This is a genomic window from Pararhodobacter sp. (assembly GCF_036802785.1).
GTDB lineage: Bacteria > Pseudomonadota > Alphaproteobacteria > Rhodobacterales > Rhodobacteraceae > Pararhodobacter.
The window spans coordinates 56319-156489 of record NZ_DAIRVN010000003.1 but is presented as its reverse complement, the minus strand read 5'-3'; the positions used below and the strand labels follow the sequence as shown (position 1 = coordinate 156489).

The window sequence follows — 100171 nt, the reverse complement described above, 5'->3', positions numbered from 1 at the left end:
GGTGGGCCGTTGCGGGGGGAGATGGCAATGTCGGACGGGCGGGGCGGCGGGGAGCTGCACGGGCGGGTTGCCGTGGTCACGGGCGGCGCATCGGGGCTGGGCGCTGCAACGGCGATGGCGCTGCAGGGCGCCGGGGCGCGGGTTGTGGTGCTGGACGCCGACCCGCAAGCCGTGGCGGATATCGGCACCCATGCGGGCATCACGGGCCATGTTGTCGATGTGGCTGCGGATGACGCTGTCGAGGCGCTTTTCGCGCAGATCGAGCGTGAGATGGGGCCGGTTTCAGTGCTCGTCTGTTGCGCGGGCATCGCCCGGCCCGGCCCGGTGGTCCGCAAGACAGAACCCATGCCGCTGGAAGAGTTTCGTCGCGTGATCGCGGTGAACCTGCTTGGCACGCTCAACTGTATCCGCTGTGCGGTGCCGCAGATGATCAACCATCGTGGCGCTGGCGACGCCGAGGCGGGGGTCATCGTGTTGACCTCCTCGATCGCGGCGCAGGACGGTCAGGTGGGGCAGGCGGCCTACAGCGCCTCAAAAGGCGGCGTGGCGGGCATGGTTCTGCCGCTGGCGCGCGAACTGGGGGAATTCGGTATCCGTGTGGCGGGGATAGCGCCGGGCGTGTTCCGCACACCGATGACTGAAAACCTGCCGGAGCGGTCGCGCGAGGTTGTCTTTTCGGCGGTGCCGCCCTTTCCGAAGCGGCCGGGGCTGCCGGAAGAATTTGCCGATCTGGCGCTGAGCATCCTGCGCAACCCGATGCTGAACGGCGATACGATCCGGCTGGATGGCGGGCTGCGCATGCCCGCCCGGTTGTGAGGGCGGCACAGATGGACATTTCAGGCGCTTCGGCGGTGGTGACAGGTGCGGCCTCAGGTCTGGGGCGGGCGGTGGTGCTGGCGCTGGCCGCACGCGGTGCAAAGGTTGCGGCGCTGGACCTGCCGGGTACGCCGCTGGAGGCGCTCACCGGGGATGCGGTGCGCGCGATGCCTGTGGATGTCACCGATGGCCCGGGGATGGAGGCGGCCTTTGCCGATATCCGGCACTGGCACGGCAGCCCGCGCATTCTGGTGAATTGCGCGGGTATTCTGGCCCCGGCGCGGGTCTTTCGCATGGACCGGGTGACGGGGCGGGCTACGCCGCGCCCCATGGCTGACCTGCGCCGCGTGATCGAGGTGAACCTGACGGGCACTTTCAATACGATCCGGCTGTTCGCGGCGGGGCTGTCGGACGGCACCGGCGATGACGGGCAGGATACCGGCGTGATCGTCAATACCGCCTCGGTCGCGGCCTATGAGGCGCTGTCAGGGCAGGCGGGCTATGGCGCGTCCAAGGCCGGGGTGGCGGCGATGACATTGCCGCTGGCGCGGGAACTCGCGCGGTTCGGCATCCGGGTGGTGGCGGTGGCGCCCGGGTCTTTCGATACCGGCGTTTTTGACCGGGTGCCGCCCCAGACGCAGCGCCAGCTTATCGGTGATGTGCCCTTTCCGCGCCGCGCGGGCAGGCCGGAGGAGTTTGCCAGCCTGGTGGTGGAGATCATCGGCAACCAGATGCTGAACGGATCGGTGCTGCGGATCGACGGGGCGGTGCGGATGCGCGAGCCGGTGGGCGACGCATGAGCACGCGCCCCGATATCCGATACCGCGCGCTTTATGGTGACCGGCTGGTGCCCTGCTATGACGACTGCCCGGAAAACCTTGACCGGATGCTGGTGCGGGTTGCTGCCAGACAGGGCGCGCGGCCTGCCGTTTTGGATGGCGGGCAGGAAACCAGCTATGCGGCGCTGGTGACATGGGCCGGGGCGATTGCTGCCGGGCTGGCGGGTCGTGGCATCGCCAGGGGTGACAGGGTGGCGCTGTTTGCCGGAAACGGCGCCGGTTTCATTGCCGCGTTGCTGGGAATCTGGCGGCTGGGGGCCATTGCGGTGCCCATTGGCAACCGCCAGACAGCCGATGAGCTGACCTATATGCTGGGCCAGTGCGGGGCTGCGGCGCTGATCTTTGACCGTGGCCTTGCCGAGCGCTTGCCTGCGCCGGGCGCAATGCCTTCGGTGCGGCTGCTTGCGGTGATCGACGACGGCACCGGGGTGGCGGCGGCCCTGCCTGCGGGCACGGTCGGGCTTGATGAACTGGCGGCAGGTCAGGCGCCCTTGAGCGACCCGCCGGCGGTCAGCGCGCAGGATGTGGCCTGCATCATGTATACCTCAGGCACCACCGGGCGGCCCAAGGGCGCGATGCTGTCGCATCTGGGCTTTTACCACACGGCGCGGAACTACGAATTTCAGTTTGGCTACACCGCAGAGGACCGGATGCTGCTGGTGATCCCGGCCACGCATATCTCGGGCCTGCTGGCGACGGTGCTGGTGACGTTGCAGACCGGCGGCTGCATCGTCTGCCGCCGCAGCTTCAGCGCCCGTGATGTGCTGGCGACCATCGCGCAGGAACGGATCAGCGCGGCGGTCATGGTGCCCGCGATGTATAACCTGCTGCTGCTGGAGCCGGATATTGCGGCGCATGACCTGTCAGCGTGGCGGATCGGTCATTTCGGCGGCGCGGCCATGGCCGAGGTGACGATCCGCAAACTGGCCGAGGCCATGCCGGGGCTGCGGCTCTATAACGGCTTTGGCAGCACCGAAACCCTTTCGGCTGTCACGCTGACCGGGCAACTGGGCCCGGATGACCCGCTGGAATCGGTCGGCAAGCTGCTGCCCTGCATTGATATCCGGGTGCTGAACCCTGACGGGCAGGAAGTGAAGGCGGGTGAGGCGGGCGAGCTGTGGATACGCGGCCCCGGCAATGCCATCGGCTACTGGAACAACCCGGATGCAACGCGCGCGGCCTTTGTCGGCGGCTACTGGCGCAGCGGCGATATCGGATCGGTGGATGAAGCCGGGTATCTGCGGGTGTTCGACCGGATCAAGGACATGGTCAACCGTGGCGGCTACAAGGTGTTCTGCGTCGAGCTTGAAAACGTGATCCACGAATTCCCCGGCGTGATCGAGGTTGCGGCGGTGGCCAGCCCCTGCCCGGTGCTGGGTGAGAGGGTGCATGTCTTTGTCCATGCCAGACACGCGCCCGATGCATCAGCGCTGCGCGATTTCTGCCGGGAGCGGCTTGCGGATTACAAGGTGCCCGATTTCGTCACCTTCTGCGCAGAGCCGCTGCCGCGCAATCTGAATGGGAAATTGTCGAAAGAGCCGCTGAAAGCTGCAGCCCGCGAGGCCGCCGCGCAGGGGGGGGCGCACAGGCGTCCGGAAGACAGGCGCCCGGGAAAAGGAGATTGAAATGGTGAAACCCGTATACATTCTTGGCGGCAGCCAGACCGACTTTGCGCGCCATGCGGCCCGCGCGGGCGAGGGGCTGTTCGAGCTGATGCGCGATGCCGTGCTTCCGGCGCTGGCCGATGCACGGCTGGAGCCGGGGCAGGTGGATGCCTGCCATGTCGGCAATTTCACCGGCGAGCTGTTTGCCGGGCAGGGGCAGCTTGGCGGCATGTTCGCGGCCATCGACCCGGCGCTCTATGGCAAGCCCGCCGGGCGCCACGAGGCCGCCTGCGCTTCGGGCAGTATCGCGCTGCTGGCGGCCACCGCCGAGATCGAGGCGGGGCGCTATGACTGTGTGCTGGTCGCCGGGGTTGAGATGGAGCGCAATGTGCCCGGCAAGGAGGCCGCGCGGTATCTGGGTGCGGCGATGTGGGTGGGGACCGAGGGCCAGGAAGCGACCTATCCCTGGCCAAGCATGTTCGACCGGGTTGCGGCGGAATATGAGCGGCGTTACGGGCTGGACTATGCCCATCTGGCGGCGATTGCCGAGCTCAACATCGCCAATGCCCGCCGCAACCCGCTGGCGCAGACCCGTGACTGGCAGTTCACGCCTGAGAGCTTCAGTCAGGATGACACGGCGAACCCGGTGATCGAGGGGATCGTGCGCCGACAGGACTGCGCGCAGGTGACCGATGGCGGTGCGGCGGTGATCCTCGCCTCCGAGGCGTTTGCGACAGACTGGGCCGCGGCGCGCGGGCTGACGCTGGATCAGGTGCCGCGCATCGCGGGCTGGGGGCATCGCACCGCGCATCTGCGGCTGGAAGAGAAGCTGCAGATGAGCCGCAACCATCCGCTGGTCTTCCCGCATGTCAGCGACGCGATTCAGGACGCCTTTTCGCGTGCCGGAATCGGCAGCGTGTCTGACCTGCAGGGGATTGAGACGCATGATTGTTTCACCCCGACGGAATACATGGCCATCGACCATTTCGGCATCACCCCGCCGGGCGAAAGCTGGCGTGCCATCGAGGCGGGCGACATCCGGCCCGAGGGGCGGATACCCGTCAACCCAAGCGGTGGGCTGATCGGCGTGGGCCACCCGGTGGGGGCGACGGGCGTGCGGATGCTGCATGACGCGGCGCGGCAGGTCACCGGCCGGGCGGGTGATTGCCAGATACCGGGGGCGCAGCGCTTTGCCACGCTCAATGTCGGCGGAAGTGCCACCACGGTCGTCAGCTTTGTTGTGGCCCGCGGAGACTAGCGGGGCGCGACAGGCCCGGGCGGGAAGTGCCGCAGAAATACGAACCCGATCGTGGAGGATCGGTCAACAAGTGGAGGAGAGAACGACATGACGACAAAGAACAGCAGCCTTTCCCGGCGCCATTTTCTGGCGCGCGGGGCGACGGTGGCAGCAGGCGCGGGCGTGCTTGCCGCACCTGCGACCATCGCTTCGGCCAGCACGCCGGTCACCTGGCGGATGCAGACCCATTTCCCTACCGGGACGTGGTATTACACTGATGTGTTCCAGGACCTTGCAGACCGGATCACCGAGGGCACCAATGGCGAGCTGGTGATCGAGACGCATGCGCCCGGCTCCATCGTCGGAACCAGCGACAAGCTGATCGCGGCGGGGCGCGGCACGCTGGACGCAGCCTTCACCTTTCCGGCCTATTGGGTGGGTCAGATCCCTGCCGCAGGGCATCTGAACGGCAATCTCGGCACATTCTCATCGACGCAGGAGATGGAGTATTTCTTCTTCGAGATGGGCGCGCTGGATATTGTCCGTGAAGCCTATGCCGAGCGCGGCGTCTATGTTGTGGGGCCGATCGCGGGGGGCGGGGTCACGCTGTTTGGCAAGCGCCCGATCCGCACGCTGGAAGATCTGCGCGGCTACAAGATCCGCACCACCGGCACCGCGGCGCGGGTTCTGGAAAAGCTGGGCGCGGCCCCTGTCTCGGTCGCGGGGGGCGAGCTGTATCAGGCGCTGCAAACCGGGGTGGTCGATGCCGCGCATTGGGGCAGCGTGTCCGGCGGGATCAGCATGAATTTTCAGGAGGTGACCTCGTATATCATGCAGCCTGATCTGATCTATCCGACCAATCTGGAAGTATTCGTCAACATGGACCGCTGGAATGCCCTGGGCGAAGACCACAAGCGCGTGGTGCATGACGCGGTGCGCGCAACGACCGGCATTTACACCTCCAAGATTCTGCATGAGGATATCAGCGGCATCAACAGCTTCGTCAACGATCACGGCGGCGAGGTGGTGATGATGGAAGACGCGGTGCTGGAGGAGATGCGCACGGCATCAATGGCGGTCGTTGACGAGATATCGGCGCAGGACCCGCGCTACAGTGGCCGGATCGGCGATCTGCTGCACGAGTTCATGCGCTTCACCGGCAAGCTGTAAACGCGCGGCGGCGGTTGCCGCCGTGATCCCTGTTCTGTGTGCCGGCGTGGCAAGCCGGCACACCTCCTCAGCCACCAAAGGGGCCCGCATGCTTATTGCCGACGCAATCAACCGGTTGAACAGCTTTGTCGGAAAGCTTGTCAGCTATGCCATCTGGATCGGCATGGTCGTGGTCGTATACGAAGTGGTGATGCGCTATGCCTTCAATGCACCCACGGTCTGGGCGCAGGGTTACATGCAGCGCATATTCGCGGGCTACTTCATTCTGATCGGCGCCTATACCCTGATCGAGCGCGGCCATGTGCGCGTTGATCTGTTGCTGAACGGCAGGTCCCCGCGCTGGAGCGCATTTCTGGACATGATCAATTACGCGGTTCTGCTATTGTGGACCGGCGCGCTGGCCTATGAGGGCTGGTTCTATTTCAACGATGCGTGGCGCTTTGGTGAGCGTGACGACAGCGCCCTTGGTCATGTGCTCTGGCCGGTCAAGCTGGCGCTGTTCGTCGGGGTGGTGCTGATGGCGCTGCAGGGGCTGGCTGAGCTGATGCGCGCCGCCGCCCGTCTCTGGCGGCCCGAAGAGGAGAGGCCGTCATGAGCCCTGAACTTCTGACCATCGGCATGTTCGGCGCGCTTCTGCTCCTGATCATGGCGGGCGTGTCACTGTCCTTTGCCCTTGGCGGGGTCGCCGTGGTGTTCACGCTCATGCTGTCGGGGCCGAATGGCCTGTTCCCGATGATCTCGGCGGTGTTCGGCAGCATGTGGTCGATCCTGCTGACGGCGGTGCCGTTCTTCGTTTTCATGGGTGTCGCGCTTGCACGGTCGCGGATTTCCGAGAACCTTTATGAAGCGTTCTATCTGTGGTCAGGCCGCGTGAACGGCGGGTTGCTTCTGGGAACGGCCGGTTTCGCGGCGGCACTTTCCGCCATGACCGGAAGCTGCGCAGCCTCGACCCTGACCACCGGCAAGGTCGGCCTTCCGGCGATGGAGAAGCACGGCTACGACAAGCTTTTCGCCCTGGGCACGATCGGCGCCGCCGGAACGCTGGGTATTCTGATCCCGCCGTCGGTCACGCTGATCGTGATCGGCATGACAACCGGGCTGTCGGTGGGCCGGTTGTTCATGGGCGGGCTGATTGCGGGCATTCTGGTGCTGGTGCTGATCATGGCCTATGTGGCGATCCGCTCGCATCTTGCGCCGTCCATGGCGCCCGCCGTGGGGCGGCGGGTGCGGACCTCTGAAAAGCTGCGCGCACTGCGCTCTGTCGTGGTGCCGCTGCTGATTATTCTGAGCGTGCTGCTGACCATCTTCATGGGCCTTGCCACTCCGACCGAGGCGGCGGCAGTGGGGGCGATGGCGGTGTTTCTGGCTGTTGCCCTGCGCGGTGAGGTCACGCTTCAGTTTATCCGGCAGGTAAGCCACGAGACCGCCAGCACCACCGGAATGGTGATCTGGATTGTCTTTGGCGCCACTGCCTTTGTGTCGGTCTATTCGGCGGGGGGCGGGATTGCCTTCATGCGCGGGCTGCTGCTGGCCTCCGAGATATCGCCCTGGATGATGATCGTGCTGATGCAGCTGATCGCGCTGGTGCTGGGCATGTTCCTTGACCCGCTGGGCATCATCCTGCTGGTGCTGCCGATCTTCTACCCGGTCGTTATCGCGCTGGGGTTTGACCCGCTGTGGTTCTGCGTCATCTTTCAGCTCAACCTCTGCATCGGATACATAACCCCGCCCTTTGGCTACAACATCTTCTATCTGAAGGCGCTGAGCCCGGAGACACCCATTCTGGGCCTCTACCGCGCGGTCATGCCGTATGTGGCGCTGATGATCTTCGCGGGGATGCTTCTGATGCTCTTCCCGGCGATTCTAATCGACGGAACCGCGCTGCTCATTCGGTAAGGGCAGGCCCCGGCCAGCCCTGGTCACTGGCGGGGTTTGCCGGGCTCGGGCATTGCTGAACGCGGGGCGTTCTCGTGCCGGAAGAACCACGCTTTCGCGATTTCCGTGGCCACGATATACGCGCTGACGATCGCCACCACGGCGGCCAGTTCCTTGCCCGACAGCGGCACAAAGCCGAAAAGCGCGCTAGCCTCGCCAAGGAACGGGATTGCAAAGGTGGCGGCCGCGACAACGAGGGTTGACCAGAGCAGCAACCGGCTGGGCCGGCTGCGGAAGGCGGGCTTTCGGGTGCGCAGAACCAGAACCACCGCCAGTTCCGTGAGCAGCGAGATCATGAACCACGAGGTCTGGAACGCCGCCTGACCCGCGTGAAAGATATAGAGCAGAACACCAAAGGTCAGCAGATCAAAGACCGAGCTGATCAGCCCGAAGACGATCATGAAGCGCTGAATGTCCTTGATGTTCCAGCGCTGCGGCGCCGAGACGCGCTCAGGGTCCACATTGTCACTGGAGATGGCGAGCGCGGGCAGATCTGAGAGGAAGTTGTTGAGCAGGATCTGCTTGGCCGCCAGCGGCAGGAACGGCAGAAGCGGTGTCGCCAGCGCCATGCTGATCATGTTGCCGAAATTCGCGCTGGTGGTGATGGTGATGTATTTGAGCGTGTTGGCAAAGGTGCGCCGCCCGTCCTCGACCCCCTGGCGCAGCACGTCCAGATCGCGGCTGAGCAGGATGATGTCGGCGCTTTCGCGGGCCACGTCCACGGCGCCGGCCACCGAGATGCCGACATCGGCGGCATGCAGCGCCGGTGCGTCATTGATCCCGTCGCCCAGATAGCCGACCGAGTTGCCGGTGCGTTGCAGGGCGCGGACAACGCGTTCCTTCTGCTGCGGGTCGATCTCGACAAACAGATCGGTGCGCGGGGCGAGATGCCACAGCGCCTCGTCCTTCATCCCCGCAATGTCCTCGCCCGTCAGCATCGACCCGGCGTTCAGCCCCACCACTGCGGCCATGTGGGCGGTGACATGGCGGTTGTCGCCGCTGATCACCTTGATGGCGATGCCAAGCCGGGCAAGGTGCTGAATTGTCTCACGCGCCTCGGGTTTGGGCGGGTCAAGGAACACCAGAAAGCCGCGAAAGACCATGTCGCGCTCATCTTCGCGGTCATGATCGGGCTTTGCGGCAACCCGCCGCGTCGCCAGCGCCAGAACGCGAAACCCCTCATCGCCCTTTGCCCGGAACACCGCGTCAAGCTCTGCGCGCGCGGCATCATTCAGGGGCAGTTCCGCACCATCGCGCTCAAAGGCGGTGCAGCTTTCGAGGACGTTTGCGAAGGCGCCCTTGGTGATGAACAGATGCTCTGGCGCGCCGTCCTCGGCCACGACGATGGTCAGACGGCGGCGCACAAAGTCATAGGGGATCTCGTCGATCTTGGTCAGGCCCACCGTCGTCAGCCCTGCGGCAGCACCCGCCGCGACGATGGCGGTATCGAGCGGGTTCTCGATTCCGGTTTCAAGCGCGGCGTTGACATAGGCAAGCTGCCGCACCGCGCCGGATGGCCGGTTTGCGGTATCCAGCACCTCGCTCAGCACGATGGTGCCTTCGGTCAGTGTGCCGGTCTTGTCGGTGCACAGGATGTTCATGCTGCCGAGATTTTCGATAGCGTCCAGCCGCCGCACGATCACCCCGCGCCTGCTCATGGCGCGGGCACCCGCCGACAGGGTAACACTGATGATTGCGGGCAGAAGTTCGGGCGAAAGCCCCACCGCCAGCGCCACGGCGAACAGCAGCGATTCGATCACCGGGCGGTCCAGCAGCAGGTTCACCGTCAGCACGAACAGGACGATGACCACCATCACCCGGATCAGCAGATAGCCGAACCGGCGCACCCCGCGCGTGAAATCCGTCTCGGGCTGGCGCGCCCGCAACCGGGCGGCGATGGCGCCGAATTCTGTCCGGCGTCCGGTCCGGACGACCAGCACCCTTGCCGTGCCGCTGCGCACCGATGAGCCAAGGAAAACCGTGTTGGTCCGCGCCGCGAGGGGGGCATCGGCGGCGATGATTCCGGGGCGCTTTTCGACGGGAAACGACTCCCCCGTCATGCTGGCCTCAGAGACGAGGAAATCCTGCGCTTCGATCACCACCCCGTCCGCCGGGATCAGGTTGCCCGCCGACAGAAGGATCACGTCACCGGGCACGATCTGCGCGACCGGCAGCGCCTGTTCAACCCCGTCGCGCAGCACCCGGGCTGTCAGGGCAAGCCGTTTCTTCAGCTCCCTGACCGCGGTGGAGGCCCGGTATTCCTGAAAGAAACTCAGGGCCGAGCTGCCCAGCACAATGGCCAGAATGATCCCCGCATCCACCCATTGCTGCAACAGCAGCGAGATGGCGGCGGCAAAGGCAAGGATCAGGACCAGCGGGCTTTCAAACTGCCGGAGCAGAAGGCGCAGGGCGCTCAGGCGGGGGGCATCCTCGACGCTGTTGGGCCCGACGGCGGCAAGCCGGGCTGCCGCGTGTTGTGACGAAAGGCCCCCGGTGCCGTCGCCGGAAGTCTCCGCAAGGGTGGAGGCGTCCTGGCTCCAGTAGCTTGCGTCACGCGCCGCGTCTGCCATGGGGCGCCCCCCCGGTCACAACAAGGCAGACCGGCGCGGGCGCGGTCTTTGTCGGCCCGGTCGCATCGGCGGTCATGTCTGGAACACATAGGTGCCGGGCGCTGCGGTGATCGGTGCAAGGCCCTTGTCCGGCGCACCCGAGGCGGGCGGCGCCACCGGGCCTGTGCTTTTGCCCGCCAGCCAGTCTTTCCATTCCGGCCACCACGATCCCTTTCGCGGCGTTGCCTTGGCCTGCCAGTCATCCGGTCCGACATAGAACGCCCCTGCCGGGCGGTGCGACCACAGGTAATGGCTGCGCGGATTGCCCGGTTCATTGACGATGCCGCTGTTGTGCCCGCCGCCGGTCAGAACAAACGTCAGGTCACAATCGGTGAAAAGCTGCGTCTTGTAGACCGAGCGCCACGGCGCGATATGGTCGGTCTCGGTTGCAATGACGAACATCGGGGCCGAGATATCCTTGAGCGCGATCACCCGGCCTTCAACCGCGAAACGCCCTGCGGTCAGGCGGTTTTCCAGAAACAGGCCGCGCAGGTATTGCGAATGCATCTGCGCGGGCATGCGTGTGGTATCGGCCACCCAGACGCCCATATCCGTCGGCAGATCATCCTGACCCAGAAAATACCGCCGCACCGCGCGCGACCAGATCAGGTCTTCCGACCGGATCGTGGAGAAGGTGCGCGCCATCTGGGGCCGGTCAAGATAGCCCTGATCCCACATCATGTCCTCAAGGAAGGCGACCTGGCTTTCATCGACGAAAAGCAGCAACTCCCCCGCCTCGGCGAAATCGACCTGCGCGGCCATCAGCGTGATGCTGGCGAAACGCTCGTCGCGCTCGCGCGCCATGGTTGCGGCGGTGATGGCCAGAATGGTGCCGCCAAGGCAGTAGCCGACGGCATGCACCTTCCGGTCCGGAACAATGGCGTTGACGGCATCCAGCGCGGCCATCACGCCTGAGTGGCGGTAGTCCTCCAGCGACAGATGGGCCTGTTCCGCCGTCGGATTGCACCATGAGATCATGAAGACCGTAAAGCCCTGACCGACCAGATAGTTGACCATCGAATTATGCGGCGAAAGGTCAAGGATGTAATACTTCATGATCCAGGCGGGCACGATCAGGACAGGCTCGGCCTGCACCGTCCCGGTTTGCGGCGTGTACTGGATCAGCTCAAACAGGTCATTGCGGAAGATGACTTCGCCGGGTGTGCAAGCCAGACCCTGCCCCACCCTGAACCCCTCCGGCGCCGGGTCGTGGGTCTGGGTGACGGTCTTGAGGAAGTCCCGCGCGAAATGCGCGGCGCCCTGGGTCAGGTTGCGCCCACCCGCCGCGGTGGTCGCCTCGATGATTTCGGGATTGAGGGCGGGGAAGTTCGACGGCGAGACCGTGTCCAGCAGCTGTCGCGCCATGAACCGGGTGCGGTCGGCATCTTCGGGCTTCAGGCCGCGCAGGTAATCGGTCGCATTGTCCCACCAGTCCTGAGCGGCAAGGAAGCCCTGTTGCCACATCTGGAACGGGGGTTTCTGCCAGCCCGGATGGTTGAAGCGATGATCGTAGGGCTTCGGGGCAAAGGGCGGGGTGGCGTCGGGGCTGGTATTGGTGGCATGCGCCACCAGCTTCAGGGCGTTCTGCCGGGCGTTTTCATAGAGCTCAAGCTGGCGCCCGGGCGAATTGCTCATATGGAATGCCCAGTCGGTCCAGGCCTCGATGAAGGAATGGGTGGAAACACCGCCGCTCAGCCGCGCCATCACCGCGCGCACACCACGGTCAAGGTCCTGATGCGGATGTTCCCGCCGCTGCGCGCCATGCGGCGTGGCCCGGGCCGCAACCGCAGCGGGCTTTGTCTGTGGTTCGGCAGCGGTTCCGGATTTCGGTTTTGCAGGTTTGCCGGGCATTCTGAGACCTTCCGATCAGGGGGACGGGCGCGGGGTCTGCCCGCAAGTCCGCTTCGCTGGTGGCACAAACGGCCTGGTGCTCGTGTGATATGGCAAGTTCATTAACGCAGACAGATTGGTCGCGCCTTGATCGAAAGCAATGTCGCAGCGTGAGGGCGCGGCGGGGTTTTCTTGCGCAGCAATCGCCGGGGTAACTTTCCCGATGCGCGGATGGCGCCCGTTGCAGGGCGGGAAATGGCTTCAGGCCGGGGGTTCACGCTGCACCTGCGTGCCCGCGCGCCCTTCCACAATCGCGCGTGCATCCTGCAACCGGCCGATGCCCGCCATGGTGCCGCCCGCGCGCACGAAATCGCAGGCAGCGGCGATCTTGGGCCCCATTGAACCGGCGGGAAAAGTCATCGCGTCCAGCGCATCGGGTGTTATGCGCCCGATGGCTTCCTGACCGGGCGCGCCCCAGTCGCGGAACACGGCCTCCACATCGGTCAGCATCAGCAGGATATCCGCTTCCAGTGCCTCTGCCAGCAGGGCCGAGGTGCGGTCCTTGTCGATCACCGCTTCGATACCTTCCATCCTGCCATCGCGGCCCCGCACCACCGGGATGCCGCCCCCGCCCGCGCAGATCACGCAGACCCCGGCCTCGACCAGCAGGCGGATTGGCGCGATGCCCGGTATGGCGACGGGCAGGGGCGAGGGCACGACGCGGCGCAACCCGCCCGTGGCCTCTTCGACCATCGTCCAGCGATGTTCAGTGCGGGCCAGTTCCGCCTCCGCAGCCGTATAGACCGGGCCGATCGGTTTCGTGGGTTCGTCAAAGGCGGGGTCGTTCGGGTCCACCTCCACCCGGGTGAGCAGGGTGGCGCAATCGGTGCCGGGGGGCAGGGCGTTCACCAGTTCCTGCTCGATCAGATAGCCGATCATGCCCTCGGTCTCGGCCCCCAGAATGTCGAGCGGCCACAGGTTGTCCGGCGCATAGGCGGCCGAGCGCAGCGCCATCAGCCCCACTTGCGGGCCATTGCCATGCGCCACGATGATCTGATGATCACGCGCCAGATCGGCCAGCGCCCCGGCGGCGATGCGCACATTGGCATGCTGCGCCTGTGCCGTCATCGGCTCGCCGCGTTTCAGCAGGGCGTTGCCGCCAAGGGCCACCACGATACGCATGCTTCAGGCCCCTATCGTGGCAACCAGCACCGCCTTGATCGAATGCAGCCGGTTTTCCGCCTGATCGAACACCTTTGAGGCGGGGGATTCGAACACCTCATCGGTCACCTCCATGCAGTCGATGCCATAGGTCTGGAATGTGGCCTCGCCCGTCTTGGTATCGCGGTTATGGAAGGCGGGCAGGCAATGCAGGAATTTCGTGTGCGGGTTGCCCGTCATATCCATGACCTGCTGTGTCACGGTATAGGGGGAAAGCAGGGCGATCCGTTCTGCCCAGACCTTTTCCGGCTCGCCCATCGAGACCCAGACATCGGTGTAGATGAAATCGCAGCCCTCCACCCCCTCGGCCAGTTTTTCGGTCTGGGTAATCCGCGCGCCGGTGGATTCGGCCAGCTTGCGGCACTGCGCCACCAGCGCGGGTTCCGGCCACAGGCTTTGCGGGCCGCACAGGCGGATATCCATGCCGATCAGCGCCGCCCCCACCATCAGCGATGACCCCATGTTGCCGCCGGTATCACCGATGAAGCAAAACGCGATGTCGGACAGATGCTTGTGGGTGAACTCCCGCATGGTCATCAGATCGGCGAGAATCTGGGTCGGATGAAACTCATCCGTCAGCCCGTTGTAGACCGGCACGCCCGCGAACTGCGCGAGCACTTCGGCATCGGCCTGTCCGAAACCGCGGTATTCGATAGCATCATAGAACCGGCCCAGCACGCGCGCGGTGTCCTTCATCGTCTCCTTGGTGCCGATATGGCTGCCCGACGGCCCCAGATAGGTGACATGCGCGCCCTGATCAAAGGCGGCAACCTCGAATGCGCTGCGGGTGCGGGTGCTGTCTTTCTCAAAGATCAGGGCGATGTTCTTGCCGTTCAGCAGGCGCTTTTCGGTGCCTGTGGCCTTGGCCTCTTTCAGGCTGGCGCCAAGGCGGAGCAGGAAGCGCAACTCGTCCGGGGTGAAATCCAGCAGTTTCAGGAAACTGCGGCCGTGCAGATTTTGTGGCATCGGGTGGTCCTTTCAGAGGGCGTCGCGGATCAGCGGGCAGGTCATGCAATGCGACCCGCCGCGCCCGCGCCCCAGTTCGGCGCCGGAAATGGTGATGACTTCGACGCCTGCCTTGCGCAGCAGGGTGTTGGAATGGGTGTTGCGCTCATAACCGACCACCACGCCGGGGCTGATGCACAACAGGTTATTGGCATCATCCCACTGCTCGCGCTGGGATTCGTAGGTGTCGCCGCCGGTTGGCACGGTGCGCAGTTTCTTCACGCCCAGGGCGCCGGCAACCACCTCAAGGAACGGGGCTTTTTCTGCCGTCACCTGCACACCGCCCTTGCCGTCCGGGCGCAGGGAATAGGTCTGGATCGCATCTGTTACCTCGGCAAACACGGTCACCAGATCGCGGTCGCAGAAGGTGAACACGGTATCCAGATGCATTGTTGCGCGCGCACGCGGGAACTGGCAGGCGATCACCCGTTCCGCGCCGCCGCCGGCAAAGAGGGCGCGCGCCACCTGTCCCACGGCCTGTGGTGTCGTGCGCTCGCCCATGCCGATCAGGACGGTGGCATTGCCGATGGGCATCACATCGCCGCCCTCCAGCGTTGCAAGCCCGTGATCGACCTTGGGGTCGCCATACCAGACAGGAAAACCGGCATCGGCAAAGTCAGGGTGAAAGCGGTAGATCGCGGCAAGGTTCAGCGTTTCCAGCCGTCGCGCGGGCCAGAACATCGGGTTCAGCGTGACCCCGCCATAGATCCAGCAGGAGCTGTCGCGCGTGAAGATCTGGTTGGGCATCGGCGGCAGCAGAAAGTCCTCATCGCGCAGCATCGGCACCACGACACCCGCTTCGGGGATCGGCAGCTCGGTCCGGCTCATTCCGCCGATCAGAATATGCGTCAGCGCATTGGCTGGCATCTCCATCAGGCAGGCGTGCAGATCGGCGGACAGGCCCACGCCGACCGAATTGTCGGTGATCCGGGCATCCAGCAGCCAGCGCCGCGCCTCGGGCTGGGTCAGCACCACTTCCAGCATCTCGCGCAGAAGCACCACGTCAACCCCGCGTTCGCGCAGGATATCGACAAAGGCCATATGGTCGATGCGCGCCTGCTTCACCCAAAGGACATCATCAAACAGCAGGCTTTCGGCATTGGCAGGCGTCAGCCGCGCCATTTCCGAGCCGGGACGGTGGAGCATGACGCGGCGCAACTGCCCCGCCTCGGAATGAACGCCGTAAGTCAGGGTCATGGTGCGCCTCCGAAACCGACGGCCAGGGCAAGCGCCGCCATGATGATCACTGTCAGCACCAGCAGAAGCGGCCAGATGAACCGCAGCCAGCGCTCATAGGGTACCCGCCCGATGGCCAGCCCGCCCATCACGACAGCCGATGTGGGCGTGATCAGGTTGACCATGCCGCTGGCGGTGGCGAAGGCGGTCACCACCAGCTCCCGCTGGACGCCGGCGAAATCGGCGACAGGGGCGAGGATCGGCATGGACAGCACCGCGAGGCCCGAGGTGGAAGGCACAAAGAACGACAACCCCACCTCGATCCAGTAGATCACCAGAATGAAGGCGGTCTGCGACAGCCCGGCGACACTGGTTTCCGCCGAATGCAGGATCGTGTCGGTGATATGGCCCGCATCCATGATCACCACGATGCCGCGCGCCAGCCCGATGATCAGCGCCACACCCAGAAGGTCACGCGCGCCGTTCACAAAACTTTCGACCAGCCTGCCTTCGCCCAGCCGGGCAATGAGGCCGATGACGATGGCGGCCCCCAGGAACAGCCCGCTCATTTCCGCCATCCACCATCCGCCGATCGACACGCCCCAGACCATCACACCAAAGGTCAGCGCAAACAGGATCAGGACGATCTTGTGCAGGCCGGTGAAGGGGGCGGCACCGGGCTGTGATTGCCCCGGCGTTTCGGCCAGAAAATGCGCTTCGTTCTCGGCCTTCTTGTCATAGACCAGCGATTTCGTCGGGTCGGCGCGGACCCGGGCCGCGTAGCGCATCACGAAGGCCACGGTGACAGCCCAGCAGACCACGAGGATCACCAGCCGCAACACCAGCCCGTCGGCAAAGCTTACCCCTGCCGCATCGGACGCGATGACGGTGGAAAACGCGTTGACCGTTGAGCCCAGAACACCCACCCCCGCACCCAGCAGGATCACGGCCACCGCCGTCAGTGCGTCATACTTCGCCGCAATCATCACCGGGATCAGCAGGACATAGAAGGCAAGCGTTTCTTCGGCCATGCCATAGGTTGTGCCGCCAAGCGCGAACAGCGCCATCAGGAACGGGATCATCCAGTTCTCGCGCCCCTTCAGGCGGACCATGGCGCGGGCGATGCCTGCGTCAATCGCGCCGGTCGCTGTCACCACCCCGATAAACCCGCCGATGATCAGCACGAACAGCGACACGTCAATGGCATTGGCGGTGTATTCCAGCGGGTCATAGAACCCCGCGATCGGCGCCAGAATCACGTCGAAAAAGCCCTGCGGGTTGGCATCGGTGGGCGCATAGCTGCCCGCCAGCGGCACATCCTTGCCAAGGGCCTCGGACGGGACGCGCTGATACTGCCCCGCCGGGATGATCCATGTCAGCGCGGCGACAAGAATGATCAGCGCGAACAGGATGGTGAAGGCAGAAGGAAAACGGAACCCCGGCTTCTCGGTGATAGGCATGGAAATGCTCCCGAAGCGAAACGCTCCCTGTCAGCTTAGCGAAGATGCGGCGCGGCCGGGTTGATGTAGATCAGGGACCATGGCCGCGCATCAGGGCAGACTGCGGTTTTTCAACATGAGGAATGCCGCCATGCTGCGCCTTCTCGCCATTGCCTTCTGCGTGCTCGCCTTACCGGCGCTCGCGGAACCCTCCGTGCTGACCATCGCACAGGACCGATATGAGGCCGGGAGAGCCTTGCGCTTCGCTGAGCCCGATGTGGCGGATCTGTTCATGGCCGGGAACCGGGTGGTTGTGGCGGCGCCGGTCGGTGGCACGGCGCATCTCACGGGTCGGCGGGTTACGGTCGAGGCGGCGGTGAGTGGCGACCTTTTCGCGGCAGGCTATGCGGTGGCGACGCGCGAGGCGGTGGCGGGCAATGCCACGGTCCTGGGCTACGAAGTGACGCTGGGGCCGGTTGCCGGGAACCTGCGGGCAGCCGGGGCCGAGATCGCGGTGGGCCCGGTGGGGGGCTATGCGCTGATCGCCGGGGGCGAGGTGACCCTGCAGGGCGCCATCGCCGGTGATGTGGTAGTGCTGAGCGACCGGATCACATTCGCGCCAGACGCCAGTGTCGGCGGGGCGCTCACGATCTATGCCGCCGATCCTGCGGGCGTCGTGGTGCCGGAAGCGGTGGCACCGGCGGCGCGGGTCAGGATTGAGCATCGCAGAGATTTCAGCGCGGGCAGATGGGACGAACAGATGCCGGTGCGCGTTCCGGTCTGGGGGGTTGTCGGCGGGTTTCTGTCCGGCGTGCTGATCTCGGGGCTCATGGCCGCCCTTGTCATTGCCGTTGCTCCCCGGGCTGTGGAAAGCTGGCGCCAGCTAGCGGTGGCGCATCCGGGTCGGGCGATCTGGTCGGGGTTTCTGGTGACATCGGCGCTGGCCGGGTCGGGCTTTGTGCTGATGCTGACGATTATCGGGGTGCTCCTGCTGCCGGTCATGCTGATGATCACGGTTGTCGCGATCTTTGCGGGTTACGCGCTTGGCGCCTATGTGCTGGGGGTCGGGCTGTGGCTGGCCGCCGGGCGAGGCATGCCTGACGGCATCGCGGGCAAGTTCGGGCTGGCCTGTCTGGGCGCCCTTCTTGCCGGGCTGGCCTGGCTGATTCCCGTGGCGGGCTGGTTCTTCGTGCTGGGCCTGACGCTGCTGGGCATCGGAACGCTGGCGGCCTTTGTCCTGCCGCGCGGGATGCTGCTGCGCCGCGAGCCTCAGGCATTCTGACGGACGGTGGCGGGCAATGAGGTGCCGGGAAAATGCCTTTCCCGCGCACCGGGCCGGTTCGGGATTTTGAGATGATGGATCGTGTTTTGCTCTGGGCCGGGATTGCCGGGTCGCTGATCTTCGTGGCGACGGTTCTTCTTGGCGCAATGGCCTATCCCGGGTATTCGCATCTGAGCAACGCGGTCAGCGAACTCGGACAGCGCGGCGCGCCGCATGCGGTGGGCGTGGCGACCGGATTCGGCATCGCGGCGTTCCTGTCCGGTGCCTTCGGCCTTGGTGTGATCCGGGCGGCGCGTCCGGATGAGAGGATGCTCAGGCTCGCGGGCTGGCTTCTGGTGGCCTATGCGGTTCCCGCCATCCTTTCGGGCACCGTTTTTCCCATGGACCCGTTCGGAACCGGAATGACCCTGCCGGGGATCCTGCACAGCGTTTTTGTCGCGCTGGCTGCGCTGTCGGTGATTGCCCTGCTGGTGGTCGGGGGGCGGGCTTTGCGGGCCCGGCATCGCTGGTTTACCGGCTACTCGGGTGTGTCAATCGCGGCGATGCTCGCCGGGGGTGCCCTGTCGGGGATCTCCGGCTTCTATGGTATGAACATTCTCGGCGCAGCCGAGCGGCTGACGCAGGCCTCTTATCTTCTGTGGATGATGGTCTTTGCTGGTCTTCTGCTGAAGCACCGGGAAGCCCCGGCAGAATCCTTTCCCGGCACGCAAGGTTGACGCGATCACGCCAGACGGTGCTCACCCCTGTCTGCGCGGGGCGGCTGCAGGATGGCCTGCGGGCTTACCGAGCAGGGTTGCAGTGGCGGCTCACCCCGTCACCAGCCCATCCCCCACCACGATCTGACGCCGACACAGGCTTGCGATTTTTTCGTCATGGGTGGAAATCAGGAAGGTCACGCCCTCGTCGCGGTTGATCTCGGCGATCAGGTCCATGACCTGCATGGCAGACTCCCGGTCAAGGTTGCCGGTGGGTTCATCCGCAAGCACCAGTTCGGGTCGGTTCATCAGCGCGCGCGCCACGGCCACGCGCTGTTTCTGCCCGCCCGATAGGTTGGCGGAGGGAAAGTCGGTCCGGTCAGCCAGCCCCATGCGCGCCAGCAATGCGCGGCCCCGGGCGCGGGCGGCGGGGCTTTCGCGCCCCTCGCGCACGGCGGTTGGAAAGACCACGTTTTCCAGCGCGGTGAAATCCGGCAGCAGGTTGTGGAACTGGAACACGAAGCCGATGTGCCGGTTGCGGAATGTCGTCAGCGCCCGGTCATCGGCGGCCACCAGATCCTGCCCCAGCATGACATGGCTGCCCGATGTCGGTTTCATCAGCGTGCCAAGGATGGTCAGCAGCGTGCTTTTGCCTGACCCGGAGGGGCCCAGCAGCGCCGCCATCTCGCCGGTCTCCAGCGTCAGCGACAGCCCGCGCAGCACCCGGGTTTCGGCCTCGCCGTGACCGAATGTCTTGACCAGATCGCTCACCCTTAACAGCGCGCTCATTGGCCGATTGCCGTCACCGGATCCACCCGTGCCGCCGCCCGCGCGGGCAGGATAGAGGCGAGGATCGCGCCGATCACCGTCAGCGTGACCGCAAGGCCATAGGAGCCCTGGGTGATGTCCATGGGCAGCATACCCACCTCGAATGCCTCGCGCGTCGGAAAGGGCAGCAGCGCCAGATAACCAAGTGCGGCGCCGCACAGCCCGCCCATCAGTCCGATCAGCGCGCCCTGCGTCACAAAGACAAAGATCACAAAGCCCCGCCCCGCGCCCATTGCCCGCATGATGCCGATTTCGGGGCGGCGGCGGTAGGTGGACAACAGCAGCGCCGAGGCCACCCCGATCACGATGGTGATCAGCGCGAAGGATTTCAGGAAATACCCGGTCTGCGCCTGCGCGTTCAGCGCCTCCATCAGTTGCGCGGCCCCATCGGTCCATGGCACGGCATCAAGGCCTGTCAGCGCCCGGATGCGCAGCGCGGTGGCATCGGCGGTGTTCAGATCGGCCAGCTTGATCTCGATGCGCGTTACCCCCTGGGGCAGCGCGAACAGGGTGCGCGCGGTCGGCAGGGCGACAAAGGCGCTGCTGGCGTCGATCATGCCGTTGCCGGTGTCGAAGATCCCGCTCAGCGTCAGCACCATCGACACCCCGCCCGAGGATTGCAGCCGCAATGTCTGGCCAAGCCGGAGCGACAGGTCATCCGCCAGCCGCCGCCCCAGCACGATCAGCCCCGGCCCCGGCCGGGCCAGCCCTTCGACCATATAACCGTCAAGATTCAGGATCGCGGATTCGCGCCCCGGCTCCACCCCCGTCACGCTGACCTGGGCCACCTGCGCGCCGCGTGTCAGAAAGCCCGCGCCGGTGATCTGCGGCGAGACAGCGATCACCCCCGGCACCGCGGCGATCAGCGGGATGAAGGTTTCGGCCTCGGCCAGTGTGGCGGTGCGCGCGCGGCCCCGCTCTGCCACGGCCAGAACATGCCCTTCGGGCGAGATCAGGATGGCCGGGACGGCATCTTCGGCCTTGATGGTGACATGGCTGAGATCGCCCACGGTGCGCGACAGGATGAACTCGGCCAGCCCGCCGATCAGGGCCGACATGAAGATGAAGATGAACACGCCCACGGCAACGCCCGCGACCAGCAGCGCGGTCTGCGCCTTGCTGGCGGTCAGGTAGCGTGCGGCGATCTTGAGCGCGTAGAGCATCAGCGCGGCCCTGCCTGCACCGCCTGCCCGTCGCTGATGCCGGTAGCATCGACGATCAGCAGATCGCCGGGCACCAGCCCCCCGGTCACAATCAGCCGCGCGGCGGGCCAGTCGATCACGCTGACGGCGCGGCGCAGGGCGATGCCGTCCGCCACGACAAAGACCGCCGCACCGGCATCACCGGTCCGGATGGCCGAGCGCGGCGCCGTCAGCGCGGCATCCTGCTGATCGACAATGATATTGGCGGTGACGGTCAGCCCGACAGGCGCGTTCACCGCCTGATCGAAGGCGAGTTTGACGGCAAGGCCCCCCGTCGCCGGGTCCACCCGCTGCGATACGAAACTGACGCGGCCATCATGCGCGCTCATATCGCCTGCCAGTTGCAGCACGGCGGGAAGGCCCGCGCGGATCTGGGTGGCATAGGCCTCGTCCACATCGGTTTCGACGCTCAGCGCGCTCAGATCGGCGAGTGTCAGCAGCACGGTCGCGGGGTCGATGATCTGGCCGGGATCGACATTCAGCGCCAGCACCGTTCCGTCCATCGGCGCGCGGATGGTGAAATTGGCAAGCTGGATCTGTGCCTGATCAACCAGCGCGGTCATCCGCGCCACCTCCTGCGTTGCCGACTGAACGGCGGTTTCGGCGCTCTCCAGCAGGCTGCGGGCGACATTGGCCCCCAGCGCCTCGGTCCGGGCATAGGTCGCCTGCGCCTGCGCCTGTGCGACGAGCGCTGCATCCATACCCGCCACCGCCTGACGCAGAACCGCCTGCTGTGAGGCGGCATCAACGCGGGCCAGCGCCGCATTGGCCCGGACCGTGTCACCCTCGCTGACCAGCACTGCGGCCAGCGGGCCGCCGACAACCGCGCGCACATCGACGGAATGCAGCGCCGCGATCCGCCCGTTGACCGCCAGAACCCGCGTCACCGGGGCAAATGCCGCAATCTCGGTGGCAACCGGGACCGGCCCCGGAAGCCACGGCTGAAAATAAAGCACCAGCCCCAGCCCGGCAGCCAGCGCCACGCCCGCTCCCCAGAACCACGTCCGCCGCCTGCGCTCAGCGGGCAGCGGCGCGACCGGGGGCTGGACCACCGGCAAGAGATGTATGTCCGGGGGCAGGGCGCTGCCTGCGGTATTGTCCGCAACACCTGACGTATGCTCTGGTGGTGACATGCCCGTTTCCCGCTGGATGTCCACGCGCAGCCCGGAGGGGGCGGCAGACAATCGGTTCAGATCACTCTCAGTACCCGGCGCCTTTCCGCGCGGCGTTGATGTGGATCAGTGACATGGCGGCCATCTTCGTCCGATATGGGGTCAGGCAAGCAATGACCTGAAGGCGGGAAGCTGACACATGGCCACCGACCCCTATGAAGCCCTTGGCCTGACGAAGTCCGCATCGGCAGACGACATCAAGAAGGCCTATCGCAGGCTGGTGCGCACCAGCCACCCGGACCTGCACCCCGATGACGCGGGCGCTGAAGCGCGTTTCAAGGCCATCTCGGCTGCCTATGATCTGCTGAAAGACCCGGAAACAAGGGCAAGGTTCGATGCCGGCGAGATTGACGCCGCAGGCGCGGAACGCCCGCAGCGCCAGTACTACCGCGACTTTGCAGAGGCGCAGGGCAATCCTTACCAGCAGCGCCGTGGCTTCGGGGCGCAGGGCGATCCGGCAGATATCTTTGCCGAAATCCTGCGCCAGCGGGCACGGGGCGGCGGCGATGACTTCGGCACAGGCGGGTTCGCCGCACCGGGTGCAGATCTGCGCTACGCGCTTGAGGTGCCGTTTCTGGACGCCGCGCGCGGCGGTGAGATGCGCATCACCCTGCCGGACGGCGGCAGCATCGCCGTCAGAATCCCGCAGGCCGCGCATGATGGCCAGACCTTGCGGTTGCGTGGCAAGGGTGCGCCCGGCTTTGGCGGCGGCCCTCCCGGCGACGCGCTCATTACCCTGACGGTGCGGCCGCATCCGGTTTTCCGCCGCGAGGGTGACGATATCCTTGTAACCCTGCCCGTCACCATCGACGAGGCTGTGCTGGGAGCAAGGGTCAGCGCCCCTACCATCGCCGGGCCGGTCAGCCTGACCATTCCGAAGGGCGCCAGTTCCGGTCGCGTGTTGCGCCTGCGCGGGCGCGGGGTGGCACGGCCCGGCGGCAAGCCCGCGGGCGATCAGCTGGTGGAGCTGCGGATTGTTGCGCCGCCGGTGATCGACGATGCCTTGCGCGATTTCCTGACCGGGTGGCGCAAGACCCATGCCCACGACCCGCGCGCGGGTCTGCTGAACGAGGCCACAACATGACCGGGTATCTGACCGAAGATGAAATCCTCGCCGCCATCCCCGGGCTGACCCGCACCCGCCTTGTCGCCTTCATCGAGACCGAGGTGGTCATCCCCCTGCGCCGGAATACCGGCGATGACAAGGCCCCGGTCTTTCGTCAGATTGACCGCGCCCGCCTGCAGCTTCTTTGCGAACTGGCCGATGATCTTGAGCTGGATGAGGCGGCTATCGGTGTGATCATCACCCTGATTGACCAGCTACATGCGGCGCGCAAAGACCTTCGGGCAGTCGTGCGCGCTGTGGAGCAAGAGCCACAGGCGGTGCGCGCCCGCATTGGTGCCGCTCTCATCAGGTCTTCCGGGTGATCAGGCGGCAGGTATCCGCCTGATCCGGCGACCCGGCTCGCCCCCGTTCAGGTCCCGGCCAGCGTCTGCTCGGCACGCGCGCGTGCCTTGACGGCCAGCGCGGGCAGCCCGGCCTCCTCATAGACGCGGGCCAGCACGCGGTTGATGGGCACGCCGTCAGGGTCATAGGTGCGCCGCATCTCCAGCACCTGCTGGGCCGCCGATGTCAGCCCGGCGCGGATCAGTGCATCCAGATGGATCTGCTCGAACAGATCGCGCTGTGCGTGGCTGCCGCCGATTTCGGCCATGCGCGGCAGGCTCTGGGCCAGCCGCGATACGGCCTGCGGATAATCGCCTCGCTGGTGGGCAAGGATGCCCTCGGCGGCGGGCAGGGCAACCTCGGCCCAGGCCGCGCGGTCATGGGCGGGGGTTTTGGCGCGCTCGCGGATGGCGTCCATCATCAGATCGGCCTCGGCCCGGTCGGTGCGGGCCAGCGCATAGAGATATTGCAGCGTCAGGAAGGGGTTGACCGTATCGGCCCCGCGCGCGGCGATGTGATCAGTGACATCGGCCCAGCGGTCACCCACGTCGATCCCGGCCAGTTCCAGCCGGGCCAGCAGCGAGACCGCACCGACCTGATCCTGACTGTAGGTTTTCATGATGCCCCAGACATGCGTGTCATAGCTGGCCAGCGCGTCGTCGATGCGGTTGCGGCTGATATAGAACAGCGCCAGATGCCACCAGTTGTGCGACCGCATGAAGGAATTGAGCCCGGCCCAATGGTCGGCGACCGATTCCAGAAACACGATCCCCTCGTCAATGCGGCCCTGCGTCAGCATCACATGGGCAAGGGCGTGATGTGCCCATGGGTCTGAGGGTTCGATTTCCAGCGCGCGGCGGGCGGATTCCTCGGCCTCGGCCATCAGATGGCATTGTTCATAGCCAAAGGCGACCATGCCATGGACATAGGGCAGTTCCGCCCCGTCAGGCAGGGCGCGCAGGCCAAGGCGCAGCATGCCCACCGCGTCGCCGTGATTGAAGGCGTGGTACTGGCCGATCTTGATGGCAACCAGATCGCGCGGATGCTCGTGCGCAATGGCCTCGGCCAGTGTGACAACGCCGGGAATGTCATCTGCCGCCCATGCAGCAACAAGGCGGGCCGCCATCGCCTCACGCGGGGTCGCACGGTCAGCGGCGGCCAGCGCGCGGGCCACAAAAGGCGCGGCGTGGTCCGGCGCCTCGGGTGATTCAAGGAACATCCACAGCATCGCGGCATAGGCATTGGCGAGGCAATGATCCGGCGCGCCCTCGGCCGCGGCGATGATGTTCGCCGCGCGGGGCTGGTAGGCCAGAAAACCAAGGATGAAATCGTCGACTCCGGCGAGGGTTTCGGCGGACCCTGCGCTGACAGGGTTGCCCAGACGATCGTTGATCATGCGTTTTCTCCGAAATGGTCCAGCAGATGCGCCGCTACCGCCCCGGCAGCGTCCCAATGGACGGAATGACCCGCCTCCGCGATCTCGACAATCCGGGTGCCGGGCAGCGCGGCAAGGCCCGCGCGGGCGGTGTCGGCGGGAAGCAGAAGGTCGCGGCCCCCAAGGATTGCCAGCGTGGGGGGCGGGGTCTCCGGCAGGGCCAGCGTGCCGCCCACGCCTTCAAGCGCCGCCAGCTGGCGGGCCATGGCGGCGGGTGTGGGGGTGTGCGGATAGGCCAGTGACTGGGCGACCGCCGCATCCACCAGGGCCGGGTTGTCATAGACCTGCGGGTTGAACAGCCAGGGGAACAGGCCGCGCAACCACAGGTCAGGCGGCATCCCGTCGCCCCTGAGCGCCAGCAGGTGCCGGAAAAGCGCCTCGTTGCGCGCCAGTCGTATGGGTGAGGCGGCCAGCAGCGCCAGCCGGTCTACCCGTTCCGGCGCCGTTGCGGTCAGGTGCAGCGCGATGGCCCCGCCCAGCGAGTGGCCTGCGACATGGGCGCGGGGCAGGCCAAGATGGTCCAGCAGCGCGGTCACATCACCCGCCCATTCCGCCAGCCCCGCCGGCGCATCCTGCGGCAGGGTGCGCCCGGTGGTGCGGTTGTCGGGGCGGATCACGGTGAAACGCGCCGCCAGCGCCTCCAGCACCGGGGCCCAGCTTGCCCCGTCACTCAGCATCCCGGCCAGCAGAACCAGCGGCGGCCCGCTGCCGTCGATCTGATAGTGGAGGCGGACGGTGGAAAGCTCTGCGAAGGGCATCAGACGCTCCGGCGGTTGAACGGGACCGGCACCGCCCGCGTGACGGGGCGGCCCGCGCCTGCGATGGCGTGGGGCAGAGCCGGGGCAGCGGCATTGAATTTGCTCACGTTCGGCGCCCTTTCCAACGATTGCAAAAGCAGTCTAGCCACGACCGCAGAGCGCCGCAAGGCGTGTCAGGGGGCCTGGGCGCAGGCCCTTCCCCCGGGCGATCACGGGGTTGGCATTTGGCGCAGGCCCAACCCTGACCTACATAAACAGCTGGCCCGCCGACCACCGGCTGCGCGCGCAAGGGGAGCCGGTTCACATGTCAGACAGACCCACGGCGGCAGAGGCCCGCGGCCTGCGATCCGCCCGCGAGATCGAAGGGCAGTTGAAATCGCTGGAATCCTTCACACCGATGGCGCTTGGCGTGCTGTCGGTGGCATCGGGGATCTATACCTATCTGGGGGTTTCCTCGCTTCTGGCAGACACCGGGGCGATGTCGTTTTTTGCGGCAATTGCCTATTCGCTGGCGGTATCGGTCGCGATCTTTGTGTTCTGGAGCTATCTGATCCGTCTGTTGCCTGCCCTGCGCACCACCGCGGCGCGGCTGGGCATGTTTGCGGCGATGGCGCTGGGGTCGATGGCGATCGTTGCCATGTCCAGCTGGCTCAATGCGGCGGCGCTGGCCGGGTCCGCGGCGGTTGAGCAGCATCTGGCGCGCACCGTGCAGGAGTATCAGAACGGGCTGGAACAGGCCAACCGTGTCGCCGTTGCCGCGCAGGGTCTGCAGCTGGATGTGGCGCGCACACGGCAAAGCTTTCAGGACCTGTCCGCGCAGGAGGCGACGGGCAACCTGTCGGGCACGGCGGGGCGGGGTGCGGTGTTTCGCGTGCTCACCCAGAAGGCCGATGAGCTGACCGCGCTGGAAGCGCAGATTGCGGGGCAGGGGCCTCTGGTTGACGCGGCCTTTGCCGAGGGCAACCAGATTCTGAGCCGAATGCGCGCGCTGACAGCCGCCACCGGCGCGGTTGAGCAACGCTCGGTCGAGTTTGCCGAGGAATCGGTCCGGCTGGCCGGGCTGATCGCGCAGCTTCGTCAGTTGTCGGTGGCGCCGCTGGTGGCGCGCGCGGCGCAGGATATGGCGGAATCGGTTGTGCTGCCCCGGCTGGACGGGTCAACCGAGGGGATCCGCAGTGACCAGCAGTCCACCATTGATGCCGTGCTGGTCGTTCTGACGCAACGGGCCGCAACCCTCTCCGCCGCGGCGGCCGAAGTGCTGGCCATGCCGACACCGGATGAGGCGACCTATGCGCCGATTTCGACCGCCGATGCGGTGCTGCGCTATGCGGGGGAGTTTATTCCGTCCTGGGCGGGGGCCATCGCCATCGACCTTTTGCCCGCCGTGCTGGTTCTGATCATGATGGTCGCGCACAGTGCCATTCGCGCGGACCGGGACGGCATCGCGCCGGAAAACACCATGACGCTGGCGGATATCCGCGCCGCCATGATCGCGCTGCGCGATATTGAGCGGCCCCATACCCCGCCAGAGCCAGAGCCCCCGGCAGAGGTGGCGAAGGTTGGCCCCCCGGCGACGGCCGAGCACCCGGCGACCGTTGACCCGGTGCCGCCGTCACAACTGTTTGCCGGCAAGCGCTGAATGACCGCGCGGGTTGTCACGCGAACGGTCTGGATGCTGCGGGCCATGCTGGCCTCGCAGATCGCGCTGGCGGGGCTGATTGTTCTGGTTGATTTTCAGCGGCTGGCGCCGGGCCTTTTCCAGAATTCATCCGCGCCGCCCGCTTCCGTTCCCGTGCAGCCGGGCGACCAGACACGGCGCTATTCGCCGCGCAGCGTGCCCGATGACCGGCCTGCGCGCCCGGACTTTCCGAGCAGTCAGGACACCCCGGCGCGCTTGCGCTTTACCGAAAGCGCGACCGACGGGGCAGGGACGGTCTTGCTGGAGGGCAGCATCGCCCCGGGTGATGGTGAGCGGTTCGAGGAATACCTTGCCGGTCGCCGGCAGGCACCGGAGGAGATTGTGCTGCACAGCCCCGGCGGATCGGTCCGTGATGCGCTGCAGATCGGGCGGATGATCCGCGCCGGTGACTGGCCGGTCACGGTTCAGGACGGTGCCGCGTGTTTTTCCGCCTGTCCCTATATTCTGGCGGGCGGGGCTGACCGGCGCGTCAGCCGGGGTGCGCGGGTGGGGGTGCATCAGCATTACTTTGGAGAAAGCACCATTCTGCCCGCCTTTCTTGCGGTTGAGAGCATTCAGCGCGGGCAGGGCGAGGTGCTGGATTTTCTCGATGAGATGGGCATTGACCTGCGCATGATGGCGCGGGCCATGCAGACATCGCCGGACAATATCTACATTCTGGTCGAGGACGAACTGACTGATTTTGCTCTGGCCACTGAAATCATCGACTAGCCCGGCGCCGCGCCTGCGGGCGGTCAGCGTTTTGGGCGGGTTTTGTGATCTTGTGCCGGGTGCCCCTTGTTAAACCGCCGCGCAGTCACACCTTTAACCCTTCAAGCACAGGACCGATCATGCTCCAGTCCCCCAGCGTTTCCGATCTGTCCCAATGCCGTGTTGCGTTGGTCGTCAATGGTGCGGCGGGCAAGAAGGACGGACAGCAGCAGCAGGACAGTATCCGCGAGGCGATCACGCCACGGGTCAGGGAGTTTGCGCTGTATTCGGTCAGCAAGGGCAGTCTTATTGCCGACACGGCAAAGCATGCGGCAGACGACGGCGCCGACATTGTGGTCGCTCTGGGCGGGGATGGCACGCAATCCGCCGTCGCCGGGGCGCTGGCCGGCGGAACAGCCGTGATGGGGGTTCTGCCCGGTGGCACCTTCAATTACTTCGCGCGCGAGCTTGGGGTGGGCGATACGGTCGAGGCGGCGCTGGAAACCCTGCTGGCGGGGCATGTGCAGCAGATGGACGTGGGCGAGGTGAATGGCCGCATCTTTCTGAACAACGCAAGCTTCGGCGTGTATCCTGAAATCCTTGAGCGGCGCGAGGCGATCTATCGCCGCTGGGGCCGCAGCCGGATGGCGGCGTATTGGTCGGTTCTGGTGACTCTGTGGGACATGCGCGACCCCATGACTATGGTCGTCACGCTGGACGGCGAGACGCGCCAGTGCAAGACCTCGCTTGCCTTTGCCGCCCGCAGCGCGTTCCAGCTGGAAAGCCTTGGTCTGGAGGGCGCCGATGCCATCCGTGACGGCCGGTTCGCGCTGTTTCTGGCCAAGGGCCAAAGGCGGCATGAGCTTGTGGCGGCGGCCTTCCGCCTGGCTTTGGGCAGGGTTGCGCCGGGGCGGGATTTCGACATGCTGACCGCCGAAGAGATCATGATCGAAACCCGGCAGGTCCGCCGCCTGCTGGCGTTTGACGGCGAGAAGGCGCGGATGAAGGGGCCGTTCCGTCTGCGCGTGCATCAGGGCGCGCTGTCAGTGATCGTCCCTGCCCCGGTGGCATCCGCCAGCACCCCAACGTCGGAGGCCCGTTGACCCGGCTGATTCATCTGACCGACCTGCATTTCGGCTTGCACCGGCAGTCGCTGGTGCAGCCTTTGCGCGCCGCGATCCTGTCGAATGCGCCTGATCTGGTAGTGGCATCCGGCGATCTGACACAGCGCGCGCATGCGGGGCAGTTCCGCCTGGCGATGGCCTTCCTGCGCGATCTGGGCGTGCGGGTCATGGTGGTGCCCGGCAACCACGATATGCCGCTGTTCAACGTTTTCGCACGTCTGCTGCATCCGTTCGGCACCTACCGGGCCGAAGTGAGCGGCAATCTGGCACCCGTGCTGCAGGCCGGGCGCCTGCGGCTCTTTGGCACCAACACCGCCGATCCGTTCCGCCGGCGCGGCGGTATTGTGCGCAAGGCCGAGATTGACCGTATCTGCCGGGCCATGCACGACGGGCCGCAGGATGTGACCAACATTCTGGTCTGTCACCACCCGATGGAAGAGCCGCCGGGCTTTGAACGGGGGGAAACCCGGGATGCACCCGCAGCGATGGCGCAACTGGCCGCAGCAGGGTTGCATATGGTCCTGTCGGGGCATCTGCATCATTGGCAGACCGGTCTTGGCATTTCCGCCGGGCTGACGCGGAAGATTTTTCAGATGCAGACCGGCACAGCCCTGTGCGCCCGCCTGCGTGAGCGTGATCACGGGTTTACCGTGCTGGATATCGGTGCAGACCGGCTGTCTGTCACGCCATGGATCGTGAACGAAGAAACACAGCAGTTTGACGCCCGGCCAGTCACGCATTTTGCCCGGCCGGACGGGCACTGGCACCGCCTCGACTGACCATCGCGGCACTGCGCGTTGCGTGGCTGATCCGGCAGCAGTTCAGATGGGCCGGAAAGCATTGCAATCGTTCCACGTTTGGTATCTTTTGATGCGGAAAAGTGGAGGAGAACATCGTGAAAATTCAGCTTACGCGCCGGATGGTGCTTGCCGGGGTCGTCGCCCTGACCGCTGTGCCCGCCTTCGGGCAAGACGCCTGGCCGACCGCTCCTGTCCGTGTTTTTGTCGGATTTCCGGCCGGTTCATCGCCCGATACCCTTGCGCGCATCGTTACCGACCAGCTGGCGCAACGTCTGGGCCAGCCTGTCGTGATCGAAAACCGGCCCGGCGCCGGGGGGGTGATCGGTGTGCAGCAAATGCTGGTATCCGCCGGTGACGGGCACACATTCGGCACGACGATCAACGGGCCGTTGACCACGTCGCAGCGCATGATGGACAGCACCGGATTCGACGTTGAGGCAGACATTCTGCCGGTGACGCTGATTGCCACCTCGCCACTGGTTCTCGCGGTCTCTGCCGACAGCGATATCGACGATCTGGAAAGCTTCATTGCTGCGGCCGGGGCCGGGGATGAGGCGATCGCCTATGGCTCGGTCGGGCAGGGGTCCGGCGCGCATCTGACCGCCGAGCTTTTCGCGACCGAGGCGGGTGTCAGCATGCTGCATGTGCCCTTCACCAGCTACGCCGAAGTCACAACCTCGATTCTTGGTGGTGAGATAGACGCCGGTTTCATGGCACCCTCCGCCGCGTTGCCCTTCGTCGAGGCGGGAACGATGCGCATGCTGGGCATGACCTCGACCGAGCCGTTTGCACAGGCGCCTGACGTGCCGCTGATTGCCGGTAACGCGGGGCTGCCCGAAGATTTCCGGGCCGAACTGTGGAACGCCTTCATCGCGCCCAGTGGCACGGATGCCGCCATCATCGAACGGCTGAATGGCGAAATCGCTGAAATCCTCGCCGATCCCGCTGTGCAGGCCCAGCTTCTGGCCATCGGCTGGCAGGCTGCACCGGGTTCTCCCGATGAACTGCGCCAGCGCATTGTCGAGGATACGGCGATGTGGGGCGCGGTGATCGACCGCGTCCAGGCGCAATAACGGGGCCGACATGCAGCGCGACTGGCCTGATCTTTGCGGCGGCCTGATTCTGGCCGCCATCGGTGCCGGTGCGGCTGTATGGGCGGCCTTGTATTATGACATGGGAACCCTGCGCCGGATGGGGCCGGGTTTCTTTCCGGTGGTCCTGGGGGCGGTCCTGTTCCTGCTGGGGATGGTGGTTGCGCTGCCTGCCGTCGGGCGCACGGCGGCGGCACCAAAGGTCGAACCTGCGGCGGCGGCGGCGGTGCTGGCGGCGATCCTGATCTTCGCGCTTGGCCTGAACCGGCTGGGGCTTGCCGGTGCGACTGCGGCCAGTGTGCTGGTCGCCACCCTGCCAGCGCCGCGCAAAGGCGCCGTCTGGCGGATTGTGCTGGCCGTTGTCGTGACCGTGCTCACCGTGCTGGTGTTCAGTCTGGGTCTGCGCATGACCCTGCCACTTTGGCCGCGCCTGCCATGACAACCTGGGAAGGCCTTGTCTTCGGCATAAGCTTTGTCACGCAGCCCGAAGTGCTGATCTACTGCTTTCTGGGCGTTGTGCTGGGCACTTTTGTCGGTGTTCTGCCGGGTATCGGCGCAATGGCCGCCATTTCGCTGCTGCTGCCAATCACCTATTACATCACGCCCGAAGCGGCGCTGATCATGCTGGCCGGCGTCTATTACGGTGCGCAATATGGCGGGGCGGTCGCATCAATCCTGCTCAGGCTGCCGGGCACGCCCCAATCGGCGGTGACCACGCTGGACGGCTACCCGATGGCACGCGACGGCAGGGCTGGCGTTGCGCTGTTCACGGCAATGGTTTCGTCCTTCACCGGGTCGGTCATCGGCATCCTTGTGCTTGTTGTGCTGGCGGGCTGGCTGTCACGCGCGGCCACGGCCTTTGGTGCGGCTGATTATGCGGCGATGATGATCCTTGGCCTTGTCGCTGCGTCCACCATCGGAACGCCCCGCCCCGCCAAGGGCTTTGCCATGGTTACGCTGGGGTTGTTGCTGGGCTGCATCGGCACCGACGTCAATTCAGGCGCGCAGCGGTTCACCTTTGGCCAGACAGAGCTGCTGGACGGCATCAACCTTGTGGCCCTTGCGATGGGTCTGTTCGGCGTGGCCGAGGTCATCGCCAATGTCCGCAACCCTGACCGGCAGGGCGTGGCGGAACGGATCGGCCTGAAGCGCCTGATGCCAACGCGGGATGACCTGCGGCGCATGGCGTTTCCCACGCTGCGCGGCAGTGCGCTTGGCAGCTTCTTCGGCGCGTTGCCCGGCACCGGATCGACATTGTCCTCTTTCCTCAGCTATTCCATGGAACGCAGGCTTTCGCGCCAGCCGGAGCGGTTCGGAAATGGCGCTGTCGAGGGCGTGGCGGGCCCTGAATCGGCAAACAACTCTGCCGCGATCACCGCCTTTGCCCCGACGCTTACGCTTGGCATTCCGGGCGATCCGATCATGGCGTTGATGCTGGGTGCGCTGGTGATCCACGGTATCCAGCCCGGCCCCATGATGCTGGAGACGCGGCCTGAGATGTTCTGGGGGCTGGTCGCCAGTTTCGGGATCGGCAACCTGTTGCTGCTGATCCTGAATCTGCCCCTGATCGGGATATGGGTTGCGATGCTGCGCATCCCGTTCAACTATCTCTATCCGGCGATCCTTGTGTTCCTGTGCCTTGGCGTCTTTTCGGTCAGGGGGCTGACCTTTGACATCGTGGCCGTTGCCGCGATAGGGCTTGCCGGGTACCTGCTGGCGATTGCCCGGTTCAGCCCTGCGCTGCTTTTGCTGGGATTCGTGCTTGGCCCGTTGATTGAGACCAACCTGCGCCGGGCCTTTCTGATTTCACGCGGTGATCCGATGGTGTTTCTGGAACGGCCCATCGCCGCCGGTTTCGTTGTCGCAACCGTGGCGTTGCTGCTTTTGCCGCTGTGGCAGGCGTGGCGCCGGCGCGCCGGGGCCCATCGGCGGGCAAGCGCCGGTAGCCGGTAAACCGCCCCCGCCAGCCTTCTCACCCGGCCTTCCATTTCCGCTGCGTGCGACTTATGAGAAGTGCAGGCATTGCCGTTGGCTTGATTGTCGCCAACCGAGGCAGGCCGCAACCCAGCCGGGAACCCATATCTTGGACGCAGAAACTTTTGCCGTCGAAGCCGCGATCGAACAGGATCATTGGTGGTTTCGCGGCCGTCGCCGCCTTCTGGCGTCTGAAATCGCGCGTCTTGGGCTGCCCCCGGGCGCCGAAATCCTTGATGTGGGCACCAGCACCGGCACCAACCTGCGGCTGTTGCGCGAACTGGGCCACCAGCGCGTCAGCGCGCTTGATTCGAGCCAGATCGCAATCGACTATGTTGCGGCCAAGGGGCTGGGCCGGGTGCGCCTTGGCGACATCTGCGCGCTGCCCTGGCCGGATGACAGTTTCGATATGGTGCTGGTAACCGATGTGATCGAGCATGTGGATGACGATGCTGCCGCCCTTGCCGAAGTGGCGCGCGTCTTGCGCCCGGGTGGCGCGGCCATTGTCACCGTGCCCTGCTTTCCAAGCCTCTGGGGCCTGCAGGACAGGGTTGCCCATCACAAGCGGCGCTATCGGATGGGCGGGCTTTGTGACCGGATCACCGCCTCAGGGCTGAGGATCGACCGGAAGTTTCATTTCAATTTTCTGCTCTTCCCGGCCATCTGGGGGGCGCGGCGCATGCTGGAGCTGATCAAGCCTGACATCGCTTCGGAAAATCAGATCAATACGCCCTTCATCAATGCCATCCTGTCGGGAATCTTCCGGCTGGATATTACAACCGCGCCCTGGCTTCGCCCGCCTTTCGGCGTGTCGGCGCTTGTCCGCGCCCGAAAGATTCGCACATGAGCGCCCCCTATCTTACGGTCGTTACGCCGGTCTTCAATGAGCGCGACAGTCTTGCGCCCTTCTTTGCCAGATTGCTGCCCTGCCTGCAGGCGCTTGAAAAACCGTTCGAGATCATTGCCGTGAACGATGGCAGCAGCGACGGCAGTCAGGCCATCCTGGAAGAGCACGCCGCGCGCATCCCCGAGCTGACGGTGGTGTCCTTCAGGCGCAATTTTGGCCAGACCGCAGCACTGATGGCCGGGATCGATCACGCGCGCGGAGAGGTGATTGTCACCCTGGACAGCGATCTTCAGAACGACCCGGCAGATATCGGCGCGCTGCTCAAAACCCTTGATGAAGGGTTTGACGTCGTGAGCGGCTGGCGCAAAGCGCGCAAGGATGCCGCGATCCGGCGCAACCTGGTCAGTCGCGTCGCGAACCGGCTGATTTCCCAGGTGACCGGGGTGCATCTGCACGATTACGGCTGCACCCTTAAGGCCTATCGGCGCGAGGCCCTGGCCGGCGCGCGGCTTTACGGCGAAATGCACCGTTTCATTCCGATCTATGCCGCCCAGATCGGCGCACGGGTTACGGAAATCCCGGTCACGCACCATGCCCGCCAGTTCGGCCAGTCGAAATATGGCCTTGAACGCATCTTCAAGGTGATCCTTGACCTGATGGTCGTCAGCTTTCTGTCACGCTTCTTTGCGCGGCCGATGTATGTGTTCGGCGGCTTCGGGCTGTGCTCGCTGCTGATCAGCGCGGTCTGCTTTGTCTGGATGCTGGTGCTGAAACTGGGCTGGGGGGTGTCAATGATCCTCACGCCGCTGCCGGTGCTGGTGGGGCTGACATTCCTTGCCGGGGTCATGGGCCTGTTGATGGGTCTTCTGGCCGAAGTTCTGGTGCGCACCTATTTCGAAAGCCAGGACCGCAAATCCTATGTCATCGCGCGGGTGGTTCCGCCGCGCGCCTGAACGTATTGCAGCGACAGCCATGCAAACAGGAACAGCCGGTGATCTGCCTTTCCGCTGCGGTGTTGTGCCCAGTATTCCAGCGCGCCTGCGGTATTGATCGTGCCAACAGGCGCGGCGGGCGGTTGGGGGGGCGTGTTGCGCAGCCAGCGCGCGACGGGAATCCCGAAGCCCTTTTTTGACCGGTGAACGATGTCATGGGGCAGGTGGCGCTCACCTACCTTTTTCAGAAGGTATTTCTGCACCCCGCCGCGGATTTTCCATTCCATCGGCAGGCTGGCGGCGAACGCTGACAGGTCATTGTCAAGAAAGACCGCCCGCGTTTCGAGGCCGTGGGCCATCGCCGCCCGGTCGGTTTTCATCAGGATGTCATCGGGCAGGTAGAACCGGGTGAAGTAGTCGGCCATCCTTTCGCCATCGGAAAGATCAGGCCGCGCGTTCCAGGCGGCAATGGCTTCAGAATACAGCGCCTCTGCAGGCCATTCCCGCCCCATGAGGCGCGAAATCCCGGCCGGTTGCAGCGGCGCCATCCATGCCGGAGTGCGGCAGGCCATGGGCTGCATCTGCCCCAGAAGGAACCTCTGAGCCTTGAAATCAAGGCTCATGTAGCGCCCAGACGAAGGCAGCCATCCGGTCAGCCCGGCCATGCCCGCGATGATCGCCAGCGGCAAACGCTCCAACGCGCGCGACAGCGGCAGGGCGCGGAACGGCGCGTATCCGGCGAATAGCTCGTCGCCGCCATCACCCGACAGTGCGACCGTGACATGATTGCGAACAAAACGCGACAATTGCCAGGTCGGAAGAACCGATGCATCGGCCAGCGGCTCGGAAAGGGCGCGCAGGACAGGCTCGATCAGGGGCGCCGCATCGTCGATACCGAAGACCTGCACCTTGTTGGGCACACCCAGATGCGCGGCAACGCGGCGGGCAAAACCGCTTTCATCAAAGCTGGGCTCGTTGAAGCCGATGGTGAAGCTTTCCTCCCCTCCGCCCCCCGCACGTTTGAGGCAGGACAAAACCAGCGACGAGTCAAGCCCGCCGGACAGGAACACCCCCAGCGGCACATCCGCCACCAGCCGCCGACGGGTCGCCTGCACCAGCAGATGGTCAAGCTCATCCACCAGATCGCCCTCGCGCCGCCCGTGCACCGGGGCAAGCGTGAAGTCATGCCAGCATGCCTGCTGCCGTTTGCCGGTGCCCAGATCAATGCTCAGCCAATGGCCCGCAGGCAGTTTGCGCACACCGGCAAGGTGGGTGAAGGGCGCGGGAATGAAACCATAGGCCAGATATTTGGCGATGCCGGTTTCGCAGGGCGCATCATTCACGCCGGGATGGGCCAGCAGGGCGGCGATTTCGCTGCCAAAGGCAAGCCCTCCTGCGACATCGGCCAGATACAGCGGCTTTTCCCCAAAGCGGTCCCGCGCCAGAAAGACGCGATGGGCGCGGCGGTCATGGAGGGCAAAGGCAAACATGCCGTTCAACTGCCCCGGCAGGTCAGCTCCCCATTCGCGCCAGCCGTGAATCAGCACCTCGGTGTCCGAATGATCGCTGGTAAAGCGGTGGCCGCGCGCCTCAAGCGTCTTGCGCAGGTCGGCGTGGTTATAGATCTCGCCGTTGAAAACCACACCGATCTCATGCGCGCTGTCCCACATCGGCTGCGCGCCGGTGGCGATGTCGATAACGGCAAGGCGGGCATGGCCAAGAGCGACGTTCTGATCGCGGTCGAAATCCTCGCCCACACCATCGGGGCCGCGATGCGCGATGGCGGCGATCATGGCGCGCAGGGTTTCAGCGGGGCAGGGCGTTCCGATCACGCCGGTAATACCACACATGGTCAGGCGGCCCCTTCAAAGGCAAAAGCGCGTGAGCCGAAGAACACGACCGTGCTGAATGTCACAAGCGCACAAAGCTGCGCCCAGAAAAACGGCAGGCCAAGCGCCAGCAGCGCATAAAGAACGGCAAGGTTGCACCCATACCCCAGCCCCAGCACCATCCCGTAGCGTGGCAAAGACCGGGCTGTGGGAACGCTGCTTTGAAATGTGACATAGCGGTGCATCACATAGCTCAGCACGAAGCCCGCGCCATATCCGGCCGCGTTGCTGGACAGCGGCCCCCAGCCGAGGCCGCGATAGGCCGCCATGATCACCCCCACACCGACCACCGTGTTGACCACGCCCACAGCCGCAAACCTGACGAGCTGGCGCAACAGGATGGTGGAATTTCTGCTCATTGTGTCGATCCGGATTACACCCTAGTCATGGAGCCAGCTGAAGTGGGATACATCCCAACCGCGCGCGGCCCAAGGGGAAAACGCAGTGAACGACAATGGTGCCGCCCGGGGCGGGATGTGGTTTGTGGTTCTGCTCGCACTGAAATACGCATTGCCGCTTGTGGTGCTGGGCGGCGTCTATGCCCGGCTGCATGACAACCTTGATTCCGATGTCGTCTACAGCATCGTCGCCGGGCGTTTTCTGGCCGGGGACCGGGCGGCGTTTGATGTCTTCCTGAACGGCACGCTGGACTGGACATTCTTCATCCGCAGTTTTCAGCCGATCAGCGCTGTCTATGCCCTGCTGCCGCCCCAGCCCGCCTATGCCCTGACGGAGGCGGCGACGCTGGCCGTCGCATTCTTTGGAATGCGGCGGCTGCTGACCGACTGCGTGCCCGGGGCAGGGCAGGTGCTGGTGCCGCTGGTCTGGGCGTTCGGGCTGTCGTTCACCTCGTTCGGGGTGGGGCTGGCGGCGGCGCCCTGGGTGGTGTGGTTCGCAGGGCGTCAGGCGCGGTTCGGCTGGGGCGGTGCGCTTGTCGTGGCGCTGATCGGGCTGAACTCGGCACTTGCGCTGCACAGCCTGTTTCAGCCTGTCGGCACCCTCGTATGCCTGCTGGTGCTGGGCCTGCCGCTGCGCCGATGGCGGTTTGTGGCGGTTCATGGCGCGTTGTGGGTGGGCGCCGCGCTCGGGTCGGTCGGGGTGTTGTGGAACCTGATCGCAGGGCCGCCCAACCACCGAAGCGCCTGGCCCGCCCCGGTGGACGACGGGATGCTGGCGGATTTCGCAGCAGCAACGCTGAGCGATATTCTGGTGATGGGCGATCAGTACCATGCCACCATCGTGCCGGCGGTTTACGCTGGTTTCGTCATCGGGGCGGGGCTGCTGGTATCGCGTGCCCGCGTCATGCCGCTGCTCGCGCTGATCGTGGCAGGGGCTGCGCTGGCTGCGTTCCTGCCCGCCTATGACCGGGCGATGATCGGGCCGCTGGGCAGTGTGCAGTTCGATCGCATCGGCCTGTTTGCGCCGCTGGCCTGTCTGTGTCTGGCGGCGGTGCTGCTGAGCCGTGGTCTGCACTGGCTGCGCTGGCCGTTGGGTGCCGCGCTGGGGCTGTTTGTGCTGGCCGGGGCGGGGCTTTCCCCGGCAGCGCTCAAACCTTTGTTGCCCGCAACGGCCCGCGATGTGCTGGCTGAGGTCAGGGTGTCACGCGACTGGGCTGAGCTGTTCGGCCCGCGCGCCCTTGGCGGGATTGACCTCAGCCGGGCCGCTCTGTACCGCGCTGCCACCGTGGCCGGTCACTACCGCGCCGATGACTATGCTTGCCTTGCCACGGTCATTGGTGACGCCCGGGTGTTGTCGCTTGGCGTGGACCCGATGATCGCCCCCGCGAACGGGATCAACGCCGTTGACGGGTATCACAACCTCTATCCGTTGACCTACAAAGAGCAGTTCCGCCCTGTGATCGCCGACAAACTGGACGCCGACAGCACGTTGCGGGCGTATTATGACGACTGGGGCAGCCGGGTTTATGCCTTTGGCGACCGTGCCACCGCTGTTCCGCCGGATTTCCGTGCTGCCCTGCGCCTTGGTGCACGTTTCGTCATCGCCGGGCAGGCGCTGGCGGACCCGGCGCTGGCTGATGTCACCCCGGCCTGTGCGGGCGGGTTGCGGCTTTACCGGATTACCGCCGACTGAGCTGCGGCAGGCCCTTGCTGCGGCCTGTCAGCGGGGGCTTTCGCTGTTCACATAAACCGCCTTGTCCTCGGTCTGGCGACCGGGGCCGGTACCATCCGCTGGCATCCAGCCCGGATCCAGCGGGGTGAGGCCCAGCCGAAAGCGAATGGCAGCGGTGTAGAGCGCGGGGTGCACCAGATAGGGGAAATGCCCGCCGGTGTGAAACCGGAACCCGGCCCCTGCATCAAGTTGGCCACGCAGACGGTGCCGCCATTCCACCGGGATAAGCGGATCATCCTGCGCATCGATCAGCGTGACAGCATCCGGCGGCAAGGGGCAGGCAGGCAGCTCTCCGGCGCCTTTGAGAGCGTCCATGCGGGCGCGCAGTTCGGCTTCCGGAATGCGGCCATTCAGCTCGGCCATCAGCAGGTCAATCAGATCGGCCTGATCAGGATGCGATGCGCGCCACGCCACCAGCGTATCGCCAAAACCGGCGCGCAGATCACCGACAGGGGCGTTCCACAGATCAAGGCTGAAGGGGCGGCGATGGAGAAGCTCAGCCGCGGAAGGCAGGGTATTGGCGGCAAACAGGTGGCAGACCTTTGCCGGCCGGGTGAAGGCCAGCGTCTGCGCGATATACCCCCCCAGTGAGGTGCCCAGAACCGCGACGCTTTCCAGATCATGTGCATCAAGCAGCGCGGTCAGATCGTCGATCCAGGCGCTCAGTTTGCCGTGATCCGGATAGCTGACCGCCAGAACCCGGATTTCGGGCGCAAGGGCTTTGATCTGCTGGAAAAAGACATCGGCGCGGCCCAGTGTGCCGGGGAGAAGCAGCAGGGCAGGTACTTTGCCGGTCGGTTGGTGGGTGGCGACGGGGCCGGTATCCACCAGCCCCCAGCGCCTGCCTTCGCGGGTGAAGGATGATTCAGGATATTCAGTGGCGAACAGATCCCGCAGGGCTATCAAGGGGTTGGTCATTGTTCCGGCTCCTCTGACGGGCTCTTTGCGGGTAACTTTTCAGTTATTCTTTCCGCGATCCACGAGATCAGCAGATCGGCGATCTGGTCGCTGTTGCGCTCGGCCATCATCAGATGGCCATTGCCGTGCAGGCCATGATCCGACAGGCGCAGATAATCGGTGCTGACGCCATGGGCTTTCAGGTGCTCCGCCACCAGTGGCAGGCTGCCCGCCATCCATGAAGCCTCGGCCGCGACCACGGCAACCGGAAAGCCGCCAAGCCCGGGCAGGCGGCGGGGTTGGCCATCCGCCAGCGCTGCGGGGTGGGTCACGGGCGGGTCATAGGTCAGCGGGGCGGCGGTCAGGCCCCAGTCCAGCCTGCCAAGCGGATGCGACAGGAAGGGCGGCGACAGCGGCTCTACCGCGATGATGCCGCGCACCAGCGCGGGGCGCGCATCGGCCATCAGCCAGCCACAGGGGCCGCCCTGCGAATGGGTCAGCAGGATCGACGGGCCCACCTGATCCAGAAGCGCGGCCCCGGCATCGCGCGCCAGTGCCTGCATCGTGTGCAGATCGGTGTGCATCGGGCCGCTGCCCGCCATGAACTGGCGCAGGCTTTCCGACGTCGCGGGCAGGCCATCATCGGGCCACTGGCTGTGCAGCGCGGCCCCAGGCCATGTGCCCAGCGACCGGGCGGCGGTAAAGCGCGGGGCGATGTCTTCGTAGCTGGGCAGCGGTGTCATCGCGCCAAGCGCCTCAGGATGCCAGGGCGCGCGGCCGTGGCCGGGGCGGTCCATCACATAGACAGCAAAGCCCGCCTGCAGAAAACGCGCGGCCCAGCCGGGACGGCCGTCCGGGGTGAACAGGAAATCCGTTCCCTGCCCGCCGCCGCCATGTACCATGAGGACGGGCAGGGCGTGGCGCTGAACCTTGGGGATCATGCACAGCACATAGGCCTGCCCGGCCTCGATTGTGCCGCCATCCGGGCGCTGCCTCTGCTGCCCGCCGACAAAGCAGCCCCGGCAGGCCGCCAGTTCCGGCCAGGGCGCCGAGGCCGCCTGACGCAAGGCTTGTGGCGAAAGCGGGTGCGGCAACGTCGGCATTGTCACAGGAACCCCGGCAGCCAGAGGATGATGGCGGGAAAGGCGATCAGCAACGCCAGTTTCAGGATATCGGCCAGAACGAACGGCGCGACACCGGCATAGACATCCCGGAGTTTCAGCTCAGGTGCGACGCTTTTCAGCATGAACAGGTTCAGGCCGAACGGCGGCGTGATGACACCGATTTCAACCACGACGATCATGATGATGCCCCACCAGACCGGATCATAACCATAGACACCGACAATCCCCGCGGTCAGGCTGGCTGTGATCATCAGAACGGCGATGCTGTCCAGCACAAACCCCAGCAGGATGTAGATGAAGCACAACAGCGCCACCACGGCCCATCCCGGCAGGTTCAACCCGGTTACCAGCCCCGTCGCGGCGGCGCTGAGGCCGGTTGCCGAAAAGAAGAAGGTGGTGATCAGCGCGCCGATGATCAGGAAATAGATCATCGAGGTTGACCGCGTGGTTTCGGCCATGACCTTCCAGAAGCCGCCGCCGCGCAGACGGCCGCGCAGGCACATGATGGCGAATGCCACCACGGCACCCACCCCCGCAGCCTCGGTCGCGGTGAAGAAGCCAAAGAAGATGCCGCCGAATACCAGCGCGAACATGATGAGCGCGGGCAATGAATCCAGCGCGGTCCGTCCGATCTCGCGTACATCCCACGGCTCGCCACGCGGCGCGGCACTGGGCGACAGGGTGACTGTCAGCGCGATGGCGGCAAGGTAGAAAATGATGGTCAGCACCGCCGGAATGATCAGCGCAATGTAGATCGCCCCGATCGATTGTTCGACAAGAATGGCATAGATGACCGCAGCGGTTGAGGGCGGCAGCAACTGGCCCAGCGTGCCACCCGCCGCAATCGACCCGGCTGAAAGGCGCGGGGAATAACCGCGCTGCGCCATCTCAGGATAGGCGACCGAGCCGATGGTGGCGACCGTTGCCACTGAAGAGCCGGTCAAGGCACCAAAACCGGCCGAACCACCGATGGTGGACAGCGCCAGCCCGCCGCGGAACGGGCGGCACAGTGCCTGCGCGAAGGCGTAGATATCGCGTGAGATGCCGCTTTGGACGGCAAAGCCCCCCATCATCAGAAAGAACGGCAGCACCGCCAGATCCAGATTGGTCAGCAGCCCCTTGGTTTCGGCCCCGGCGATATTCACCGTCTGGCCCAGCCCGAACAGCCCCAGAATACCCATGCTGGCACAGGCGGTCAGGGCGGCGGCGAGGGGCACATACAGCAGGATCAGCACCCACAAAAGCACCACCAGCGCCACGGCAACCATGAGCATGTTGCTCAGAAAAACCATCTGCATCATCTGGAACTGGACAACGACACCCCAGGTAAGCAAGGCCACGGCGCCAAAGATCACCCCGGTCGCAACATACCAGCGCGCGCTCAGATCGGCGCTGGCGCGCAGGGCAACCAGCAGCTGGGCCGGAACGCACAAGGTAAAGAGGGCGCTGATGGCAAAATACCACGGCCAGAGCGGCCAGCGCATGATCGTGGTGCTGGAGCCGCGGTTCAGCGCTGTAAGCGCCTGCTGCCAGACTGCCCAGGCAATCAGGATGATGACTGCCAGAAAAATCGTCGCACCGATCGCGCGCAGCCATGCGACAGCGCGTTCGCTGAACACCGTGCTCATCAGGTCGATTTCAAGCGTGGCACGCTGCGTGAGCCCGGCAGCAAGGACGGCGGCGATGGCGGTGGGGAAGACGGTCTGAAAGATCTCGTTCGATCCGGGGATCGGCGCGTTCAGCAGCCAGCGCATCACGGTCACATCGAACGTGGTGATCAGGGCGACGCCCAGCATGGCCAATGCACCGGCTGTGGCCACGACACGGGCCAGCCCATCCATCCGGCGGTCTGCCGCAGCGATCAGCGCCCGCCCGCGGGACGGAGGCAGAGCCGGCGGTGCAGGGCTTGGCGTGGGCGAACCTGTCTGGGGCTGCAACATGGGAAAGGGTTCCTCGTCGACGGAGAGAGCGCTGATCAAACGGCCGGAAGCGGCGGCGCGCATCAGCACGCCGCCGCTTCCACTGTCAGGGGTCAGTTTCCTGCCACGACGTCTTCATAGGCAGCGATGTATTCGTCGAGCAGCATCTGGCCGTCCGGGGTGGCGCTTACCCATGCGTCGATGACCGGCGCCAGCGCCTCTGTCCAGCGCGCCATCTCTTCTTCGGACAGCGTGTTCACTGTCAGATCGCCCGATCCCACCAGATCTTCGTCGAACTCGGTGCGCATGTCGTTCTGGACCGAGCCCAGAAAGCGCGAAAGATGTTCGCCGCTGAGCGAATCGAGCGCTTCGCGTTCTTCATCGCCGAGTGCGTTGTAGGCGTCATGGTTCATGATGATGGCGAAGGGTGTCGCCCCGAAGGACATATCCGCCACCTGATGGCTCAGCAGCTCGCGGAAGCGGAACACAACCATGGTGTTGCCATTGCCCAGAGCGGCATCGACCACCCCGCGGCTGATCGCCTGATAAGCCTCGTTGAACGGGATCGCGCTGGGTGAGGCGCCCAGTTGCGTCAGCGCCGACGAGGTGGTGTGGTCCGTCACCCGGACGCGCAGGCCTTCCAGATCCGCCATGCTGGTGATCGGGGTCTTGCTGTAGAGTGACAGTGGCATCACAACCTGAAAGCCAAGCACCTTGACCTCATCCAGCCCTTCATCCAGCAGGCCACGCTCATAAAGCCGCCACATAGCAGCCGAGGCCGCCTCGGAATCGCCGCCCAGACCGGGAAGCGAGGGAAGATAGGCCGCCGAGATATCAAGGCCCGATGTGCCCAGCGAGGCGATGCCCATATCCGCGACCCCGGCAGTTACCCGGTCCCAGATATTGGTGGCGACGGCAAAGGGCGGCGGGTACGAGGTGATGTCGAGCAGGCCGTTGCTGGCCTCGTTCACGGAATCGGCCCAGGCACCATAGGCGCGCTGCTGAATAACGCTGTCAGGGGCCTGCCCGGTGGCAAAGCGCAGATGGGTCTGCGCCTCGGCGGGCAAGGGGCTCAGTGCAAGCAAGGCTGCGGGGATTGCGCCCAGAACAGCGAGGCGCAGCGCGCCTGCCGTGCAGGGCAATGTCAGTGCCTTCATGATGTTTCTCCTCCTCATGATTGATATCCGACCGCTCCTCCACGGTCGGTCGGGTGCCCTCAGAGACTGGACTGAAGGGCGCGTGTAAACCGGACCTGGCCAAGGACGGCGTCGCGGTCGGTGGCCAGTTTGCGGATTTCGGCAAGCTCGCGGTCAAACCAGGTGCCCTCATGGGCATGAAAGATGCGCTGCTTGTTGCGCGTGGCCTGCGGCGAGGCGAGTTCGATAAAGGCGCGGCGGCGTTCATCGGAGTAGCGATCAAGCAGATCGGTTGATGCGCCGTCATTGACGATCGCATTCATGACCTCGACCAGAAAGAATGAATCGAACAGGCCTGACGTCAGCCCCAGCCCGCCGGTGGGGTTGGTGATATGCGCGGCATCCCCGGCCAGAACGACGCGGCCCACGCGCATTGTGTCCACGCAGCGCTGGTGCATGCGGTAGGGCGAAAACTGCACCAGTTCATAATCCTCGATCCCCGGCACATAGGCATCATAGAAATGGTGAATCCGCTCGCGCACGCTCTCCAGCGGCAGGTTCACATCTTCCATGAACGTCACGCGCCACAGATCTGTCTGGTCGATCTTGGCGATGATCGCGCCATAGACATCGTCCATCATGAAATTGGCGCGCGCATAGCCGTGGGCTTCAAGGTCAAAGCGCAGGTTCGTGGCGATGAAGCGTTCAGGCCATGTAATGCCGAAAAAGTTCAGCTTGAGGATTTTTTCGCGCACCGCGCTGCCCGCGCCGTCGCAGCCGATCAGCCAGTCAGCGCGCAATTCTTCGGTGCCGTCGGCGCTTTCCAGTGTGGCTGTGACGCCATCGGCATCCTGCGTCACGCCGCTGATCCGGGTGCCGAAGCGCACCTCGGCATTCGGAAGCCGTGCCAGATGCTGGCGCGCGATCTCGGCCAGGTCGTTCTGGCCCAGATGCAGGTTGAAGGGATAGTCGGTTTCATCGGTCAGCGGGTCAAGCGACCAGTAGATACGCTCACCCGTGCGGAATACGGTGTGGCAATAATCCTGCTTGGTGAAGCCGCGTTGCTTGGCATCGTCCAGCAGGCCCAGCTTGTCCAGCCCTTCAAGCACCGACCAGTGGTAAACCATTGCACGCGGCGAGTTTACAATCCCCGGCTCTGCCTCGACAAGAGTGACGCGTATGCCACGTTGCGCAAGGCCGAGGGCCGTCAGAAAGCCGACGGGCCCACCCCCCGCGACAAGAATATGTTGATGCTGCAACGTTTCCTCCCTGCGCATACGGTATTACGGTATGATAAGGATGGGCGTTGGGCTCTGTCAATTGACTTCGCGCGTTTCCGCTTCCGAGAAGTGCTCAAGCGCTGCGGCGGCGGCGCTGCGGACGTGCAGAATGGCGGCTGCGTGGGCCGCTTCCGGGTCGCGCCGGCGGATCGCCGCGACCAGAAGTTCAAGCTCGTTGAGGCTGTGTGCCGTGCGCCCGGGGCGCTGCAACGAGGCCGATCGCAGCAGCGTCACCCGGGCATTGAGCATGCGCAGCGATGTGCCAAGCGCGTCGTTATCGGCGCAGTCGATCATGCAGTCATAGAACCGGTTCTTGGCCATCAGACGGTTCAGTGGCGCGGGGTCGCTGATCTCCCGGCGAAGCTCTTCAAACGCCTGAACGAGGCTGTCGATTTTGCTCTGCGGGGCATTTCTTGCAACAGTTTCAGCAACTAAGGCTTCCAGAAGGGCGCGGACCGCGTAAATGTCTGCGGCCTGCTTCCGGCTAAGCGTCACCACCACGGGGCCGCGATTCGCGCTGACAGCGATCAGCCCTTCGGCCTCAAGCTGGCGCAATGATTCGCGGACCAGTGTCCGGCTGACGCCCGTCATCTCGCACAGTTCGCGTTCAAGCAGGCGCTGGCCGGGTTTGAAATGGCCCAATGCAATTGAGTTGCGGATGCTCTCTGTTGCCTGTTGACGCAAGGGTGCGGGAATCTTGTCTACTAGGAATGTCATCGCTCTTGTCTCCGGGGTGGCCGAGGTCATCATGCTGGACTCAAAAGGGTGGTGCAAAGAAGGTCGTTCAAGGTTGGTTGTATTCCAATGCGGTATTACGGTATGACAAAAGCGGATATAGTGGCAAGAAGCAAACATGAATTTGCACCGCAAATCCCCAGTTCGAAGTTTGCTCAGGGCCCTACCGGCCAACGTGAAGTGCCGGGCGATTCTTACGTTGACCGGTCCGTGAATGCCGCCTCTGCGGGCGCTTGATGGTCTGGGGTCCGCCGCCGAGGCAGCCTTGCCTCGTGACGCCGATCATACCGCCGTGCATGGCTTCCTGCGCGGATATTTCACGCGTCCGGATAGCTGACAGGCACGGGAAACCGGCCTCCGCCGACAACTGGGGCGGTTCTCAGGCCATCAGTTTTGCAAGATGCGTCGTCACCGCGCCGCGCCACTTCTCATTGTTCAGCAGCGCGGCGGGGAACAGCCCCGGAAGGGCAAAGAGCGCAGCCGCAATGCCGGCGGGCTGAGGGGGCGCTGCCGCGAGGGCCGCGCGGATTTCGGCTTCGCGCGGGTCCTGCAACGGGTGGCGCCCGTCCCGGGCGCAGATGCCGCCTGCATAATGCATCCATGCGGCGGTGATCAGGGCGTAGCTGTCTGCATCCGCCCCCCGGGCCAGCAGCTCGGTCGCGGGCTCAAACACCCGTGGCGGCAGTTTCTGGGTGCCGTCCATGGCGATCTGCGCGGTGCGGTGGGCAATGGCACGGTTTGCGAAGCGATCCAGCAGGTCTTGCGCATAGTGCTCAGGGTTCACACCGGGGACGGGGCCAAGTGTGCTGGCCGCCACCCTCAGATGCGCCCGGGCGGCCTGAGCGATCACCGGGTCAGCGATGGCATCGCGGATGTATTCATGCCCGGCCATGAAGCCCAGCCAGGCCATAAGCGAATGGGTGCCATTGAGCATCCGCAGTTTCATTTTCTCAAACGGCGTGACATCGGCGACGAGAAGCGCGCCAGCCCTCTCCCATGCCGGGCGGCCGCTGGCGAAGCGGTCTTCGATTACCCATTGCGTGAACGGCTCGGTTTCGACGGCGGCGCGGTCTTCATGGCCGGTCAGGCGCGCGGCATCGGTATAGGTGGCGTCAGTGCTGGCGGGGGTGATGCGGTCCACCATGGTTGACGGGAAGGGCACATTGTCGCCAATCCATGCGGCAAGACCGGGGTCATGCCGGGCGGTGTATTCCAGCACCAGACGCCTGAGCACCGCGCCGTTGGCAGGCAGGTTGTCGCACGACAACGGGGTGAACGGGGCACGGCCTGCCGCGCGCCGCAACCCAAGGGCCGCGCTGACAAGGCCCACGGCGCTTTGGGGTGCGTGCGGCGCAGCCAGATCGGCGGCAATGGCGGGGTGTGCGGCATCAAGCCCGCCGGTCGCCGCGTTCAGGCCATAGGCCTTTTCGGTGATGGTCAGGCTGACGATACGAATGGCCGGGTCTGCCATGCGCAACAGGATATCGCCGGGCGCCACGCCGCGCAGCACAGCGCCGATGACGCGCGCCTGCGTGTTGCCGGTGTCGCGCACCAGAAGGGTGTAAAGGCCGTTCTGGGCATTCAGGATATCCGCAGTCTCGCTGTTGCGCAGCCCTGCCGTTTCAATCCCCCATGCGCCACCGTGTTCAAGCGCGGTATCGGTATAGGCCGCCAGATGGGCCCGCAAAAAGGCACCGGGCCCCAGATGCAGGATGCCCGCGCGCAAGGCGGCGCGGTCATAGCGCGGGCGCAGAACGGTGGCGGGCAGGTCATCAAGCCGGGTAAGGAGGGTCACAGGCGATAGGCCCTTTTTGCCGCGTGATAGCTGAGGTCGGTGGCGATTGTCTCGGCGCTGGTGCGGCCCAGCTGGTGAGCGGCGACCATGCGGGCAAGGAAACCGGCCACCGCGCGCCGCCAGACATCATGGCGCGCCGGAATGGACAACAGCGCGCGGGTGTCGTCGTTGAACCCGGCGAGATTGGCGAAGCCTGCGGTTTCAACCACCTGATCCAGATAGCGGCGCATTCCGGCGGGGCTGTCGTGGAACCACCAGGGCGGGCCGATCATCAAGGCAGGCCAATAGCCCGCCATGGGTGCCAGCTCACGGGCATAGGTGGTCTCGTCCAGGGTGAACGCGATCACGCGCAGCCGGGGGGCGTGGCCGTGCCGGTTCAGCAGCGCATCCAGCCCGCCCACCCAGTCTGTCCGCCGGGGGATATCGGCGCCCATATTGGCCCCCCGGGCAGAGAACATGGCGGCATCGGTATTGCGGCGCGAACCGGCATGAATCTGCATGACCATGCCATCTTCGGCGGAAAGCCCGGCCATTTCCGTCAGCATCTGTGCCCGGAAGCATTCAGCTTCGGCCGGGGTCAGAGTGCCCGCCAGCGCGCCGGTCAGCAGGCGCTGGCATTCGGTGGCGGGCAGGTCGGCGGTCATGGCGGAGGGGTGGCCGTGGTCGGTTGCGGTTGCGCCGTGGGCGCGGAAATGGGCGCGGCGGCGGCGGTGGGCCTCGATCATGCCGTCCCATCGGGCGGTGTCGCAATCGGTGAGGGCGGCCAGCCGCGCCATGTCAGTGCGGAAATCAGGGGCGTCGGGGTCAGTAACCGCATCGGGGCGATAGGTGGTGCGCACGCGGCTGCCCCAGCCATCATGCGCCAGCGCGGCATGATGGGTGAGAGGGTCAAGCGCGCCTTCGGTGGTTGCGATGACCTCGACCCTGAAGCGGTCAAGCAGGGCGCGGGGCCGGAAATCAGGGCGGGCGAGCGCGGCATTGATCTGATCGAACAGGGCGTCGGCATTGTCCGGGGTCAGCCGCTCTTCGCAGCCCAGCACCGCCGACAGCGCATGATCAATCCAGAGGGCCGAGGGGGTGCCGGTGAACAGAGGATACTGCTGCGCGAATGAACGCCAGACCGCGCGGGGCGCGGCCACTTCCGCCCCATCACGGCGGGGCACGCCGAGGGCGTCATAGGAAATGCCCTGCGCATGCAGCATGCGCAGCAGATAATGATCCGGCACGATCAGCAACGAGGCGGCATCCGAGAACGCCGCATCGCTGGCGAACCACGCCGGATCGGTGTGGCCATGCGGGCTGATGATGGGCAGATCACGCACGGCGCTGTAAAGGTCGCGCGCAATGGACCGGGTGCCGGGTTCAGCAGGCAACAGGCGGTCAGGGTGGAGGATGCCGTCACCGATGGTCATCTGAAAGCCCCTGTCTGGCGCAATGCCCGTTCCACGCCGCGCAACTCTGCCAGACCGCGCAGCCGCCCGACAAGCGGGTAGCCGGGCTGACCGCCGCGCCGCAGGTCATCGACGATTTCCTGCCCATGGTCCGGGCGCATGGGGATGCTGGCGTCTTCGCGGCCCTCAACCCCGCGCCGGGCTTCTTCACGCAGCACCGCCGCGATCAGGGCAACCATATCGGTGTCGCCTTCAAGATGCTCGGCTTCATGGAACGATCCGGCAATCATGCTCCCGTCGCGCCTGACGTTGCGCAGGTGCAGAAAATGCACCTTTGGGCCGAAGGTGTCCATCATGGCGGGCAGGTCGTTGTCAGGCCGCGCCCCGAGCGAGCCGGAGCACAGGGTCATGCCGTTGGCTGGGCTGTCGACGCCGCCCAGTATGGCGGCGTAATCCTCAGTATCGGACATGACACGCGGCAGACCCATAAGCGGAAAGGGCGGGTCGTCAGGGTGGCAACACAACCGCAGGCCCAGTTGTTCAGCAACCGGCACCACCTCGGTCAGAAAGTCGATGAAGTTGCGGCGCAGCTGCGCGGATGAGATGGCGCCGTATTCCGCCAGATGCGCACGGACGCGGGCAAGGTCCATCGCCTCGGTAGAGCCGGGCAGGCCCATGGTGATGCTGTCGGCCAGCTGACGGCGGGTGGCATCATCCATGAGGGCAGCGCGGCGGCCAGCCTCGGCGGCCACGTCGGGCGGGTAATCGGCGGCGGCGCCTGAGCGCTTCAGCAGATGAATGTCGAAAGCCGCGAAATCATGGATATCGAAGCGCATGCAGGTGGCGCCGGTGGGCAGGCGAAAGCGCAGGTCGGTGCGGGTCCAGTCCAGAACCGGCATGAAATTGTAGCAGATCACCTTGATGCCCGCCGCTGCAAGATTGCGCAGCGAGGTTTTGTAAGCCGCGATATGAGCGCGCCAGTCACCCTTCTGCTTCTTGATATCCTCCGAGACCGGCAGGCTTTCGACCACATCCCATGTCAGCCCTGAGGGCGTGCCATCGGAGCGCCGCGCCACCTCGGCCTGCCGTTGCGCAATCTCGTCCTTTGTCCAGACGATGCCGTTGGGCACATGGTGCAGCGCCGTGACCACGCCGACCGCCCCGGCCTGCACGATATCTTCAGTACGGACCGGATCTTTGGGGCCGAACCAACGCCATGTATGCCTCATTCCCGGCCTCCTGCGGCATTTGCCATCGCCTGGGCCTTGATCGCCAGTCTGGTGACGGTCAAGGCATGGCCATGGGGGGTGGCTGTGTCGGTGCGGTGGCGCACATCGGCCAGAAAGCGCGGGAAATAGGTCAGCGGTTCGGCGCTGCAGTCGATATGCTCTGTGCCGTTGTTGTTGGTCAGAAACAGATGGTCGGCACCGGGCCTTCCGGCGATATCGACATATTTGCGCAACTCGATCGTGCCCTCGGTACCCAGAAGGAACAGGCGCCCGTCGCCCCAGGCGGGCAGACCATCCGGGGTGAACCAGTCAACGCGGATGAAGCCGCTGGCATGGGGAGTGTGCAGAAGAATCTCGCCATAGTCCTGAAAGGCGGGAACATCGGGCAGGGCGCGGTTGGCGGTATGGGCTGCGGTGATGTCGGCGGTGGCGCTGCGGGTGAAGAACAGGAACTGGTCAATCTGGTGCGAGGCAAGGTCGGTGAGAATGCCGCCAAAGGTTTCCGGGCGGAAGAACCATTCGGGGCGGATCGCGCGGTTCAGGCGGTGCGGCCCCAGACCCGTGGTCTGGATCACGCGGCCGATGGCGCCGTCGGCCACCAGCCGGGCCGCGGTTTCACAGGCGCGCACCACAAAGCGCTCGGAAAAGCAGATAGAGAAGATGCGGCCGGTCTCAGCGGCGGCCTGTTCCAGTGCCGCAACCTGATCAAGGCTGACGGCGCCGGGTTTGTCGACCATCACATCCTTGCCCGCCTGCATCGCCCGGATCGCAATGGCCGGACGATCGGCGGGGATGGCGGCGCTGACAATGATCTGTATGCCGGGATCATCAAAAAGCGTATCGCGGGGCAGGGGCGGCAGTGTGGGGAACCGCTCCCTGAAGCCTTCCAGAACACGCGGGTCGCTGGTCAGGGGGCAATACCCCGCGCAGTGGGCCCCGGCGGCGATCAGTTCCGCGACCATGTGATAGATGTGCCGGTGATCAAGCCCGATGGCGGCGAAACGCAGGGTCATTACCGCACCCGTGCCGGAGCGCCGGAGCGCCCGGTCTCGATCAACGCATCAATCAGCCGATGGACCCTGAGCGCGTCTTCGCCGGTCACCTTTGGCGCGCGGCGCTCGCGGATGGCATCGGCGAAATCGGCCATGACGGCGCGATGATAGTCATGCGGGAAGGCCATGGGGTCTGCCCCCGTGCCACCTGAGGCTATGTCGTTTTCCACCCGCTCCACGCGCCCGTCATGGAACTGCGCCAGCAGTTCACCCCCGCGTAGCGCCAGCGTTCCGTTCTCGCCGGTGATCATGATTTCCTCATGAAAGCCGGGAAAGGCGGCGGTGGTCGCGTCGATGGTGCCAATGGCGCCATTGGCAAAGCGTATACCGGCGCAGACCATATCTTCGGTTTCCATCTGGTGCACGGCGGTGGTGGTGGCAAAGCCGGTCACATCGGTAACCGGCCCGGCGAGGCTGAGCATCAGGTCAAGCGTATGGATGCCCTGCGAGATCAGCACGCCGCCGCCATCGCGCCTGAACGAGCCGCGGCCCGCTTCATCATAGTAGCTTTGCGGCCGCCACAGGCGGATGGTGGTTGAGCAGCCGACAATGCGCCCCAGCGCCCCCGATGCGAGAAGTTCGCCAGCGCGCACCCCGGCCGGGCGGAAGCGGTGTTGCAGCACCACGCCCAATGTCACGCCCGCAGCGCGGCAGCCCTGTACCAGCTCAACTGCCCGTGCCGTGGTAATGTCGAGCGGCTTTTCCATCAGCACATGCTTGCCCGCCCGCGCACAGGCCAGGCCGATATCGCAGTGGGTATTGGCCGGGGTAAAGACGGCGACGGCGTCAACGCCGGGATCGTTCAGAATGCTCTCAAGGGAATCTGCCATCGGGAACGGGAAGCGTGCCGAAAAGTCGGCACGACGGGCGGGCGAAGGGGCGAAAGCATGGGTAACCTCGATGCGGTCGGACAGGTCCATCAGCCCTTTGGCGTGGGGTGTCACGGCCATTCCAAGGCCAACGATGGCGATGCGGGTTTTGCGCAAGTTTCCGGTCCTTTTCTTGGTCGGCGGCGGCAGGCAGCAGGTTGAATCAGGGGCCCAGATAGGTAACCGGCAGCAGGGTCAGGGCGGGAACGAAGGTGACCAGCAGCAGCACCGCGATCATCGACACGACAAAGGGAATGATTGCGCGGAATGTTTCGGTCGCATTGGTGCCGCCTGCGCGGGCAGTGGTAAAGACCAGCACCCCCAGCGGCGGTGTCAGCGCACCGATGACAAGGTTCAGCACGATGACAATGCCGAATGTGATGGGGTCGAACCCGGCGAGTATGATCAGCGGCACAAGGATGGGCACAAGGATGACCAGCGAGGCGATCATCTCCATGAACAGGCCGACAAACAGCAGGAAGGCGTTGATTGCCAGCATCAGCAGCCAGGGCCTTTCCAGCAGAACCGCAAGGCTGGCGGCGATCTGCTGTGGTACCCGCTCGAATGCCAGCACCCAGGCGAAGGGGGCGGCGGCGGCAATGATGATGACGATGACCACGGTATCAAACACCGCGTCGCGGATGGCGTCAGAAAGGTTGCCGACGGTCAGTTTGCGATAGAGGAACGCGCCGCAGAACAGGGCATAGAGAAAGGCAATCGCCCCGGCCTCGGTCGCGGTGAACACGCCGAAGCGCACGCCACCGACGATGATCACCGGCAGTATCAGCGCGGGAATGGCCAGTGTTGCGGCCTTGATCCGCTGTTTTCCGGATGCTTTGGGAATATCGCCGCCATACCCCCGGCTGCGTGAGATCACATAGACCATCACCATAAGGGTCGCCGCGACCAGAAGGCCGGGAACGATGGTGGCGACAAACAACGCGCCCACTGAGACAGAGGCCAGTGTGGCATAGATGATCAGGCCAAGGCTGGGCGGAATGAGGTTGGCCAGCGTGGACGCCGCTGCCGTCAGGGCCGCGGCAAACGGGCGGCTGTAACCGCGCGCCGCCATTTCGGGAACCAGAAGCTTGGCAACCGTTGAGGCATCGGCCGTCGATGAGCCTGAAACACCGGCCAGCAAGGTGTTGGTCACCACATTGGCCTGCCCCAGCCCGCCGCGCAGATGGCCCACAAGCTGCATTGCCAGATCAACCAGCCGGGGCGTGATCCCGCCCGCATTCATCACCCCCGCCGCAAGGATGAAGAAGGGAATGGCGAGCAGGGTAAAGGAATTGAGCGACGCACCCATGTTCTGAGAGATGGTCAGAAGCAGGACCGGATTGCCCGCCGCAAAGGCCGCAAAAGCCCCGAAGGACAGCGCAAAAGCCACCGGAACCCCGATAACGATGGAGGCCAGACCAACCAGCACCAGCACGATGGGCACACCGGCCTGCCCATAGACCAGCACGGCACCGTGGCGGATTGACAGATAGATCAGGATGCCCAGCACCACCACGCCAATTCCTTGCAGGAATCCACGTCTGGCAGAGGGCCAGAACAGAAAGAACAGGTTCATCGCCCCGCCCACCGGGACAGCCAGAAAGAATAGTTTCATCGGCAGTTGCAGCGCTGGCGAGGCGGCGATGGAGCGCTGAACATATTCAAGCCCGTGCACCACCAGCATGATGCTTGCCGCCGCCATGATCGCCCGGATCAGAAATTCCAGCCGCTCACGCGCAAGCGGTGACAGCTGCCGCAGCACCACGTCGATGGAAATATGCGCCTCGCGCCCTGTTGCCACGGCCATTCCCAGAAAAACCGCCCAGGCAAAGACCCAGGTTGCCACCTCTTCGGGCCAGGGCAGCCCCGAGCGGAAGATGTAGCGCATGACCACTTGCAGGCAGGCGACCGACACCGCAATCAGCATCAGGCTTATGCAGGCGATTTCCAGCAGACGGTCGACCCATTTACGGATCACCAGCGCCGGAGACAGCGCAGACGCCGCCTGAGCGGCGTCTGAGGGGGTGGTTGCAGTCATGAGGACAGATTACCCCAGCGCCCGGATTGCAGCGATCATTTCCGCTGTTTCGGGGCTTTTTGAGCCAAACTCGTCAAACAGCGGCGTGGTGGCCGCTTCCATGGCTTCCAGTTCATCCGCAGGCAGGGTGAAAACCTCGACCCCATGCGCGCGCAGCCCTTCAAGGGTGTCACCGGCAAGCGCACGGTTGACCCGGCGCTGTTCGGCAAACACCTCGACGGCGGAGTCGCGCACCAGTGCCTGAAGGTCGTCCGGCAGGCTGTCCAGCCATGCGGCGTTCACGCGTACGGCTTTCGGCAGGAACCAGTGGCCGGTCAGTGTCAGATGGGTGGCCTGCTCAAAGAACTTGAAACCCTCGATCGAGAATACATCCGAATCGATGGCGTCGATGATGCCGGTGGACAGTGCCGAATACTGCTCGCTGTAGGGCAGCGGCGTAGGTGCGGCGCCCAGCAGTTCCCAGAAGTCCACCCAGATGCGCAGTTGCGGCACCCTGATCTTGAGGCCCGACAGATCCGCCAGCGAATGGACCGGCCGTTTGGAGAGGATGTGGCGAAAGCCTGTTTCACCATAGGCGACGAATTCCACCCCGGTCTTTTCGCGCGCAATGTCGGATGCGCGGCGCCCAAGTTCGCCCTGCAAAACAGCGTCGACATGCGCCTCATTCTTGTAAATGAACCCGGGCGCACCGCCAAGGGCCGCGATTTCGGGCGCGATGGCTTCCTCGGAATCCGGGCCTGCGGTGGTCACCTGAATGGTGCCGATGCGGCTGCCCTCCAGCGCTTCTGCCAGTCCGCCAAGCTGTGCGGCAGGGAAATGCTGGGCGTCAATCCGGCCCTCGGACCGCTCGTTCAGGATTGTGGCCCAATCCTCGAATGCGTTGGTGATGGGTGTGCCGACACCCTCGGTATGGGCGATCTTGCAAACATAGGTTTGCTGGGCAAACCCGCGCGTGGAAATGGCTGGCATCGCCAGCGTCACAGCGCCGCTGGCCAATAGAAACCGCCGGCTGATCTTGTGAATGTTCGACGTCATGAAGTGAGCCTCCCCCGGTGCAATCCTTGTTGGCATGCAGCGCAAGCCTCCCGCTTCCGCATAACTGCCATACCAGTATGTTGCATGATCATCACGAGTTGACAAGGCAGAATCGCGCAGACATGTGAGAGGGATGGAAAGCACCCTCAGCATGACAGACGCCATTGCGCCGCAGCTTGTCGCCATTCTGCGCGACAGCATTGCGCAGATGCGGCTGGTGCCGGGTTCTGCGCTTTCGGAAAAGGACATTGCGGCGCGGTATGGCGTATCCCGTCAGCCGGTGCGCGAGGCGTTCATCAAGTTGTCCGAGGCCGGGCTGATAGAGATCAGGCCAAGCCGGGGCACCTATGTGACGAAAATCTCTGTGCGCGAGGTGGCAAATGCGCGGTTCGTGCGCGAGGCGCTTGAGGCAGAGATGGCACGCAACGCGGCGCAACTGGCAACGCCGGACCATATCACGGCGTTGCGCACCCTTGTCGGGCGCCAGCGCGCTGCGGCGGCCACCGGCGATTTCGCAACCTTCAACCTTTGGGATGAAGAGTTTCACCGCACCATCGCAAGGATCGTGGGCAATGACTTTGCCTGGCGCATCGTCGAGGCGGCGCGCATCCAGACCGACCGCGTGCGCCTGTTGTCGCTGCCGGATGCGTCACCGTTAGAGCTGCTGATCGCCCAGCATGCGGAAATCGTCGAACGGTTGGAAGCGGGTGACGGCGAAGGGGCCGCGCAGAGCATGAGCCGCCATCTGCGCGAGATTCTGCTGGCACTGTCGCGGATTGCGCCCGCGCATCCCGAATTCTTCTCAGACACCGAACTGCCCGAGCACACGCAAAGGCTGGTTCCCGCCGGTTGACGTTCCGGCAGGGCATTCCGGTCATCGGGGGGTCATTTTGCGGGCGTAAGGGCGCCTTCAAAGGCCGTGCGCAGAATGGCAAAGGGAACCAGTGCGCCGTGATGCTGCACCACCGCCGCCGCCACGCGATGGGCGCGCTGAGCGGCTTCAGCAGGGGTATGGCCCGCCAGCCGTGCCGCCAGATAGCCGCCGTTGAATGCATCTCCCGCCCCGGTAGTATCAACCGGGGACGGCACCGGAACTGCGGGAATGGCCCGGGTAATACCCGCCCCGGCAACATGCGCCAGCCCCGCACCGTCCTTGACGACGATTTCAGCCACACCGGCACGGCTGAGCCGCGCAATTGTGTCTGCCGGGCTGGTATCGCCGAATAGCGCGGCTTCATCCGGAAAGGTCGGCAGGGCGATATCGGTCAGGGCAAGCGCCTGCGCAATCGCGTCGCGGGCCACTTGCGGTGACGGCCACAGACGCGGGCGCCAGTTGGGGTCAAAGGCAATGCGGCTGCCGCCCTCGCGCGCGGCTTCAAGCACCGCAAGCAACGTGGCGCGGGCGGGTGCTTCAAGAATGGCCAGCGTAATGCCTGAGAAACAGATGAGCGCGCGGCCCATGAGGCTGGCGGCAAGGGCATCGCGGCAATCCGCCAGACTGCGCGCAGCGGCATCGGCACGCCAGTAGGTGAACGAGCGTTCGTGCCCCTCCAGCGTGATGGCATAGAGGCCGGGGCGGGCGCCGGGAATAACAGGGCTGGCCGCCGTGCCGATCGCGTGTTCGGCCATAAAAGCGCGTTGACGGTCGGAAAAGGGATCATCGCCAAAGGCCGTTACGTAATCGGCGCTTTGCGCAGCGGGCAACAGCGCCCGCAGCGCCCAGATCTGGTTGAACGTGTCCCCGGCAAAGCCCATTCGCCAGTTGTCGGCGGCGGCGCCTGACAATTCGATCATGCATTCACCGACAGCGGCGACGCCTGACACCGGCGTCATTCGGTGAACAGCGCAGGATGCGCCTGCGCGAGAGCGGGCAGCGCGTTGAGAATCTCGGAGAGATGCTGTTGCATGGTGTTTGCGGCCTCTTCAGGGTCATGGGTGGCAACGGCCCGCGCGATACGGCTGTGCTGGTCGATGATGACCGGAGGAGGCGTGGCATCAGGCATCGACAGATAGCGCACACGATCCATCTGTGCCTTGAGCCCCTGTATCACGCGCCAGGTATCCTGGCAGCCTGCCGCCGTGGCAATCGCCTGATGAAACGCCTCATCGTGGCGCAGAAAGCCTGCGTTGTCACCCTGCGCGGCAGCGGTGCGCTGATCGTCGATAATGTGTGCCAGCCGCGCGATTTCGGCTTCCGTTGCCATGGTGGCGCATCTGCGGACTATCGCCACTTCAATGGCCGCGCGGATGAAACGGGCATTTTCGACTTCGCGCACCGAGATCAGCCTGACGAATGTTCCGCGCTGGGGGCGAACCTCCACCAGCCCGTCAAGGCCGAGCCGGATAATCGCCTCGCGCACCGGCTGGCGGGAGATGCCCAACTGGCGCGCAATCTCGGCCTCGGAAAGCAGGCTGCCGGGCCCGAATTGCATCTGGATGATCGCGTGACGCAGGGCATCATAGGCGCGGCTGCTCATCGAAACCGGCCGCAGGGCGCGGTCATCATGGTCGAGGGTCAGAAGTTCGGAATCTGGGGGCATGGGGACCTGTAAAATCTACCATACCAGTATATTTTAGGTGCCGCAAATGCGCAAGCGACTGATGCGCGCGGCATGCTGAGCGGGTGAGGGTCCGCGCCCACCGTTCAGCAAATGCCGCGTCCCGCAGCAAGCCATCAAGTAGGTAGGCGTGAAACGGGGCGCGGTTCCATCATTGTGGCCTCAGGGCCGCGAAACCCCGTAATGTTCATGCGAGCGAAGTTGCCACGCCTGATCTTCATACCAGTCATCGTGCTGGGGTGGCGCCGATTCAATCTGTTCCCGCGACAGGTCGCTGATGTACCCTTCGCGCGCGTGATCATATCCCAGCCTCGCAACCGGAACCGGATGCGGGGCGTTTTCGTCGCCTTCAAGACTGATGACATAATAGACGATATGCGCCGTCGAAGGGTCGATAATCACATCCCCGATCACGCCCAGAACATCGCCTGATTGTCCGTAGACGTTTTTACCTTGCAGGGTCCTGCCCGGTATCAGGCGGCTCCCGTCGCTGTTGGTGCCGCTTGAGGTGATGGTCGGCCCCGGCGCCCCGGTGGTGTTGATTTCGCTTGGCATGGTCTTCTCCTTTGTCTGGTCGGCTAAGCCGCAAGCAATGGCTTTCATCATCCCAACGCGCGAGTGGCGATGGATGTTCCGCGCCGGATTGTTCGCGGCGGGCGCGATAGACGGTCACGGCCCCGGTGGCGATGGGTGCCGCCGACATGCGCCGACGGCACCGCCCGCAGGTAATGGTTATTTGTTGGTCCGGCCTCGCTGGTTCGGATCGACGCCGCCTTGCGCGGTGGTGTCGTTCTTCACATCGCCTTCGAATGTGTTCTCGCCTTCAAGCGGCGGCTCGTCGGTCATGGCGAACCGGCCCTTTGAACGCCCGATGCCGGGGTCAACCTCAAGGTTGTCAGGCAGATCGGCTTCAATCTTCTTGTCGGACTTCGGGTGCTTGTTGCTGCTCATGGCGGGGTCTCCCTTTCTTTGCATGAAGAAGAAACCATGGCGGCGCGTCCCGGTTCCGGAACCCGCGCCCGGTCAGCCGGGCGCCGCTTCGTCGTCGGCCAGCAGGCAAAGCCCGGCAACGCAGGAAAAGCCAGTCTGCGCACGGCCGGTTTGCCCTGCCGCCTTTGCGGTGCTGTGCGGCAGGAGGAACTATTCAGGCACTTTCCCCGTTAACGTTCACAGGCTGAAAACGGCGGGAACTGACGCATGAAACAACTGGCGAGCAAACTGGGCCTGAAGGTTGATCCCGCGATTTTCTTTATTTCCGCCGGACTGAGCCTGGTATTTGTCATCGCGCTGGTGGTGGCGCCGGTCACAATCGGTGCCGCTTTTTCCGTAGGGCGAAGCTGGATTGTAACCAACCTTGGCTGGCTGTTCATTCTGGGTGTCAACGTCTGGCTGGGTTTTCTGATCTATGCCGCAATGTCGCGCCACGGTCATATCCGGCTTGGCAAACGGGACTCGCGGCCGGAATATTCGAACCTGTCCTGGTTCACCATGCTTTTTGCGGGCGGCATCGGCACGGTGCTGATGTTCTGGGGCGTGGCCGAGCCGATCAGCCACTACCAGACGCCGCCCTTGCCCGGGGTCATGCCCTTCACCATTGAGGCCGCGCAGGACGCCATCTCGATCTCGCTCTACCATCTGGCGCTGCATACCTGGACCATCTTCACCCTGCCGGGTCTGGCATTCGCCTATTTCATCAATCGCTATGATCTGCCGGTGCGTGTCAGTTCGGTTTTCTACCCGCTGCTGCGTGAAAAAATTCATGGGCCCATCGGCAAGACAATCGATATCGCCTCAATCCTCGGAACATTGTTCGGCGTCGCGGTCTCGCTTGGCCTCGGGGCTTCACAGGTTGCGGCGGGATTATCGGCGCTGTTCGGCTGGAGCGACTCGACGCTTCTGCGCCTGATGATTCTGGGCAGCCTGACGGCCGTGGCCACGCTGTCGATCATGGCGGGTCTGGACAAGGGGATCCGGTTTCTGTCGAACCTGAACATCGGCATGGCTGTCGGGCTTATGGTTTTCGTCCTTGTTTTCGGCTCGTCCCTCTTCCTGTTGCGCGGCGTGGTCGAGACGTTTGGCCTGTATCTGTCAAACCTGCCCAGACTGGCGTTCTGGAATGACATGTTGCACGGCGAAGGCATGGGCACGGGCGACTGGGGCTGGCAGGGCGACTGGACCGTGTTCTACTGGACATGGACGGTCACCTGGTCGCCCTTCATCGGCCTTTTCGTAGCGCGTATCTCGCGTGGGCGCACCATCCGGGAGTTCGTCTTCGGCGTATTGCTGGCGCCGTCCCTGTTCACCGTCATCTGGTTCGCCATCTTCGGCTGGCAGGCCATGGAGATGGACGGGCTGGGCCAGCTGGCCCGCGCGGCGATGGGCCCGGCGGCGGGTAACATCAGCAGCGCCGTGACCGAGTCTGTCCCCTTGGCGATGTTCGCCTTCTTCGAGGAACTGCCATGGACACCCGTGATGCAGGGTCTGGCCATTCTGATCGTGGCGATATTTTTCGCGACCTCATCGGATTCGGCGTCGCTGGTGGTCGATATGCTGTCTTCGGGCAGCGCCACGGCGGGCCCGGTGCGCCAGCGGGTGTTCTGGGGGCTGGCCGAGGGGCTGATCGCCGCCACCCTGATACTGCTGGCCGGAGAGGCCGGACTGACGGCCTTGCAGGAGGTTATCACGGTGGTCGGCTTGCCGATATTCCTTCTTGTCTGCCTCATGATCCCCTCCCTGATCCGCGGCTTCGCGGCCGAGGATATTGACCATGTGACCATTGGCAAACGCCCCGCGCTCAGTGAGTTCGACCAGAACACACCGGAAGAACCCGCCAGTGTATCGGCACCAGCCCCAAAAGCCTGATGCGACCCGCATGGGGAAAAGATCGTCGCGCATGCCCCTCAGCCGGCCGCTTTTTCACGCCGTGTTCGCCGGTGCTTTCATCGGGCGACTGCCTGCCGTGCGGGTGCGGCGCGTGACGGCGAAGGGTGCCGGGGGCACGATGGAACCGGACGCAACGGTCAGTGGTTGACTGTCGTGACGCGCGGACACGCCGCTGCAGTCCTGACCGACACATCAGTCAAGGGGTATGACAATGCGCGTAGAATTTACCGTCAATGGCGCGCGCCAGACGCTCGACCTTGATGCGCGGACCACGCTTCTTGATGCGCTGCGCCATCACCTTCACCTGACCGGAAGCAAGAAGGGCTGCGACCACGGGCAGTGCGGGGCCTGCACCATTCTGCTCAATGGTCGCCGCATCAACGCATGCCTTGCGCTGGCCGTGATGCATGACGGCGACGACATCACCACCATCGAGGGGCTGGGCACGCCCGAGATGCTGCATCCGCTTCAGGCCGCCTTTGTGAAGCACGACGGTTTCCAGTGCGGCTACTGCACGCCGGGGCAGATCATGTCCGCAACCGCGATGCTGCAGGAGGCGCGGGCGGGCTGGCCCTCTCACGCCTCTGCCGCATTGCAGGGACCGGTGAACCTGAGCGATACCGAAATTTCCGAGCGGATGAGCGGTAATCTCTGCCGCTGCGGGGCCTATAGCGGGATCAATGCGGCGATCCGCGAGGTGGCGGCGGGTGCTGATACTGCGGAGGCAGCCGAATGAAACCCTTCCACTATTTTCGCGCCGACGCCACGGGTGATGCGACACAGGCCGCCCAGGCCGGGGCGGCCTTCATCGCGGGCGGAACCAACCTGATCGACCTGATGAAGCTTGAAGTGCTGACACCCGACAGGCTGGTGGACATCTCGCGGCTTGATCTTGCCGGTATCGAGGCCACGGCGGCAGGCGGGCTGCGGATCGGGGCGCTGGTCACCAATGCCGATCTTGCGGCGGATGCGCGCGTCCGGCGGGGTTATCCGGTGCTTGCGCGCGCGCTGCTTGCCGGGGCCTCGGCGCAGTTGCGCAATAAGGCGACGACGGGGGGCAATCTGCTGCAACGCACCCGCTGCTATTACTTCTACGACACCTCCCAGCCCTGCAACAAGCGCGACCCGGGAAGCGGCTGCGCTGCCATCGGGGGCTTCAACCGGAACCATGCGATCCTCGGAGCAAGCGCGCACTGCATCGCCACCCATCCGAGCGATATGGCCGTGGCCCTTCGCGCCCTCGATGCCGAAGTCGAGACGGAGGCCGCAGACGGTGCGCGGCGGCGCTTTCCGCTTGCCGGTCTGCACCGCCTGCCCGGAGACACGCCCGAGCGGGAGACCGATCTCGCGGAGGGTGAGCTTGTGACCGCCGTCATTCTGCCGCCCGCGAAAGCAGGCTGTCAGCGGTATCGCAAGGTGCGCGACCGCGCATCTTATGCCTTTGCGCTGGTCTCGCTCGCCAGCGTGATCACGCTGGATGAAGACCGCCGCATCGCCCATGCCGCGCTTGCCTTTGGCGGGCTTGCCCATAAACCCTGGCGCGACCCCGGCGCCGAGAAGGTGCTGGCGGGGGAGGTGCCTTCTGACGCGCTTTTCGATCACGCAGCCGACACGCTTTTGCGTGACGCAAAGGGATGGGGCAGCAATGATTTCAAGATACCTCTGGCGCGCCGTGTCCTGAAGGCCGCGTTGCATGAGGCAACAGGGACGGAGATGCCGGCATGATCACGCAGTTCACGATGGACGCACCTTATCCGCGCGTGCTTGATCGCACGGCGCAGGGCGTCATCCACCAACCGCTTGACCGGCCGGATGGCCCGCTCAAGGTTACGGGCCGCGCCGCCTATGCGGCCGAGCGCGCGCTTCCCGGTCAGGCCGAGGGGGTTCTGGTGCGCGCCACCATCGCCCGGGGCCGCATCGCCGGGATGAACGACGCAACGGTGCGCGCCATGCCCGGTGTGCTTGGCGTGGTCTCTGACGAACGCTTCATCCGCAACCCGGCCCAGGGCGGCGCGGGCAAGGCGCCGGTGCAGGGTGTGACGGAGGTATTCTATCACGGCCAGCCGGTCGCCCTTGTGGTGGCCGAAAGCATTGAGCAGGCACGCCATGCCGCCGCCAGCCTGAGGTTGCACTATCAGGAATCCGCCGCGCAGGTTGACCCCGACACGGCATTGAGCGTTGATCAGCCCGAAAAGCGCAAGCTGGAGCAGGGTGATTTCGACCGCGCGATGGCGCAGGCGCATGAGGTCGTCGACGTGACCTATAGCACACCGCCGCACCATGCCGCAGCGATGGAGCCGCATGCTGCGGTGGCACAATGGGCAGAGGGCAGCCTGACCCTGCATGGCGCGTATCAGATGCTCAAATACAACCGCGCGGAACTCGCCGATGCGCTTGGCATTCCGCCGGAACAGGTGCGTATCCTGTCCCCCTATGTGGGTGGCGGTTTCGGCTCTAAACTCGGCATCTCCCCCGAGGCCGTGGCCGCTGCAATCGCCGCGCGCGCATTGGATCGCCCGGTCAGGGTGGTGATGACGCGCCAGCAGGTGTTCAGCATGACCACCCATCGCACCGCAACACGGCAGCGGCTGCGGCTGGCGTCCGATGCTGCGGGAAAGCTCACCGCCATCGGTCACGAGGACCGGGTCTATAACCTGCCCGGCGAGAGTTTCAGTGAACCAACGGCACAATCCACGCATTTCCTGTATGCCGGGGAAAACCGTCGGCTGGGGCAGTCGGTGGCGCGGGTAAACCGGACCTGCGCAGGCTCGGTCCGTGCGCCGGGCGAGGCGGTGGGGATGCTCGCACTCGAAGGCGCGATGGACGAGCTGGCGCATTCCCTCGGCCTTGACCCGGTGGAGTTCCGCAAGCGCAACATTCCCGCGCGGCACCCGGAGGAAGACATTCCGTTTTCCGCGCGGCGCTTCTCTGACTGCATGGACGAGGGCGCCCGGCTTTTCGGCTGGGGCGCGCGGAACGCGGTGCCCGGACAGCAGCGCGACGGCGAATGGCTGGTCGGGCACGGTATGGCGGCAGCGGCGCGGGTCAACATGGTCTCCGCCTCGCAGGCGCGTGTCACCTTGCGGCCCGACGGCACGGCGCTTGTCGAAACCGACATGACCGATATCGGCACCGGCACCTATACGATCCTCGGGCAGATTGCGGCGGAAATGCTGGGCCTGCCACTGACGGCGGTCGAGGTCCGTCTTGGCGATACCGATCTTCCACCCTCGGCGGGCTCGGGCGGCTCGCATGGGGCGTCGTCGGCGGGTTCCTCGGTTTTCATCGCCTGCGAAAGCTTGCGCGCGCGGCTTGCCGGGCAGCTTGGCTGCGCGCCCGAAGACCTTACGCTGAAAGACGGCGTGGCCACCGGCGCAAACCACCGCTCCGGGCTGGCCGGCCTGCTCCCGGAGGGGGAGATCGTCGCGGAAGGGCATTTTGAGCCGGGACAGACCAGCAAGGAGGTAAGCCAGGCCTCTTTCGGCGCCTTCTTTGCCGAGGTCGGGGTCAACCGCGTCACCGGCGAGACGCGGGTAAGGCGGATGCTGGGCACCTTTGCCGCGGGGCGCATCCTCAACGAGAAGACCGCGCGCTCACAGTGTCAGGGCGGCATGATCTGGGGCATTGGCGCCGCGCTGACCGAAGATCTCGCCTTTGATCCGCGCGACGGCCATGTGGTCAATGACGATCTTGCCGAATACCATCTGCCGGTCAACCGCGACTGCCCGCCTGTCGAGGTGCATCTGCTTGACGAGCGCGACGACATGGCCTGCCCGATCCAGTCCAAGGGCATCGGTGAGCTGGGCATCTCAGGCGCGGGAGCGGCTGTTCTGAACGCGATTTACAACGCCACAGGCATTCGCCTGCGCAGCTATCCCGCGACCCCGGACAAGATTGTGAGCGCGCTGCCCGGGTGATCGCCGGGAAATCGGGGCGCTCACACAGAGAAACGGGAACTTCGGCGGCGCTGTCCGGTTGCTTTCGGACATACTGCTGCAACTGAAAAGGACTGATCCCATGAACCGATTGCTCGCAACCGTGACCGCGCTCTCGCTTGTCGGTGCCGCCGCTGCTTTTGCCGAGACAGGGCAGACGGCTTCGGCATCTTTTGTCGATGCCGAAGGTCAGCCCAACGGGTCGGCGACCCTGACGCAGACTCCGGCAGGTGTATTGATCGAGATGGAAATCGAGGGGCTGCCGGGCGAAAGCTGGGTCGCGTTTCATATCCATGAGACAGGCACGTGTGACCACGAGGTTGACCATGATTCCGCAGGGGGTCACTTCAACCCGACCGATGCCGACCATGGCTTTCTGGTTGAAAGCGGTGCTCACGCGGGTGACATGCCCAATCAGTATGTTCCGGCTGACGGTGTCCTGCGTGCGCATGTGCTCAACAGCTATGTGGGCCTCGATGGTGGCGATGCCGACATCCGGGGCCGCTCGCTGATGCTCCACGCCGAGCCGGATGACTATGAAAGCCAGCCCTCGGGCGATGCCGGTGCCCGGATCGCTTGCGCACCGATCGAGTGACGCTTCAGGCACGCGGGGCCCGGCGCTGGCAATCCGTCAGCGCCGCCAGCCCCTGCGCGCGGGAAGTGCCGACCGGAGAGGAGACCTCTGCGATGAAGAGACCATTCTGGAACACGCTTGACCGGCTTCTGGCCGAACTGCTGCCCGGCTGGGCCAAGGGCCGCGCGATCCGTCGCGCCAGACGGCTGGCCCGGCGCCAGAAGACCCGGCCGGAATAGCGCGATCAGTCCTTGCCGGGGGCGCTGCAAGCGATCCGCGCGCCCCATGCCGTTCTTCCCTTTTCGGAACAATTGGCGTGGCCCCCGGTTGAGCCTGCAGAAAATTACCGATCATTCCACATGGACCCGCAACTCTCAGGCGTTGCGCGGTCTTCAGGAAAACCATCAACTTAGAGGATAGTATGGCTGAAGGAGCAGAGCTACCAGATCCCCCTGACCTGACAGCGACGGTCTTTGAACAGGTGGAGGCCAAGGCGAAACTGCCGCTGCGTTCCATGGTGGTGCTGGGCATTCTGGCGGGCGTCTATGTGGGCTTCGGCGGATTGTTTGCGACCGTGGCGCTGGCGGGGGCGGATGCGCTTCCCTTCGGCATCGCGCAGGTCGTGGCGGGGCTGGTCTTCTCGCTCGGGCTGGCGCTGGTCCTGATCGCGGGTGCCGAGCTGTTCACCGGCAACACCCTGATGGCGGGCCCCATCTACACCCGGCAACTCGCGATGGGCGCGGCGGCCCGCGCCTTGCTGATTGTATGGGTTGCGAACTTCGTCGGCTCCGTCCTGCTGGCGCTGATCGTCATTGGTGCTGGTGTGCATGAGGCGGGCGAGGGTGCCATGGGCCGTGCAGCGCTCGACCTCGGGGTCACGAAGATTGAGAAGTCATTCGGCGCCGTGATTGCCAGCGGCATTCTGGCCAATATGCTGGTCTGCCTTGCGGTCTGGATGGCTTTGGGCGGACAAACGATTACCCAGAAGATGGCCGGCCTGATCCTGCCGATCGCCGCGTTTGTCGCCGCCGGGCTGGAGCATTCCATCGCCAATATGTATCTTCTCCCTTATGCCTACCTGGTCCAGATGGTGACCGAGGTATCGGCGGCGTCTATTTCGGTCATCGATGTTGTGTCAAACTTGGTGTCGGCGACCATCGGCAACCTGATCGGTGGTGCCCTCGTCGCGCTCGCCTACGCTCATGTGTATGTGAAGCGCTAGCGGCGGCTTAAAATTTCCAGGCGTCTCAGGAGGGCGCGCCTCTGGCGGGGGGCGTGCTTTGCTGTTGTCTGCTGCGGGTGGTCATCAGGGACAATCCTGAAACCCGCGAGCGCCGCCCCGCGCCGCGCACCCGCTGACGGAGAATCCGGTCAGGGGTGATCTGAACGGCGCGCAAAGCGCAGAGTGGCATGAACCCGTAAAAGGGTACCTGAGTGGTTTCTGTCTCCGCAGGGCAGCGCGGGGGCGGGTGGCGGTTCATCGCAACGGGATCTGACAGAAAGCGCGGGCAGCCGCTCTGAGGAAAGCTATGGGTGCGTGTCCATGGATCCCATGGCGAACAGATCGGCGCAGTACCGGAATGCCGGGCTTTCATGCCCGGGCCACCACGCCGTCGGCCCCGCCGGAGGGACGGGGGCGAGTAAGAGGTCGGACGGAGGAGCGGAAAAAATACCCCCGCCGCAACGCCTCTCCGTCGGTCTGTCCAACGGTCGGCGCGCGGCGGGGGGATGGGCGGGGGCCGGTTTCGTGACCTGCCCCCGCGCGGCGAAACAATCAGATGTTGTTGTCGTCTTCGATCATTTCACAGATCTGGCGAAGCGAGGCCTGCTGCATGCCAGCGCCCGGATCAGCCGGAGCCGTCGCGGTGCCGTCCGCGCCCGCAGTACCGGCCGTGCCGGTCTCACTGCCGGTCGGGGCACCCGTGTCGGTCGCGGCGCCTGTGCCTGCGTCAGCGCCTGCGCCTGCGCCGGTGTCAGCACCAACCCCGGCGCCGCCGTCATCCATGGCGTGACGCTCGCAGTAGTCGCGCACCGCTGACTGGTCTTCTTCGCTCAGACCTTCCCAGTTCGTGCGCATTTCTTCTTCGCTGCGCAACGTGCCCAGTTCGGAATCGCTGTAGAACGCGTTGCCGATGTTGCCTTCCCATTCCATCGGCATGCTTTCGTGCTGCATGCCATCGGTTGCACCCGTACCAACACCGGTCGTGGTGTCGGTCTGAGCGGCCTGGGCCAGCGCGCTGGTGGCTCCAAGGCTCAGCGACATCGCGGCAATTGCGAGAAGTTTAATGGTCATGATCTTATTCTCCTCCGTTTCGGTCATGGTTGAGCCCGGACAACCGTGAGACTTTGGCATTGTTCCAGGCAAACGGCCCGATTTTTCCCGGTGCCCCCTGACGCGTCAGGGCATATGACCCTTCCTCCATTCCGGGATGAGGCGGGGGCAAAGCAACACCGAGCGCGTACCCGATGCGATGCTTTGACGCCGCAGCAGAAGAGCTTGCGAGGCGCTGCGAAGGAGACGTGAGGGGGCTGCCGATGCCTGCCGATGGGCCACGACAAAGTGCGGAACATCTCTGCATCTGGCGCGTTTGCACCCTGCGACACGCGCAAGCTCAGCGGTTGCCCGCGATGCTGCCACGGAGGGACGCCAAGTGAGTTCGACGCAAATGTCTGACGCATTGCCCTATTGCGGCCCCGCTCCTGCCCCGGGGGCGCTTCTGTTCGCCCGGAACACCGATCTGGTTCTCTGGGTGGCGATTGCGATGGCGGCATGCCTTGGCGTGTTCCATCTGCGCCGGACCGGCGCTGTGCCACCCAGAAAGCGGGCATTTGCCGGGGCGGCAGGTCTGGCGGTCGTGGTCTTTGTCTCGCCGCTCTGTGCGCTGACGGTTGCGCTTTTCACGGCGCGCACGTTCCACCACCTTGTTATCATCGGCCTTCTGGCGCCGCTGCTTGCCTATGCGCTGCCGCTGCGCCGGGTTCCGGCGGGGGCCGCATTCTTCGTGTTGTCGGCGGCGCTCTGGGCGTGGCATGTGCCGGTCATCTATGCCGCCGCATGGGACCATCCGGCCTTCTATTGGCTGATGCAGGCAACGCTTCTGCTGCCCGCCTGGGCGGTCTGGAGCGGGGTGTTCACACGCCGCAACGGTCTGGGAGGGGCAATTGCTCCGGCCATTCAGATTGGCGCGCTTGCCGGGCAGATGGGCCTGATCGGCGCGATTCTGACCTTCGCGCCGCGCCCGCTCTACCCGGAGCATCTGGCCTATACCGAGGCGTTCGGCCTGAGCGCGCTCGCCGATCAGCAACTGGCGGGGCTCATGATGTGGGTGCCGGGGATGCTGCCTTTCGCGCTCTTTGCGGCGCTGAGCCTTCGCGCGGCCTGGGCATACGAGGTGCGCGCATGATCGCGCTGTTCAAAGCGGTGCATGTCATGGGCCTTGTGGTCTGGTGCGCGGGGCTGATCGCGCTGCCGATCATCATTCAGGCCTACGGGCGCACTGCCAATGTCCGCACGCAGGCCGGTTACTCGGAATTGCGGCTGCTTACCCATCGCGGCTATGTCGAACTTGTCACGCCGGCTGCGGTGATCGCGGTCGGTGCGGGGACGGTGCTCCTGTTTCTGGCGGAGATCCGTGACCCGTGGATGATGGCCAAGCTGGCGGCGATCGGCGGGATGGCGATCTGTCATGCATGGATCGGCCACATGGTCGCACTGACCGGCGAGCATAACGGAGCCTACCGGCTGCCCAGCCCGGTTCCGGTGCTGCTTGGCGCCATCGGGCTGATGGGCCTCGTGCTGTGGCTGGTGCTTGCGAAGCCTGACCTTGCCCCGCTTGCCGACTCGCTGCCCGAGTGGCTGCGTCAGCCGCTTGGGCGCGAATTGCCGTCGTCCTTGGTGCCGATCTGATAGTCAAAGACAAGTTTGCCCCCATGCCAGCCCGTCATCGCCGTCATACCCGCCGCCAGGAAGGAAAGCGCCAGCCCCAGAGGCAGGACAGCCTCTTGCGCGGCGCCGATACGGATCAGCCAGTTCAGCCCGAGGATGGACAGAAGCGTCATGGCCAGTATGAAATGTGTCCAGCTTGCCGCGCGGTTGCGGATGCCGGGCACCATCAGCAATTCGACCGTGCCGGTGATCGCAGCGAGGACCGCCATGAGGAAGGCACCGAACGTCGCCCAGCCCGCAGCGATGGCCCAGAATGCGTCGCCCGTCCACCAATACAGCAGGTCTGCCCCCAGCACGCTCATCGTCAGCGCAATGGGAAAGGCCACGAGCATGGCATGGACCGGATGACCGGCGATCGCGATCTTCGATTCCTTCAGATGCAGCGCGCGTTTTTCGTTCACCGGGTCGATGAACTCGGTCCTGGGGGTGTCGTCGGGGCGGGTCATGGGCGTTCTCCGTCTGCCGGGCTTTGTCGTATCAAGCAATTCGGCGCCATTGCGGTTCCGCTGCTGCTTGCCGGTTGTGACGGCAATGTCTCGGCGTTGCAGCCCGGCGGGCCGGTGGCGCGTGATATCGCCTGGCTCTGGTGGGGGCTTGCGGGCGCGGCGCTTGTGCTGACCGGGATGGTGGTTGTTCTGGTGGCGATGGCCTTTGGCGCGCCGCGCGCGATCAATGAGCGGCGCTGGACATTCGGGCTGGGGGTCTGGTTCTCGCTTGCCATTCTCAGCGTCACGCTGGCTGCCGGGGTCTGGGTGGGCGAACGCATTCTGCCGCGCGATGACGGTGCGGTCGAGATCCGCGCGCATGCCATCCAGTGGGGTTTCCGCTTCACCCATCCCGGCGCGGACGGGCCGGTCGAAACCCTGGATCTGCTGATCCTGCCCGCCGGGCAGCCCGTGGACATGGTGATCACCAGCGAGGATGTGATCCATTCCTTCTGGGTGCCGCAACTGGCCGGCAAGATGGATGCCGTCCCCGGCCATACCAACCGGCTGCGCCTGCAGGCCGATGCGCCGGGGCGGCATGGCGGGCTTTGCGCCGAGTTTTGCGGCATCGGCCACACGGCGATGCAATTCGAGGTGCTGGTGGTTCCGGCACAGGACTGGGACGCCGCCCTTGCCGACCCGGACGCGGCCATGGCCGGGCAGACCCCGACCGGACAGGAGGCCGCCGATGACTGACCGCGCCACCCCCCATGCCACCACGCATACCAGCCCCGCCGACAGGCGCGACGCCACTGCCGCAATCACGCCAAACCCGCCGCAGCGCGCGCTTCGTCTGCACCGTGAGCTGGACCGCGTCTGGTCAAACGCGCCCGGCTGGTGGGGGCATGTGGCCGCCGTCAACCATACCTCGCTCGGCCTGCGCTTCATGGGAACGGCGCTGGTGTTCTTTGCCATCGGCGGCATTCTGGCGATGCTGATCCGCGCCCAGCTTTCCACGCCCGCAGGCGCGTTTCTGGATACCGAACTCTACAACCAGATTTTCACGATGCATGGCAGCATCATGATGTTCCTTTTCGCCATTCCGATGCTTGAAGGGCTGGGCATCTACCTTCTGCCGAAAATGCTCGGCTCACGCGACATGGCTTTTCCCCGTCTCACGGCGCTTGGCTACTGGTGTTATCTGTTTGGCGGGCTGATCATGCTTTTCGCGCTCCTTGCCGGGGTGGCGCCGCGCGACGGCTGGTTCATGTACACGCCGCTGTCCAGCTCGGCATTCTCGCCCGGGATCAATGCCGATGTCTGGCTGCTGGGGGTAACCTTTGTCGAAATCTCGGCGCTGGCCGCCGCGGTCGAGATCACCGTGACCATCCTGCGTCAGCGCGCGCCCGGCATGAAGCTGACGCAGATGCCGCTGTTTGCGTGGTACATGCTGGGCACGGCGGCGATGATGCTGGTGGGCTTTCCGCCGCTGATCCTTGCGTCAATCCTGCTGGAGATCGAGCGCGCCTTTGACTGGCCGTTCTTCGAAGTGGCGCGCGGGGGTGACCCGCTTCTCTGGGCGCATCTGTTCTGGCTTTTCGGCCATCCAGAGGTCTACATCATCTTCCTGCCCGCCGCCGGGGCACTGGCGACGATCATTCCGGTGATGTGCCGCACCGAGATCGTCGGCTATGGCGCCATCGTCGCGGCGGTGCTGGCGCTGGTGTTCCTGTCCTTCGGGCTGTGGGTGCATCACATGTTCACGGTGGGCATTCCGCATATGGCGCTTGCCTTCTTCTCGGCGGCCTCGCTTCTGGTGGCGATACCGACGGCGGTGCAGATCTTTTCCTGGATCGCGACGATGTGGAAGGGCCGCCCGCAGCTTGTCCTGCCGATGTATTACATCCTCGGCTTCTTCCTGACCTTTGTCATGGGCGGGCTTACCGGCGTGATGCTGGCAGTGGTGCCTTTCAACTGGCAGGCGCATGACACGCATTTCGTGGTAGCCCACCTGCATTACGTGCTGATCGGCGGGTTCGTCTTTCCGCTTCTGGCGGCGGGGGCTTACTGGATGCCGCAGATCACCGGCCGCGCGCGCATCAAGGGGTTGGGCGAGGCTGCGTTCGCAACCATCCTCATCGGTTTTCACGGCACATTCTTTCTGATGCACCTGACCGGGCTTCTGGGCATGCGGCGGCGTGTCGATGTCTATTCCGGAAACCCTGAATGGGTGTGGCTGAACCTCACCTCGTCGATCTTCGGTTTTGTCATGGCCATCGGCTTCGCGCTCTTCCTGCTCGACATGATCCTTCAGGTGACGCTGGGAAAGCGGGCGGGTCGCAACATGTGGGGCGCGCCGACGCTTGACTGGGCGATGCCGCATCCCGCGCCCGCCTATAACTTCGCCTCGCTGCCCAGCCAGTGCCATGCCGATGCCGGGGCCTCTGCCGCGATTGTGCCGCTTGCGCGCGGCGAGGGGCTGTTGCCCGGCGCGCCGCGTGGGCGGCGCGAGCTGCTTGTCACCAGTATCAGCCGCACCCGCCTTGACCATGTGGCGGTCCTGCCCGGGAACACCGCGCTGCCGCTGGCGCTATCGGCCGCAATCGGCAGTTTCGTGCTTCTGATGCTCGCCAGCCTCTACTGGCTCACACCGCTGTCCCTGGTGCTGGTTGCGGTGCTGATCTGGGTCTGGGTGCGCGGACTGGTGCTGCACGGGGGGAATGCGCCGATCACCGTCGCACCGGGGATCGACCTGCCGGACCAGAGGCAACGCCGCCGCACCCTTGTCTGGAGCGGCGTGGTCTGCCTCATGGTCGCCAATGGTGCCTTCTTCGCCTCGCTTCTGTTCGGCGTGGGTTTCCTGCATGTGGTCGCCCCGAACTGGCCTGCGCCGCCCGCGCAGGCCGATCAGGGGGCGGCGGCGTTGCTGGTTGCGGGGGCGGCGGCGGCGCTGGTGCTTGCGGCAGGGCTGGCGCGGCTTGCTGACATCAGGCACTTGCGCGGCCACGGCCCGGGCGGATTTGCGCTGCTGGGCGTGGTGGCCAATGTGGCCGCCCTGCTGGCGCTGGCCGCCCTGGCATGGAGCTGGATGGATGACCCCGCGCGCCACGCCCGCGATGCGCTGCGCGGGGTGCTTGCCGGGTATGTCGCCCTGCACGCGCTGATGGGGGCGGGTTGCGCTGCCTTCGTCTGGGACCAGACGCGGCGCGGCGAGATCGGCCCGGACCACGCCGGTGCACTGCCCGGCTGGCGGCTGTGGCAGGATTTCGCGGCGGCAACAGCGGCGGTCTCGGCAGCGGTCGTGATAGGGCAGGGGGTGTGGGGATGAGGTGGCTTGCGCTGTTCATCGCCGGACCCGCGATCTGGGCCATAGGTTTCTCGCTTGTCTATGCACTGCATGGTGCGGGCTGCAGTCATGGCTGGCCCGAGGTTGACGTTCCCGGGCTTGCAAGCCTGCTCCATCTCGCGCTTTGGGCGGGGTGGCTTGCCACCCTTGTTGCCAATCTCGTGCTGCTTCTCGCCCTTCCCGCTGCCACCGGTGACGGGCTTGCGCGTTGGCTGCCCCGCGCCGGTGCCTGGATCGGTCTGGGCGCGACGTTCTTTTCGCTTCTGCCGGTCGCACTTGCCACGAGCTGTTGAACGGCCAGCGCGCGAGAGTCAGCGCTCGGCGGACTCTCGCCGAAGTTGTGCACTCCTGACGCAATGAGCGGAACGACGCGCAAAAGCACGCGTTCTGTTCGCAGTTGCGGCCATCTTGCAAGCATTGAAAGGGAGGTTGAGCGATGCCCCTTGAGCACTTTGATGCACCTCTCACGATGACCGAAGCCGATACTGCCGACTTTATACCGGCACTCCGTGCTTTTGCCTGGTCTTTTTATTCAAACCCATACGAGGCTGATGTTCTGGTTCAGAAAACCCTGACCGAAGCGCTGAGAAAAACACACCGTTTCAGCCCAGGTACAAACCTTCATTCCTGGCTGTTTACGATCATGCGACATATCTTTTTCACCAAACACGAGATCGGCCCGCCCGCCTTGCCCGCCAATAGCGACCCTGCGGCAGGTGCGAGCGGCAACACTGTCCGGCAGGCGTGGTCGGCGCCGGAGCGGGAACTGGCTGATGCCATCCATACCCTGCCCCGTTCGCAGCGCGAGGTGATCGTGCTGACGGGTGTTCTTGGCCTGAGCGACACGGAAGCCGCCGAAATTTGCGGCTGTGAAACCGGCGCGGTGAAAAGCCGCCTCAGTTGCGCCCGCTCAGGGCTTCTGGAAGCGCTGAGGGCGCGCGGTGCAGGGGCAAACAGCCGGGGGCCGGTTTGGTCCGAAGGGCCGCAGTGCTCCAGCCAGTCTCAAGAGGTGTGAGGATGGTTGTGGATACCCAGACCAGAGGGCTTGCACGCGGCGGTGCTGCGGATATCTTCGCACTGGTGCGCGATGTTGCCCTGCCGACGCTGAGCAAGGGTGTTTTGCGCCGCCGACCCGGTGTTGTGGGCCTGCTGGAAAGCACAGGCACCGAGGCACGGGGAATTCAGCGCCTCCAGCGGCTGCGGCAGAAATACGCTTCCCGCCCGGTGTTGCTGTCGGTGTTCGGGCGCAAGCAACTGATCCTGACCGATCCGGCGCAGGTTCAGCGCGTTCTGCAGGAAACCCCTGCCGCGTTCAAAAGCAGCAGTGACGAGAAATCCGCGGCGCTGGCGCATTTCGAACCCGGTGTCTCGCTCATCGCCGATGGCGCGGACCGGCAGGTGCGGCGCGCATTCAACGCCGGATTGCTGGATGAGGGCTGCCCGTTTCATCGCCTCTCAACGCAGTTCCGGCAGGTGGTGCATCAGGAATTCGGTGATCTGTTTGCCGATATGACGCGCAGAGGCGCAACAAATCTGACGTGGGAGCCCTTTTTTGCCGCGTGGAACAGAATGGTCAGGCAGATCCTTCTGGGTGACAGCGCGCGCAACGACGAGGCCCTGACCGAAAGCCTGAACAGGCTGCGCTCTGTGGGCAACTGGGCCTTTCTTCATCCGGGCCGCAAGCGGCTGCACCATGATTTCCATCACCGCCTTCAGACGCATCTTGATCGCGCCGATCCTGCCAGTCTGGCCGGTCTGGTGGCGCAGGTACCGGGTCATGATCAGACCCCGGTGTCCGATCAGTTCGCCCATTACATGTTCGCCTTCGATCCCGGCGGCATGACAAGCTACCGCGCGCTGGCGCTTCTGGCGGCCCACCCTGACACGATGCACACGCTGCGCACGCAACTGGCGGCGGGCGACGGTCGTGCCGATCCGTTGTTGCGGGCAAGCCTGCTGGAAAGTCTCCGGCTGTGGCCGACGACGCCGGTGATCCTGCGGCAGGCACGCCATGACATCGACTGGGAGGGCGACACGCTTCCCGGCGGCGCGCAGGTGGTGATCTACGCCCCGTTTTTTCACCGCGATGACGAAACCCTGACCGAGGCGCACCGCTTTGCCCCCGGATTGTGGCCCGATGGGCAGGTGGAGCTTGGATCGCGCTTTGTCCCCTTCAGCGACGGGGATGGCGTCTGCCCCGCGCGGGATCTGGTGCTGATGGTCGGCGCGATGGTGCTGAGCGAGATCCTGGGCACTTTTGAGGCCGCTCTGGCGGACCCGGCGCGCCTTGACCCTGCGCGCCCGCTTCCGCCGACGCTGGACAATTATACGATCGAGTTCACCTTGACCGGAAGGGCCTCGGACCACCAGTCATGACCCGGGCTCAGTCGGCGCAAGCAGGGTCAGACCGACGATCGGACCGGATTTCCGGCTGGTCGTCTGATCGGATGACCCGCAAGGAGCGAACATGAGCGAAAGGCAACCAAGAGAGTTGGGCACCGCGCTGCGCCGTGGTGCGGGCGGGCGTTGCCCACGGTGCGGGAAGGGCCGCCTGTTCGACGGCTTTCTGACCCTGCGCGATATATGCAACCATTGCGGATTTGGCATCCGGCGGCATGCCACTGCGGCGGGGCCTGCCTTCCTGTCCATCGCGACCGCCAGCCTGTTTCTGGTGCCGGTGCTGGGGCTGACTGCCGCGCTCTTCGGGCCACACCCGGCCATTCTGGCGATGGTGGGCCTTGCCATCTTGCCGTTGCTTGCGGTCGTCCTGCTGCGCGTGATCAAGGGCGCGATGGTCGGCTATCTCTGGGTTTTTGATGTGGACAGCGGTCCACGCACAGATCGGCCGCAAGGCTGACAAATGCCAGGGGGTTTACTTGCGCCCTTCGCCTACGGACGGGGCGGCTGCGTTGCGGGAAAGCCGCGATGTTCCCCGGATGGTGGCGGAACCTTGCCAGCCTTCGGCGGTTGATCCGTCACCTCAACAGCAACACAAAGAGAGCGCCATGCAGACCCGGCATTCATCCCCTCCGGCAAAACCCCTTCGCGAAATAGAGGAGAATGAAGCGCTCCCCCTTGATGAGATAGCCGGGGAGGCCATTCGCCCGACGGTGCCCCCCGTCGAAACGGCGCAGGACGATGACGAGGGCGGCGCCGATCCGATTGATCCTGATACCGGGCGCCCCTACCCGGAAACAGACCCCGGCACCGCAACACCCGCCGCAGAACGGCGTGGCGGCGCTTCAGAGGGCTGAGAGGTCATTCTTGCAGGCCGCGCCCGGGGTTCCCTCCCTGCGCGGATGTCAGAAGCGGTTAATCCTCGCCCCTGAGCTGGTTCTGTTCCTTAAGCTCATGCTCCAGTTTCTTCGCAAGGATGCGAAGTTCGTCCGAAATCGGCGCTTCCTCGATACCCTTCATAAGCTGGCGAAGTTCCCGCTCCGGCAGGTCGGCTGAGCCGTGTTTTTCCTCTTCATTCGTCAAGTCAGCAATCCCCTTCCCTGAGTTAAAGTTGCGCTTTTTAGTCCTACGTCCGGGGTTCGCCGCTGGATCATTCCCCGGTTCGACTTCGCCGTGACTGACCTGCGCGCGATGCTTTTGGGGGGAGGACTGTCAAAACAGGCTTGCCTGTGTGCATCGGGCGGAGAACGGCGGCTCGGGGGAGGGTGGGGACCAACAAGGCGAGGCTAAACCGGACCATGCGGGGCAATCCGGCTATGATGCTCCGCCTGAGCCGCCGTTCAGCACCCCAACAAGGTGCGCCGCCTCTTGTTCCAGCCGCGGGCAGGATTTGTCGCTCCTGCGCAGGAACATGCGCGGGAAAGCGCGGTTTGGTTCATGGGGGCAGCAGGAAAAATGCATGCTGTCGCGCCACGCAGGATACCGGCGTGGTCGCCGGGAACATGATCGTGAAGGCGCAGCCGGTCGCCCCGGTTGCGGCCGGTAAGCGGCAACGGAGAGGGACATGCTGGGAGAGATCGCAACCTGGGTGGGCTGGGCGCTGGGGCTGGAGGCAGAGGACCTTGAAAGCCGCCACATGGCGGTGCGCGCGGTCGTTGTTTTCGTTTTTGCTGTGGTGATCGTCCGCCTCGGGAAGAAGCGGTTCATTGGCGAGAATACGGCCTTTGACGTGATCCTCGGGGTCATGCTCGGATCAATCGTCAGCCGTGCCATTACCGGCCAGTCGCCCTTCCTGCCCACACTTGTCGCCGCCGTCGTTCTCGTTGGCCTTCACTGGTTCTTTTCGCAGATCGCGGTCAGGTGGGATGGTTTCGGCACGCTGATCAAGGGCAGCGCGCGCACCCTTGTGCGGGATGGCGAAGTTGACTGGAAGGCGATGAAACGCGGCAATATCAGCGAGAACGATCTTCTTGAGGCGCTGCGCCTCAAGGCAAGTCTTTCGGGCTGGGAGCAGGTCAGCGAGGCGCGGCTGGAGCGGAATGGCGAGATCAGCATCATCCGAAAGGAGGCCTCGGGCAGGAACAATTGAGGGCCATGCGGGTTCGGAGAGGACCTTACAACCCGATCCTAAAGGAGACCCGACATGTCCGAGATAAGCAAATACGTTGACCAGTGGCTGCGCGATGCGCATGCGATGGAAAAACAGGCTGAATCCATCCTTCACGGCCAGGTCAAGCGTATCGAGAATTATCCCGAACTTGCCCAGCGTATGCAGGCCCATCTCGACGAGAGCACAAGCCAGCGCGAGCGCCTTGAAGCCTGTCTGGAGCGGCGCGGCACTTCTGCCTCAGGCGTGAAGGATGTCTCGGCGCAGTTTACGGCCATGATGCAGAACCTTGGCGGCGTCTTTGCCGGTGATGAGGTGGTGAAGGGCGTGTTGGCCAGCTACGCGTTCGAGGCCATGGAGATTGCCTCGTACCGCATTCTTTCCGCCGCCGCCGAGGCCGAGGGAGATATCCAGACCGCCCAGCTGTGCAACGAAATCTGCCAGGAAGAAGAGGCAATGGCCGGCTGGCTGAAAGAGAACATGGCGAGCATCACGACCGCCTTTCTCGGGCGCGCTCAGTCTGATGACAAAGACGCCAAACGATAGGCAGCCGCCGGTTGTCGCCGGGTGCGCGGGCGGTCCTGCCGCCCGCCGCGCCACCCGCTCATACCCAATACGGAGGCTGCAATGACCTGTCCTCGCGAAGATATTTCTGACGCCGGTGCGCGCTCGAACCAGCATACAAACCTCTGGCTGGCTCTGGTGTTCGGGGCTGCCGTGGGCGGGATGGTGCATCTGACGCGGCGGCGCTCAGCGCGCCCTGCCGACGACGCGCCGCGCCACACCACGCGGCAGCGGCGCTTCGGGGCTTACGCGGTGACGGGGCGCACCGTCACCATCGCCCGCCCCCGCGCCGAGGTTTACGCTTTCTGGCGCGATTTCACCAATCTGGCGACATTCATGGAGAATGTGCACAGCGTCGAGGTTGACGGCGATCTGACCCGCTGGGTGATCCGTGGTCCCTTTGGCGCCGATGTCACGGTTGAAACCCGCATCGTGCAGGATCGTGAGAATGAATTCATCTCTTGGCGTTCCACCCCGGATTCGGACATCGACACCGAGGGGAAGGTCAGTTTCCGCGATGCCCCGGGCAAGCGGGGAACCGAGGTGGAGGCGCGCATCGCCTATGTGCCCCCCGCAGGCGAAATCGGGCGCTGGGTTGCCAAGGCCTTTCAGGCCGAGCCCGCCATACAGGGGCGGCGTGAGCTGAAGCGCCTGAAAATGCTGATGGAGACAGGCGAGATCGCCACCAACCGCAACCGCAAGACCACAGCCTGAGGAGGAATCCGATGCGCGCACTGACCTGGCACGGCAAGCACGATGTCCGGATGGAAACTGTCCCCGACCCCGAAATCGTCAACCCCGGCGATGCGATCATCGAAGTGACGGCAACCGCGATTTGCGGATCGGACCTGCATCTTTACGATGCGGTGATCCCCGGGATGCAGCGGGGTGACATTCTGGGCCATGAGTTCATGGGCCGCGTGGTCGATACCGGCGCCGCCAGCCCGCTGAAGAAGGGCCAGCGCGTGGTGGTGCCCTTCACCATCTCGTGCGGGAAGTGTTTCTTCTGCGAGAAGCAGCTGTTCTCGGCCTGCGACAATTCCAACCCGGTTGAAAAACAGGATCTGACCGAGGCCCTGTATGGTCATTCGGTCTCTGGCCTGTTCGGTTATTCACACCTGACGGGCGGGTATCCGGGCGGTCAGGCAGAATATGTCAGGGTGCCCTTTTCCGGTGTCGGCCCCATTGTCATTCCCGACGGGTTCGATGACGAACAGGTGTTGTTTCTGTCAGATATCCTGCCCACCGGCTGGATGGCCGCCGAGAATGCAGAGATCGAACCGGGCGATACCGTCGCCGTCTGGGGCTGCGGGCCGGTGGGCCTGTTCGCGATCCAGTCCGCGCTGCTGATGGGAGCCGCCCGGGTGATCGCCATCGACGAATACCCGGGTCGGCTGGCGCTGGCGCGCAAGCTGGGCGCTGATGTCATTGATTTCAAACAGGCGCATGTCCTTGAAGCGCTGATGGAGATGTCAGGCGGTCTGGGGCCGGATGCGGTGATTGACGCCGTGGGCATGGAAAGCCACGGATTCGCCCCCGATACGATCATGGACAACATCAAGCAGACAGTCGGCATCGGTGCCGACAGCGGGCATGCCCTGCGTGAGGCGCTCATGGCCGTGCGCAAGGGTGGGCGCGTGTCGGTCCCCGGGGTCTACGGCGGCATGCTTGACAAGTTTCCGCTGGGCGCGCTGATGGAAAAGGGCCTTCAGATCAGAACCGGGCAGACCCATGTGCAGCGCTACCTGAAAGACCTGTTGCACCGGATCGGTGAGGGCGAGCTGGACACGACCTTTCTGATCTCGCACCGCCTGCCGCTGGAACAGGCGGCCGAGGGCTACCGCAATTTCCGCAATAACCAGAATGACTGGACCAAGGTTGTCCTCAGACCGGGTCAGGCGGCGGCCTGACCCGGCGGCGGCGCAGGGTCACCGGCGCCGCGCGGGCAAGGTCCATCCGGAGAACGCTCTCATGTCGCGCAAGGAACATATCCCCGAAAGCCTGCTCATGCCGCGCTTCCCGGTCGCTGTCGCCGCGCAGGCGCAGTTGCTGTGCGCGCAGCTCACGGCGCGGGGTCTGTGCGTCGTCACAGCGGAATCCTGCACCGGCGGGTTGCTGGCCGCCAGCCTCTCAGGCTTTCCGGGCAGCACGCGCTTTCTGGTCGGAAGCTTCGTCACCTACCGCCCCTCGCTGAAAATCGCGGCGCTGGGGGTTTCTGCCGGTCTGATCGCTGAACGCACAGTCTATGACCCTGAGGTCGCCCGGCAGATGGCGACCGGCGCCCTGAAAGGCGCGCCTGAGGCTGATCTGGCGCTGGCCATCACCGGGGTGGCCGGTCCGGGGCCGGATCAGGGCAAGCCCGCGGGCCTTGTCTTCATCGCCGCCGCCCTGCGTGGTGAGGTGCCTGTCGTGCGTGAATGCCACTTTTCAGGCACGCCGCACGCGGTTGTCGCCGACGCGATGCGCACCGCGCTGGCCATGGGATGCGCCGCCATCGGGGGCGATGAGGGCAAGGGCTGACCGCTGCTTTGTGCTCCCCGCTCCCCGGTGCAGGAACATTTTGCGGCGTAAAAAGGTTCGCAGAGCATGACCTTTTGTAAAGGATGCCGCGATGCTTGGAAAACAATGGTTTGCCCTGCCAAGGCTGATCCGGTTCATGCTCTCGCATTTCGCAGACGGTGTGGCACTGGGCTGGTCCTGCGGACTGATGGTGCTCTGGTTTGACATCGGCAATGTTGGCTCGCTGCTGGCAGGCATGGACAGCGCGGTGCTGACGGCGCTCTTTTTTGCCACGGGCGGGCTGATGTTCGGCACGCTCGCGATGAGCGTGGCAGTCATGAACCTGCGCGAAGACACGAACTGAGGCCCGGCGCGCGCGGGCGAATGCTTTGTCACCTGCGCAGCGAGGGATGTTGCCGCTTTCCGCGCCCGGGCAGAGGCCGACAGCGCCGCAACGGTCCGAGGCGGCCAGCTGCATCGACAGACGGAAGGGAGGACGGCATGGAGAGTCAGAGCATGGTGGTGGCGGAAAAGCCGGATTCGCGCGTTGCGACGGGCGGTTGTCTGCTTGGTATTGCATTGGGCGGGTTCTTTGACGGTATTCTGCTGCACCAGATCCTGCAATGGCATCATCTGTTCTCGGCAGTCGCCCCTTCGGGCACACTCCTTGATCTTCGTTTCCAGATTCTCGCCGACGGGGTGTTTCACCTTCTCCATTATGTGGTTGCACTGGCCGGTCTGGCATTCCTGTGGTCCGGCCGCAAAACCCTGCAGGCCGCCGGGGGCCGCCGTCTTGCTGGGTGGGCACTGGTGGGTTTTGGCGGCTGGCATGCGTTTGACGCGGTGGTGTCACACTGGCTTTTGCAGATCCACCGGATCCGGATGGATGTGGATAACCCGTTGTTCTGGGATCTTGCGTGGTTGTTCCCCTTCGGCATTCTGCCACTTGCCGCTGGTGTCTGGCTGCTGCGGTCCCGGCCCGGCGACACATCCGGCGGGGCACCCGGGGGGCGCATCACTGCCGCGTCGCTCGCGTTTGCGGCGCTTGTCGCAGGTCCGGTCGCCGCCGTTCCGCCCGCAGGCGCGCTGGACAATGACATGACCCTTGCAGTTTTCCGGCCCGGCGCTTCGTTCAGTGACGTTGTTGCAGCCGCCGATGCTGTCGACGGGCGGCTGGTCTGGACGGACGAAAACCGCGGTGTCTGGCTGATCGCGCCCGGTCCCGGTGCGAATGTGTCGCGGCTTTACCGGCATGGGGCATGGCTGGTTTCACGCGGTCCGGTCGCGGTCGGTTGTCTGAGCTGGACCGGGGTGTGACGGGCTTTCCGCCGGTGTTCTGGTGCCGCGCGGACCGCAGGCAGACCGGCATCTGCCACGATGATCCTGAGAAATTCAGGAACATTTTCGCCGCCCGGTGGCTTTTAGTCTGAACCTTGACCGGATTCACGCAAGCGGAGTGCACCATGCAACATGTCCTCGGTATCGTGACGATTGTGCAGGAAGGGCGGTTTCGTCTGGCCACGCCTGACGGGCGCTCGCTGCATTTCGTGCTCGCCCATCAGGCAAAGACGGCAGCGCAGGATATTGCAGACCTGTGTGCCCGCATGGCGCCTGTGCGGGTCGCCTTTGACACGATTCAGGGGCGCAGCAACCTTGTGGCGCATCAGGTCTGTGAACCTGGCGTACATTCCCTATGACGGGCCGGATTCAGACGCCGAAGCGCCGCCTGGCGCACTTTCTGCGCAACTGGTCGCTTCCCCGGCAGGCCGTCGGTGCCGACCATCGCAGTGCCGCCGCCGAAAGCGAGATGTCGCGCAGCCTGCGGCCCCGCCTTGAGCAGGCAGACACCATCGGCACCGGGGTCTGCCCGTTCTGCGCGGTCGGTTGTTCGACACGCCTTTATGTGCGCAACGGGCAGCTTATCCATGTCGAGGGCAATGCGGACAGTCCGATCAATCAGGGCACGCTGTGCCCCAAGGGCGCGTCCCTTCTCAGCGTGCACGCCGCGCAGACCCGTCTGGCGAAAGTGAAGTACCGCGCACCTTATTCCACCCGATGGGAGGAAAAGCCGCTTGACTGGGCGATGGACAGGATCGCCGCGCTGACCAAACAAACCCGCGACGAAACCTTTGTCGAGGCGCTGCCCGACGGCACGACCGTCAACCATACGCTTGGTGTCGCCTCGCTTGGTGGTGCGACGCTCGACAATGAGGAAAACTACCTCATCAAGAAGATCTTCAGCGGCGGGCTTGGCATGGCCTGGATCGAAAATCAGGCGCGGGTCTGCCATTCCAATTCGGTCCCCGGCCTTGGTGCCGCCTACGGGCGCGGTGCCGCGACCATGCCGCAATGGGATCTGGCGAATTCGGACTGCATCCTGATCATGGGCTCGAACATGGCCGAGGCGCATCCGATCGCGTTCCGCTTTGTCATGCAAGCGAAAGAGCGGGGCGCAAAGGTGATCCATGTTGATCCGCGTTTCACCCGCACCTCGGCGCTGGCCGATATTCACGCACCGATCCGGGCGGGCACCGACATCGCCTTTCTGGGCGGGATCGTGCGCTATCTGCTTGAGAACGATCTGTGGTTCCGGGATTACGCGCTGCCCTTCACCAACCTTGCGACGATCATCGAAGAGGGTTTCCGCAACCCCTCTGAAGAGGCGTCAAACCGCTTTTCGGGCTGGAACGAGAAGAAGAAATCCTTTGATCAGGAGAGCTGGCAATATGAGGGCTTTACCATGCCCTCGGCGCTGGCCGAACACTACCTCGATACCGCTGAATCCTTCTCGGAACTCACCAGCCGTCTGCATGACCATCCGCCCCGTCAGGACCTGACACTCACACATCCGATGTGCGTCTATCAGATCCTGCGGCGCCACTACGCGGCCTATACGCCGGAGATGGTGGAGCAGGTCACCGGCTGCCCCAAAGAGACATTCCTGAAGATCGCGCAGGCGCTGGCCGAAGGCTCGGGCCGCGAGAAGACCGGCGCGATCTGCTATGCGGTGGGCTGGAACCACCACACGACCGGCGTGCAGATGATCCGCGCCGGGGGCGTCGTGCAGTCGCTGCTGGGCAATATCGGCCGTCCGGGTGGCGGTATCCTCGCGCTGCGCGGGCATTGCTCGATTCAGGGGTCAACCGACATTCCGACGCTTTACAACATGCTGCCAAGCTATCTGCCACAGCCCAACGCCTTCAAGCCGCAGGCACGGCACTATGACCAGTTCCTTGATGACGAAACAATTCCAACGGGCTGGTGGCACAACTTCCCCAAATACATGACCAGCCTTTTGCGCGCCTGGTATGGCGATGCCGTGGGGCCGCATAACGAATGGGGCTTCCAGTGGTTGCCCAAGATTGTCGGCGATCATTCGCAACTGGCGATGACGCTTGCGCTGAACGACGGGCTCATCAAGGGGATGTTCCTTATGGGCCAGAATGTCGTGGTGGGCGGGTCCAACAGCCGGATGGTCCAGCGCGGGTTGGCGCAGCTTGACTGGCTGGTGGTGCGCGATACCGAGACGGTGGAGAGCGCCAGTTTCTGGCAGAAGGGCCATCTGGTCCGCGATGGTGAGATGCGTCCTGAGGATATCGGCACCGAGATATTCCTGATGCCCGCCGAACTGGCCGGTGAGAAGGAGGGCAGTTTCACCAATACCCACCGCCTTGTGCAATGGCATGACAAGGTTATCGACGGCCCGGGCGACAGCCGGTCCGAGCTTTGGTTCATGTATCATCTCGGCCAGCGGCTGAAGGCGCTCTATGCCGACAGCACCGAGGAACGCGACGCCCCGATCCGCAACCTGACGCTTGATTACCCGGTCAGGAATGAGCGTGGCGACATCGAGGCCGAAGCCGTTCTGCGGGAAATCAACGGCTATACATGGCCGGAGCGCAAGCAGCTTTCCGGTTTTCAGGCGCTCAAGGATGACGGCAGCACCGCCTGCGGCTCCTGGCTCTATTGCGGCGCGTATCCTGAGCAGGGCCACAACCAGACCCGCCGCCGCAACCCTGATGGCGCTGATGGCCCCGGCACCCATCTGGACTGGGCCTTCGCCTGGCCCGCCAACCGCCGCACCCTATACAACCGCGCCTCGGCCGATGCCAGCGGGCGGCCGTGGTCCGAGCGCAAGCGGCTGGTCTGGTGGAACGCTGACAAGGAAAGCTGGGAGGGTAACGATGCCATCGACTTCCCACCTGACAAGGCCCCCGGCTACCGCCCCGACTGGGACAGGAAACCCGAAGGGATGGAGGCGATACGCGGCGATGAGCCGTTCATCATGATGCCGGACGGGCGCGCGCATATCTACTCGCCCTCGGGGTTGAAAGACGGCCCGCTGCCCGCGCATTACGAGCCGGTCGAAAGCCTTGGTGGCAACCTGATTTATCCGGCGCAGCGTGAAAGCCCGGTGGCGAAGATGTTCGAGCGCGCCGAGAACCCGCTCCATGCGCCGGGCGATCCGCGCTATCCGCATGTGTTGACCACCTACCGGCTGACCGAGCACCACTGCGCCGGAACGCCCACCCGCGCCACCCCGTCAACGGCAGAGCTGCAACCCGAGGGTTTTGCCGAGATTCCCCCGGAACTCGCGCATGAGATCGGGGTGGAGAACCTTGACTGGGTCACCCTTTCGACGGCACGCGGCGCGATCGAGACGCGGGCGCTGGTGACAAAGCGGCTGCGCCCGCTGCGGCTGGAGGGGCGGCAGGTCTATCAGATCGGCATGCCCTGGCATTTTGGATGGGAAGGGGTGGCGACCGGCGATATCGCCAATGTGCTGACCGCCGCTGTCGGTGACCCCAACACCTCGATGCACGAAAACAAGACCCTGACCTGCGCCATCCGCGCAGGCAGGCTGAAGGAAAGGAGACCCGCATGAGCTTTGATCTCCCACACGGGTGCGGAAACGCCGAAGGGGACGTGATCGAACCCGGTCGCGCCTATGGCTTCTTCACCGACACGACGCTCTGTATCGGCTGCAAGGCCTGTGAGGTTGCCTGCAAGGAGTGGAACCAGCTGCCCGCCGAGGAAGAGGGGCTGTCGGGCATGAGCTATGACAACACCCGCGACCTTTCCGCGACCACCTGGCGCCATGTCGCCTTTGTCGAACAGATGGACGAGGCGCCGGGCCACGCTGGCCCGCGCTGGCTGATGATGTCCGATGTCTGCAAACATTGTGACCCGGCACCCTGCCTTGAGGCCTGCCCGACCGGCGCCATCTTCCGCACCGAATTTGACAGCGTGGTGGTACAGCAGGATATCTGCAACGGTTGCGGCTATTGCGTGCCTGCCTGCCCGTTCGGCGTTGTCGATGTCGACGAGGTCGATGGCAAGGCGCATAAATGTACCCTCTGCTATGACCGGCTGAAAGGCGGGCGCGAGCCTGCCTGCGCAAAGGTCTGCCCGACCGACTCCATCCAGTTCGGCCCGCTGGATGACCTGATCGGGCGCGCGCAGGAACGCACACGCGCATTGCATGAGCGCGGCGAGAGCGATGCCTATCTCTACGGCACGCCTGACAGCCCCGGCGCCACCGGCGGCATCAAGAAGCTCAACGCGTTCTTCCTGCTCCGTGACCGGCCCGAGGTTTATGGCCTGCCCGCCGCCCCCAGCCTGCCGTCGCGCCGCATTGCCCCGGCTTTTGGCGCGGGCCTTGCCGCCTTTGCCGGGCTCGCGCTGGCCGCCACGGCGCTGCTGGGAGGGGGGCGCCGATGACCCGTCATGATCCTCACACGCTGCCCGACTGGCAGGGCGAGACCTATTATGGCCAGCCGGGGCTGAAATACCCGCACTGGGACTGGAAGGTGAGCGGCTATATCGCCGTTGCCGGCACCGCAGGCGCGGCGCAGGCGCTTGCCACGCTGGGCTCGTTGCAGGACCCGGACGGGATGGGCCCGGCCCGGCGCGGTGCGCGGCTGATGGCGCTGACCGGCACAGTCGCGGGGGCCGCGTTGCTGATTGCGGACCTGAAGACGCCGCAGCGCTTCCACAACATGCTGCGCATTCTGCGGCCAACCTCGCCGATGTCCTTCGGCAGCTACATCTTCGGCGGCTTTGGCGGCGCAAGCCTGTTGTCCGCGCTTGCCGATCTGCCTGCAAGCGCCGGGTTGCGCCCGTTGCGGCTGCTGGGCAGAGCCGGGCAACTCGTTTCCGGGGTGGGCGGCGCGGGGGTGGCGACCTATACCGCCGCGCTTGTCTCCGCCACGTCGAACCCCTACTGGGCTGCGGCACCCCGGGCGCTTGGGGCGCAGTTCGCCGGTGTCGCGGTCGCGATGGGCGCGGCGGCGCTTGCCCTTTGGGAACGGCTGGGCGGGCGCGATACCACGGCGCGCCGGTTCGAAAAGGTGGCAGCCGTCGCCACGCTGGCCCATCTCGGCGCCAGCGCCGCTCTCGACGAGCGGATGCAGGAAACCGGCGTGCACGAGACGATCAGGGACGCCACGCCACACCGGCGGCTGAAGGTTTCGACATGGCTGGTCGCCGGGGCGCTGCCGCTTGTCGGTTATGCGGTCGGCAGCGCCATGGGCGGACGCGGGCGCGGTGCGGCGATTGCAGGGTCCTGCGCCGTCCTTGCCGGTGGGATGCTGATGCGTCATGGCCTGCTGGAAACGGGCAAGGCGGCGGTCGAACGCCCCGAAGCCGGTTTCACCCTCGCCCAACCTGCCGGGCGGAAACCGTGATGGACAAGGAACTGCACCACCATGCCGAAGAGGCGATTGCCCGGCTCCGCGCCGCGCTCGACAGAGGCGGCGACCTGCGCCATGAGGAAATGCACCACGCCATCAGCCACGTCATCGCGCTGCGCAACCGCATGCTCGCGGCCTACCGGCAGGGCGCATTGTCGCGCGATCTGCTTGAGCGCGCCAATGCCGTGACAAGCCTTGCCTATGGGACAGAGTTTCCCCTTGCCGGGGTTCATGCACACCGGATCGAGCAGACCTGCAAGGCATTGCATGAACTCGTTCAGGCCGCGCGCCAGACGCCTGCGTGACAAGCCTGCCGGGGCACAGGGGCGGCCCGTTTCACACCCTGTCGCCCAGTGTCTGTTTCAGCATCTGGCGGGCCCGCGACACCCGGCTTTTCACCGTGCCGATATCGCATCCCAGAATCCCGGCCGCGCTCTGATAGCTTTCCTCCAGCACGACGACCAGCACGATGGTCTCGCGGTAATGCACCGGCAGCGCGTTCAGCGCCCGCGCCAGTTCGCGCATGCGCAGGGACCATTCCTGATCCGGCTGCACCACCAGCGTATCCGCCACGCAATCGGCGTCACCCGTCCGCTCCCGCGCGCGTCTGGCGCTGTTGGTGTAGAAGCGGTTGCGCAGAATGGTGAACAGCCAGGCCCGCAGATTGGTGCCGGGGGTGTAGCGGTGAATGTTTTCCAGTGCGCGTAGCAAGGTTTCCTGCACCAGATCGTCGGCATCGACGGCATTGCCACTCAGCGACCGCGCAAAGGCTCTCATGGCCGGAAGGTGGGACAGGATATCATCGGACATTGGCAATTGCTTCGGGTAACGGAAGAGAGGCCGGCGGGTCAGAAGGGTCAGCACACGACGGCCATGCGTCTGTCAGTCAATGCACGCGGCGCCATCAAGTTCCCTGCCCCTGGGGCCTTGCGTGGAAATTCAGGGTTGCGCCCGGAACATTCCCTGCGCGCGCCGGTTTAAGCGCCTGAGAAAGACCTGGGGGCGCACCAAGATGACAGATCACAAACTGACCCGCATCCGCCGCCGCGCGCGCGGCCGGATCGCCTCGGTAAACCAGCTTGATGCCGCCAGCCCCGGAAGCGACGCCCCCGGAGGCACCACCCCCGACGGCGAAAACCGCACCGACCTCACCCGCCAATCCGCCCGCACCGCCCAGGGCATGATCCTCTTCCTGATCATCCTCCTCACCCTCCTCACAGCGCTCTGGATTGTCCTGTAAAAACCCGGGACGATCAGCACGGAGACGCACCCTGAGGCACCGCGCGCGCCTGTCCGGTCTGAATGCTGCATCGCGGCCTGCGGCAGCACGCGCCGCCTTGACGAAACAGGCCCGGCTGATCCAGTCTGTGCAAGGCGGCGCAATTCCTCTACCTCAGTTCGGGCAGCATCCGGGTGCCTCCGGGATGTGCATGGAGAATGGACAGATGCAGGCTCTGATCGACTACGCGTCTTATATGCCGCACGGATATTGCCTGTTCTGGCAGCCTTGGCTGGTCTTTCTGTTTGCCGGGTCTGACCTGTTGATTTTCCTGTCTTATTCGGCCATTCCTTTCGCTCTTCTGCTGTTTCTGAAGCGCAGGCCCGATGTGCGCTATCGCGGCCTTGTGGTGCTTTTCGCCGCGTTCATCCTGCTCTGCGGTGTTGCGCATCTGGTCTCTATCGTCACGCTCTGGATTCCGGTCTATCCGTTGCACGGGCTGATCAAGCTGATCACGGGCATTGTCTCGGCAATCACGGCTCTTGTGCTGTTCTGGCTGGTGCCCCGGCTGGTTGCCATTCCCAGCCCGGAACAGCTTCAGCGGGCGAATGAAGAGCTGCGCAACGAGATTGCGGCGCATCAGCAAACGCTTGCATCCCTGCGTGAGGCGCAACGCACGCTGGAAGAGAAGGTTGACGAGCGCACGGCCGCGCTTGTCAAGGCAAACGACACGCTCGCCGTCATGACGCGCGAGGCCGTGCACCGCTCGAAAAACCTGCTGTCACTGGTCAGCTCGATCGCACGCCAGACCGCGCGCGACATGACCGATGTGGAAAGCTTCGTCGAGGCTTTTTCCGGCCGGATTATTGCCCTCGCGAACGCGGGCGCAGCGCTCATTCAGGGCGCCGACAATCAGGTCGCGGCGCTTGACGCGGTGGCGCGCCGGCAGCTTGAGCCCGCGCTTCTGACATTCGGTGACAGGGTGCGCATCGATGGCCCGCAGGTGGCGGTGGGGTCTGATGCGGCGCAGCAACTGGCGCTGGTGTTGCACGAACTCGCCACCAATGCCCAGAAGCATGGCGCGTTGCGTTCCCTGCCTGAAGCGGAGCCCGGCGAAGAGCCACGCGAACAGGGCAGGGTGGATATCGAATGGCGTGTCAGCGGCCCCGCCGACGACCAGATGCTGGCGCTGGAATGGCGGGAAACCGATGCACAGAAAGACGATTCTGCGCGGCCATCGCGCCCGGCCGGTGGTTTTGGTCAGGTCCTGCTCGACAGCGTGGTGCCAGCCATGCTGAGTGGTGCCGCCGAGAGGCACGAGATCGACGGCGGTTTCGTCTACCGGTTGACGGTGCCGGTCAGCGCGCTGGCACCGATATCGCCGGTCAGCATCAGTCCGGAGCAGGTTGACCGCATATGGTCAAGCGTCTGGCTGCAAGGGGAGCCCTCTGCCCCGGCGTGATGGCCCTGAACGCCACCCTTTGTCACGCGCGCTAATCGCCCCCCGTCAGGTCAGAAGATCGCGGAAGCCCGCGAAAGAGCGCGCTCGCGCCGGAGACCGGCTGGCCCAGAACGACAGAGGGGCGCAGCATGACCCAATCAAGATCGCGGGCCATCAGCGGCTTCTAGCCTTCCAGTTTGGTTCTGGAAAAGGGCGAATCCTGATGCTGGGTCACACCGATCGCCGGGAAAAATGGATCACCCTGCGCACCCCGGCCCTTGCGCAGACGGAAACAGCGGCGCTCAGGCCGGGGGGAGGAGATCAGGAATACGACAATTCCGCGTTCAGCCGGGGACGGCCGCATCATTCTTCCTCATCGTCGGTCGCACGGGCCGCGAGGCCGCCAAGAACCGCCCCGGCCACCATACCGGCCATCCCCAGAACCACCGAGCGCCCCGACAAAACCAGTTCCCAGCCCGGTGACAGCCTGCGCGGCAGAAGCCCGTAATCCAGCAGCGCGGCAATCGCGCCCATCACCATGCCATCCCTGACAATGCCCGTGGGGCTAGGCCGTCTGCGCTGAAGATGAGCCCCCAGCAGGCCGCCCCACATCAGCCCCGCGCCGATATTCGTGGCGCCGCCGATTCCGGTGTGCGTAAGGTCAGCCTCTGAAGACCGGCCCGCCTCATCGCCCCAAAGCCAGTGGCTAGACGCGTTGACAGGGCCAAGGGCCGGTCGCCCTTCGGCTTTCGCAAGCACCATGATCGCCGCCACTGACCCAAGGGCCGCGCCAGCGCCGCACAACAGCATGTACCGGGTTTGTCGCATGTTTGAACTCCTTGATGGTCCAACATGAACGGGCCGCATTTGTTCCATGGCGCAAGTTCATGCCTGCTGTCGGCCTCATGGGGAACCGCAACCGCGGGTTCCGCATTGATCCGTTGCAAAGTGAAGGATCCCGATATGAACAAAGAACCCAAACCGACCAGAGGCATGCCCCGCAGTCTGCTCTATGCGATGATACCGGGTGGTTTTCTGGTAATCATTCTTATCCTGTTCCTTACCGGGTTCTGGAGGCAGGAAGCGACCGACGAGATGCCTCCGGTGGTCGAGGAACCAGCGCCGGCGGTGGTGGAGTAATCTTCGCCCCGGCGCGGGTGCGCCGGGCCTGCCTGTGCCGGGCAGGGCAACCAGGGCGGGCGCTGTCGGTTTCACTCACAGTCGAGATGTCTTCGTCAGTAAAGGAGTTGGCATGGCGGCGCCCCGCAGTTTCTGGAAGGGTCATCTCAGGCTGTCGCTGGTGACCTGCCAGGTCACGATGGTTCCGGCGACCTCGACGCGGCGGAAACTGCGGTTTCACACGCTCAACCGCGTCACCGGCAACCGCGTGGAATCGCGCCATGTCGATGAGAAAACGGGCAAGCCCGTGCCCGATTCCAGCCAGCGCCGGGCCTATCCGCTTTCCGGGGACAACCTGATAATCCTTGAAGACAAGGAACTGGACGCCGTCGCACTGGACAGCTCCCGGATCATCGACATTGACCAGTTTGTCGCGCGCGGCGATATCCCATGGATCTGGCTGGAAAGGCCCTATTACCTGCTGCCCGATGCGAAGGTGGCGGAAGATGCGTATGGGGTGATCCGTGATGCGATGGCAGCGACGGGTACGGTGGGAATTGCGCGCCTCGTGCTGCACCGGCGCGAACGCGCGGTGATGCTGGCGCCGCGCGACAACGGGATCATGGTCTGGGCCCTGCGCTATGGCGACGAGGTGCGCGAGGCGGAAGACTATTTTGCCGATATCGACCCGACGAAACCAGCGCCCCGCGCCCGCAAACTGTTCAACGAGCTGGTGGGTGAACGCCTGACCGATTGGTCGCCCGACATGGTTCAGGACCCGGTGCAGAAACGGCTGAAGGCCATGATTGCCGCGCGCAAACGCAAGAGCCGCGCCAGTCCCGCCAAGGCCGGGGCAGCCCCGAAAGCCGGGCAGGAGAAGGCGGATAATATCGTCTCCATCACCGACGCCCTGCGCAAAAGCCTTGAGGCCGAGCGCAAGGGCAAGCGCTGAGGGATCAGCCGCGCCTGCGGGGCTTGCGGGCCTCAAGGGGTGCTGCGGCGTCGCGGAAACCGGCCCAGGGATCGCTTTCAAGAGCGCTCAGCCGTGCGCGGGCATTGGTGACGGTGAAATGGTCGGGGCCGATGGCGGGCCCCAGCTCTTCCCAGCCCAGCGGCATGGAGACCGTCGCCCCCTCCCGCGCACGCGTCGAATAGGGTGCAATCGCTGTGGCGCCGCGCCCGTTGCGCAGGTAATCGACATAGATACGGCCCTTGCGCGCCGATTTCGTCGATTTTGCGATGAACCGATCAGGGTTGTCGGCTTCCATCGCCTGAGCCAGATCACGCGCGAACCCCTTGACCGCATCCCAACCGGCGCGCGGCTGTAGCGGTGCCGCAACATGCAAGCCCTTGCCGCCGGTCGTCTTGACGAAGGCCGCCAGCCCGGCATCGCTCAGCCGCTGGCGCACCTCCTGCGCGGCGTCCAGCATGACCGGCCATTCCACGCCGTCGCCCGGGTCCAGATCAATGATCAGCTGATCCGGCTTTTCCAGCGCATCCGTCGCCGCCTGCCATGGGTGGATTTCCAGCGCACCGCCCTGCACGAGGCCAATCAGCCCGTCGAGCGTGTCGATGGCGATCAGGGTGGCGTCCTTGTCATCCTTCGGGTCGCGCAGGGTCAGGATTTCGCGGTTCATGCCGCGCCAGGCGTGTTTCTGAAAGAAGCAGCTTTTGGCAATCCCTTGCGGGCAGCGCAGCAGCGCCAGCGGACGGTTGATGACATGGGGCGCCATGAACCGCCAGACATCGGCATAGTAATGGGCAACCCCTTCCTTGGTGACCCCGGCCCCGGGCCAGTAAACGCGGTCAGGATGGGTCAGCTTCACGCGCGATACCGGGCGCGCCGGGGCCTTGCCCTGTGCGGTCTGTTCCTGCACAACCTCGCGCGCGGGCTTGTCTTCGCGCAGGCCCCGGAAAGCGGCGTGGCGCAGCATTCCCGCGCCCGTCCAGTCGCGGAACTCCACCTCGGCCACCAGTTCCGGCTTCACGAAAACCACGCCCCGCCGTGCGGCCGCGTCCAGCCTGCCGGAGAAGGGTGAGCGTTTTCGCTCCATCCTGCTCAACCGCCTGAACAGATCCTCGGCCACCTCCCGGCTGTAGCCGGTTCCGGCCCGGCCGACATGGCGCAATTTGCCGTCTTCATACACACCCAGCACCAGCGAGCCGATCGCACTGTCCGAGGTGGTTGCGGGCACATAGCCGCCGATCACCATTTCCTGGCGTTCCGCGCATTTGGACTTGATCCAGTCGCGCCCCCTGCCTGAACGGTATTTTTCCGCGACCCGCTTGGAGATCACCCCTTCAAGCCTGAGCCTGCAGGCATGACGCAGAACCATCTCGCCCTCGTCCTCGAAATGCTCACTGTAGCGCAGCGGGTCCGTGGTTTCAGAGAGCAGCGCCTGAAGGGCCTGCTTGCGCTCCAGCAGTGCCACGCCGCGCAGGTCGCGTCCGTCACGATACAGAAGATCGAAGGCGACATAGCGAAAGCGGTCATCGCGCCCGCCGCTGAGGTCGGCCTGCAACGCCGCAAAGTCCGAGGCCCCGCCGGCCCCCTCGACCACAATTTCCCCGTCGAGTATCGCCTGATCGACGGGGAGTGCGGCGAGCGCCTGCGCGACCGCGCTGCCAAAGCGCGCGGTCCAGTCCAGACCGCTGCGGGTCAGCAGGGTAACCTTGCCCGTGTCGATCCGGGCCTGAAGGCGATAGCCGTCGAACTTGATCTCATGCAGCCAGTCATCGCCGGTGGGCGCGTGCCGTCTGAGGGTGGCAAGCTGCGGTTCGATGAATTGCGGCAAGGCGGCCTTGCGCGCGCCCCTTGGCGCCGGGCCCGGTACCGGCGATGCCCCCGCGGCGACGCCGTCCAGCGTGCGCCCGGTCTTCACCGATTCCGGCCGCTCTGACAGGATGTCCGGGTCGCCCTTGGCGCGGGCATGTTCGTCCTCACTCTTGATCAGAAGCCAGTTTTCACGCTTCTCGCGCGGCTTGCGGGCCATCCGCACCAGATGCCAGCGCCCCGCCAGCTTTTCGCCGCTGAGGGAAAATTCCAGATGCCCCTTTTCCAGCCCCTTGAGGGGATCGCCCTCTGCCTCCCACGTGCCGCGATCCCAGACAAGAACCGTTCCGGCGCCATAATTCCCCGCCGGGATTGTCCCTTCAAAATCGCCGTAATCCAGCGGATGATCTTCCACCCGGACCGCAAGGCGCTTGTCCGCAGCAATCAGGCTGGGCCCGCGTGTCACCGCCCAGCTGGCCAGGGCGCCGCCGATCTGCAAGCGAAGGTCATAATGCAGGCGCCGCGCGTCATGCTTCTGAATGACAAAAGCATTGCCCGCCCCGGAACCTGCCTTGCCACCGGGTTCCGGCGTGTTGCCGAAGTCGCGCATCTTGCGATACGTCTGCAACGTCATTTCCTCACCCCTTCTTTCGCGCCGCCGCGCCGCCAGCGCCCGATTTTGCCGAACGGCGGGCGCGCTTCGGGGTGCCGGCGCTCTCGCGCAGGGCTTGCATCAGGTCGACCACCTCACCGCCGGTCTTGCGCTTCGGGGCTTCGATCGTGCCCCCTTCGGCCTTGGTTTTCACCAGCTCGGCCAGTGCGGCATCATAGCGGTCGTCGAACTTTGACGGGTCAAACTGCCCGCGCTTGGTGTCGATGATATGCTTGGCAAGATCCAGCATCTCGCCCTTGATGCGCTTGTCCGGAAGCGTTTTGAAAGCGTCACTGGCCGGAAGAATTTCATAATCGAAATGCAGCGTGTGGGCGAGAAGCCCGCAGCCGCGCGCCCGGATCAGAACCGTGCGCACGCGCCGGAACAGCACCGCGCGCGCCACTGCCGCAACATCAGCCTTGCGCATGCCTTCGCGCATGACGGCAAAGGCCTCTTCATCGGCTTCGCTGGCGGGTTTCAGGAAATAGGGTTTGTCAAAATAGGCGGTATCGACATCCTTGCAGGCCAGAAACGAGCCGATTTCGAGGGTTTTGTTCCCCTCGGGAACGGCTGCGGCGATGTCTTCGGGCTCCAGCAGAAGATAGCTGCCGCGTGACACTTCATAGCCCTTGGCTTGATCCTCACGCGCGACGGGCTTGCCGGTTTCTTCGTCAACATAGTCCCGGCGCACGCGGTTGCCGGTCTTGCGATTGACGATGTGAAAGCTGGTGCGGTCGGCGGTTGTGGCCGCAGCATAAAGGGCGACACCGCAGGAAAGTGCGCCGACGCTCAGTTGTCCCTTCCAGATCGCCCTTGGTGCCACAAAGCTTGCTCCTGTCCTGCCCAACAACCCGGTTGCGCGCCCAAGGTTCCCGCATGGCTGCGCTGCGCGCGCCCGTGCCGGTGCTGTGCGCAGGGTGCGTCCTGGCGGGGCTTGCCTATTTCCAGGCGTCGCCCAGCGTATCAGCCACCGTGACAAACGCATCCATGCAGGACTGCACGATCTGCGAGGGGCGGCTGCGCGGGGAGGTCAGCATCAGCGTGCGGAAATGCACCGCAGGCTCCATCCGGCGCAGTTCGATATAGCGCCCGTTATAGATCTCGGCGGTCATGGGGTTGACGATGCCCACCCCAACCCCGGCACGGATCATGGCGCAGACCGTCGAGGAAAAGGGCGTCTCGAACACCACGCGGGGCGCGACATTGCTGGCGGCAAACAGCTTTTCCGCTTCCTTGCGGGTGGTGTCCTCGGGGGCGAGGGCGATGAAATCCGCGCCATCGAGGTCTTCGATGCGGATCACCTCGCGCGCACAAAGCGGATGGCCCAGCGGCAGCCCGATCTTGGCGCGGGTGCGCAGAAAGGGGCGCCCATCGACGCCTGTCAGGTCAATCTCGTCAGCCGCCAGCCCAAAGTCGAATTCGCCCGAAAACACCAGATCGCGCACCACCGATGACATATGCGTCTGCATCGTCACCGCGATATCCGGATGGCGGGCGCGGAAGGCGGCAAAGGCCATGGGCGCCACGGTGGTGCTGTGCGCCGACAGGCACGCAAACCGCACCTGCCCCGCCCCGAAATCACGGATCCGCGCAGCGGCCGCTTTCAGGCGCGACATTCCCACAAAGCTTTTCTCCACCTCGCGGTGCAGCAACTGCCCCTCTGCCGTGGGCATCAGCCGCCCCTTGACCCGCTCGAACAGCGCAAAGCCCAGTTCGCGCTCAAGCTCCATGATCGCCTTGCTGGCCGAGGGCTGGGAGATCCGCAAAAGCTCTGCCCCGCGCGAAACGGTGCCTGAGGTCATCACGCTGTGGAAGATTTCCATTTGACGGGCATTCATCCGGTCCGCTGCCTTTTTCCGATGCAAAGCTATTCTCTGAGGGAATGGACTTATACAATATGAACATTGGACAGAATACACTACGATTTTCTACTCTCACGCATGACAAACACTTGCGAGAGTTTCATGCGCGATCAGACCCGCTGCGTCAGAGTGCCGACCATCAGCGACAAGGGCTATGCCTCGCTCGCTGTGCCCACTCACCGTGCCAGCACCATTCCCTTTCCCGATGCCGAGGCCTATCAGACCCGCAGTCAGCGCGGCCCGGACGGCTACAGCTACGGGCTGTCGGGCACGCCCACGAGCCGCGCGCTGGAGGCGCAGATCACGGCGCTGGAGGGCGGCGCGCGCACGGTGCTGCTGCCTTCGGGGCAGGGCGCGGTGATGATGTCGATCCTTGCGCTGGTCAGCGCGGGGGGGAGGTTGCTGCTGCCTGATTCCGTCTATCCCCCGGCGCGCGACCTTGCGCTGCATGATCTGGCGCGGTTCGGCATCATCACCGAATTCTATGACCCCTGCTCGCTTGCTGACCTTGAGACAAAGCTGGCCCCCGGCGCGCAAATGGTCTGGCTGGAATCGCCGGGATCGACCACCATGGAAATGCAGGATTTCCGTGCGATCGCCGATCTGGCGCATCGGCATGGCGCCTTGGTCGGCTGCGACAATACCTGGGCCAGCCCGCTCAATTTCAAACCGATCACGCATGGCGCCGATCTGGTTGTGGAGGCGCTGACCAAGTATTTCGGGGGCCATTCGGATGTGCTGATGGGCTCCATCACCACCGCTGACGATGCGACCGGCGCGGCGATCAAGCGCACCATGGGCCGCTTTGGCATCGGCGTTTCGCCCGATGACTGCGCGCTTGTCCTGCGCGGCATTCAGACGATGCATATACGGCTGCGGCACGTCGGTGCTGTGTCGCTCAGGCTGGCGGAATGGGCGCGCCAGCAGCCCGTGGTGGCCGGGGTGCTGCACCCTGCCTTGCCCGGCGCGCCGGGGCATGACCTGTGGAAGCGGGATTTCAGCGGCCCGAGCGGGGTTTTCAGCATTGTCTTCAACGATGCCGCCACGCCCCATCTTTACCCTGCGCTTGATCTGATGCGCAGCTTTGTCATCGGCGCCTCGTGGGGTGGCACGCGCAGCCTGCTGGCGCCGATGGATGTTTCCGGCAGCCGCAGCCTTGCAAGGCCCGGCGCGCCTGATGTCTATCTGCGGGTCAATATCGGACTGGAAGCCGAGGAAGACCTGCAGGCCGATCTGGAAACGCTTTGCACCGAACTGACAAAGCGATCCGGCACCTGATGCCCTGACGGCTGGCCGACAGCTGCAACCCCTGACAGGAGAGATCCATGTTTACCAGACGCTTCGTTCTTGCCGCCGGTCTTGCCGCCGGTACCTTCGCCTCCGGGCTTGCTGCCCATGCTGACACCGCATCCGAGCTGGCCGCGCGCCTGCCCGGCGGCACCGTCACCATCGGCATTCACAACCGCTCTCCCTGGGGTTTCCGTGACCTTGAGGGCGATGTGACCGGGTATCACCCTGATCTGGTGCGCGCGGCACTCGCGCCCCTCGGCATCGAGAATATCGAATTTGTCGTGTCGGAATTCGGCGCGCTTATCCCCGGGCTGAACGCCAACCGCTTTGACATGATCGCCTCAGGTATCGCCATCACGCCTGAGCGTTGCCAGCAGGTCATCTTTTCCGAGCCTGATCTGTCCGTCGGTGACGGGCTGGTGGTGCGCGCGGGCAATCCGATGAACATTCACTCTTATGCCGATATCGTTGCGAACCCCGGGATCATGCTGGCAGGCGGGCGCGGCACGCTGAACTCGCGCAATGCGATGGAGGCGGGTGTGCCGGAGGCGCAGATGCTACTGCTGCCCGAATCCAACGATCTGGTTTCCGCCGTGCTGGCCGGGCGCGCGCATGCCGCCACGCTGTCGGCGCCCTCGGTCGTCGGAATGCTGGCTGACCCCAATCTTGCCGGGCGCGGGCTTGAGCGGGCAGAGCCCTTCACCGGCCTTCTGCGCGAAGACGGAACCCCGGCGGCGATGTATACCGCCATCGCCTTCCGCCCCGAAGACACGGTGCTGCGTGATATCTATAACGAGAGCCTTGCAGAACTGATCGCTTCCGGCGCACTGCAAGAGATCATGGGGCGCTATGGCTTCACCGAGGCCGAGCTGCCGCCCAGCCGCACCACTGCGGATATCTGTGGCCAGTAACCCCTTACCCGTAAACCCTTAGCCCGCGAGGTTCTCGACATGACATTCGGACAGATCCTTGCGGGCATCTTTCAGGGCTTCGGGGTGACGGCCACGGTCACGGCCTATGGCCTGCTCTATGCCATTCCCTTCGCGTTCTTCGGCGGGGTGATGCAGCATTTCACCAACGGGCCGGTGCGCGCGCTGGTGACCATGCTGATCGAATTCTGGCGCTCATCGCCCGTCATCATCACGCTTTTCGTGCTGTACTACACGCTGCCCAGCTTCGGCATCACGCTTTCCGGCATCACGGTGGGGGCCATGGCGCTGGGGCTCAATATCGGCGGTTACGGCAGTCAGGCGGTGCGCGCAGCACTTCAGTCGCTTGACCGGGGGCAGGCCGAGGCCGGTCTGGCCCTTGGCATCCGCCGCTGGGAGGTGCTGGCGCTGATCGAACTGCCGCAGGCCTTTACGGCGATGCTGCCCAGCTTCATCAACCAGTTCATCCAGCTTGTGAAGGGCACAGCGCTTGTGTCGCTCATCACGCTGACCGACATGACCTTCCGCGCCAAGCAGCTTTCGCAGCTCAGCTATGATCCGGTCGGTACCTATACCGGCCTTCTGCTGGCCTATTTCATCGTCTGTTATCCGGCTACGGTGTTCGGGCGGCTTCTGGAACGCCGGGTGGCCGGGGGGCGCAGCCATGAATTTTGATATCGAGTTCGCGCTGGCGACGCTGCCCTATATCCTGCGCGGCCTCTGGACGACGATCTGGGTTGCCATCGCCGGGTCGCTGGGGGCCTCGCTTCTAGGCTTCAGCTTTGAGATTTTGCGCCGGACAGGGTGGGTCATGGGGCTGCTGATGCGCTTCGTGATTGATTTCATCCGCTCCACGCCGCTGCTGGTCCAGATCTATTTCCTGTACTATGTGCTGCCGTTCTATGGCGTGGTCCTGCCCGCGCTGGTGGTGGGGGTGCTGGCGCTGTCGGTCTATTACAGCGGCTATCTGGCCGAGGTGTTCAAGGCCGGGATCGATTCCATCCCGCGCGGCCAGACCGAAGCGGCGCAGGCGCTTGGGCTTACGGCTGCCGACACCATCCTGCGGGTGATCGCGCCGCAGATGCTGCGCAACATCGCCGCGCCGATGGGCAACTATTTCGTTTCGATCCTGAAGGCCACGCCCTATCTGGCGGTGATTGCCGTGCCCGAGATGCTGGGCGCCGCGCTTGATATCGGCTCTGACACGTTCCGCTATTCCGAACCGATGCTGATGGTCGGCGCGGTCTTCCTGATCCTTGCCGTTTCCATCGCCTGGGCGGTGCGCCAGCTGGAGCTGCGGCTGCTGGCCTCGGCGAAACGCTGATGGCGCGCCCCATGACACCGGAGTTCCCTTCCATGGCCACGACCGACACTGAATCTGCCGTCCGCATTGATGCCGTGAGCAAGTTTTTCGGCGGGTTTCAGGCCCTCAAGGGGGTCTCGCTTGATGTCCGCAAGGGGGAAAGGGTGGTGATCTGCGGCCCTTCGGGTTCAGGGAAGTCCACGCTGATCCGCTGCGTCAACCAGCTTGAAGCGCATGATGCCGGTACGATCACGGTCAATGGCCATGAGGTGGGGCCGCGC

General features: G+C 64.8%; 98 protein-coding genes (1 of these 98 running past the window's edge). 59 read left to right on the top strand and 39 right to left on the bottom strand.

Annotation, left to right across the window (positions count from 1 at the left end; genetic code table 11):
- The 7 genes from V7Q53_RS02715 to V7Q53_RS02685 form a co-directional block, all read left to right on the top strand.
- The coding region (locus V7Q53_RS02715; RefSeq protein ID WP_333826836.1) for an SDR family NAD(P)-dependent oxidoreductase at nt 1–816 on the top strand (816 nt) is incomplete at its 5' end.
- A gap of 11 nt (nt 817–827) precedes the next feature.
- Nucleotides 828–1616, top strand: coding sequence for an SDR family NAD(P)-dependent oxidoreductase (locus V7Q53_RS02710; protein ID WP_333826835.1), 789 nt, complete (start codon nt 828–830; stop codon nt 1614–1616).
- Nucleotides 1613–3280, top strand: a complete 1668-nt coding sequence (locus tag V7Q53_RS02705; RefSeq protein ID WP_333826834.1) for a class I adenylate-forming enzyme family protein — start codon at nt 1613–1615, stop codon at nt 3278–3280. Before V7Q53_RS02710 ends, V7Q53_RS02705 begins: the two co-directional genes overlap by 4 nt.
- A 1-nt stretch (nt 3281) precedes the next feature.
- On the top strand, nt 3282–4517 hold the full coding sequence (locus V7Q53_RS02700; RefSeq protein WP_333826833.1) for an acetyl-CoA acetyltransferase: 1236 nt from the start codon (nt 3282–3284) through the stop codon (nt 4515–4517).
- Between the two features lie 87 nt (nt 4518–4604).
- On the top strand, nt 4605–5666 hold the full coding sequence (locus tag V7Q53_RS02695; protein WP_333826832.1) for a TRAP transporter substrate-binding protein: 1062 nt from the start codon (nt 4605–4607) through the stop codon (nt 5664–5666).
- 88 nt (nt 5667–5754) lie between these two features.
- Nucleotides 5755–6261 carry a TRAP transporter small permease subunit gene (locus V7Q53_RS02690; RefSeq protein WP_333826831.1) on the top strand — a complete coding sequence of 169 codons (507 nt, stop codon included), beginning with the start codon at nt 5755–5757 and terminating at the stop codon, nt 6259–6261.
- Nucleotides 6258–7562, top strand: coding sequence for a TRAP transporter large permease (locus V7Q53_RS02685; protein WP_333826830.1), 1305 nt, complete (start codon nt 6258–6260; stop codon nt 7560–7562). Before V7Q53_RS02690 ends, V7Q53_RS02685 begins: the two co-directional genes overlap by 4 nt.
- Before the next feature lie 23 nt (nt 7563–7585).
- On the opposite strand, the gene mgtA is transcribed toward V7Q53_RS02685, so the two are convergent.
- The 6 genes from mgtA to V7Q53_RS02655 all read right to left on the bottom strand — a co-directional run bounded on the left by mgtA (nt 7586) and on the right by V7Q53_RS02655 (nt 16902).
- Nucleotides 7586–10171: a magnesium-translocating P-type ATPase gene (gene mgtA / locus V7Q53_RS02680; protein ID WP_333826829.1), complete on the bottom strand. Its 2586-nt coding sequence runs from the start codon at nt 10169–10171 to the stop codon at nt 7586–7588.
- A gap of 72 nt (nt 10172–10243) precedes the next feature.
- Nucleotides 10244–12061, bottom strand: a complete 1818-nt coding sequence (locus V7Q53_RS02675; RefSeq protein ID WP_333826828.1) for a PHA/PHB synthase family protein — start codon at nt 12059–12061, stop codon at nt 10244–10246.
- A gap of 240 nt (nt 12062–12301) precedes the next feature.
- Nucleotides 12302–13222 (bottom strand): carbamate kinase, encoded by a 921-nt coding sequence (gene arcC, locus V7Q53_RS02670; RefSeq protein ID WP_333826827.1) that lies wholly within the window; start codon nt 13220–13222, stop codon nt 12302–12304.
- Between the two features lie 3 nt (nt 13223–13225).
- The gene (gene argF / locus V7Q53_RS02665; protein WP_333826826.1) at nt 13226–14227 is read right to left on the bottom strand and encodes an ornithine carbamoyltransferase; all 1002 of its coding nucleotides are present in this window, start codon (nt 14225–14227) and stop codon (nt 13226–13228) included.
- 12 nt (nt 14228–14239) lie between these two features.
- Complete coding sequence (gene arcA, locus V7Q53_RS02660) at nt 14240–15463, bottom strand: arginine deiminase (RefSeq protein WP_333826825.1); 1224 nt, start codon at nt 15461–15463, stop codon at nt 14240–14242.
- Nucleotides 15460–16902: a YfcC family protein gene (locus V7Q53_RS02655; RefSeq protein WP_333826824.1), complete on the bottom strand. Its 1443-nt coding sequence runs from the start codon at nt 16900–16902 to the stop codon at nt 15460–15462. The genes arcA and V7Q53_RS02655 overlap by 4 nt, the downstream gene beginning before the upstream one ends.
- Before the next feature lie 130 nt (nt 16903–17032).
- Between V7Q53_RS02655 and V7Q53_RS02650 the strand changes: the two genes are divergently transcribed.
- Together V7Q53_RS02650 and V7Q53_RS02645 are read left to right on the top strand one after the other, a co-directional pair.
- Nucleotides 17033–18163, top strand: coding sequence for a hypothetical protein (locus tag V7Q53_RS02650; protein ID WP_333826823.1), 1131 nt, complete (start codon nt 17033–17035; stop codon nt 18161–18163).
- Nucleotides 18164–18234: 71 nt separating this feature from the next.
- Nucleotides 18235–18879: a DUF998 domain-containing protein gene (locus V7Q53_RS02645; protein ID WP_333826822.1), complete on the top strand. Its 645-nt coding sequence runs from the start codon at nt 18235–18237 to the stop codon at nt 18877–18879.
- A 90-nt stretch (nt 18880–18969) separates the two neighbouring features.
- Here the strand turns inward: V7Q53_RS02645 and V7Q53_RS02640 are convergent, their stop codons facing one another.
- Genes V7Q53_RS02640 through V7Q53_RS02630 form a run of 3 tightly spaced genes read right to left on the bottom strand, consistent with a single transcriptional unit; the run spans nt 18970 to nt 22021 of the window.
- A complete protein-coding gene (locus V7Q53_RS02640; protein WP_333826821.1) occupies nt 18970–19647 on the bottom strand; it encodes an ABC transporter ATP-binding protein in 678 nt (225 codons plus the stop codon).
- A complete protein-coding gene (locus tag V7Q53_RS02635) occupies nt 19644–20849 on the bottom strand; it encodes an ABC transporter permease (protein ID WP_333826820.1) in 1206 nt (401 codons plus the stop codon). Before V7Q53_RS02635 ends, V7Q53_RS02640 begins: the two co-directional genes overlap by 4 nt.
- Nucleotides 20849–22021, bottom strand: a complete 1173-nt coding sequence (locus tag V7Q53_RS02630) for an efflux RND transporter periplasmic adaptor subunit (RefSeq protein ID WP_333826819.1) — start codon at nt 22019–22021, stop codon at nt 20849–20851. Before V7Q53_RS02630 ends, V7Q53_RS02635 begins: the two co-directional genes overlap by 1 nt.
- 178 nt (nt 22022–22199) lie before the next feature.
- On the opposite strand from V7Q53_RS02630, the gene V7Q53_RS02625 reads away from it, so the two are divergent.
- Nucleotides 22200–23144 (top strand): DnaJ C-terminal domain-containing protein, encoded by a 945-nt coding sequence (locus tag V7Q53_RS02625; RefSeq protein WP_333826818.1) that lies wholly within the window; start codon nt 22200–22202, stop codon nt 23142–23144.
- Complete coding sequence (locus V7Q53_RS02620; RefSeq protein ID WP_333826817.1) at nt 23141–23488, top strand: hypothetical protein; 348 nt, start codon at nt 23141–23143, stop codon at nt 23486–23488. The genes V7Q53_RS02625 and V7Q53_RS02620 overlap by 4 nt, the downstream gene beginning before the upstream one ends.
- A gap of 47 nt (nt 23489–23535) precedes the next feature.
- Here the strand turns inward: V7Q53_RS02620 and V7Q53_RS02615 are convergent, their stop codons facing one another.
- Both V7Q53_RS02615 and V7Q53_RS02610 read right to left on the bottom strand, forming a co-directional pair.
- Nucleotides 23536–24903: a tetratricopeptide repeat protein gene (locus V7Q53_RS02615; RefSeq protein WP_333826816.1), complete on the bottom strand. Its 1368-nt coding sequence runs from the start codon at nt 24901–24903 to the stop codon at nt 23536–23538.
- Nucleotides 24900–25700, bottom strand: coding sequence for an alpha/beta fold hydrolase (locus tag V7Q53_RS02610; protein WP_333826815.1), 801 nt, complete (start codon nt 25698–25700; stop codon nt 24900–24902). The genes V7Q53_RS02615 and V7Q53_RS02610 overlap by 4 nt, the downstream gene beginning before the upstream one ends.
- A gap of 304 nt (nt 25701–26004) precedes the next feature.
- Between V7Q53_RS02610 and V7Q53_RS02605 the strand changes: the two genes are divergently transcribed.
- The 9 genes from V7Q53_RS02605 (at nt 26005) to V7Q53_RS02565 (ending at nt 34878) form a co-directional block, all read left to right on the top strand.
- Complete coding sequence (locus V7Q53_RS02605; protein WP_333826814.1) at nt 26005–27339, top strand: hypothetical protein; 1335 nt, start codon at nt 26005–26007, stop codon at nt 27337–27339.
- Nucleotides 27340–28110 carry a hypothetical protein gene (locus V7Q53_RS02600; protein ID WP_333826813.1) on the top strand — a complete coding sequence of 257 codons (771 nt, stop codon included), beginning with the start codon at nt 27340–27342 and terminating at the stop codon, nt 28108–28110.
- A gap of 119 nt (nt 28111–28229) precedes the next feature.
- Entirely contained in the window at nt 28230–29192 is a 963-nt protein-coding gene (locus V7Q53_RS02595; RefSeq protein ID WP_333826812.1) for a diacylglycerol/lipid kinase family protein, read from the top strand.
- The gene (locus V7Q53_RS02590; protein WP_333826811.1) at nt 29189–29992 is read left to right on the top strand and encodes a metallophosphoesterase family protein; all 804 of its coding nucleotides are present in this window, start codon (nt 29189–29191) and stop codon (nt 29990–29992) included. The genes V7Q53_RS02595 and V7Q53_RS02590 overlap by 4 nt, the downstream gene beginning before the upstream one ends.
- 116 nt (nt 29993–30108) lie before the next feature.
- Entirely contained in the window at nt 30109–31086 is a 978-nt protein-coding gene (locus V7Q53_RS02585; RefSeq protein ID WP_333826810.1) for a Bug family tripartite tricarboxylate transporter substrate binding protein, read from the top strand.
- Nucleotides 31087–31096: 10 nt separating this feature from the next.
- Nucleotides 31097–31543 carry a tripartite tricarboxylate transporter TctB family protein gene (locus V7Q53_RS02580; protein ID WP_333826809.1) on the top strand — a complete coding sequence of 149 codons (447 nt, stop codon included), beginning with the start codon at nt 31097–31099 and terminating at the stop codon, nt 31541–31543.
- A complete protein-coding gene (locus V7Q53_RS02575; RefSeq protein ID WP_333826808.1) occupies nt 31540–33057 on the top strand; it encodes a tripartite tricarboxylate transporter permease in 1518 nt (505 codons plus the stop codon). Before V7Q53_RS02580 ends, V7Q53_RS02575 begins: the two co-directional genes overlap by 4 nt.
- A 130-nt stretch (nt 33058–33187) precedes the next feature.
- Nucleotides 33188–33925 (top strand): class I SAM-dependent methyltransferase, encoded by a 738-nt coding sequence (locus V7Q53_RS02570; RefSeq protein WP_333826807.1) that lies wholly within the window; start codon nt 33188–33190, stop codon nt 33923–33925.
- Nucleotides 33922–34878: a glycosyltransferase family 2 protein gene (locus V7Q53_RS02565; protein ID WP_333826806.1), complete on the top strand. Its 957-nt coding sequence runs from the start codon at nt 33922–33924 to the stop codon at nt 34876–34878. Before V7Q53_RS02570 ends, V7Q53_RS02565 begins: the two co-directional genes overlap by 4 nt.
- Here the strand turns inward: V7Q53_RS02565 and asnB are convergent.
- Both asnB and V7Q53_RS02555 read right to left on the bottom strand, forming a co-directional pair.
- On the bottom strand, nt 34842–36707 hold the full coding sequence (gene asnB / locus V7Q53_RS02560; RefSeq protein WP_333826805.1) for an asparagine synthase (glutamine-hydrolyzing): 1866 nt from the start codon (nt 36705–36707) through the stop codon (nt 34842–34844). The two genes, V7Q53_RS02565 and asnB, sit on opposite strands and share 37 nt — an antisense overlap.
- A gap of 2 nt (nt 36708–36709) precedes the next feature.
- The gene (locus V7Q53_RS02555; protein WP_333826804.1) at nt 36710–37105 is read right to left on the bottom strand and encodes a GtrA family protein; all 396 of its coding nucleotides are present in this window, start codon (nt 37103–37105) and stop codon (nt 36710–36712) included.
- Between the two features lie 85 nt (nt 37106–37190).
- On the opposite strand from V7Q53_RS02555, the gene V7Q53_RS02550 reads away from it, so the two are divergent.
- Nucleotides 37191–38837, top strand: coding sequence for a DUF6044 family protein (locus tag V7Q53_RS02550; protein ID WP_333826803.1), 1647 nt, complete (start codon nt 37191–37193; stop codon nt 38835–38837).
- Nucleotides 38838–38864: 27 nt separating this feature from the next.
- On the opposite strand, the gene V7Q53_RS02545 is transcribed toward V7Q53_RS02550, so the two are convergent.
- The 13 genes from V7Q53_RS02545 to V7Q53_RS02485 form a co-directional block, all read right to left on the bottom strand.
- Nucleotides 38865–39794, bottom strand: coding sequence for an alpha/beta fold hydrolase (locus V7Q53_RS02545; RefSeq protein ID WP_333826802.1), 930 nt, complete (start codon nt 39792–39794; stop codon nt 38865–38867).
- Nucleotides 39791–40876: an alpha/beta hydrolase gene (locus tag V7Q53_RS02540; protein ID WP_333826838.1), complete on the bottom strand. Its 1086-nt coding sequence runs from the start codon at nt 40874–40876 to the stop codon at nt 39791–39793. Before V7Q53_RS02540 ends, V7Q53_RS02545 begins: the two co-directional genes overlap by 4 nt.
- 2 nt (nt 40877–40878) lie before the next feature.
- Nucleotides 40879–42738 carry a TRAP transporter large permease gene (locus V7Q53_RS02535; protein ID WP_333826801.1) on the bottom strand — a complete coding sequence of 620 codons (1860 nt, stop codon included), beginning with the start codon at nt 42736–42738 and terminating at the stop codon, nt 40879–40881.
- 191 nt (nt 42739–42929) lie between these two features.
- Entirely contained in the window at nt 42930–43973 is a 1044-nt protein-coding gene (gene dctP, locus V7Q53_RS02530; RefSeq protein WP_333826800.1) for a TRAP transporter substrate-binding protein DctP, read from the bottom strand.
- 59 nt (nt 43974–44032) lie between these two features.
- Nucleotides 44033–45211 (bottom strand): FAD-dependent oxidoreductase, encoded by a 1179-nt coding sequence (locus V7Q53_RS02525; RefSeq protein WP_333826799.1) that lies wholly within the window; start codon nt 45209–45211, stop codon nt 44033–44035.
- A 57-nt stretch (nt 45212–45268) separates the two neighbouring features.
- Nucleotides 45269–45982 carry a GntR family transcriptional regulator gene (locus V7Q53_RS02520; RefSeq protein ID WP_333826798.1) on the bottom strand — a complete coding sequence of 238 codons (714 nt, stop codon included), beginning with the start codon at nt 45980–45982 and terminating at the stop codon, nt 45269–45271.
- A 364-nt stretch (nt 45983–46346) separates the two neighbouring features.
- The gene (locus V7Q53_RS02515) at nt 46347–47762 is read right to left on the bottom strand and encodes a mannitol dehydrogenase family protein (protein WP_333826797.1); all 1416 of its coding nucleotides are present in this window, start codon (nt 47760–47762) and stop codon (nt 46347–46349) included.
- Nucleotides 47759–49174: a glucuronate isomerase gene (gene uxaC / locus V7Q53_RS02510; protein WP_333826796.1), complete on the bottom strand. Its 1416-nt coding sequence runs from the start codon at nt 49172–49174 to the stop codon at nt 47759–47761. Before uxaC ends, V7Q53_RS02515 begins: the two co-directional genes overlap by 4 nt.
- On the bottom strand, nt 49171–50382 hold the full coding sequence (gene uxuA / locus V7Q53_RS02505; RefSeq protein WP_333826795.1) for a mannonate dehydratase: 1212 nt from the start codon (nt 50380–50382) through the stop codon (nt 49171–49173). Before uxuA ends, uxaC begins: the two co-directional genes overlap by 4 nt.
- Nucleotides 50379–51395: a Gfo/Idh/MocA family protein gene (locus V7Q53_RS02500; protein WP_333826794.1), complete on the bottom strand. Its 1017-nt coding sequence runs from the start codon at nt 51393–51395 to the stop codon at nt 50379–50381. The genes uxuA and V7Q53_RS02500 overlap by 4 nt, the downstream gene beginning before the upstream one ends.
- Nucleotides 51395–52420, bottom strand: coding sequence for a Gfo/Idh/MocA family protein (locus V7Q53_RS02495; RefSeq protein WP_333826793.1), 1026 nt, complete (start codon nt 52418–52420; stop codon nt 51395–51397). The genes V7Q53_RS02500 and V7Q53_RS02495 overlap by 1 nt, the downstream gene beginning before the upstream one ends.
- A gap of 46 nt (nt 52421–52466) precedes the next feature.
- Entirely contained in the window at nt 52467–54341 is a 1875-nt protein-coding gene (locus V7Q53_RS02490) for a TRAP transporter large permease (RefSeq protein ID WP_333826792.1), read from the bottom strand.
- A gap of 9 nt (nt 54342–54350) precedes the next feature.
- Nucleotides 54351–55376, bottom strand: a complete 1026-nt coding sequence (locus V7Q53_RS02485) for a TRAP transporter substrate-binding protein (RefSeq protein WP_333826791.1) — start codon at nt 55374–55376, stop codon at nt 54351–54353.
- A 133-nt stretch (nt 55377–55509) separates the two neighbouring features.
- Here V7Q53_RS02485 and V7Q53_RS02480 point away from each other — a divergent pair, with 133 nt between their 5' ends.
- On the top strand, nt 55510–56229 hold the full coding sequence (locus V7Q53_RS02480; RefSeq protein WP_333826790.1) for a GntR family transcriptional regulator: 720 nt from the start codon (nt 55510–55512) through the stop codon (nt 56227–56229).
- A 32-nt stretch (nt 56230–56261) separates the two neighbouring features.
- On the opposite strand, the gene V7Q53_RS02475 is transcribed toward V7Q53_RS02480, so the two are convergent.
- From V7Q53_RS02475 to V7Q53_RS02460, 4 genes are all read right to left on the bottom strand, one after another.
- Entirely contained in the window at nt 56262–57209 is a 948-nt protein-coding gene (locus V7Q53_RS02475) for a sugar kinase (RefSeq protein WP_333826789.1), read from the bottom strand.
- The gene (locus V7Q53_RS02470) at nt 57206–57916 is read right to left on the bottom strand and encodes a GntR family transcriptional regulator (RefSeq protein WP_333826788.1); all 711 of its coding nucleotides are present in this window, start codon (nt 57914–57916) and stop codon (nt 57206–57208) included. Before V7Q53_RS02470 ends, V7Q53_RS02475 begins: the two co-directional genes overlap by 4 nt.
- Nucleotides 57917–58096: 180 nt before the next feature.
- Nucleotides 58097–58489: a PRC-barrel domain-containing protein gene (locus V7Q53_RS02465; protein WP_333826787.1), complete on the bottom strand. Its 393-nt coding sequence runs from the start codon at nt 58487–58489 to the stop codon at nt 58097–58099.
- Nucleotides 58490–58666: 177 nt separating this feature from the next.
- Nucleotides 58667–58885, bottom strand: a complete 219-nt coding sequence (locus tag V7Q53_RS02460) for a hypothetical protein (protein ID WP_333826786.1) — start codon at nt 58883–58885, stop codon at nt 58667–58669.
- Between the two features lie 246 nt (nt 58886–59131).
- On the opposite strand from V7Q53_RS02460, the gene V7Q53_RS02455 reads away from it, so the two are divergent.
- The 7 genes from V7Q53_RS02455 to V7Q53_RS02425 all read left to right on the top strand — a co-directional run bounded on the left by V7Q53_RS02455 (nt 59132) and on the right by V7Q53_RS02425 (nt 66548).
- Nucleotides 59132–60796: a BCCT family transporter gene (locus V7Q53_RS02455; RefSeq protein ID WP_333826785.1), complete on the top strand. Its 1665-nt coding sequence runs from the start codon at nt 59132–59134 to the stop codon at nt 60794–60796.
- Between the two features lie 232 nt (nt 60797–61028).
- A complete protein-coding gene (locus V7Q53_RS02450; RefSeq protein WP_333826784.1) occupies nt 61029–61553 on the top strand; it encodes a 2Fe-2S iron-sulfur cluster-binding protein in 525 nt (174 codons plus the stop codon).
- A complete protein-coding gene (locus V7Q53_RS02445; RefSeq protein ID WP_333826783.1) occupies nt 61550–62542 on the top strand; it encodes an FAD binding domain-containing protein in 993 nt (330 codons plus the stop codon). The genes V7Q53_RS02450 and V7Q53_RS02445 overlap by 4 nt, the downstream gene beginning before the upstream one ends.
- Nucleotides 62539–64734: a xanthine dehydrogenase family protein molybdopterin-binding subunit gene (locus tag V7Q53_RS02440; RefSeq protein WP_333826782.1), complete on the top strand. Its 2196-nt coding sequence runs from the start codon at nt 62539–62541 to the stop codon at nt 64732–64734. Before V7Q53_RS02445 ends, V7Q53_RS02440 begins: the two co-directional genes overlap by 4 nt.
- A 100-nt stretch (nt 64735–64834) precedes the next feature.
- A complete protein-coding gene (locus tag V7Q53_RS02435; RefSeq protein ID WP_333826781.1) occupies nt 64835–65347 on the top strand; it encodes a superoxide dismutase family protein in 513 nt (170 codons plus the stop codon).
- 92 nt (nt 65348–65439) lie between these two features.
- Nucleotides 65440–65565 (top strand): hypothetical protein, encoded by a 126-nt coding sequence (locus tag V7Q53_RS02430; protein WP_333826780.1) that lies wholly within the window; start codon nt 65440–65442, stop codon nt 65563–65565.
- A 182-nt stretch (nt 65566–65747) separates the two neighbouring features.
- Nucleotides 65748–66548 carry a formate/nitrite transporter family protein gene (locus V7Q53_RS02425; RefSeq protein ID WP_333826779.1) on the top strand — a complete coding sequence of 267 codons (801 nt, stop codon included), beginning with the start codon at nt 65748–65750 and terminating at the stop codon, nt 66546–66548.
- Nucleotides 66549–67100: 552 nt separating this feature from the next.
- Here the strand turns inward: V7Q53_RS02425 and V7Q53_RS02420 are convergent.
- Nucleotides 67101–67619 (bottom strand): hypothetical protein, encoded by a 519-nt coding sequence (locus tag V7Q53_RS02420; protein ID WP_333826778.1) that lies wholly within the window; start codon nt 67617–67619, stop codon nt 67101–67103.
- 358 nt (nt 67620–67977) lie between these two features.
- On the opposite strand from V7Q53_RS02420, the gene V7Q53_RS02415 reads away from it, so the two are divergent.
- Nucleotides 67978–68730 (top strand): cytochrome c oxidase assembly protein, encoded by a 753-nt coding sequence (locus V7Q53_RS02415; protein ID WP_333826777.1) that lies wholly within the window; start codon nt 67978–67980, stop codon nt 68728–68730.
- Nucleotides 68727–69233 carry a CopD family protein gene (locus tag V7Q53_RS02410; protein ID WP_333826776.1) on the top strand — a complete coding sequence of 169 codons (507 nt, stop codon included), beginning with the start codon at nt 68727–68729 and terminating at the stop codon, nt 69231–69233. Before V7Q53_RS02415 ends, V7Q53_RS02410 begins: the two co-directional genes overlap by 4 nt.
- On the opposite strand, the gene V7Q53_RS02405 is transcribed toward V7Q53_RS02410, so the two are convergent.
- Nucleotides 69188–69718, bottom strand: a complete 531-nt coding sequence (locus V7Q53_RS02405) for a DUF2231 domain-containing protein (RefSeq protein WP_333826775.1) — start codon at nt 69716–69718, stop codon at nt 69188–69190. The genes V7Q53_RS02410 and V7Q53_RS02405 overlap by 46 nt on opposite strands.
- A gap of 114 nt (nt 69719–69832) precedes the next feature.
- Here V7Q53_RS02405 and V7Q53_RS02400 point away from each other — a divergent pair, with 114 nt between their 5' ends.
- The 7 genes from V7Q53_RS02400 (at nt 69833) to V7Q53_RS02370 (ending at nt 76297) form a co-directional block, all read left to right on the top strand.
- Nucleotides 69833–70453, top strand: coding sequence for a cytochrome c oxidase subunit II (locus V7Q53_RS02400; RefSeq protein ID WP_333826774.1), 621 nt, complete (start codon nt 69833–69835; stop codon nt 70451–70453).
- Nucleotides 70446–73025, top strand: a complete 2580-nt coding sequence (gene ctaD / locus V7Q53_RS02395; protein ID WP_333826773.1) for a cytochrome c oxidase subunit I — start codon at nt 70446–70448, stop codon at nt 73023–73025. The genes V7Q53_RS02400 and ctaD overlap by 8 nt, the downstream gene beginning before the upstream one ends.
- On the top strand, nt 73022–73336 hold the full coding sequence (locus V7Q53_RS02390; protein ID WP_333826772.1) for a hypothetical protein: 315 nt from the start codon (nt 73022–73024) through the stop codon (nt 73334–73336). Before ctaD ends, V7Q53_RS02390 begins: the two co-directional genes overlap by 4 nt.
- A gap of 143 nt (nt 73337–73479) precedes the next feature.
- A complete protein-coding gene (locus tag V7Q53_RS02385; RefSeq protein WP_333826771.1) occupies nt 73480–74058 on the top strand; it encodes a sigma factor-like helix-turn-helix DNA-binding protein in 579 nt (192 codons plus the stop codon).
- 2 nt (nt 74059–74060) lie between these two features.
- Complete coding sequence (locus V7Q53_RS02380) at nt 74061–75419, top strand: cytochrome P450 (RefSeq protein WP_333826770.1); 1359 nt, start codon at nt 74061–74063, stop codon at nt 75417–75419.
- A 91-nt stretch (nt 75420–75510) separates the two neighbouring features.
- Entirely contained in the window at nt 75511–75900 is a 390-nt protein-coding gene (locus V7Q53_RS02375) for a DUF983 domain-containing protein (RefSeq protein ID WP_333826769.1), read from the top strand.
- A gap of 148 nt (nt 75901–76048) precedes the next feature.
- A complete protein-coding gene (locus V7Q53_RS02370; RefSeq protein ID WP_333826768.1) occupies nt 76049–76297 on the top strand; it encodes a hypothetical protein in 249 nt (82 codons plus the stop codon).
- Between the two features lie 58 nt (nt 76298–76355).
- Here V7Q53_RS02370 and V7Q53_RS02365 read toward each other — a convergent pair whose 3' ends face one another.
- A complete protein-coding gene (locus V7Q53_RS02365; RefSeq protein WP_333826767.1) occupies nt 76356–76523 on the bottom strand; it encodes a hypothetical protein in 168 nt (55 codons plus the stop codon).
- A gap of 481 nt (nt 76524–77004) precedes the next feature.
- Between V7Q53_RS02365 and V7Q53_RS02360 the strand changes: the two genes are divergently transcribed.
- From V7Q53_RS02360 to V7Q53_RS02305, 12 genes are all read left to right on the top strand, one after another.
- A complete protein-coding gene (locus tag V7Q53_RS02360) occupies nt 77005–77529 on the top strand; it encodes a DUF421 domain-containing protein (RefSeq protein ID WP_333826766.1) in 525 nt (174 codons plus the stop codon).
- 54 nt (nt 77530–77583) lie between these two features.
- On the top strand, nt 77584–78093 hold the full coding sequence (locus V7Q53_RS02355; protein ID WP_333826765.1) for a ferritin-like domain-containing protein: 510 nt from the start codon (nt 77584–77586) through the stop codon (nt 78091–78093).
- An 81-nt stretch (nt 78094–78174) separates the two neighbouring features.
- Nucleotides 78175–78825, top strand: coding sequence for an SRPBCC family protein (locus V7Q53_RS02350; RefSeq protein ID WP_333826764.1), 651 nt, complete (start codon nt 78175–78177; stop codon nt 78823–78825).
- 11 nt (nt 78826–78836) lie between these two features.
- Nucleotides 78837–80021 carry a zinc-dependent alcohol dehydrogenase gene (locus V7Q53_RS02345; protein WP_333826763.1) on the top strand — a complete coding sequence of 395 codons (1185 nt, stop codon included), beginning with the start codon at nt 78837–78839 and terminating at the stop codon, nt 80019–80021.
- A 61-nt stretch (nt 80022–80082) separates the two neighbouring features.
- Nucleotides 80083–80631, top strand: coding sequence for a CinA family protein (locus tag V7Q53_RS02340; protein ID WP_333826762.1), 549 nt, complete (start codon nt 80083–80085; stop codon nt 80629–80631).
- Nucleotides 80632–80722: 91 nt separating this feature from the next.
- The gene (locus V7Q53_RS02335; protein ID WP_333826761.1) at nt 80723–80974 is read left to right on the top strand and encodes a hypothetical protein; all 252 of its coding nucleotides are present in this window, start codon (nt 80723–80725) and stop codon (nt 80972–80974) included.
- A 137-nt stretch (nt 80975–81111) separates the two neighbouring features.
- Nucleotides 81112–81927 (top strand): DUF2243 domain-containing protein, encoded by an 816-nt coding sequence (locus V7Q53_RS02330; RefSeq protein ID WP_333826760.1) that lies wholly within the window; start codon nt 81112–81114, stop codon nt 81925–81927.
- A gap of 146 nt (nt 81928–82073) precedes the next feature.
- Nucleotides 82074–82307: a hypothetical protein gene (locus tag V7Q53_RS02325; RefSeq protein ID WP_333826759.1), complete on the top strand. Its 234-nt coding sequence runs from the start codon at nt 82074–82076 to the stop codon at nt 82305–82307.
- Complete coding sequence (fdh, locus tag V7Q53_RS02320; RefSeq protein ID WP_333826758.1) at nt 82304–85495, top strand: formate dehydrogenase; 3192 nt, start codon at nt 82304–82306, stop codon at nt 85493–85495. The genes V7Q53_RS02325 and fdh overlap by 4 nt, the downstream gene beginning before the upstream one ends.
- Entirely contained in the window at nt 85492–86331 is an 840-nt protein-coding gene (locus V7Q53_RS02315; protein ID WP_333826757.1) for a 4Fe-4S dicluster domain-containing protein, read from the top strand. The genes fdh and V7Q53_RS02315 overlap by 4 nt, the downstream gene beginning before the upstream one ends.
- Nucleotides 86328–87296 (top strand): NrfD/PsrC family molybdoenzyme membrane anchor subunit, encoded by a 969-nt coding sequence (nrfD, locus tag V7Q53_RS02310; protein WP_333826756.1) that lies wholly within the window; start codon nt 86328–86330, stop codon nt 87294–87296. The genes V7Q53_RS02315 and nrfD overlap by 4 nt, the downstream gene beginning before the upstream one ends.
- Nucleotides 87296–87607, top strand: coding sequence for a hypothetical protein (locus V7Q53_RS02305; RefSeq protein ID WP_333826755.1), 312 nt, complete (start codon nt 87296–87298; stop codon nt 87605–87607). The genes nrfD and V7Q53_RS02305 overlap by 1 nt, the downstream gene beginning before the upstream one ends.
- A 31-nt stretch (nt 87608–87638) precedes the next feature.
- On the opposite strand, the gene V7Q53_RS02300 is transcribed toward V7Q53_RS02305, so the two are convergent.
- Nucleotides 87639–88112, bottom strand: a complete 474-nt coding sequence (locus V7Q53_RS02300) for a sigma-70 family RNA polymerase sigma factor (protein WP_333826754.1) — start codon at nt 88110–88112, stop codon at nt 87639–87641.
- Between the two features lie 202 nt (nt 88113–88314).
- Between V7Q53_RS02300 and V7Q53_RS02295 the strand changes: the two genes are divergently transcribed.
- Together V7Q53_RS02295 and V7Q53_RS02290 are read left to right on the top strand one after the other, a co-directional pair.
- On the top strand, nt 88315–88542 hold the full coding sequence (locus tag V7Q53_RS02295; protein ID WP_333826753.1) for a hypothetical protein: 228 nt from the start codon (nt 88315–88317) through the stop codon (nt 88540–88542).
- Nucleotides 88543–88747: 205 nt separating this feature from the next.
- A complete protein-coding gene (locus tag V7Q53_RS02290) occupies nt 88748–89983 on the top strand; it encodes a sensor histidine kinase (RefSeq protein WP_333826752.1) in 1236 nt (411 codons plus the stop codon).
- A 31-nt stretch (nt 89984–90014) separates the two neighbouring features.
- Here V7Q53_RS02290 and V7Q53_RS02285 read toward each other — a convergent pair whose 3' ends face one another.
- Both V7Q53_RS02285 and V7Q53_RS02280 read right to left on the bottom strand, forming a co-directional pair.
- Nucleotides 90015–90137: a hypothetical protein gene (locus V7Q53_RS02285; protein ID WP_333826751.1), complete on the bottom strand. Its 123-nt coding sequence runs from the start codon at nt 90135–90137 to the stop codon at nt 90015–90017.
- Nucleotides 90138–90325: 188 nt separating this feature from the next.
- Nucleotides 90326–90790: a hypothetical protein gene (locus tag V7Q53_RS02280; RefSeq protein ID WP_333826750.1), complete on the bottom strand. Its 465-nt coding sequence runs from the start codon at nt 90788–90790 to the stop codon at nt 90326–90328.
- Nucleotides 90791–90925: 135 nt separating this feature from the next.
- Here V7Q53_RS02280 and V7Q53_RS02275 point away from each other — a divergent pair, with 135 nt between their 5' ends.
- Together V7Q53_RS02275 and ku (V7Q53_RS02270) are read left to right on the top strand one after the other, a co-directional pair.
- Nucleotides 90926–91102, top strand: coding sequence for a nicotinate phosphoribosyltransferase (locus tag V7Q53_RS02275; RefSeq protein ID WP_333826749.1), 177 nt, complete (start codon nt 90926–90928; stop codon nt 91100–91102).
- Between the two features lie 112 nt (nt 91103–91214).
- Entirely contained in the window at nt 91215–92033 is an 819-nt protein-coding gene (ku, locus tag V7Q53_RS02270; RefSeq protein ID WP_333826748.1) for a non-homologous end joining protein Ku, read from the top strand.
- A 4-nt stretch (nt 92034–92037) separates the two neighbouring features.
- Here the strand turns inward: ku (V7Q53_RS02270) and ligD are convergent, their stop codons facing one another.
- From ligD to V7Q53_RS02255, 3 genes are all read right to left on the bottom strand, one after another.
- Nucleotides 92038–94488 (bottom strand): DNA ligase D, encoded by a 2451-nt coding sequence (gene ligD / locus V7Q53_RS02265; RefSeq protein ID WP_333826747.1) that lies wholly within the window; start codon nt 94486–94488, stop codon nt 92038–92040.
- Between the two features lie 4 nt (nt 94489–94492).
- Nucleotides 94493–95329 carry a non-homologous end joining protein Ku gene (ku, locus tag V7Q53_RS02260; RefSeq protein ID WP_333826746.1) on the bottom strand — a complete coding sequence of 279 codons (837 nt, stop codon included), beginning with the start codon at nt 95327–95329 and terminating at the stop codon, nt 94493–94495.
- Between the two features lie 115 nt (nt 95330–95444).
- The gene (locus tag V7Q53_RS02255) at nt 95445–96344 is read right to left on the bottom strand and encodes a LysR substrate-binding domain-containing protein (RefSeq protein WP_333826745.1); all 900 of its coding nucleotides are present in this window, start codon (nt 96342–96344) and stop codon (nt 95445–95447) included.
- 126 nt (nt 96345–96470) lie between these two features.
- On the opposite strand from V7Q53_RS02255, the gene V7Q53_RS02250 reads away from it, so the two are divergent.
- The 5 genes in view from V7Q53_RS02250 to V7Q53_RS02230 are tightly spaced (at most 47 nt apart) and all read left to right on the top strand, a layout consistent with a single transcriptional unit that may run on beyond the window.
- Nucleotides 96471–97646 carry a trans-sulfuration enzyme family protein gene (locus V7Q53_RS02250; protein WP_333826744.1) on the top strand — a complete coding sequence of 392 codons (1176 nt, stop codon included), beginning with the start codon at nt 96471–96473 and terminating at the stop codon, nt 97644–97646.
- A 47-nt stretch (nt 97647–97693) separates the two neighbouring features.
- Nucleotides 97694–98569: an ectoine/hydroxyectoine ABC transporter substrate-binding protein EhuB gene (gene ehuB / locus V7Q53_RS02245; protein ID WP_333826743.1), complete on the top strand. Its 876-nt coding sequence runs from the start codon at nt 97694–97696 to the stop codon at nt 98567–98569.
- Nucleotides 98570–98608: 39 nt separating this feature from the next.
- Nucleotides 98609–99262, top strand: a complete 654-nt coding sequence (locus tag V7Q53_RS02240; RefSeq protein WP_333826742.1) for an amino acid ABC transporter permease — start codon at nt 98609–98611, stop codon at nt 99260–99262.
- Complete coding sequence (gene ehuD / locus V7Q53_RS02235) at nt 99252–99911, top strand: ectoine/hydroxyectoine ABC transporter permease subunit EhuD (RefSeq protein ID WP_333826741.1); 660 nt, start codon at nt 99252–99254, stop codon at nt 99909–99911. The genes V7Q53_RS02240 and ehuD overlap by 11 nt, the downstream gene beginning before the upstream one ends.
- 32 nt (nt 99912–99943) lie before the next feature.
- Nucleotides 99944–100171 carry the 5' portion of an amino acid ABC transporter ATP-binding protein gene (locus V7Q53_RS02230; protein ID WP_333826740.1) on the top strand. The gene runs 519 nt beyond the window's last position, so only the first 228 of its 747 coding nucleotides appear in the window; it begins with the start codon at nt 99944–99946; the stop codon falls past the right edge of the window.

Excerpts from the sequence above, each read along its gene's own strand:
- V7Q53_RS02440 (WP_333826782.1), top strand. The coding sequence starts at position 62,539 with ATGATCACGCAGTTCACGATGGACGCACCTTATCCGCGCGTGCTTGAT.
- dctP (WP_333826800.1), bottom strand. The coding sequence starts at position 43,973 with ATGAAGGCACTGACATTGCCCTGCACGGCAGGCGCGCTGCGCCTCGCT.
- V7Q53_RS02350 (WP_333826764.1), top strand. The coding sequence starts at position 78,175 with ATGACCTGTCCTCGCGAAGATATTTCTGACGCCGGTGCGCGCTCGAAC.
- V7Q53_RS02420 (WP_333826778.1), bottom strand. The coding sequence starts at position 67,619 with ATGACCATTAAACTTCTCGCAATTGCCGCGATGTCGCTGAGCCTTGGA.
- V7Q53_RS02305 (WP_333826755.1), top strand. The coding sequence starts at position 87,296 with ATGGACAAGGAACTGCACCACCATGCCGAAGAGGCGATTGCCCGGCTC.
- arcA (WP_333826825.1), bottom strand. The coding sequence starts at position 15,463 with ATGACCCTGACTTACGGCGTTCATTCCGAGGCGGGGCAGTTGCGCCGC.
- uxuA (WP_333826795.1), bottom strand. The coding sequence starts at position 50,382 with ATGAGGCATACATGGCGTTGGTTCGGCCCCAAAGATCCGGTCCGTACT.
- V7Q53_RS02605 (WP_333826814.1), top strand. The coding sequence starts at position 26,005 with ATGTCAGACAGACCCACGGCGGCAGAGGCCCGCGGCCTGCGATCCGCC.
- uxaC (WP_333826796.1), bottom strand. The coding sequence starts at position 49,174 with ATGACCATCGGTGACGGCATCCTCCACCCTGACCGCCTGTTGCCTGCT.
- V7Q53_RS02335 (WP_333826761.1), top strand. The coding sequence starts at position 80,723 with ATGCTTGGAAAACAATGGTTTGCCCTGCCAAGGCTGATCCGGTTCATG.
- argF (WP_333826826.1), bottom strand. The coding sequence starts at position 14,227 with ATGCCACAAAATCTGCACGGCCGCAGTTTCCTGAAACTGCTGGATTTC.
- V7Q53_RS02340 (WP_333826762.1), top strand. The coding sequence starts at position 80,083 with ATGTCGCGCAAGGAACATATCCCCGAAAGCCTGCTCATGCCGCGCTTC.
- V7Q53_RS02575 (WP_333826808.1), top strand. The coding sequence starts at position 31,540 with ATGACAACCTGGGAAGGCCTTGTCTTCGGCATAAGCTTTGTCACGCAG.
- V7Q53_RS02370 (WP_333826768.1), top strand. The coding sequence starts at position 76,049 with ATGCAGACCCGGCATTCATCCCCTCCGGCAAAACCCCTTCGCGAAATA.
- V7Q53_RS02275 (WP_333826749.1), top strand. The coding sequence starts at position 90,926 with ATGAACAAAGAACCCAAACCGACCAGAGGCATGCCCCGCAGTCTGCTC.
- V7Q53_RS02455 (WP_333826785.1), top strand. The coding sequence starts at position 59,132 with ATGAAACAACTGGCGAGCAAACTGGGCCTGAAGGTTGATCCCGCGATT.
- V7Q53_RS02565 (WP_333826806.1), top strand. The coding sequence starts at position 33,922 with ATGAGCGCCCCCTATCTTACGGTCGTTACGCCGGTCTTCAATGAGCGC.
- V7Q53_RS02485 (WP_333826791.1), bottom strand. The coding sequence starts at position 55,376 with ATGACGTCGAACATTCACAAGATCAGCCGGCGGTTTCTATTGGCCAGC.
- V7Q53_RS02650 (WP_333826823.1), top strand. The coding sequence starts at position 17,033 with ATGCTGCGCCTTCTCGCCATTGCCTTCTGCGTGCTCGCCTTACCGGCG.
- V7Q53_RS02610 (WP_333826815.1), bottom strand. The coding sequence starts at position 25,700 with ATGCCCTTCGCAGAGCTTTCCACCGTCCGCCTCCACTATCAGATCGAC.
- V7Q53_RS02690 (WP_333826831.1), top strand. The coding sequence starts at position 5,755 with ATGCTTATTGCCGACGCAATCAACCGGTTGAACAGCTTTGTCGGAAAG.
- V7Q53_RS02250 (WP_333826744.1), top strand. The coding sequence starts at position 96,471 with ATGCGCGATCAGACCCGCTGCGTCAGAGTGCCGACCATCAGCGACAAG.
- V7Q53_RS02390 (WP_333826772.1), top strand. The coding sequence starts at position 73,022 with ATGAGGTGGCTTGCGCTGTTCATCGCCGGACCCGCGATCTGGGCCATA.
- V7Q53_RS02255 (WP_333826745.1), bottom strand. The coding sequence starts at position 96,344 with ATGAATGCCCGTCAAATGGAAATCTTCCACAGCGTGATGACCTCAGGC.
- V7Q53_RS02655 (WP_333826824.1), bottom strand. The coding sequence starts at position 16,902 with ATGCCTATCACCGAGAAGCCGGGGTTCCGTTTTCCTTCTGCCTTCACC.
- V7Q53_RS02325 (WP_333826759.1), top strand. The coding sequence starts at position 82,074 with ATGCAACATGTCCTCGGTATCGTGACGATTGTGCAGGAAGGGCGGTTT.
- V7Q53_RS02480 (WP_333826790.1), top strand. The coding sequence starts at position 55,510 with ATGGAAAGCACCCTCAGCATGACAGACGCCATTGCGCCGCAGCTTGTC.
- V7Q53_RS02300 (WP_333826754.1), bottom strand. The coding sequence starts at position 88,112 with ATGTCCGATGATATCCTGTCCCACCTTCCGGCCATGAGAGCCTTTGCG.
- V7Q53_RS02635 (WP_333826820.1), bottom strand. The coding sequence starts at position 20,849 with ATGCTCTACGCGCTCAAGATCGCCGCACGCTACCTGACCGCCAGCAAG.
- V7Q53_RS02385 (WP_333826771.1), top strand. The coding sequence starts at position 73,480 with ATGCCCCTTGAGCACTTTGATGCACCTCTCACGATGACCGAAGCCGAT.
- V7Q53_RS02595 (WP_333826812.1), top strand. The coding sequence starts at position 28,230 with ATGCTCCAGTCCCCCAGCGTTTCCGATCTGTCCCAATGCCGTGTTGCG.
- V7Q53_RS02295 (WP_333826753.1), top strand. The coding sequence starts at position 88,315 with ATGACAGATCACAAACTGACCCGCATCCGCCGCCGCGCGCGCGGCCGG.
- V7Q53_RS02475 (WP_333826789.1), bottom strand. The coding sequence starts at position 57,209 with ATGACGCCGGTGTCAGGCGTCGCCGCTGTCGGTGAATGCATGATCGAA.
- V7Q53_RS02450 (WP_333826784.1), top strand. The coding sequence starts at position 61,029 with ATGCGCGTAGAATTTACCGTCAATGGCGCGCGCCAGACGCTCGACCTT.
- V7Q53_RS02435 (WP_333826781.1), top strand. The coding sequence starts at position 64,835 with ATGAACCGATTGCTCGCAACCGTGACCGCGCTCTCGCTTGTCGGTGCC.
- fdh (WP_333826758.1), top strand. The coding sequence starts at position 82,304 with ATGACGGGCCGGATTCAGACGCCGAAGCGCCGCCTGGCGCACTTTCTG.
- V7Q53_RS02600 (WP_333826813.1), top strand. The coding sequence starts at position 27,340 with ATGACCGCGCGGGTTGTCACGCGAACGGTCTGGATGCTGCGGGCCATG.
- V7Q53_RS02410 (WP_333826776.1), top strand. The coding sequence starts at position 68,727 with ATGATCGCGCTGTTCAAAGCGGTGCATGTCATGGGCCTTGTGGTCTGG.
- arcC (WP_333826827.1), bottom strand. The coding sequence starts at position 13,222 with ATGCGTATCGTGGTGGCCCTTGGCGGCAACGCCCTGCTGAAACGCGGC.
- V7Q53_RS02625 (WP_333826818.1), top strand. The coding sequence starts at position 22,200 with ATGGCCACCGACCCCTATGAAGCCCTTGGCCTGACGAAGTCCGCATCG.
- V7Q53_RS02465 (WP_333826787.1), bottom strand. The coding sequence starts at position 58,489 with ATGCCAAGCGAAATCAACACCACCGGGGCGCCGGGGCCGACCATCACC.
- ctaD (WP_333826773.1), top strand. The coding sequence starts at position 70,446 with ATGACTGACCGCGCCACCCCCCATGCCACCACGCATACCAGCCCCGCC.
- V7Q53_RS02315 (WP_333826757.1), top strand. The coding sequence starts at position 85,492 with ATGAGCTTTGATCTCCCACACGGGTGCGGAAACGCCGAAGGGGACGTG.
- ehuB (WP_333826743.1), top strand. The coding sequence starts at position 97,694 with ATGTTTACCAGACGCTTCGTTCTTGCCGCCGGTCTTGCCGCCGGTACC.
- V7Q53_RS02360 (WP_333826766.1), top strand. The coding sequence starts at position 77,005 with ATGCTGGGAGAGATCGCAACCTGGGTGGGCTGGGCGCTGGGGCTGGAG.
- V7Q53_RS02280 (WP_333826750.1), bottom strand. The coding sequence starts at position 90,790 with ATGCGACAAACCCGGTACATGCTGTTGTGCGGCGCTGGCGCGGCCCTT.
- V7Q53_RS02330 (WP_333826760.1), top strand. The coding sequence starts at position 81,112 with ATGGAGAGTCAGAGCATGGTGGTGGCGGAAAAGCCGGATTCGCGCGTT.
- V7Q53_RS02490 (WP_333826792.1), bottom strand. The coding sequence starts at position 54,341 with ATGACTGCAACCACCCCCTCAGACGCCGCTCAGGCGGCGTCTGCGCTG.
- V7Q53_RS02700 (WP_333826833.1), top strand. The coding sequence starts at position 3,282 with ATGGTGAAACCCGTATACATTCTTGGCGGCAGCCAGACCGACTTTGCG.
- V7Q53_RS02710 (WP_333826835.1), top strand. The coding sequence starts at position 828 with ATGGACATTTCAGGCGCTTCGGCGGTGGTGACAGGTGCGGCCTCAGGT.
- V7Q53_RS02345 (WP_333826763.1), top strand. The coding sequence starts at position 78,837 with ATGCGCGCACTGACCTGGCACGGCAAGCACGATGTCCGGATGGAAACT.
- V7Q53_RS02430 (WP_333826780.1), top strand. The coding sequence starts at position 65,440 with ATGAAGAGACCATTCTGGAACACGCTTGACCGGCTTCTGGCCGAACTG.
- V7Q53_RS02375 (WP_333826769.1), top strand. The coding sequence starts at position 75,511 with ATGAGCGAAAGGCAACCAAGAGAGTTGGGCACCGCGCTGCGCCGTGGT.
- asnB (WP_333826805.1), bottom strand. The coding sequence starts at position 36,707 with ATGTGTGGTATTACCGGCGTGATCGGAACGCCCTGCCCCGCTGAAACC.
- V7Q53_RS02705 (WP_333826834.1), top strand. The coding sequence starts at position 1,613 with ATGAGCACGCGCCCCGATATCCGATACCGCGCGCTTTATGGTGACCGG.
- V7Q53_RS02675 (WP_333826828.1), bottom strand. The coding sequence starts at position 12,061 with ATGCCCGGCAAACCTGCAAAACCGAAATCCGGAACCGCTGCCGAACCA.
- V7Q53_RS02535 (WP_333826801.1), bottom strand. The coding sequence starts at position 42,738 with ATGGATGGGCTGGCCCGTGTCGTGGCCACAGCCGGTGCATTGGCCATG.
- V7Q53_RS02470 (WP_333826788.1), bottom strand. The coding sequence starts at position 57,916 with ATGCCCCCAGATTCCGAACTTCTGACCCTCGACCATGATGACCGCGCC.
- V7Q53_RS02240 (WP_333826742.1), top strand. The coding sequence starts at position 98,609 with ATGACATTCGGACAGATCCTTGCGGGCATCTTTCAGGGCTTCGGGGTG.
- V7Q53_RS02685 (WP_333826830.1), top strand. The coding sequence starts at position 6,258 with ATGAGCCCTGAACTTCTGACCATCGGCATGTTCGGCGCGCTTCTGCTC.
- V7Q53_RS02640 (WP_333826821.1), bottom strand. The coding sequence starts at position 19,647 with ATGAGCGCGCTGTTAAGGGTGAGCGATCTGGTCAAGACATTCGGTCAC.
- V7Q53_RS02500 (WP_333826794.1), bottom strand. The coding sequence starts at position 51,395 with ATGACCCTGCGTTTCGCCGCCATCGGGCTTGATCACCGGCACATCTAT.
- ligD (WP_333826747.1), bottom strand. The coding sequence starts at position 94,488 with ATGACGTTGCAGACGTATCGCAAGATGCGCGACTTCGGCAACACGCCG.
- V7Q53_RS02645 (WP_333826822.1), top strand. The coding sequence starts at position 18,235 with ATGATGGATCGTGTTTTGCTCTGGGCCGGGATTGCCGGGTCGCTGATC.
- V7Q53_RS02520 (WP_333826798.1), bottom strand. The coding sequence starts at position 45,982 with ATGATGACCTCGGCCACCCCGGAGACAAGAGCGATGACATTCCTAGTA.
- V7Q53_RS02580 (WP_333826809.1), top strand. The coding sequence starts at position 31,097 with ATGCAGCGCGACTGGCCTGATCTTTGCGGCGGCCTGATTCTGGCCGCC.
- nrfD (WP_333826756.1), top strand. The coding sequence starts at position 86,328 with ATGACCCGTCATGATCCTCACACGCTGCCCGACTGGCAGGGCGAGACC.
- V7Q53_RS02695 (WP_333826832.1), top strand. The coding sequence starts at position 4,605 with ATGACGACAAAGAACAGCAGCCTTTCCCGGCGCCATTTTCTGGCGCGC.
- V7Q53_RS02620 (WP_333826817.1), top strand. The coding sequence starts at position 23,141 with ATGACCGGGTATCTGACCGAAGATGAAATCCTCGCCGCCATCCCCGGG.
- V7Q53_RS02445 (WP_333826783.1), top strand. The coding sequence starts at position 61,550 with ATGAAACCCTTCCACTATTTTCGCGCCGACGCCACGGGTGATGCGACA.
- V7Q53_RS02630 (WP_333826819.1), bottom strand. The coding sequence starts at position 22,021 with ATGTCACCACCAGAGCATACGTCAGGTGTTGCGGACAATACCGCAGGC.
- V7Q53_RS02380 (WP_333826770.1), top strand. The coding sequence starts at position 74,061 with ATGGTTGTGGATACCCAGACCAGAGGGCTTGCACGCGGCGGTGCTGCG.
- ku (WP_333826748.1), top strand. The coding sequence starts at position 91,215 with ATGGCGGCGCCCCGCAGTTTCTGGAAGGGTCATCTCAGGCTGTCGCTG.
- V7Q53_RS02555 (WP_333826804.1), bottom strand. The coding sequence starts at position 37,105 with ATGAGCAGAAATTCCACCATCCTGTTGCGCCAGCTCGTCAGGTTTGCG.
- V7Q53_RS02545 (WP_333826802.1), bottom strand. The coding sequence starts at position 39,794 with ATGACCAACCCCTTGATAGCCCTGCGGGATCTGTTCGCCACTGAATAT.
- V7Q53_RS02405 (WP_333826775.1), bottom strand. The coding sequence starts at position 69,718 with ATGACCCGCCCCGACGACACCCCCAGGACCGAGTTCATCGACCCGGTG.
- V7Q53_RS02285 (WP_333826751.1), bottom strand. The coding sequence starts at position 90,137 with ATGGCCCGCGATCTTGATTGGGTCATGCTGCGCCCCTCTGTCGTTCTG.
- V7Q53_RS02460 (WP_333826786.1), bottom strand. The coding sequence starts at position 58,885 with ATGAGCAGCAACAAGCACCCGAAGTCCGACAAGAAGATTGAAGCCGAT.
- V7Q53_RS02355 (WP_333826765.1), top strand. The coding sequence starts at position 77,584 with ATGTCCGAGATAAGCAAATACGTTGACCAGTGGCTGCGCGATGCGCAT.
- mgtA (WP_333826829.1), bottom strand. The coding sequence starts at position 10,171 with ATGGCAGACGCGGCGCGTGACGCAAGCTACTGGAGCCAGGACGCCTCC.
- V7Q53_RS02425 (WP_333826779.1), top strand. The coding sequence starts at position 65,748 with ATGGCTGAAGGAGCAGAGCTACCAGATCCCCCTGACCTGACAGCGACG.
- V7Q53_RS02540 (WP_333826838.1), bottom strand. The coding sequence starts at position 40,876 with ATGCCGACGTTGCCGCACCCGCTTTCGCCACAAGCCTTGCGTCAGGCG.
- V7Q53_RS02615 (WP_333826816.1), bottom strand. The coding sequence starts at position 24,903 with ATGATCAACGATCGTCTGGGCAACCCTGTCAGCGCAGGGTCCGCCGAA.
- ehuD (WP_333826741.1), top strand. The coding sequence starts at position 99,252 with ATGAATTTTGATATCGAGTTCGCGCTGGCGACGCTGCCCTATATCCTG.
- V7Q53_RS02290 (WP_333826752.1), top strand. The coding sequence starts at position 88,748 with ATGCAGGCTCTGATCGACTACGCGTCTTATATGCCGCACGGATATTGC.